The organism is Cohnella laeviribosi DSM 21336 (assembly GCF_000378425.1).
GTDB classification, from domain to species: Bacteria; Bacillota; Bacilli; order Paenibacillales; family Paenibacillaceae; genus Cohnella; species Cohnella laeviribosi.
In genome coordinates, this window is record NZ_KB899820.1 from 1 (window position 1) to 112789 (window position 112789).

Annotated in this window: 119 protein-coding genes; 30 read left to right on the forward strand and 89 right to left on the reverse strand. The window is 59.9% G+C overall.

Translation table 11 applies throughout. From position 1 onward, the window contains the following. The coding region (locus tag F560_RS0110185) for an integrase core domain-containing protein (protein WP_019005629.1) at window positions 1–277 on the forward strand (277 nt) is incomplete at its 5' end. A gap of 798 nt (window positions 278–1075) precedes the next feature. Here the strand turns inward: F560_RS0110185 and F560_RS0110190 are convergent. The 6 genes from F560_RS0110190 to mobA form a co-directional block, all read right to left on the reverse strand. Beyond that, window positions 1076–2152, reverse strand: a complete 1077-nt coding sequence (locus F560_RS0110190; protein ID WP_019005630.1) for a Gfo/Idh/MocA family protein — start codon at window positions 2150–2152, stop codon at window positions 1076–1078. Between the two features lie 140 nt (window positions 2153–2292). Continuing rightward, window positions 2293–3030, reverse strand: coding sequence for a pyruvate formate-lyase-activating protein (gene pflA / locus F560_RS0110195; protein WP_019005631.1), 738 nt, complete (start codon window positions 3028–3030; stop codon window positions 2293–2295). 24 nt (window positions 3031–3054) lie between these two features. Further along, window positions 3055–3183: a hypothetical protein gene (locus tag F560_RS26430; protein WP_019005632.1), complete on the reverse strand. Its 129-nt coding sequence runs from the start codon at window positions 3181–3183 to the stop codon at window positions 3055–3057. A 57-nt stretch (window positions 3184–3240) separates the two neighbouring features. Continuing rightward, on the reverse strand, window positions 3241–5514 hold the full coding sequence (gene pflB, locus F560_RS0110205; RefSeq protein WP_019005633.1) for a formate C-acetyltransferase: 2274 nt from the start codon (window positions 5512–5514) through the stop codon (window positions 3241–3243). 33 nt (window positions 5515–5547) lie between these two features. Continuing rightward, window positions 5548–8160 carry a bifunctional acetaldehyde-CoA/alcohol dehydrogenase gene (adhE, locus tag F560_RS0110210; RefSeq protein WP_019005634.1) on the reverse strand — a complete coding sequence of 871 codons (2613 nt, stop codon included), beginning with the start codon at window positions 8158–8160 and terminating at the stop codon, window positions 5548–5550. Window positions 8161–8198: 38 nt separating this feature from the next. Continuing rightward, entirely contained in the window at window positions 8199–8861 is a 663-nt protein-coding gene (gene mobA / locus F560_RS24585) for a molybdenum cofactor guanylyltransferase (RefSeq protein ID WP_019005635.1), read from the reverse strand. Between the two features lie 206 nt (window positions 8862–9067). On the opposite strand from mobA, the gene F560_RS0110220 reads away from it, so the two are divergent. Both F560_RS0110220 and F560_RS0110225 read left to right on the forward strand, forming a co-directional pair. Next, window positions 9068–9796: a Crp/Fnr family transcriptional regulator gene (locus tag F560_RS0110220; RefSeq protein ID WP_019005636.1), complete on the forward strand. Its 729-nt coding sequence runs from the start codon at window positions 9068–9070 to the stop codon at window positions 9794–9796. A 79-nt stretch (window positions 9797–9875) separates the two neighbouring features. Continuing rightward, window positions 9876–10718 carry a GNAT family N-acetyltransferase gene (locus F560_RS0110225; RefSeq protein WP_019005637.1) on the forward strand — a complete coding sequence of 281 codons (843 nt, stop codon included), beginning with the start codon at window positions 9876–9878 and terminating at the stop codon, window positions 10716–10718. A 99-nt stretch (window positions 10719–10817) separates the two neighbouring features. Here F560_RS0110225 and folE read toward each other — a convergent pair whose 3' ends face one another. From folE to F560_RS0110270, 8 genes are all read right to left on the reverse strand, one after another. Then, complete coding sequence (folE, locus tag F560_RS0110235) at window positions 10818–11411, reverse strand: GTP cyclohydrolase I FolE (protein WP_019005639.1); 594 nt, start codon at window positions 11409–11411, stop codon at window positions 10818–10820. 70 nt (window positions 11412–11481) lie between these two features. After that, window positions 11482–11709: a YneF family protein gene (locus tag F560_RS0110240; RefSeq protein WP_019005640.1), complete on the reverse strand. Its 228-nt coding sequence runs from the start codon at window positions 11707–11709 to the stop codon at window positions 11482–11484. 172 nt (window positions 11710–11881) lie between these two features. Next, window positions 11882–12910, reverse strand: a complete 1029-nt coding sequence (locus F560_RS0110245) for an HD-GYP domain-containing protein (RefSeq protein ID WP_019005641.1) — start codon at window positions 12908–12910, stop codon at window positions 11882–11884. A 126-nt stretch (window positions 12911–13036) separates the two neighbouring features. Then, window positions 13037–13603, reverse strand: a complete 567-nt coding sequence (locus tag F560_RS26435) for a methylated-DNA--[protein]-cysteine S-methyltransferase (RefSeq protein ID WP_019005642.1) — start codon at window positions 13601–13603, stop codon at window positions 13037–13039. After that, window positions 13585–14874 (reverse strand): tRNA epoxyqueuosine(34) reductase QueG, encoded by a 1290-nt coding sequence (queG, locus tag F560_RS22975; protein ID WP_156828952.1) that lies wholly within the window; start codon window positions 14872–14874, stop codon window positions 13585–13587. The genes F560_RS26435 and queG overlap by 19 nt, the downstream gene beginning before the upstream one ends. A 299-nt stretch (window positions 14875–15173) precedes the next feature. After that, window positions 15174–15770 (reverse strand): signal peptidase I, encoded by a 597-nt coding sequence (lepB, locus tag F560_RS0110260; protein WP_019005644.1) that lies wholly within the window; start codon window positions 15768–15770, stop codon window positions 15174–15176. After that, window positions 15767–16357, reverse strand: coding sequence for a DUF402 domain-containing protein (locus tag F560_RS0110265; RefSeq protein WP_019005645.1), 591 nt, complete (start codon window positions 16355–16357; stop codon window positions 15767–15769). The genes lepB and F560_RS0110265 overlap by 4 nt, the downstream gene beginning before the upstream one ends. 161 nt (window positions 16358–16518) lie before the next feature. Further along, complete coding sequence (locus F560_RS0110270) at window positions 16519–16938, reverse strand: GNAT family N-acetyltransferase (protein ID WP_019005646.1); 420 nt, start codon at window positions 16936–16938, stop codon at window positions 16519–16521. A gap of 508 nt (window positions 16939–17446) precedes the next feature. Here F560_RS0110270 and F560_RS0110275 point away from each other — a divergent pair. Further along, a complete protein-coding gene (locus tag F560_RS0110275; protein WP_019005647.1) occupies window positions 17447–18061 on the forward strand; it encodes a superoxide dismutase in 615 nt (204 codons plus the stop codon). A gap of 647 nt (window positions 18062–18708) precedes the next feature. Here F560_RS0110275 and mutY read toward each other — a convergent pair. Then, window positions 18709–19890 (reverse strand): A/G-specific adenine glycosylase, encoded by a 1182-nt coding sequence (gene mutY, locus F560_RS0110280; RefSeq protein ID WP_019005648.1) that lies wholly within the window; start codon window positions 19888–19890, stop codon window positions 18709–18711. 29 nt (window positions 19891–19919) lie between these two features. Beyond that, window positions 19920–20780, reverse strand: coding sequence for an AraC family transcriptional regulator (locus F560_RS22980; protein ID WP_019005649.1), 861 nt, complete (start codon window positions 20778–20780; stop codon window positions 19920–19922). A gap of 82 nt (window positions 20781–20862) precedes the next feature. On the opposite strand from F560_RS22980, the gene F560_RS0110290 reads away from it, so the two are divergent. Then, window positions 20863–21240 carry a c-type cytochrome gene (locus F560_RS0110290; RefSeq protein ID WP_019005650.1) on the forward strand — a complete coding sequence of 126 codons (378 nt, stop codon included), beginning with the start codon at window positions 20863–20865 and terminating at the stop codon, window positions 21238–21240. A 66-nt stretch (window positions 21241–21306) separates the two neighbouring features. Here F560_RS0110290 and acpS read toward each other — a convergent pair whose 3' ends face one another. The 5 genes from acpS to F560_RS26440 form a co-directional block, all read right to left on the reverse strand. Further along, a complete protein-coding gene (gene acpS / locus F560_RS0110295; protein WP_019005651.1) occupies window positions 21307–21702 on the reverse strand; it encodes a holo-ACP synthase in 396 nt (131 codons plus the stop codon). Window positions 21703–21712: 10 nt separating this feature from the next. Beyond that, the gene (nadE, locus tag F560_RS0110300; RefSeq protein ID WP_019005652.1) at window positions 21713–22522 is read right to left on the reverse strand and encodes an ammonia-dependent NAD(+) synthetase; all 810 of its coding nucleotides are present in this window, start codon (window positions 22520–22522) and stop codon (window positions 21713–21715) included. A gap of 127 nt (window positions 22523–22649) precedes the next feature. Next, window positions 22650–23084, reverse strand: a complete 435-nt coding sequence (locus F560_RS0110305) for a BrxA/BrxB family bacilliredoxin (RefSeq protein ID WP_026298208.1) — start codon at window positions 23082–23084, stop codon at window positions 22650–22652. Between the two features lie 215 nt (window positions 23085–23299). Continuing rightward, window positions 23300–23491 carry a hypothetical protein gene (locus F560_RS0110310; RefSeq protein WP_019005654.1) on the reverse strand — a complete coding sequence of 64 codons (192 nt, stop codon included), beginning with the start codon at window positions 23489–23491 and terminating at the stop codon, window positions 23300–23302. 24 nt (window positions 23492–23515) lie between these two features. Beyond that, a complete protein-coding gene (locus tag F560_RS26440) occupies window positions 23516–23641 on the reverse strand; it encodes a hypothetical protein (RefSeq protein ID WP_019005655.1) in 126 nt (41 codons plus the stop codon). A gap of 218 nt (window positions 23642–23859) precedes the next feature. Here F560_RS26440 and F560_RS0110320 point away from each other — a divergent pair, with 218 nt between their 5' ends. Next, on the forward strand, window positions 23860–25131 hold the full coding sequence (locus F560_RS0110320) for a BaiN/RdsA family NAD(P)/FAD-dependent oxidoreductase (protein ID WP_033395999.1): 1272 nt from the start codon (window positions 23860–23862) through the stop codon (window positions 25129–25131). A gap of 4 nt (window positions 25132–25135) precedes the next feature. Here the strand turns inward: F560_RS0110320 and F560_RS0110325 are convergent, their stop codons facing one another. From F560_RS0110325 to xylA, 10 genes are all read right to left on the reverse strand, one after another. Then, window positions 25136–25963 (reverse strand): carbohydrate ABC transporter permease, encoded by an 828-nt coding sequence (locus F560_RS0110325; protein ID WP_019005657.1) that lies wholly within the window; start codon window positions 25961–25963, stop codon window positions 25136–25138. Window positions 25964–25976: 13 nt separating this feature from the next. Further along, window positions 25977–26885, reverse strand: a complete 909-nt coding sequence (locus tag F560_RS0110330) for a carbohydrate ABC transporter permease (protein WP_019005658.1) — start codon at window positions 26883–26885, stop codon at window positions 25977–25979. 309 nt (window positions 26886–27194) lie between these two features. Beyond that, the gene (locus F560_RS0110340; protein ID WP_019005660.1) at window positions 27195–28493 is read right to left on the reverse strand and encodes an ABC transporter substrate-binding protein; all 1299 of its coding nucleotides are present in this window, start codon (window positions 28491–28493) and stop codon (window positions 27195–27197) included. 128 nt (window positions 28494–28621) lie between these two features. Further along, window positions 28622–30745, reverse strand: coding sequence for an amylo-alpha-1,6-glucosidase (locus F560_RS0110345; protein ID WP_019005661.1), 2124 nt, complete (start codon window positions 30743–30745; stop codon window positions 28622–28624). Between the two features lie 144 nt (window positions 30746–30889). Continuing rightward, a complete protein-coding gene (locus F560_RS0110350) occupies window positions 30890–31912 on the reverse strand; it encodes a LacI family DNA-binding transcriptional regulator (RefSeq protein ID WP_019005662.1) in 1023 nt (340 codons plus the stop codon). Window positions 31913–32110: 198 nt separating this feature from the next. Further along, a complete protein-coding gene (locus F560_RS0110355; RefSeq protein ID WP_019005663.1) occupies window positions 32111–32491 on the reverse strand; it encodes a hypothetical protein in 381 nt (126 codons plus the stop codon). A gap of 210 nt (window positions 32492–32701) precedes the next feature. Further along, a complete protein-coding gene (locus tag F560_RS0110360) occupies window positions 32702–34033 on the reverse strand; it encodes an ABC transporter permease (protein WP_019005664.1) in 1332 nt (443 codons plus the stop codon). Next, window positions 34030–34803: an ABC transporter ATP-binding protein gene (locus tag F560_RS0110365; protein WP_019005665.1), complete on the reverse strand. Its 774-nt coding sequence runs from the start codon at window positions 34801–34803 to the stop codon at window positions 34030–34032. Before F560_RS0110365 ends, F560_RS0110360 begins: the two co-directional genes overlap by 4 nt. Window positions 34804–34997: 194 nt before the next feature. After that, window positions 34998–36494, reverse strand: a complete 1497-nt coding sequence (xylB, locus tag F560_RS0110370; protein ID WP_019005666.1) for a xylulokinase — start codon at window positions 36492–36494, stop codon at window positions 34998–35000. 86 nt (window positions 36495–36580) lie between these two features. After that, on the reverse strand, window positions 36581–37897 hold the full coding sequence (xylA, locus tag F560_RS0110375; protein WP_019005667.1) for a xylose isomerase: 1317 nt from the start codon (window positions 37895–37897) through the stop codon (window positions 36581–36583). Window positions 37898–38056: 159 nt separating this feature from the next. Between xylA and F560_RS0110380 the strand changes: the two genes are divergently transcribed. After that, window positions 38057–39223 carry an ROK family transcriptional regulator gene (locus tag F560_RS0110380; RefSeq protein ID WP_019005668.1) on the forward strand — a complete coding sequence of 389 codons (1167 nt, stop codon included), beginning with the start codon at window positions 38057–38059 and terminating at the stop codon, window positions 39221–39223. A gap of 87 nt (window positions 39224–39310) precedes the next feature. On the opposite strand, the gene fucU is transcribed toward F560_RS0110380, so the two are convergent. From fucU to F560_RS0110405, 5 genes are all read right to left on the reverse strand, one after another. After that, window positions 39311–39742, reverse strand: a complete 432-nt coding sequence (gene fucU, locus F560_RS0110385; protein ID WP_019005669.1) for an L-fucose mutarotase — start codon at window positions 39740–39742, stop codon at window positions 39311–39313. 164 nt (window positions 39743–39906) lie between these two features. Beyond that, window positions 39907–40362, reverse strand: a complete 456-nt coding sequence (locus tag F560_RS0110390) for an RrF2 family transcriptional regulator (RefSeq protein WP_019005670.1) — start codon at window positions 40360–40362, stop codon at window positions 39907–39909. 92 nt (window positions 40363–40454) lie between these two features. Continuing rightward, entirely contained in the window at window positions 40455–41684 is a 1230-nt protein-coding gene (locus F560_RS0110395; protein WP_019005671.1) for an MFS transporter, read from the reverse strand. Between the two features lie 205 nt (window positions 41685–41889). Further along, window positions 41890–42573: a queuosine precursor transporter gene (locus F560_RS0110400; RefSeq protein WP_019005672.1), complete on the reverse strand. Its 684-nt coding sequence runs from the start codon at window positions 42571–42573 to the stop codon at window positions 41890–41892. Between the two features lie 27 nt (window positions 42574–42600). Continuing rightward, window positions 42601–43503: an ArsR/SmtB family transcription factor gene (locus F560_RS0110405; RefSeq protein WP_019005673.1), complete on the reverse strand. Its 903-nt coding sequence runs from the start codon at window positions 43501–43503 to the stop codon at window positions 42601–42603. 199 nt (window positions 43504–43702) lie between these two features. On the opposite strand from F560_RS0110405, the gene arfA reads away from it, so the two are divergent. Then, entirely contained in the window at window positions 43703–45211 is a 1509-nt protein-coding gene (arfA, locus tag F560_RS0110410) for an arabinosylfuranosidase ArfA (RefSeq protein ID WP_019005674.1), read from the forward strand. 86 nt (window positions 45212–45297) lie between these two features. Here the strand turns inward: arfA and lspA are convergent, their stop codons facing one another. Then, window positions 45298–45750, reverse strand: a complete 453-nt coding sequence (gene lspA / locus F560_RS0110415) for a signal peptidase II (protein WP_019005675.1) — start codon at window positions 45748–45750, stop codon at window positions 45298–45300. Window positions 45751–46012: 262 nt separating this feature from the next. Here lspA and F560_RS0110420 point away from each other — a divergent pair, with 262 nt between their 5' ends. Beyond that, window positions 46013–46792, forward strand: coding sequence for an SDR family NAD(P)-dependent oxidoreductase (locus F560_RS0110420; protein WP_019005676.1), 780 nt, complete (start codon window positions 46013–46015; stop codon window positions 46790–46792). Window positions 46793–46867: 75 nt separating this feature from the next. Here F560_RS0110420 and F560_RS0110425 read toward each other — a convergent pair whose 3' ends face one another. Continuing rightward, window positions 46868–47731, reverse strand: coding sequence for an AraC family transcriptional regulator (locus tag F560_RS0110425; RefSeq protein ID WP_019005677.1), 864 nt, complete (start codon window positions 47729–47731; stop codon window positions 46868–46870). Window positions 47732–47859: 128 nt separating this feature from the next. On the opposite strand from F560_RS0110425, the gene F560_RS0110430 reads away from it, so the two are divergent. Next, window positions 47860–49812, forward strand: a complete 1953-nt coding sequence (locus F560_RS0110430; RefSeq protein ID WP_019005678.1) for a glycoside hydrolase family 127 protein — start codon at window positions 47860–47862, stop codon at window positions 49810–49812. A gap of 36 nt (window positions 49813–49848) precedes the next feature. On the opposite strand, the gene ssuD is transcribed toward F560_RS0110430, so the two are convergent. The 5 genes from ssuD to F560_RS0110455 form a co-directional block, all read right to left on the reverse strand. Continuing rightward, on the reverse strand, window positions 49849–50976 hold the full coding sequence (gene ssuD, locus F560_RS0110435) for an FMNH2-dependent alkanesulfonate monooxygenase (protein ID WP_019005679.1): 1128 nt from the start codon (window positions 50974–50976) through the stop codon (window positions 49849–49851). A 16-nt stretch (window positions 50977–50992) separates the two neighbouring features. Continuing rightward, on the reverse strand, window positions 50993–51862 hold the full coding sequence (locus F560_RS0110440; RefSeq protein ID WP_019005680.1) for an ABC transporter ATP-binding protein: 870 nt from the start codon (window positions 51860–51862) through the stop codon (window positions 50993–50995). 34 nt (window positions 51863–51896) lie between these two features. Next, on the reverse strand, window positions 51897–52991 hold the full coding sequence (locus F560_RS0110445; RefSeq protein WP_019005681.1) for a taurine ABC transporter substrate-binding protein: 1095 nt from the start codon (window positions 52989–52991) through the stop codon (window positions 51897–51899). Window positions 52992–53015: 24 nt separating this feature from the next. Next, the gene (locus tag F560_RS0110450; protein WP_019005682.1) at window positions 53016–53828 is read right to left on the reverse strand and encodes an ABC transporter permease subunit; all 813 of its coding nucleotides are present in this window, start codon (window positions 53826–53828) and stop codon (window positions 53016–53018) included. Between the two features lie 165 nt (window positions 53829–53993). After that, on the reverse strand, window positions 53994–54545 hold the full coding sequence (locus F560_RS0110455; protein ID WP_019005683.1) for a TetR/AcrR family transcriptional regulator: 552 nt from the start codon (window positions 54543–54545) through the stop codon (window positions 53994–53996). A 343-nt stretch (window positions 54546–54888) separates the two neighbouring features. Between F560_RS0110455 and F560_RS0110460 the strand changes: the two genes are divergently transcribed. Beyond that, a complete protein-coding gene (locus tag F560_RS0110460) occupies window positions 54889–56211 on the forward strand; it encodes an O-acetylhomoserine aminocarboxypropyltransferase/cysteine synthase family protein (RefSeq protein ID WP_019005684.1) in 1323 nt (440 codons plus the stop codon). A 51-nt stretch (window positions 56212–56262) separates the two neighbouring features. Here F560_RS0110460 and F560_RS0110465 read toward each other — a convergent pair whose 3' ends face one another. Then, window positions 56263–57603, reverse strand: a complete 1341-nt coding sequence (locus F560_RS0110465; RefSeq protein ID WP_026298212.1) for an LLM class flavin-dependent oxidoreductase — start codon at window positions 57601–57603, stop codon at window positions 56263–56265. Between the two features lie 371 nt (window positions 57604–57974). On the opposite strand from F560_RS0110465, the gene F560_RS22985 reads away from it, so the two are divergent. The 6 genes from F560_RS22985 to F560_RS0110495 are packed head-to-tail and all read left to right on the forward strand — an operon-like array spanning window position 57975 to window position 62926. Then, window positions 57975–58937: a CocE/NonD family hydrolase gene (locus tag F560_RS22985; RefSeq protein WP_245554835.1), complete on the forward strand. Its 963-nt coding sequence runs from the start codon at window positions 57975–57977 to the stop codon at window positions 58935–58937. Next, window positions 58922–59158, forward strand: coding sequence for a hypothetical protein (locus F560_RS0110475; RefSeq protein ID WP_019005687.1), 237 nt, complete (start codon window positions 58922–58924; stop codon window positions 59156–59158). The genes F560_RS22985 and F560_RS0110475 overlap by 16 nt, the downstream gene beginning before the upstream one ends. A 10-nt stretch (window positions 59159–59168) precedes the next feature. Beyond that, the gene (locus F560_RS0110480) at window positions 59169–60110 is read left to right on the forward strand and encodes an ABC transporter permease (protein ID WP_019005688.1); all 942 of its coding nucleotides are present in this window, start codon (window positions 59169–59171) and stop codon (window positions 60108–60110) included. Between the two features lie 9 nt (window positions 60111–60119). Next, window positions 60120–60929 (forward strand): ABC transporter permease, encoded by an 810-nt coding sequence (locus F560_RS0110485; RefSeq protein WP_019005689.1) that lies wholly within the window; start codon window positions 60120–60122, stop codon window positions 60927–60929. Window positions 60930–60942: 13 nt separating this feature from the next. Next, complete coding sequence (locus tag F560_RS0110490; protein ID WP_019005690.1) at window positions 60943–61968, forward strand: ABC transporter ATP-binding protein; 1026 nt, start codon at window positions 60943–60945, stop codon at window positions 61966–61968. Beyond that, window positions 61955–62926: an ABC transporter ATP-binding protein gene (locus tag F560_RS0110495; RefSeq protein ID WP_019005691.1), complete on the forward strand. Its 972-nt coding sequence runs from the start codon at window positions 61955–61957 to the stop codon at window positions 62924–62926. Before F560_RS0110490 ends, F560_RS0110495 begins: the two co-directional genes overlap by 14 nt. Window positions 62927–63008: 82 nt before the next feature. Here F560_RS0110495 and F560_RS0110500 read toward each other — a convergent pair whose 3' ends face one another. From F560_RS0110500 to F560_RS0110545, 10 genes are all read right to left on the reverse strand, one after another. Next, window positions 63009–64373, reverse strand: a complete 1365-nt coding sequence (locus tag F560_RS0110500; RefSeq protein ID WP_019005692.1) for a sodium-dependent transporter — start codon at window positions 64371–64373, stop codon at window positions 63009–63011. A 111-nt stretch (window positions 64374–64484) separates the two neighbouring features. Continuing rightward, window positions 64485–65558 carry an ABC transporter substrate-binding protein gene (locus F560_RS0110505; protein ID WP_019005693.1) on the reverse strand — a complete coding sequence of 358 codons (1074 nt, stop codon included), beginning with the start codon at window positions 65556–65558 and terminating at the stop codon, window positions 64485–64487. Next, entirely contained in the window at window positions 65555–66364 is an 810-nt protein-coding gene (locus tag F560_RS0110510) for an ABC transporter permease (RefSeq protein WP_019005694.1), read from the reverse strand. Before F560_RS0110510 ends, F560_RS0110505 begins: the two co-directional genes overlap by 4 nt. Further along, complete coding sequence (locus F560_RS0110515) at window positions 66361–67164, reverse strand: ABC transporter permease (protein WP_019005695.1); 804 nt, start codon at window positions 67162–67164, stop codon at window positions 66361–66363. The genes F560_RS0110510 and F560_RS0110515 overlap by 4 nt, the downstream gene beginning before the upstream one ends. Next, on the reverse strand, window positions 67154–68260 hold the full coding sequence (locus tag F560_RS0110520) for an ABC transporter ATP-binding protein (protein ID WP_019005696.1): 1107 nt from the start codon (window positions 68258–68260) through the stop codon (window positions 67154–67156). Before F560_RS0110520 ends, F560_RS0110515 begins: the two co-directional genes overlap by 11 nt. A 645-nt stretch (window positions 68261–68905) precedes the next feature. Then, the gene (locus F560_RS0110525; protein WP_019005697.1) at window positions 68906–70195 is read right to left on the reverse strand and encodes an ABC transporter permease; all 1290 of its coding nucleotides are present in this window, start codon (window positions 70193–70195) and stop codon (window positions 68906–68908) included. Continuing rightward, window positions 70188–71093, reverse strand: coding sequence for an ABC transporter ATP-binding protein (locus F560_RS0110530; RefSeq protein ID WP_019005698.1), 906 nt, complete (start codon window positions 71091–71093; stop codon window positions 70188–70190). The genes F560_RS0110525 and F560_RS0110530 overlap by 8 nt, the downstream gene beginning before the upstream one ends. Next, window positions 71090–72010, reverse strand: a complete 921-nt coding sequence (locus F560_RS0110535) for an ABC transporter ATP-binding protein (protein ID WP_019005699.1) — start codon at window positions 72008–72010, stop codon at window positions 71090–71092. The genes F560_RS0110530 and F560_RS0110535 overlap by 4 nt, the downstream gene beginning before the upstream one ends. Next, window positions 72007–72414, reverse strand: coding sequence for a GntR family transcriptional regulator (locus F560_RS0110540; protein ID WP_019005700.1), 408 nt, complete (start codon window positions 72412–72414; stop codon window positions 72007–72009). Before F560_RS0110540 ends, F560_RS0110535 begins: the two co-directional genes overlap by 4 nt. A gap of 52 nt (window positions 72415–72466) precedes the next feature. Further along, window positions 72467–73189: an ABC-2 transporter permease gene (locus F560_RS0110545; RefSeq protein ID WP_019005701.1), complete on the reverse strand. Its 723-nt coding sequence runs from the start codon at window positions 73187–73189 to the stop codon at window positions 72467–72469. A 119-nt stretch (window positions 73190–73308) separates the two neighbouring features. Here F560_RS0110545 and F560_RS0110550 point away from each other — a divergent pair, with 119 nt between their 5' ends. Next, on the forward strand, window positions 73309–74250 hold the full coding sequence (locus tag F560_RS0110550; protein ID WP_083932059.1) for an RluA family pseudouridine synthase: 942 nt from the start codon (window positions 73309–73311) through the stop codon (window positions 74248–74250). 86 nt (window positions 74251–74336) lie between these two features. Beyond that, complete coding sequence (locus tag F560_RS22990) at window positions 74337–74540, forward strand: hypothetical protein (RefSeq protein WP_019005703.1); 204 nt, start codon at window positions 74337–74339, stop codon at window positions 74538–74540. Window positions 74541–74623: 83 nt separating this feature from the next. Here F560_RS22990 and F560_RS0110560 read toward each other — a convergent pair whose 3' ends face one another. The 6 genes from F560_RS0110560 to coxB all read right to left on the reverse strand — a co-directional run bounded on the left by F560_RS0110560 (window position 74624) and on the right by coxB (window position 80011). Continuing rightward, window positions 74624–75085: a DUF420 domain-containing protein gene (locus tag F560_RS0110560; protein ID WP_019005704.1), complete on the reverse strand. Its 462-nt coding sequence runs from the start codon at window positions 75083–75085 to the stop codon at window positions 74624–74626. 86 nt (window positions 75086–75171) lie between these two features. Continuing rightward, window positions 75172–76080, reverse strand: a complete 909-nt coding sequence (gene ctaG, locus F560_RS0110565; RefSeq protein ID WP_019005705.1) for a cytochrome c oxidase assembly factor CtaG — start codon at window positions 76078–76080, stop codon at window positions 75172–75174. 86 nt (window positions 76081–76166) lie between these two features. Next, window positions 76167–76484 carry a cytochrome C oxidase subunit IV family protein gene (locus F560_RS0110570; RefSeq protein ID WP_019005706.1) on the reverse strand — a complete coding sequence of 106 codons (318 nt, stop codon included), beginning with the start codon at window positions 76482–76484 and terminating at the stop codon, window positions 76167–76169. 4 nt (window positions 76485–76488) lie between these two features. Continuing rightward, window positions 76489–77106 (reverse strand): cytochrome (ubi)quinol oxidase subunit III, encoded by a 618-nt coding sequence (locus F560_RS0110575; RefSeq protein ID WP_019005707.1) that lies wholly within the window; start codon window positions 77104–77106, stop codon window positions 76489–76491. Beyond that, window positions 77103–78968, reverse strand: coding sequence for a cytochrome c oxidase subunit I (ctaD, locus tag F560_RS0110580; RefSeq protein WP_033395993.1), 1866 nt, complete (start codon window positions 78966–78968; stop codon window positions 77103–77105). The genes F560_RS0110575 and ctaD overlap by 4 nt, the downstream gene beginning before the upstream one ends. 11 nt (window positions 78969–78979) lie before the next feature. After that, window positions 78980–80011 (reverse strand): cytochrome c oxidase subunit II, encoded by a 1032-nt coding sequence (coxB, locus tag F560_RS0110585; protein ID WP_026298214.1) that lies wholly within the window; start codon window positions 80009–80011, stop codon window positions 78980–78982. A gap of 401 nt (window positions 80012–80412) precedes the next feature. Between coxB and F560_RS0110590 the strand changes: the two genes are divergently transcribed. Beyond that, on the forward strand, window positions 80413–81126 hold the full coding sequence (locus tag F560_RS0110590) for a hypothetical protein (RefSeq protein ID WP_019005710.1): 714 nt from the start codon (window positions 80413–80415) through the stop codon (window positions 81124–81126). 312 nt (window positions 81127–81438) lie between these two features. On the opposite strand, the gene F560_RS0110595 is transcribed toward F560_RS0110590, so the two are convergent. From F560_RS0110595 to F560_RS0110605, 3 genes are all read right to left on the reverse strand, one after another. Next, complete coding sequence (locus tag F560_RS0110595) at window positions 81439–81627, reverse strand: hypothetical protein (RefSeq protein WP_019005711.1); 189 nt, start codon at window positions 81625–81627, stop codon at window positions 81439–81441. Between the two features lie 193 nt (window positions 81628–81820). Beyond that, window positions 81821–82642, reverse strand: coding sequence for an FHA domain-containing protein (locus F560_RS0110600; RefSeq protein ID WP_019005712.1), 822 nt, complete (start codon window positions 82640–82642; stop codon window positions 81821–81823). Window positions 82643–82842: 200 nt separating this feature from the next. Beyond that, the gene (locus F560_RS0110605; protein WP_019005713.1) at window positions 82843–83424 is read right to left on the reverse strand and encodes a hypothetical protein; all 582 of its coding nucleotides are present in this window, start codon (window positions 83422–83424) and stop codon (window positions 82843–82845) included. 233 nt (window positions 83425–83657) lie between these two features. Between F560_RS0110605 and ilvA the strand changes: the two genes are divergently transcribed. The 7 genes from ilvA (at window position 83658) to F560_RS0110640 (ending at window position 89836) form a co-directional block, all read left to right on the forward strand. Continuing rightward, the gene (gene ilvA, locus F560_RS0110610; RefSeq protein ID WP_026298215.1) at window positions 83658–84929 is read left to right on the forward strand and encodes a threonine ammonia-lyase IlvA; all 1272 of its coding nucleotides are present in this window, start codon (window positions 83658–83660) and stop codon (window positions 84927–84929) included. A gap of 163 nt (window positions 84930–85092) precedes the next feature. Continuing rightward, complete coding sequence (locus tag F560_RS22995) at window positions 85093–86385, forward strand: MGDG synthase family glycosyltransferase (protein WP_019005715.1); 1293 nt, start codon at window positions 85093–85095, stop codon at window positions 86383–86385. Between the two features lie 16 nt (window positions 86386–86401). Next, a complete protein-coding gene (locus F560_RS0110620; protein ID WP_019005716.1) occupies window positions 86402–87580 on the forward strand; it encodes an MFS transporter in 1179 nt (392 codons plus the stop codon). 29 nt (window positions 87581–87609) lie between these two features. Continuing rightward, entirely contained in the window at window positions 87610–88242 is a 633-nt protein-coding gene (locus F560_RS0110625; protein WP_019005717.1) for a TVP38/TMEM64 family protein, read from the forward strand. A 138-nt stretch (window positions 88243–88380) separates the two neighbouring features. Beyond that, entirely contained in the window at window positions 88381–89169 is a 789-nt protein-coding gene (murI, locus tag F560_RS0110630; RefSeq protein WP_019005718.1) for a glutamate racemase, read from the forward strand. 183 nt (window positions 89170–89352) lie between these two features. Beyond that, window positions 89353–89496 (forward strand): hypothetical protein, encoded by a 144-nt coding sequence (locus F560_RS25930; RefSeq protein ID WP_019005719.1) that lies wholly within the window; start codon window positions 89353–89355, stop codon window positions 89494–89496. Between the two features lie 64 nt (window positions 89497–89560). Further along, a complete protein-coding gene (locus F560_RS0110640; protein ID WP_019005720.1) occupies window positions 89561–89836 on the forward strand; it encodes a hypothetical protein in 276 nt (91 codons plus the stop codon). Between the two features lie 89 nt (window positions 89837–89925). Here F560_RS0110640 and F560_RS23000 read toward each other — a convergent pair whose 3' ends face one another. From F560_RS23000 to F560_RS24590, 3 genes are all read right to left on the reverse strand, one after another. After that, window positions 89926–91005 carry an FUSC family protein gene (locus tag F560_RS23000; RefSeq protein ID WP_019005721.1) on the reverse strand — a complete coding sequence of 360 codons (1080 nt, stop codon included), beginning with the start codon at window positions 91003–91005 and terminating at the stop codon, window positions 89926–89928. After that, window positions 91002–92111, reverse strand: coding sequence for a DNA alkylation repair protein (locus F560_RS0110650; RefSeq protein WP_019005722.1), 1110 nt, complete (start codon window positions 92109–92111; stop codon window positions 91002–91004). The genes F560_RS23000 and F560_RS0110650 overlap by 4 nt, the downstream gene beginning before the upstream one ends. A gap of 230 nt (window positions 92112–92341) precedes the next feature. After that, on the reverse strand, window positions 92342–94099 hold the full coding sequence (locus F560_RS24590; RefSeq protein ID WP_051088319.1) for an ATP-binding protein: 1758 nt from the start codon (window positions 94097–94099) through the stop codon (window positions 92342–92344). 95 nt (window positions 94100–94194) lie between these two features. Here F560_RS24590 and mscL point away from each other — a divergent pair, with 95 nt between their 5' ends. Then, window positions 94195–94695 (forward strand): large conductance mechanosensitive channel protein MscL, encoded by a 501-nt coding sequence (mscL, locus tag F560_RS0110665; RefSeq protein ID WP_019005724.1) that lies wholly within the window; start codon window positions 94195–94197, stop codon window positions 94693–94695. 21 nt (window positions 94696–94716) lie between these two features. Beyond that, window positions 94717–95385: an NUDIX hydrolase gene (locus tag F560_RS23010; RefSeq protein ID WP_019005725.1), complete on the forward strand. Its 669-nt coding sequence runs from the start codon at window positions 94717–94719 to the stop codon at window positions 95383–95385. Here the strand turns inward: F560_RS23010 and F560_RS26060 are convergent. Then, window positions 95313–96344: a tyrosinase family protein gene (locus tag F560_RS26060; RefSeq protein ID WP_020621278.1), complete on the reverse strand. Its 1032-nt coding sequence runs from the start codon at window positions 96342–96344 to the stop codon at window positions 95313–95315. The two genes, F560_RS23010 and F560_RS26060, sit on opposite strands and share 73 nt — an antisense overlap. 76 nt (window positions 96345–96420) lie before the next feature. Here F560_RS26060 and F560_RS0110680 point away from each other — a divergent pair, with 76 nt between their 5' ends. Continuing rightward, window positions 96421–96660: a hypothetical protein gene (locus F560_RS0110680; RefSeq protein ID WP_019005727.1), complete on the forward strand. Its 240-nt coding sequence runs from the start codon at window positions 96421–96423 to the stop codon at window positions 96658–96660. Between the two features lie 197 nt (window positions 96661–96857). On the opposite strand, the gene F560_RS0110685 is transcribed toward F560_RS0110680, so the two are convergent. The 22 genes from F560_RS0110685 to F560_RS0110790 all read right to left on the reverse strand — a co-directional run bounded on the left by F560_RS0110685 (window position 96858) and on the right by F560_RS0110790 (window position 112776). Then, a complete protein-coding gene (locus tag F560_RS0110685; protein ID WP_019005728.1) occupies window positions 96858–97616 on the reverse strand; it encodes a glycoside hydrolase domain-containing protein in 759 nt (252 codons plus the stop codon). Next, the gene (locus F560_RS26445; protein WP_019005729.1) at window positions 97583–97717 is read right to left on the reverse strand and encodes a hypothetical protein; all 135 of its coding nucleotides are present in this window, start codon (window positions 97715–97717) and stop codon (window positions 97583–97585) included. The genes F560_RS0110685 and F560_RS26445 overlap by 34 nt, the downstream gene beginning before the upstream one ends. A 396-nt stretch (window positions 97718–98113) precedes the next feature. Continuing rightward, window positions 98114–98470 (reverse strand): hypothetical protein, encoded by a 357-nt coding sequence (locus F560_RS0110695; protein WP_019005730.1) that lies wholly within the window; start codon window positions 98468–98470, stop codon window positions 98114–98116. Window positions 98471–98473: 3 nt separating this feature from the next. Continuing rightward, entirely contained in the window at window positions 98474–98770 is a 297-nt protein-coding gene (locus tag F560_RS0110700; protein WP_019005731.1) for a hypothetical protein, read from the reverse strand. Between the two features lie 52 nt (window positions 98771–98822). Continuing rightward, window positions 98823–98972, reverse strand: a complete 150-nt coding sequence (locus tag F560_RS25935) for a CD1375 family protein (RefSeq protein WP_019005732.1) — start codon at window positions 98970–98972, stop codon at window positions 98823–98825. A gap of 66 nt (window positions 98973–99038) precedes the next feature. Next, window positions 99039–99464: a hypothetical protein gene (locus tag F560_RS0110710; protein WP_019005733.1), complete on the reverse strand. Its 426-nt coding sequence runs from the start codon at window positions 99462–99464 to the stop codon at window positions 99039–99041. Between the two features lie 12 nt (window positions 99465–99476). After that, window positions 99477–100049, reverse strand: a complete 573-nt coding sequence (locus tag F560_RS24600; RefSeq protein ID WP_211214116.1) for a hypothetical protein — start codon at window positions 100047–100049, stop codon at window positions 99477–99479. Window positions 100050–100221: 172 nt separating this feature from the next. Next, window positions 100222–102021, reverse strand: a complete 1800-nt coding sequence (locus tag F560_RS26065; protein WP_019005735.1) for a pyocin knob domain-containing protein — start codon at window positions 102019–102021, stop codon at window positions 100222–100224. A 12-nt stretch (window positions 102022–102033) separates the two neighbouring features. Continuing rightward, window positions 102034–102600 carry a YmfQ family protein gene (locus tag F560_RS0110725; protein WP_425393280.1) on the reverse strand — a complete coding sequence of 189 codons (567 nt, stop codon included), beginning with the start codon at window positions 102598–102600 and terminating at the stop codon, window positions 102034–102036. Then, window positions 102593–103705, reverse strand: coding sequence for a baseplate J/gp47 family protein (locus tag F560_RS0110730; protein ID WP_019005737.1), 1113 nt, complete (start codon window positions 103703–103705; stop codon window positions 102593–102595). Before F560_RS0110730 ends, F560_RS0110725 begins: the two co-directional genes overlap by 8 nt. Before the next feature lie 183 nt (window positions 103706–103888). After that, window positions 103889–104341 (reverse strand): DUF2634 domain-containing protein, encoded by a 453-nt coding sequence (locus F560_RS0110735; protein ID WP_019005738.1) that lies wholly within the window; start codon window positions 104339–104341, stop codon window positions 103889–103891. After that, window positions 104334–104753 carry a hypothetical protein gene (locus F560_RS0110740; RefSeq protein WP_019005739.1) on the reverse strand — a complete coding sequence of 140 codons (420 nt, stop codon included), beginning with the start codon at window positions 104751–104753 and terminating at the stop codon, window positions 104334–104336. The genes F560_RS0110735 and F560_RS0110740 overlap by 8 nt, the downstream gene beginning before the upstream one ends. After that, window positions 104746–105711 (reverse strand): XkdQ/YqbQ family protein, encoded by a 966-nt coding sequence (locus tag F560_RS0110745; protein WP_019005740.1) that lies wholly within the window; start codon window positions 105709–105711, stop codon window positions 104746–104748. The genes F560_RS0110740 and F560_RS0110745 overlap by 8 nt, the downstream gene beginning before the upstream one ends. Next, on the reverse strand, window positions 105708–106349 hold the full coding sequence (locus F560_RS0110750; protein WP_019005741.1) for a LysM peptidoglycan-binding domain-containing protein: 642 nt from the start codon (window positions 106347–106349) through the stop codon (window positions 105708–105710). The genes F560_RS0110745 and F560_RS0110750 overlap by 4 nt, the downstream gene beginning before the upstream one ends. A 35-nt stretch (window positions 106350–106384) precedes the next feature. Next, complete coding sequence (locus tag F560_RS0110755) at window positions 106385–108544, reverse strand: hypothetical protein (RefSeq protein WP_026298217.1); 2160 nt, start codon at window positions 108542–108544, stop codon at window positions 106385–106387. Further along, the gene (locus F560_RS25940) at window positions 108537–108686 is read right to left on the reverse strand and encodes a hypothetical protein (RefSeq protein ID WP_019005742.1); all 150 of its coding nucleotides are present in this window, start codon (window positions 108684–108686) and stop codon (window positions 108537–108539) included. Before F560_RS25940 ends, F560_RS0110755 begins: the two co-directional genes overlap by 8 nt. Window positions 108687–108709: 23 nt before the next feature. After that, entirely contained in the window at window positions 108710–109120 is a 411-nt protein-coding gene (locus F560_RS0110765) for a phage tail assembly chaperone (protein ID WP_019005743.1), read from the reverse strand. A gap of 33 nt (window positions 109121–109153) precedes the next feature. Next, window positions 109154–109561 (reverse strand): phage tail tube protein, encoded by a 408-nt coding sequence (locus F560_RS0110770; RefSeq protein WP_019005744.1) that lies wholly within the window; start codon window positions 109559–109561, stop codon window positions 109154–109156. 15 nt (window positions 109562–109576) lie between these two features. Next, window positions 109577–111025, reverse strand: coding sequence for a phage tail sheath subtilisin-like domain-containing protein (locus tag F560_RS0110775; RefSeq protein ID WP_019005745.1), 1449 nt, complete (start codon window positions 111023–111025; stop codon window positions 109577–109579). 1 nt (window position 111026) lies between these two features. Further along, window positions 111027–111218, reverse strand: coding sequence for a YqzN/YkzM domain-containing protein (locus F560_RS0110780; protein WP_019005746.1), 192 nt, complete (start codon window positions 111216–111218; stop codon window positions 111027–111029). A gap of 11 nt (window positions 111219–111229) precedes the next feature. Continuing rightward, the gene (locus tag F560_RS0110785) at window positions 111230–112081 is read right to left on the reverse strand and encodes a hypothetical protein (RefSeq protein ID WP_026298218.1); all 852 of its coding nucleotides are present in this window, start codon (window positions 112079–112081) and stop codon (window positions 111230–111232) included. Between the two features lie 110 nt (window positions 112082–112191). Continuing rightward, entirely contained in the window at window positions 112192–112776 is a 585-nt protein-coding gene (locus F560_RS0110790) for a sigma-70 family RNA polymerase sigma factor (protein ID WP_019005748.1), read from the reverse strand. Window positions 112777–112789: the final 13 nt, after the last annotated feature.

Sequence of the window (112789 nt, forward strand, 5' to 3'; positions counted from 1 at the left end):
AGGTTCCCAGTACACGTCCCATGCTTACCACGACATGCTGCCTAAGGTTGGCGCCAGAATCAGCATGTCACGCCGAGGCAATTGTTACGACAATGCCTCTATGGAGAGCTTCTTTTCCCATCTCAAGGCTGAAGCACTCTATCCTTATGATATACGAAGCTTGGAAGAGGCGCAAAGGCGTATTGAGGAATTTATCCGCTTTTATAATGAGGAACGAGCACAACGGAAGCTAAACAAGCTGACGCCGGTTGAATACCGACGCCAGCTTGCAGCTTAGGGTGTTTTTACAATGTCCACTAAATGGGGGCTTGACCAAACGGTTCTCCGCTTGCCGTCGGGGGCTTTTGTTGTCATGGCCGGAGACTAACGACCCGCTGCTCATTCGCCATGTAGTCCGTCTAGTACCCTTCTTGGCTGCCAACCCCGACGCTTACCCGCCATGTAGTCCGCCCAGTACCCTTCTTTGCCGCAAACCCCGCTGTTCACCCGCCATGTAGTCCGCCCAGTACCCTTCTTTGACGCAAACCCCGCTGTTCACCCGCCATGTAGTCCGCCCAGTACCCTTCTTTGACGCCAACCCCGCTGCTCATTCGCCATGTAGTCCGTCCAGTACCCTTCTTTGACGCCAACCCCGCTGTTCACCCGCCATGTAGTCCGCTCAGTACTCTTCTTTGCCGCCTAGCCCGACGCTCACCCGTCATGTAGTCCGCTCAGTACTCTTCTTTGCCGCAAACCCCGCTGCTCACCCGCCATGTAGTCCGCTCAGTACTCTTCTTTGCCGCCTAGCCCGACGCTCACCCGTCATGTAGTCCGCTCAGTACTCTTCTTTGCCGCAAACCCCGCTGCTCACCCGCCATGTAGTCCGCTCAGTACTCTTCTTTGCCGCCTAGCCCGACGCTCACCCGTCATGTAGTCCGCCCAGTACCCTTCTTTGCCGCTTAGCGGATGTTCCCGAACGAACGTGCGAGCGGATCGAGCGCTCCATGACCGCGGATGCGTAATGCAAAGCCCCCTCTGGCTTAAGCCAGAGGGGGCCATGGTGAGCAGGCTTACTTTTGGGACAGCCTCAGCGGGATTACAGGCTCCAGTCGAGCTTGACTTCCCTGCCGGTACGGGAAGATTCGTAAATCGCGTCGATGATCAGGTTGGAGCGCAGGCCCGTTTCGGCCGATGTCCACGGCGTTTTGCCTTCCCGGATGCATTCGAGGAAATGGCGGCTGAGCCGAATGCGCCCGCCCTCGTCGTCTTCCGGCGCTTTGAGCGGCACGTCGACCGTGCGGTCGAATTTTTCCGTCAGGAACATGCCTTCATTGCCCCGCAGGTATGCGCCGCCCTCCGAGCCCATAATATGCACGAACGGGCTGCTGTCGGTGTTCATGTGCACGGCCCAGCTGACTTCCAGCGTCAGCGTGGCCCCGTTTTCCATTTTGATCATGGCCGTCGCCAAATCTTCCACGTCGTAGACGCCGTTCCAATCCGGTTTCCCCCAAGTGCCGATCCCTTTTTTCCGCGGACCGAACTCGGCGTACGTGGCACCGTAAACGGATATCGGCTTCGGCTCGCCCATCAGGAAAAAGGCCAGATCCAGCATGTGCACGCCGATATCGATCAAAGGGCCGCCTCCGGACAGTTCCTTGCGCGTAAACCAGGTGCCCCAGCCGGGAATGCCTTTGCGCCGGTACCAACCCGTTTTGGCGGTATAGATGTTGCCGAGCTCGCCTTGTTCGATTTGCGACTTGACTTGCAGCGGCAGCCACTCCCAGCGCATTTGGTGCGCGACCATGACGGTCTTGCCGTATTTCTTTTGCGCGCGGACAATATCCTTGGCCGCCTCCGAATTCAGGCCCATCGGCTTTTCGACCAGGACGTGCTTGCCGCTTTGCAGCGCCTGAATCGTCAGCGGAGCGTGGCTTTGATTCGGCACGGCCACAATGACCGCGTCCACGTCGCTCCGTTCGATGAGCGCTTCCGGAGACGGCGCTACCGTCCGGATCCCGTATTGCTGCGCTCTTTGCTCCGCCAGCGGCAGATAAGCGTCGGTGATCGCGACGATTTCGCATTCTTCGCCGAGCTTGCCGAATTCCTGCAAATGCACGTTGCCGATATTTCCCGCTCCGATCAGTCCGATGCGGATTTTATCCGAAGAACCCATGTGCCAGACGACCTCCATCGAAAAAAGTGAATGTTCTGCATTACCGTCATCATACGCCAGAAACAGCTATGAAAACGATGTCCAATTTGGCCGTTTTTTTATTCGCGATGGTCATCCGGGGAGGCGGCGTACCGGCAACGTCAACATCTGCGGGAATTCATCCCCTCTTCCACCAGGGTCCAGGCGCGCCGCATATCCTTCTCCTCCGGCGTCGGCACGCCCGCAAGCGGGTACGGTTTGCCGAGCCGTTCCCATTTGTATACGCCCATCCGGTGATACGGCAACAGTTCGAATTTGGCGACGTTGTCCAGCGATCCGACGAACGCGCCGAAGGCCGTCAAATCGGCCGCGCCGTCCGTAACGCCGGGGATAAGCACATGGCGGATCCAAACGGGCTTGCCGCGCTCCGACAGCCACCTGGCGAAGGCCAGCGTACGGTCGTTCGGCTGGCCGGTCAGCGCGATATGGCGCCGGCGGTCAAGCAGCTTCAGGTCGAGCAGCACGAGATCGGTCGCTTCCATCAGCTCTTCGACATGAACCGGGTCGCAAAAGCCCGAGGAATCGACCGCCGTATGCAGCCCCCAGCGCCGCTTGCACGCGGCGAGCAGCCGGGCGACGAAGGGAGCCTGCAGCGTCGGTTCCCCTCCCGTTACCGTAATGCCGCCGCCCGAACGGCGGTAATACGGGACGTAAGGCTCGATCTCGGCCAAGATGTCGTCGACCGTGGCCTCTCTGCCCTTGTCGGTGCGCCACGTGTCGGGATTGTGGCAGTAGGCGCATTGCAGCGCGCACCCCTGCATAAAAAGCACGAAGCGAATGCCCGGTCCGTCTACCGTGCCGAACGTTTCAACGGAATGAATCCGGCCTATCGTATGCAAGACATTCGCCTCCTTGTGGTCGCCTCACATCTGCTTCGCGGCATCGCCGGCGCGCGCTCCTCCCCGATCCGCTCTCCGCGGCCGAGGCCGGAACGCGCCCGGACTTCCGCTCAGATGCGTACCGCCCTCATACTGCTCGCATGCCGCACGCATGCTGATCCTCCCATATGCTTGCGTGCCACTCGCATGGCTCGCACTCCGCCCGCACGCTCACATGCTGCCGTGGAACGTCCGGTTCACCACATCCAACTGCTGCTCCCTCGTCAGCTTGATGAAGTTCACCGCATAGCCCGACACGCGGATCGTCAGCTGCGGGTATTTCTCCGGATGCTCCATGGCGTCGAGCAGCTGCTCGCGGTTGAACACGTTGACGTTCAGATGGTGCCCGCCGCTTGCCGTATAGCCGTCCAGCAGCGAGACGAGATTGGCGCGCCGCGTTTCCTCCTCCCGGCCAAGCGCCTTCGGCACGATCGAGAACGTGTTCGAGATGCCGTCCTGGCAGCTCGCGTACGGGATTTTGGCGACGGAGCCGAGAGAAGCGAGCGCGCCCTTGCGGTCGCGGCCGTGCATCGGGTTGGCCCCGGGCGCGAACGGCTCGCCGGCTTTGCGGCCGTCCGGCGTGCTGCCCGTCTTTTTGCCGTATACGACATTCGACGTGATCGTCAGCACCGACAGCGTCGGAATCGCGTTGCGGTACGCATGGTGCTTGCGCAGCTTGTTCATGAACGATTCGACCAGTTCCACCGCGATTCTGTCGACCCGCTCGTCGTTGTTGCCATACTGCGGATAGTCCCCTTCGATGACGAAATCAACCGCGATTCCCCGTTCGTCGCGCACCGGCCGCACCTTGGCGTACTTGATCGCGCTTAAGGAGTCGGCTGCGACCGACAGGCCGGCGATGCCGCATGCCATCGTGCGGACGATCTCCCGGTCGTGCAGCGCCATTTCCAGCCGCTCGTAGCAGTATTTGTCGTGCATGTAATGGATGACGTTGAGCGTGTTCATGTAAAGCCCGGCCAGCCATTCCAGCACCTCGTTGTAATTGGCGGCCACTTCCTCGTAGTCGAGCGTCTCGCCCGTAAGCGGCGCCAGCTTCGGCCCGACCTGGATGCCGAGCTTTTCGTCGACGCCGCCGTTGATCGCGTACAGCAGCGCCTTCGCGAGGTTCGCCCGCGCCCCGAAAAACTGCATCTGCTTGCCGATCCGCATCGCCGAGACGCAGCAGGCGATGCCGTAATCGTCGCCGAACAGCGGCCGCATCAGCTCGTCGTTCTCGTACTGGATCGAGCTGGTGTCGATCGACACCTTGGCGCAGTAATTTTTGAACGCCGCAGGAAGCCGCTCGGACCAGAGCACGGTCAGGTTCGGCTCGGGGGCCGGTCCCAGATTGTACAGGGTGTGCAAAAACCGGAACGAGTTGCGGGTGACGAGCGGCCTCCCGTCCAGCGCCATGCCGCCGATCGATTCCGTCACCCAGGTCGGATCGCCGCTGAACAGCTCGTTGTACTCGGGCGTGCGAAGGAATTTGACCAGCCGCAGCTTCATGACGAAATGGTCGACCAGCTCCTGCGCCTCCGCTTCCGTCAACGTGCCTTCGGCCAAATCCCGCTCGATGTAAATATCGAGGAAGGTCGAGACGCGGCCGAGGCTCATCGCCGCCCCGTTCTGCTCCTTGATGGCGGCCAGGTAGGCAAAGTACAGCCACTGGAACGCTTCGCGGGCGTCGGCCGCCGGAGCCGAGATGTCGAAGCCGTACGACGCCGCCATCGCCTTCAGCTCCTGCAGGCTGCGAATCTGCTCGGACAGCTCCTCGCGCTGCCGGATGACGTCCTCCGACATCGCGCAGACCTCCAGCTCGCGCAAATCGTTCCGCTTGGCTGCAATCAGCCGGTCGACGCCGTAAAGCGCCACCCGCCGGTAGTCGCCGATGATTCGCCCGCGCCCGTAGGCGTCCGGCAGGCCGGTGATGATGCCGGCTTTGCGGGCCGTCCGCATTTCCGTCGTGTAGGCGTCGAACACGCCCTGATTGTGCGTTTTGCGGATGTCGGTAAACAGCCGGATCATCTCGTCCGGCAGCTTGTAGCCGTAGGCTTTGCAGGCGTCGACCACCATCCGGATCCCGCCGAACGGCTGGACCGCCCGCCGCAGCGGCGCATCGGTTTGCAGGCCGACGATCTTCTCCTTGTCCTTGTCGATGTAGCCCGGCGCATGGGACGTGATCGTGGACACGGTGTTCACGTCGACATCCAGAACCCCGCCGTTTTCCCGTTCCTGCCGCATCAGTTCGAGCACCTGCGCCCAAAGCGACAGCGTCGCCTCCGTCGGCGGAGCGAGAAACCGCTCGTCGCCCGTGTACGGAGTGACGTTCAAGGTGATGAACCCGGCCGTATCGATTTTCTCCTGCCATTCGCCCGCCTTGAATCCTCTCCAGGGATCGCGGCCGGACCGCGCCGCGCCCCGCACTTCTTCCTCAAGCATCGCCATAAGAAAGCACCTCCTGAAAAAAGTAGATTCGGGTCAAAACCTGCCGTAATACGCGTTCCGGTAAAGCTCGGCGAGCTCCGCCACGAGCGGCATCCGCGGATTGGCGGTCGTGCACTGGTCCTCGAACGCCCGTTCCGCCAGTTCGTCCACCTTCGCTTCGAAGTCTTCCGGCGAAATGCCGAGATCGGCGAACTTCTCCGGAATGCCGAGCGACCGGTTCAGCCTCCTGACCGCCGCGACGAGGCTGTTCACGCCCTCTTCCGTCGTCTTGGCCGGAAGCCCGAGCATCCTGGCGATATCCGCATAGCGCTCGTCGGCGACAAATCGGCCGTATTTCGGAAACGAAGCGAACTTGGTCGGCTTTTGGGCGTTGTACTTGATCACGTGCGGCAGCAGGATCGCGTTCGTTCGTCCGTGGGCCGTATGGTACTCGCCTCCCCACTTGTGAGCCAAGCTGTGGTTGATGCCGAGAAAAGCGTTGGCGAACGCCATTCCGGCGATCGTCGAGGCATTGCGAATTTTTTCACGAGCAATTGCATCCGAAGTGTGGAACGACTTTTCGAGATTGCCGAACACGAGCCGGATCGCCTGCAGCGCCAGACCGTCCGTAAAGTCGTTCGCCATAACCGATACGTACGCTTCGATCGCATGCGTCAGCACGTCCATTCCCGTGTCCGCGACCGCGGTTTTCGGCAGGGTGTATACGAATTCCGGGTCGACAATCGCGACGTCCGGCGTCAGCTCGTAATCGGCCAGCGGGTATTTCGTATGGCCCTTCGCCCTGTCGGTAATGACGGCGAACGACGTCACTTCCGAGCCGGTGCCCGACGTCGTCGGGATCGCGACGAACTTCGCTTTGCGGCCGAGCCGGGGATACTTGTAGACGCGCTTGCGGATGTCGAGGAATTTCTGCTTGAGCGCGTCGAATTCGGTATCGGGGTATTCGTAAAAAAGCCACATCGCCTTCGCGGCATCCATCGGCGAGCCCCCGCCGAGCGCGATGATGCAGTCCGGCTGAAACGCGCGCATCAGCGCCGTTCCCTTTTCTACCGTGCCGGTGGACGGATCGGGCTCGACGTCGGCAAACACTTCGATGTTGACGGGCGTTTTGCGTTTCCGCAAATAATACTCGACCCTTTCCGCGTATCCCAGCTTCAGCATCGTCGCATCGGTGACAATGAGCACGCGGGAGATGTCCGGCATTTTCTCCAAGTACCGCGTCGCGCCCCGCTCGAAATAAATTTTCGGAGGCACTTTGAACCACTGCATGTTCACCGTCCGCCTCGCCACCCTCTTTACGTTGATCAGGTTGACCGCCGACACGTTGGCCGTCGTCGAATTGCGCCCGTACGAACCGCAGCCGAGCGTAAGGGACGGCAGGTTCGTATTGTAAATGTCGCCGATGGCTCCGTGCGTGGCCGGCGCGTTGACGAGGACGCGTCCGGTCTGCAGCCGCCGCGCGAACGCCTCGACCGCTTCTTCGTTCCGCGAATGGATGACCGAGGTATGCCCCATCCCGCCGTAAGCGACGATTTCGGCCGCGCGCTCGATGCCTTGACGGACGTCCGGCACGGTGTAAAAGGCCAGGATCGGGCTCAGCTTTTCGGCCGAGAGCGGCCACGCGTCCCCGACTCCGTCGAGCTCGGCCACCAGAATTTTGGTTCCGGCAGGCACGTCGATCCCCGCCATCTCCGCGATTTTCTCCGCGGGCTGGCCGACGATCGCCGGGTTGACGGCGCATGTTTCCGGGCGGATCGCGAGCCGCGACAGCGCCTCCGTCTCTTCCTTGTTCAGAAAGCGGCAGCCGTATTCCTTCATCAGCCGGCGAACCGGATCGCATACGGCCTCCTCCACGATGACCGCCTGCTCGGACGCGCAGATCATGCCGTTGTCGAACGTCTTGGACAAAATGAGGTCGGTCACCGCCTGCTTCAAATCGGCCGACTTCTCGATCAGGCAGGGCACGTTGCCGGGACCGACGCCGAGCGCGGGTTTGCCGGTGCTGTAGGCGGCCCTGACCATCGAGGCGCCTCCGGTCGCCAGCACGAGCGCAACGCCCGGGTGGTTCATGAGCGCCTGCGTCGCCTCGACCGACGGGGATTCGATCCATTGGATGCAGTGCTCCGGAGCCCCCGCCTTCACGGCCGCGTCGCGCATCGTCCGCGCCGCCTCCGCGCTCGAGCGCTGGGCGGAGGGATGAAAGGCGAAGATAATCGGGTTGCGCGTCTTGGCGGCGATCAGCGATTTGAATATCGTCGTCGAGGTCGGATTCGTCACCGGCGTCACGCCGGCGATCACCCCGACCGGTTCCGCGACTTTCTGATAGCTTTCGTACGGGTTGTCTTCGATGACGCCGACCGTTTTGACGTGCTTGATGCTGTGATAAACGTATTCCGAGGCAAACAGGTTTTTGATGATTTTGTCCTCGTATACGCCGCGCCCCGTCTCTTCCGCCGCCAGCTTCGCCAGCGGCATGTGCCGGTCCAGCCCCGCAAGCGCCATCGCCTGCACGACGGAATCGACCTGCTCCTGATCCAGCCGCATATAGGCCTCCAGCGCCTGCAGGGCTCTGGCGACAAGCGCGTTCACCTCGTCGGCGGGCGGTGCGGCCGGCGCCTCGCGTTTCGTGCTCTCTCTGGCTGCCATCGATCCACTCCCTCCTCGGCGCGAATAATCGTTCGCCCTTAGATTAGCTCTCCGGCCGCATGGCCGCTATGAAGCAGATCACAGGGCGATCGCGCCGATCTTGTAAACCGGAAGCCGATCCCCATCTGCGCGAATTCGGTTTCCGTCACTTCGGCCCAGGCCAGGCGATTCGGCAAATCGGACAAACCGGCCGTCCCCTGTTCCGCCATCCGGACGATTTTGCCGGCGCAGGCGCAGTCGTACACGCCGTGCAACGGATACGGACCGCCCGCGTCCGAGGGCCAGGCGGCGTCCCAGCCGCCCGCCGCGCAACGGGCGAGCAGCACGCGGGCCGCGGCGGCGGACGGGTCCGGCATGCCGCTGTCCACGATCCAGGCGTACCGGGACTGCGCCAGCGACAGGCCGGCCGCCATGCCGCCGATCGGTCCTCTGCCCGGCGCATAGTCGGTGACGATGCGCACGTCCCGAGGAACGATCGGCAAAAAGAGGCGCGGCGTATCGGTCGCCACCACGATTTCGCGGCACCACGGCCGCATCAGGCGGATTTGCCGCTCGAGCATCGTTTCTCCGCCGATCGGCCACAGCGCCTTGACTTCGCCGAACATAAAGCGGCCTTTGCCGCCGGCGAGGATGATTCCGCTTACGGAAGGAAAGACGGAGCCCGCCGGACAGACGTCCGGTTCGAATCCCCATGACGCCATCGTTCTGCGCTCCTCTCTGCTGGGCTGTGCACCGCTTTTGTTCCCACCTTCATTACACCCCGAAGCGGAGCGGGCAGGCAGTGACGGAAATCATTTTTCGCAAAAATCAGGGAATTCCCCGGCAAGATTCAGTCAATCCCCTCATAACGGCGTCGGATGCGTTCCACTACAATGAAAGTATCCGAACCGGAAGGAGCGTGCCTCACATGACCGCGACAGCCCGAATCCCGATCGGCAACGAAGGCTTGAAAGGAACGGCCCATTGTTTTTCGCCCGTCAGCTTTGCCAGGCTGCAAAGCATCATGTACCGCAAACCGGCCGAAAAAGGCGCAATCCTGTTCTGGGAAGGCGATCCGGCCGACAATCTCATCTTCGTCCGCAGCGGTCGGGTACGCATTACGAAAACGGCGGAAAACGGCCGCCATATCACCCTTTACCTGCTTCAAAGCGGGGATTTGTACGGTCAGCCCGATCCGTCGGGCCGCCCGGTTCACGCGTTTAACGCGGAGGTGCTCGAACCGGGGGAAATCGGCGTCATCCGCTGGTCCGATCTGGAAGTGCTGCTGTGGCAACACGGCGATTTTGCGATCGAGTTCGTGAAATGGATGGGGCTGATGCACCGTTTGACGCAGACGAAGTTCCGCGACCTGATGATGTACGGCAAAGCCGGAGCGCTCTGCTCGCTTTTGATTCGCCTGTGCAATTCCAACGGAGTGCCGGATGCCGACGGAACGCTGATTTCCTTGAAAATCAGCCATGCCGAGCTGGCGGACATGATCGGAGCGACGCGGGAATGCGTCAACCGCATGCTGTCCAAGTTTCGCAAGGAGCATGTCGTTCTCGTCAAGGACGGACACCTGGTCGTCCGAAATCTCGATTACTTGCGCGACGTTTGCCAATGCGAAAATTGCCCGAAAGAAATTTGCCGAATGTAGCTATGGGGTTGAAAATCGCTTCCGTATATTTATAATTGTAATTGTATATTTATACTGAAGCGACAGGAAGTGAACGCCCGTGATCGAGCACGGCAGCCGTCTTGCAGAACGGCAGAACGGATGTACGCCTTTGGCTCCGGAGGCTTTGAACGACGCCTGCGGGCGGACGGCGGCGGGCGAACGCATCGAACAGCTCACGGTGAACGCCTGGCCGGGACTGCGCGAATTTGTCCATGACGGCTGGCTGATCCGTTTGTCCGACGGCTTTACGAAACGCGCCAACTCCGTTCAGCCGCTATGGTCCGGAGCAGGCGCGGATGGGGATATACGGGAGAAAATCGGGTACTGCGAGGAGATCTACCGGAACGCGGGGCTGACGGCTCTGTTCAAAATTACGCCCTTTGCCGCACCGGCCAATCTGGATCGGCTCCTGCATGCGTACGGCTACGACCGGATCGAACCTTCCAGCGTAAGGACCGTTCCGCTCAGCGGTCTGGCGCGGCCGGCATCGGACGGCATCGAGATCGAACGCCGCTTGTCGGGCCGCTGGCTGTCGCTTGTCGCCGATTGGCTGCGCTATTCGGACGAACAGGCGTCCGCCGCGGAACGAATTATGAATGCGGGGCCCGACGCCAAAGCATTCTTTACGCTGTTGCACAAGTCGGAGCCGGTAGCCTGCGGCATGGGCGTGATCGAGGACGGCTATGTGGGGCTTTATGAAATCGTCACCCGGCCGGACTGCCGGAACCGGGGATTCGGGAAGCAGTTGCTGCTTCATATCCTGCATTGGGGAGCGGGCAACGGCGCGCACACCGGCTACCTTCAAGTCGCCGATTCGAACGCGTCCGCCATCCGGCTGTACGACAAGCTGGGCTTCAAGAAGGTATACGCGTATTGGTACCGCCGAAGAGGGTGCGGCTGACGGTGACGGCAAGGCAGAAAAAAACGGCCGAAGCGGCCGACAAGGCCGCAACGACCGTTTTTTCCCCTAAAATCGCCTTCTGAATCAGGCCGATCCGCCTCATTCCTTGATCAGCGACAAAAATTCCGACCGCAGCGTCGAGCTGTTGCGGAACTGGCCGCGCACGGCCGAGGTCACCGTTTTGCTGCCCGGCTTCTTGACGCCGCGCGAGCACATGCACAAGTGCTCCCCCTCGACGACGACCATGACGCCGTGAGGCTCAAGCTTCTCCTCGAGAATGTCCGCGATTTGCGACGTGATCCGCTCCTGCACCTGCAGCCTCCGCGTCACCGCCTCGACGAGCCGGGCGAGCTTGCTCAGGCCCGCGATTTTTCCGCTCGGAATATAGCCGATATGCGCCTTGCCGAAAAACGGCGCCATATGATGCTCGCATTGGCTGTAATAAACGATGTCCTTGACAATGACCAGCTCTTCGTGCTGCTCGTCAAACGTCACCCCGAGCACATCGCGAGGGTCCACTTCGTAACCCGCAAATATTTCCTCATACATCCGCGTTACGCGCGCAGGGGTTTCAAGCAGTCCCTCCCGCTTGACATCCTCGCCGATCAGCTTCAGAATTTCCCGCACATGATACTCGATCTGTTCGCGGTTGCGCGCCACGCTGGAATTCGAATAATCCTTCACACCGGCCAACGGATTCTCCTCCTTATGCCGCAAGTTCCGGCCAAGCGGCGCCCGATCCCGCGGCGAACGGATACCCGCCTTATTTGCGGCGGGGTCCGGATTTTTGTTTTTGAAGCATTTGCTGCGCTCGCTGCAGCTGCTGTTTGTTCATATTGTAACCCATCTGCTTGGCCATCTTTTGGAGCATTTCCGGGTCGTTCTGAATGCGGGTCATTTGATTTCTCAAATAAAAAACCCCGAAAACAAATCCGAGCACAACGCCGACAAGCAGCGTGAGAATCGGGATAATGATGTTCCAGACGTTCAAACTCGTTCCCTCCGACATTTAGGATCAACATGAAGCCGGTCCATTGCGGCGCAGACAAAAATCAAGTTTAGCCGTTCTTTATCCTATGCGGATCGCGACACCACGCCCTCGGGACCATTTTCCTATGATAGCACGACCCCGGGCGGCAGGGCAAATCCGACCCGTCCCGCCGTCAGAGCAGTACAGCTTCGATAAAAATCGTCGGGTGCTGCGACAAGTCGATCTCCGTCGCCCCGATCGCCTCGTCCCCGGATTTGTCGATGACGCGCACGATCGGCCTGCCCGGCAGCCCCCGGTGCTGGCCTACGACGACGCCCGTCTGCCGGTTGGACAGCCGTACCGAAATGCCGTTGGGGTAAACCGAGACGATCCGCAAAAACTCGATCAGCACCGACCGGTCGAGCTGCGTTTCGGAAAGCGCGTTTAACCGTTCGATCGCTTCATGCGGAAGAATCCGTTTGCCTTCGGACAGATCGTACAGCAGATTGTCGTATGTATTGGCGACAGCCACGATTTTGGAGTAGAGATGGATTTCGTCGCCGGTCAGTCCGCGCGGCTGGCCCGTGCCGTTCACCCATTCGTGATGCTGGAACGCGACGTGGGCCGAGAGCAGGCTGTACTCCCGCTTCATTTTCAGCATTTCGAACCCGCGCCACGCGTGATGGAAACGGCCCTCCTCTTTCTCCCTTTCCGGAGCGTCCAGCTTGCCGATGTCGTGCAGCAGCGCCCCGATGGCCAGTTCCTTGAGCTGAATCATGTTCAGTCCCATATTCAGGCCGACAAGCGTGGACATCATGCAGACGTTCATGGCGTGAATATACATCGCATTGTCGGCGGTGCGAATGTCCGACAGCTGCACCAGCACGTTTTGATTCCGCATCACGTCCTCCAGCAGCTGATTGACCGACATGCTGATCGCCTTGGCGTTAAACGGTTTTCCCGAGCGCAGCGCATCGAACGCCTCCGACATCTGCTTGATGACGGCATGCTTGGTCGTTTCGGACAGCACTTCCTCGATCGTCACGTCCTGAAACATCGGATCGCTTATGTATACCATGGTGACGCCCAAGCGTTTAAGCGTGCTAATCATAAATACCGTTAACTGCACCCCTGCCGAGAGGAGCACCGTCCCGTTCGCCGAAAAAATCGTCCTGCCGAGCGTCTGTCCCGGCTCAACCGCTTCGATATCGACCAGTTTCATTCGTTTTCTCTCCCTGTCTGAGCATGCTGAACAGCGGGTAAACGCCTCAAAACCCTTAGCCTTAATAATGTCGGCAAATGAGCCCGAAATTTGAAGCTCGCCGCGCTCCCGCAGACGGAAAATCCATTATCGGCCGGGGGCGGCCGCAGCGCCCTCCAGCCGAAGCAGCTGCTCTTTGACCGGAAGCCCTCCCCCGTAGCCCACCAGAGCTCCGTTGGAACCGATGATCCGATGACACGGCACGATGATCGGCACCGGATTCCGGTTATTGGCCCCGCCAACCGCCCTTACCGCCTTTGGCTGCCCGATGGAAGCGGCGATGTCGCGGTAGGAAGCGGTGCTGCCGTAAGGCACGTCGAGAAGGGCCTTCCATACGTTCCGCTGAAAGACGGTGCCGCGCAAATCGAGCGGCAGCTTGAATGCCGTCGCATTTCCCCGGAAATAATCGGACAGCTGGCGAACGGCTTCCGCGAGAACCGGGTCGCCGTCGGCGCGAACTAAGGCGAAATCCCGCCACCATTGCCGCGCCCATGCCGCTACCGCGGTTTCGCGTTCGTCCAGGCCGCCGAATTCCAGCCGGCAGATGCCGTCCTCCGTCCGGCATAACAGCAGCGTTCCAACCGGCGTGTCAAGCTCCGTCCACTTTAATTCGGCCTTGGCTTCCCGAAGACTGTTCAGCGCTCTCGTTCGCATCCGATCGCCTCCTTTTGATCTGCCGCCGTCTTTTCGGCTTCCGGCGCCTCCGGCGTCTTGCGCTTTCCGGGCCGCCCCCGGATTGCGCGGCCGGCGCCGGACGCCTGCTCCAGCGCCCGGCGGGCCGCCTCTTTCACCCGCTCGTCGGCATCCGTCTCAATCGCCTCGCGCAGCGCGGCTTCCGCCTCGCTTCCGCCGATCCGGCCCAGCGCCCACGCCGCCGTCGCGCGCAGTTCGTAGCGCGGGTCCTCGCGCAGAACGGCCGCGATGTCCGGTACGGACTCCCGGTCGCGGAAGTTGCCCAGTCCGATCAGCGCGTTGCGCTGGATCGGCTTGCGGCCGCGCCAGGAGGCGGCGCTCGATCCGAATTTTTCCTTGAATTCGCGGTTTCCCATCTTCAGCAGCGGCCGAAGCAGCGGCTTCGCCACTTCCGCGTCGGGAATGAGCTCCGCGTGCTGGCGGGCATCTTTTCCCCGGTTGACGGGACAAACGATCTGGCACGTATCGCAGCCGTACAACCGGTTGCCGATCTTGAGCATGACCTCCTCGGAGAGGGTTCCTTTCGTCTGGGTCAGAAACGATATGCACTTTTGAGCGTCCAGCTCGCCCGGCCCGACCAACGCGCCGGTCGGACAGGCATCGATGCAGCGGGTGCATTCTCCGCAACTGTCCTCGACCGGCTTGTCCGGCGGCAGCGGCAGGTTGGTGATCATCTCGCCGAGATAAACCCACGAACCCCATTCGCGGGTCAGGATCATCGTGTTTTTGCCGCTCCAGCCGATGCCGGCCCGCTCCGCCACCGCGCGGTCCGACAGCGCGCCCGTATCCACCATCGACAGGGTGCGCGCTTCGGGAACCCGTTCCGCCAGCCAATCGGCCAGCCGTTCCAGCCTGCGGTTCAGCACGCGGTGATAGTCCTCTCCCCAGGCCGACCGCGACAGAATGCCGCGCCGCAGCCCCGGTTCGGACGCCGGCGGAGCATGCAGCTTGGACGGATACGCGACGGCAATCGCGATGATGGAACGGGGGTTGTCGAACAGCAAAGCGGGATTCGTCCGCTTGTCCAGATCCGGCTCCTCGAATCCCGATTCCCTCCCCAGCTCCCGGTGGCGGATGAGCCGTTCCTTCAGCTCCGTGAACGGATCGGCCGACGCGACCCCGATTTTGTCGATGCCAAGCCCCGGAGCCGCCTCGATCATCTCCTGCTTCAAGCGCTGCCAGAACCCCGCGCCGCGCGGCGGAGAAGACTCCACGCCGTTCAGGTTGTCCATGCTGTTCGTGTTGTTCATGTTCGTGTTGTTCATGTTCGTGTTGTTCATGTTCGTGTTGTTCATGTTCGTGTTGTTCATGCTGCTCATACTGTTCATGCCGTTCCACCTCCCATCGTCTTCGTATCCGTTTTTTGCAAACCCGCTGTTATTCTGCCAGGCGATTCGCTCATGCGCGTATGCGCGAAACCGTTGGTCGCATGCCGAAGAATTCGGTTGAAGATCGGCGCTTATGCGGCAGACCTTCAACAAATGTAGAAATTTGTGCGATTTCCCGCCCGCCGGGGCTGTCGGCTTGCGTCTTAAAGCCTAGCCCAGCGCGTAATCGGCCACAGAATCGCTTCCGCCTTCCCGATGATCAGGCTTTCCGGCACTTCTTTAAACGTCCGGCTGTCCTTGCTCGCGCCGAAGCGGCGATTGTCTCCCATGACGAAATAATGGCCTTCGCTCACCGTCACCGGTCCGAAATCGCCGTCTTCGATGGCCGAATCGGTATAAGGTTCCACCTTCAGTTCGCCGTTAATGTACAGCTGGCCGCCGCGAATTTCCAGCGTATCGCCGGGCATGCCGATAATGCGCTTAACGAGCAGCGGCTTGCGGTCGGGACCTTCGCTCGGATCCCGCAGGATCACCACGTCCCCCCGCTCCGGGTGCCCGAATTCATAGGAAATCTTGTTGATGAACAGCCATTCCTTTTCGTAGAGCGTCGGCTGCATCGAGATGCTCTTGACGGTCGACAATTGAAACACGAATGCCCGCAGCAAGAACACGATGATCAGCGCGATGGCCAGCGCCTTTGCCCAATCCAGCGCCTCCTTGACCCAAGCCGGTCTGGCGGGTCGGGATGCGCGGGCCTTGCCCGGCGGGACGGAATCGAGAGCGGAACGGTGCTCGTTCATGGGAGGCGATCTCCTTTATCGGAATTTTGGCTTTTCCATTCGGCGTAATACCGGAGGACTTCCGCGTCTTCGAACGGCGCCGCCTGCTCGGAGATGCGCTTCTGAAGCTGCTTAAGCCCTTCCTCCGCCCGCATGCGTACGATCGGGCTGTAGCGGTATTCCTTTTTGTGGCGGTCGTATTCGTCCCGATCGAGTTCTTCCCAGCCGCCGTCCGGAAACAGCACCACGTCCAGATCGTAATCGATGTACGTCAGCACGTCGTCGTACCGGCACGGCGGGGAAGAGACGTTGCAGTAATAACGAATGCCTTTATCCTCCAGCAGAGCCACGACGTTAAACCATTGATCGGGTATAAAAAAAGAAACCGCAGGAACGCGGCTTACCCACTCCTTGCCGTCCGCTTCCCGTATCGTCGTCCGGTCGTTGACGAAAACCCACATCGATTGTTCCGCATGGCCGGGGTGAAGCAAACGGTCCGGCACCTGCCAGTTTTCCAGCCAGATCCGGTGCAGCGAGCCGTTGTTTTTAAAGCTTTTGATGATGCACCTTTCGTAAAATAAAGAGGACCTCTCCCCGCTGCGCTCCATGTCGCGCCACCTGCCCGGAAACCGATTCAATTTACTATAAGAAAAGCATATCTTATGGCCAAAAGCAACCGCCTTTCAGCGGCGCCTCTACGGCACGTAAGATATGCTTTCCTTATTGAGAACCCGGCGCGTCCGTGCGCCCGTTTGGCCATTGTCCGGTTTTATCCCGCCACGATCGACAGCGGCTTGCTCAGCTTCACCCTGTCCGGAGCATCGACGAGCCGCTCGTAAAAGGGCAGCAGATGCTCGTTATGCTTGTCCAACGCGACCAGAACTTTCAGCACGTTGCGCTGGCGGAATCTCTGGTTCATCGCCGTCATCAGCGACCGCCCGACCCCGCGGCGGCGATGGTCCGGATGGACCGCAATCCGGTACACGTAACCGTTCTGCCTGTCAATCGTTCCGATCATTACGCCCACAAGAGAACCTTCATCTTCCGCAACAAGAATCAACTCGCTGTCCCAGGACAATTGGCGGGCGAACGCCTTTAACGTTTCCTGGCAACACTCTTCCGACAAGGAAACTTCCAGAAGCTCGGAAACAGACCGGTAATCCGACAGTTGGAAAGCACGAATTCTCATGTTAAAACTCCCCGGCTTGAGATAGGATGGTGATTCATTAGCGGCGTATTAACGTAAGCTTAATTTTACGACAAATTTCCGAAAATTTCTCCCCCCTTTGTAAAGAAAACATAAATTTTTTTTTGATTTTCGTCAAATTTCCCTTGAAAACGCTTAAATTAAAACGCTTTTTGTAACTGTTTCTCTAAAATCTGCCTTTAACGCGCGTTTTGAGAGATTTTCAACCCATTAGGCCGTCGCCGCCGGGCACCCCCCTGTGATCCGGATCATTGTTCGCACATAAATCTCGTATCAAGGATTCATCGGCTCTGACGGCAGAAAAAGGAATGAAAAAAGGGAAAACGGGGCATGTTAAGCCGGGGACGGACGATGGGAAACGGACGGAAACCAGGAAACCCGGAAGGAAGCCCGTGAATCCGACTTTCTAAACATACTTGTTGATTTAATTACGTAAATCAGGGATAATAAGAGGCAGGTTACATATTCCGAATTCAAGGAGGTTTTCATCATGGCACATGTACTTCCCCCGCTTCCGTATGCGAAGGACGCTCTGGAACCGTACATCGACGCGACGACGATGGAGATCCACCACGATCGCCACCACAACACCTACGTAACGAACCTGAACAAGGCGCTCGAATCCGCGCCCGAACTTGCAAACAAAAGCGTTGAAGAGCTGATCTCCGACCTGAACGCCGTTCCGGAAAGCATCCGCACCGCCGTTCGCAACAACGGCGGCGGCCATGCGAACCACTCCCTGTTCTGGGAAACGATCGGCCCCAACGGCGGCGGCGCTCCGACCGGCGCGCTGGCTGCAGCCATCGACAGCGAACTGGGCGGCTTCGAAAAGTTCAAAGAAACGTTCTCCAACGCCGCTGCGACCCGCTTCGGTTCCGGCTGGGCTTGGCTTGCGCTGGGCAAAGACGGCAAGCTGAAAGTATACAGCCTGCCGAACCAAGACAGCCCGCTCATGGAAGGCGACACGCCGCTGCTCGGCCTGGACGTTTGGGAGCACGCTTACTACCTGAAATACCAAAACAAACGCCCGGACTACATCGCCGCTTTCTGGAACGTAGTCAACTGGGAAAAAGTCGGCGCTCTGTACGACGCCGCGAAAAAATAAGTTTCCGCTTAGCAAAAACGCCAGCATTCGCTGGCGTTTTTGCTGCGACGCATAGCCGCCATGTAGTCCGTCCAGTACCCTACATTGCACCCGCCCGCGATGCTCAATCGCCATGTAGTCCGTCCAGCACCCTACATCGCACCCGCCCGCGATGCTCAATCGCCATGTAGTCCGTCCAGTACCTCACTTGGCTCCGAGCCGGCTATATTGGATTTTCTGCAGGATACGGGCTCCTTTCGCCTTTTTCCGGAACGTATGTTGTATTTTTTCCAATGAAAAAGCCCGAAAGCCGTGCGGATTCGGCTTCTTCGGGCCAAATAACTGGATATTTCCAACATAGACCGGCTTTCGTCGCCTGAACGGCGCATTCGATTGGAGTTTTTCCAATATAGACGCGTAGCCGAGTCGCAATGGACGCGTAACCCATAGACGTGTAACCCATAGACACGTAGCCTATAGACGCGTAACCGAGTTGCTCTATAGCCACGCCGGGGATATAGACGCATAGGCTGCGGCTGCTCAGACCGCGGTGGTGTACGGCGAATAACCGGTTCGGCAACCGGCAGAGCGCTTGGAAACCGTTCATCGGCCGGTCGCGTTTTCGGGAACGGACTTGAAGCCGGCGCAGGTTTAAGCCTGCCCGTCCGCTAGCGTGCCTGCCGGGCAAAATAATCGCCCAGAATTTTGCGGAACACGTTGGGCCACGCCAGCGCTTCGAACTCCTCCCGGTTCACCCAGCGGTATCGGTCCGGCGTCGGCGGAACCGGTCCGTCGCTCGTTCCCGCTCCGTACAAAGCCGAATGCTCGCGAACCGCCGCCTGCCCGCGGCCTTGGCCCGCCGGGAGCGCAAACTCGGCGCCGTCCGCCTCCCACACGCGCAGAAACCAGTGCAGGTGCGAGAATACGTGCTCCGCCTCGCCGACATAGCGGCGCGGCAGCACGCGCAGCCCCTCGGCGGCCAGAGCGCCGGCGAGCCAGTCGGGGCCGGCCTCGTCCGACTGCCACGATTCGGCGTCGGCCGCCTCCACATGCGGCAGCTCCCACATCCGCGCGAGCAGCCCCCGCTCCGGCCGCTGCCGCACCAGCACCCGGCCGTCCGGCCTCGCCGCAAGCACCGCGAGCCTGTGCTGCGGCTTCGGCGGTTTCGCCCGGCTCTTGACGGGTAGCTCCGTCTCCCGGCCCGCCAGCCTGCCCGCGCAGTGCTCCATCACCGGGCAGGTCAGGCAGTGCGGGGAACGCGGCGTGCAGACGAGCGCGCCCAGCTCCATCAGCGCCTGGTTGAAATCGCCGGCCGCTCCTTCGGGGATGAGTTCCTCCGCCAGAACCTCCATTTTGGCGCGCGTCGAAGGGCGGGCGATATCGTCGTCGATGCAGAAATAACGGGACAGCACGCGCATCACATTGCCGTCCACCGCCGGAACCGGCCGGTTAAACGCGATGCTCATGATCGCCCCCGCCGTATACGGCCCGACGCCTTTGAGCCCGGACACCGCATCCTTATCGTCCGGCACGCGGCCCCCGTACCGCTCGGTCACCTGCTTGGCGGCCGCCTGCAGGTTGCGCGCGCGCGAGTAGTAGCCGAGCCCTTCCCACAGCTTGAGCACTTCCTCCTCCGGCGCTTCCGCCAAGTCGCGAACGGTCGGAAACCGCTCCACGAACCGGTTGAAGTACGGGATCACCGTGTCCACCCTCGTCTGCTGAAGCATGATTTCCGATACCCAGATGTGGTACGGGTCCCGGCTTCGGCGCCAGGGCAAATCCCGTTTCGACGCCCGGTACCATTCCAGCAGCCCGCGGGAAAAATACCTTTTCAGCTCGATCTCGTTCATCCGCTTCCCCAGCGGCCCCCTTTCGCTTCTTATTCGCCGTCTCCCGAGCCCGGCCAGCCTCCCGCCAGCTTGCGGTAGCGGCTCGGCGTCAGCCCCGTGTGCGCCTTGAACATCCGGGAGAAATAATAAATTTTCATGCCGATCCGGTTCGCCACGTCCGAGACGTTGCATTCCGGGTCAAGCAGCAGGGTCCGGGCCAGTTCCATCCGCCGCTGGTTGACGTACTGGATCGGGGAACACCCCATCATGCTTTTGAAAAAGACGATAAAATAGTTCGGGTGCAAAAAGACTTGGCGCGCCAGTTCCTCCACGGTCAGATTCTCGCCGAGATGATCGTCTATGTACTGCAGCACCGTTCCGATTTTCTCCATCTCCTGGCTCGGCGCCTTGTCGGCCTTGGTGGCATCCTCCGGCAAATGCTCCAGAAAGACGCTGATCAGCTCAAGCATCGCCGCTTTCATCCGGAGCTTGGAGGTCAGGCCCGATTGGGCCGACAGCGCCGTGATCGTGTCCAGCAGCCGCTGCGCATCCGCCGTCTCCGCATGCACCGTATAAGGCAGCCTGAGCATCCGGTACAGATTCCAATCGCCGTAGCCGTCGCGAAAGTGGCACCATTTGTATACCAGCTCCGAGCCCGCTTCCGCCGCAATTTCGTGTTTCGTTCCCGCAAAAATCAGGCTGCAGTCGCCGGGCTTGAGCGCGGTTTCGCCGTTTTCGAGCAGCAGCTTGCCTTCGCCTTTGACGACAAGGATAAACCGGTTGCAATCGTATGCGTCCAAACCGCCGGCGCGGTTGTCTTTCGCGACCGCCGTAGTCTCCGACGCGGCCGTCACCTCCACCTGCATATGTTCGAGATGATGCATCAATATGGTAAAATAAGAACGGGCCATTTGTACTCCTCATGCTGTCTGAAATGATCTGCTCATACAAAGCTCCATTTTATAATAAGAAATCCCGAAGGAGAAGAGCGAATTGTCGACGACTCCCGCAACCGCACGATTTTCAATGTTCAAAAAGACCGTCCCGCTCATTGCGGCCGCGGGCTTGTTCGCCCTTCTCGCCGCCTGCGGAAAGAGTGGCTCCGATACGGCAACGAGCCCGAGCCCGAAGCTCGAAGGGCCGAAGGAGACGGTCGCCCTGTACCGGAGCAACTGCATCTCCTGCCACGGGGCGGAACTGGAAGGCAAAATGGGCGACTCCACCAACCTTCAGCATGTCGGCGGCAAGCTGACCCTAGAGCAGATCCGCCGGCAAATCGCCGAAGGACGCGATCTCATGCCGGCGTTCAAGGATCGGCTGACCGCCGAACAGATCGACGCTCTCGCCTCCTGGCTGGCGGAGCGCCGCTAAAGAAGCCTGCCCGACCGCCCGGAAGGCAAAACAAAACCCGGCCGTCCCGCAAGGCGTCCGGGCCTTTCATGACTTTTGCTCCACAATCGCCGTTGCGGCGGCGGCGTTCCGTTCGTGCGTAATCGCCACATGGATGGCGTACCGTTCCGCGGCCAGACCCAGCCGCAACCACGCTTCGGCGGACAAGCGGCACACCGGCCGGCCGGCCGGATCGGGCAGCACCTCGATGTCGCGAAAGCCGACGGCCGCGCCGATGCCGCAGCCCAGCGCCTTCGCCACCGCTTCCTTGGCGGCGAAGCGCCCGGCGGCAAACTCGGCGGCCCTTCGCTTGGGCAAAGCGCTGCAGCGTTCCCGCTCGGCGTCGGTCAGCACGCGGGCAGCGAACCGTTCGCCGGTCCTCCCGTCCAGCACCGCTTCCATCCGCCGGAGATCGACGATGTCCAATCCGATTCCGATAATCATAGGACGGCGGTCAAATGCCCGGAATCGGCTGGCGCTTGTGCTCGGTGCGGCGGTAGTGCCGCTCCAGAATTTCCCTTGCGGCCGGGTCGATGTCCTTGCCTTCGAGATAGTCGCTGTTCGCCTCGTACGAAACGCCAAGCTCGCCTTCGTCCGTCTGTCCTTCCCATAATCCGGCCGTCGGCGCCTTTTCCACCACTTCCGCCGGCACGCCCAGCCGCCGCGCAATCTGGCGGATCTGGCGCTTGTTCAGCGAGCTTAGCGGCGTAATGTCCACCGCTCCGTCGCCCCACTTCGTAAAGAACCCGGTCAGCGCCTCGGAAGCGTGGTCGGTCCCGACCACCAGCAAATTCAGATCGAAAGCGAGCGCATACTGGATGACCATTCTCGTGCGCGCCTTGATGTTGCCTTTGCCCCCGCGGCTGATATGCCGGTGGATGCCGAGCGATTTGAACGCGTATTCCGTCTCCAGCGCGATTTCGTCCACCGCTTCGGCGATGTTCGTCTCGACTTTATGCGTCAGCTTGAACGCCTCCGCGACGGCGTAGCTGTGGTGGATGTCCTCCTGCTTGCCGTACGGCTGGAACACGCCGAGCGTGATGTACTCCTTGCCGGTTTCGGCGGACAGCTCATCCGTCGCCATCTTGCACAGGCCGGTCGCCACCGCGCTGTCCACGCCGCCGCTGATGGCGATCAAAAGCCCCGACGCCCCCGCCTTTTTGACGTAGTCCTTCAGAAAATCCACCCGGCGCCGAATCTCCTCGTCGACGTCGATGACCGGCTTCACACCGAGCTTCGCGATAATTTCCTGCTGCAGGCTCATCGGATCACTCTCCGTTTGTTCCATAATTATGTAAACCGGGCGCCGTCCGCTTTCGGAGGCGCCAAAACTGCCGAAACGTTCAAAAAAAACCGCAAGTCCGTGGGACGAACCTGCGGGCTGTGCCGGCTTAGCGGCAGAAACGGTCGAACGCGGCCGTCAAATCGCCGGCAATCTCGCTTGCGCTGCGGTTCTCGATTTGGTGGCGCTCGATGAAATGCACGAGCTCGCCGTCCTTCAGCAGCGCGATCGACGGAGACGAGGGCGGATACGGCGCGAAATATTCGCGCGCCTTGGCGGTCGCTTCCTTGTCCTGGCCGGCAAATACCGTGTACAGATTGTCCGGCAGCACGTCGTGCTTCAGCGCCTCGGCGACCCCCGGCCGGGCTTGGCCTGCCGCGCAGCCGCAGACGGAGTTGACGACGACAAGCGTCGTTCCCTTGGCGTTCGACAGCGCCTCTTCCACCTCTTCCGGCGTTCTCAGCTCCTTAATTCCGAGCCTGGTCAGCTCGTCGCGCATCGGTTGGACCATGTCCAGCATATATCTTTCAAACGACATCGACATGATATCAGCCTCGCTTCCCGTGTCCGTAATTGCGGTTTGATCCGCTTGATTCATTATACCGCGATGCCGCAAGCACCGTCAAAACGCAAAACCCTGACTGCGCCGCCAGGGTCCGTCCGTTCTCGTTATGGTTCGGGTCTATTGCGCGGGTTCGCTCCGCCTTGCGTCTCCTCGTTTTGCCGGCCCTTTGCGGCAGGCGGATACCGTGCGCTGCCTCAAGGCTCGTCCAGCACTTCGGGCACGGGAAAACGGGGATCGGGATACGGAAGCCCTCCGGCGGCGAAATCGCCGTCTCTCTCGACCCGGTCCCGCTCCTTGCGGGCGCGAAAGCCGTTGCCATTGCTTGCGGCCGAGCCGGACTCCCGTCCCGCCCCCCGTCTCTCGTATCGTTTGCGATTTTCGGTCATGGCTTAAGCCTCCGCGTCCGGAGCTCAGGTCGAAGGACGATCCGGCCCGTCCAGTTTTTTGTCGTACCCGCGGTCAAGCGGGGAACGGTCGCGCTGCCGTTTTTTCTCGGGAACACGTTCTTCCTGGGAAGGGGATTTCGGATTGGACATGGGCGCATCCTCCTTAGTTGGATCATTCGCCCTTATTGTTGGCCAAGCGCGAGGCCATTATGCGTTTGTTGCGGCTTGCCGGAACGGATGCCGATGCGCCGGGGAAACGAACGGGCCTTTGGCCTGGACGCCGCTTTTCTTTGCGCTTCCTTAACGCTACAATATGAAAAATAAACCTCGAATTCAGGATTCGGAAAGCGAGAGCGAACGTGAGCAAAATGTGGGACGTTATCGTCATCGGCGGAGGGCCGGCGGGCCTGATGGCCGCGATCGCGGCGGCGGAGGGGGGCGCCCGGACGCTGTTGCTCGACAAGGGAGACAAGCTCGGGCGCAAGCTTGGCATATCCGGCGGCGGACGCTGCAATGTCACGAACAATAAGGATGCACAGGAGCTGATCCGCTATTTGCCGGGCAACGGGCGGTTTCTGCACAGCGCGCTGTCCCGCTTCGGAAGCCGGGAGATCGTCGCCTTTTTCGAAGGGCTTGGCATCGCCCTGAAAGAGGAAGATCACGGACGGATGTTTCCGGTTTCGGACCGGGCCAAAACGGTGGTCGACGCATTGGTCGGACAAGTCCGGCGCGCCGGCGTCGAAATCCGCGTTCATCAAAAGGTGGCAAAGGTGCTGTACGACGGCGGCCGGACGGCCGGCGTGCTGCTGGCGTCCGGAGAGAAAATCGCGTCTTCGTGCGTCATCGTGGCGACCGGCGGCAAGTCGGTGCCGCATACCGGCTCCACCGGCGACGGCTACGCGTGGGCGGAAGAAGCCGGACATACGATTACCGAGCTTTACCCGACGGAAGTGCCGATCACGTCCGGCGAGCCATGGATCAAGGAGCGGGAGCTGCAGGGGTTGTCGCTGCGGGACGTAAAGCTTACCGTTCTGGACGGAAGCGGCAAAAGCGTCGTCTCGCACGAAGGCGACATGATTTTCACGCATTTCGGCCTGTCCGGACCGGCGGCGCTCCGCTGCAGCCAGTTCGTCGTCAAGACGCTGCGGGCCGGCAAAGGCCCGGTAACGGTCGCGATCGATCTTTTTCCCGGGAAGCAGGCGGAAGAGCTCGCTTCCGGCTTGGGGACGGCGGCCCGCGCCGAACCGCGCAAGGCGGCCAAAACGCTGGTCAAGGGCCTGTTGCCGGAACGGATGGTTCCGCTGCTGATGCGAAAGGCCGAGCTGGACCCGGAGATGGCCGCCGCGAACGTGTCCAAAGCCGCCTGGCTGAAGCTGGCGCAGCTATGCAAGAGCTTTCCGGTGCAGGCGACGGGGACGCTTTCCCTCGAGGAAGCGTTCATCACCGGAGGAGGCGTTAACGTCAAAGAGGTCCATCCCGCAACGATGGAGTCCAAGCGGATGCCGGGGCTGTACTTCTGCGGCGAAGTGCTGGACGTGCACGGCTATACCGGCGGCTACAACATTACCGCCGCCTTCGCGTCGGGACGGGCCGCGGGGACGGCGGCGGCGCAAGCATGCCGGGAAGCCAGCCGGCCGTAGCCGCTTATTTGCCGCCCGTAAACGTAATGCCCTGAACGAAAAACCGGTTGAAGAACACGTAGATCAACAGCGCCGGCAACGTCATGATGATCGAGGCGGCCATAATATAGTTCCAGAAGCTGATGTACTGGCCCTTGAACGTGTTCAGCCCGACCGAGAGCGTAAACATCGCTTTGTCGGACATCAGCATGAGCGGCTTGAGGAACTCGTTCCACGCCCCCATGAAGATGAAGATCGTCTGCGCGGCAAGCGCGGGCTTGGCCAGCGGCAGCACGACGCGGAAAAACGTTCCGAACCGCCCAAGGCCGTCCAGTTCGGCCGCCTCCTCCAATTCCTTCGGGAAATTGATGAAAAACTGCCGCATCATAAAGATGTACGTCGCCTGCGCAGCCATCGGCACGATGATCGCCTGATAGCTGTTCAGCCAGCCGAGCTCTTTGATGATGAGATAACTCGGAATGATCGTCAGCTGTCCCGGAATCATGATCATCCCGAGAATGCTGTAGAACATCAGCGTGCTGCCCGGAAACTTGATGCGCGCAAGGGCGTAGCCCGCCAGGGAGTTGAACAGCAGATTGAACACGGTGACGGACACGGCGATGAAGGCGCTGTTCAGGAACCATCTGCCGAACATCGGCTCCTGCTGCAATATCGTTTTATAATTGTCGAGCGTAAAATGCCTCGGAATCAGGTGCATGCCGCCGGAGACGATCTCGTGAAGCGGCTTGAACGAAGCCGACAAAGCCCACAGAAACGGCACGAACGTGACGATCGCGTATATCCCCAGAATGACGTAGACCAGCGGCCTGAGACGCGAAACCTTCGGACTCATTTTTCCCGCCTCCTTAATTCAGTTTCTCTTCCTTGAAAATCAGCCGCTGCACAACCGTAATCAGCATGATGACGACCGCCAGCACGAAGGCGAGCGCCGATGCGTAGCCCATGTCGAGGTTTTTGAAGGCATACTGGTAAATGAGCAGCACCATCGTCAGCGTCGCGTTGTTGGGTCCGCCGGAGCCTGCGGAGAAAATATAGGATTGGTCGAACAACTGGAACGTGCCGATGATCCCCATCACCACGACGTAAAACGTCACGGGCTTCAGCTGCGGAACCGTGATGCGCCAGAACTTGGTCCAGGCGTTCGCCCCGTCGATTGCCGCCGCTTCGTACTGGGACTCGGGAATGTCCTGCATCGCGGCCAGATAGATCACCATGTACAGCGGAGCCGTCGACCAAATGTTCATCAGCATGATGCCCGTCAGCGCCACGGCCGGATCGCCCAGCCAGTTGTAGGTCGGCAGTCCGGCAAGCTCAAGGAGGTGGTTGAGCAGTCCGTTGCTGTTGTAAATCCACATGAAAATCAGCACGAGCACGGCCGACGAGGTCACGGTCGGCAGGTAGTAGGCGACGCGGAAAAAGTTCCGGAATTTGATCTTCATATTCAGAATCGCCGCAAGCACCAGGGCGAGCAGCGTTTGGCACGGCACGACGATCAGCGCGTATTTGGCGGTGTTGCGCAGCGCGATCCACAGCCTGGCGTCGTCCAGCATCCGTTCGAAGTTGGCCGTTCCGGCGAATTTGTAGCTGACGCTTCCGAGCAGATTCACCTTGTGAAAAGACAAAAAGATCGCATAAAGGATCGGCAGCAGCATAAACAGTCCCAGAATGAGAACGACCGGCGTCATAAAGGTGTAGCCCGCCAGCGCTTCGCGGAGCCGAAGCCGGCTTTGGCGCCCGTTTGGCGATTTGGCCATCCCGAACCCTCTCCCTTCCTGATTTGAATCATTCCCCGTCCCTCGGCGGAGACGATTCGGAAACGTGCCCGACACTCGGGCGCTCTCCGAATCGTCAAGCCAAACGGCACGCCGCCCCTGCGGAAGCGAGAACGTTTTGCGGCGGGAACGCAAATTCCCGGTCGCGTCCTCGCATGAAACGACTGAAGCCGGCCTTTCCGGCTTCAGTCGTTTCACGACGACGCAGCCGCGGATGCGCCGGAGAGCGGCCCGCTCTCCGGCGAAAGGCGTTCCCGGCCTGCGGCGCGCGTTCTTGCGCGCGCGTTCGCGTTATTGGGCCGCCTTAATTTCCTGATTGGCCGTATCCTGCGCTTTTTTCATCGCTTCTTCCAGGCTCGATTGGCCGGTGTAGGCCGCAATGAACTGGTTGTTGAAGTTGTTCATGATCGTCGGCAGCGTCGTACCCGCCTGCCACGGGATCGAGTACGGGCCGCCCGCCACCAGTGCCGCGCGCAGCGGATCGGTGTCGTAGCCGAGCTCGGCGGCGACGGATTTGCGGGTCGGAAGCGCGAAGCCTTTGCTCGTCCATGTCTTCATGCCTTCCTTGCCGGTCAGGTAGGACAGCAGCTTCCAGGCCGCTTCTTTATGCTTCGACTGCTTGTTCATGACATAAGCGACCGTGTAGGACATCGTTCCCTTCTTGCCGTTGACGGTCGGAACCTCCGCGGTGCCGAAATCGAGGTCCGGGAAGTTCGACTGCAGATACGGAATCGCCCAGTTGCCCTCGATCACCATCGCGGCCTTTTGCTGGCCGAACATTTCGCCGCCCCAGCCTGCGCCCACATCGGACGGCTGTCCTGCTGTTTGCGCTTTCAAATGCTGGTCGACAACCAATTGCAGCCCTTTAAGCGCTTCCGGAGTCGCAAACGTCGCCATTCCCTGGTCGTCCGTCAGCTTGCCGCCGAACGCGTGGATCATGAACAGCTGGCGAGCCAGCTCGGGCGCTTGGCCCAAACCGTAAACCTCGACCTTGCCGCCGTTTTTCTTCGTCAGCTTTTCGGAGACGGCCATAAGTTCGTCCCAGGTGGCGGGAGGCGTGGCGATGCCGGCATCGGCGAACATCTTTTTGTTATAGAATAAAGCCAGCGTAGACGTGTCTTTCGGGAAGCCGTAGATTTTGCCGTCCTTCGACTTGAAGGCGTCGAGCATCGGAGCCTCGAAGTCCGCCAGGTCGAAATCGTCGGTCACGTAGCCGTCAAGCGGCTCGAGCACATCCTTCTCGATGAGCCCGGGAGCTTCGAAGGCGTCCAGGTAAAAGACGTCCGGCGCCTCGTTGCCGATCAGGCGCGTCTTGATGACGTCCATGTACTGGTCGGCGATCACTTCGTATTTGACTTTGATGTCCGGATTTTTCGTCTCGAACTCTTGCAGAACCTGATTGAGCAGCGACTGTTCCTCCGGCGACGTCGTCCAGCCGGCAAGCGTTACCTCGACCTGCCCGCCGGACGGCGAGGACGGGGATGAGGAAGACGACGGGGCCGCCTGTTCGTTCGAACCGCCTCCGCAGCCGGCCGCGGCCAGAGACACCGCGAGCAGCAGCGACGCCCCTCCAAACCATTTTCGTTTCATACGGAATCCTCCCTTTTTTAATGTGATTTATAATTAAACGGATGAAAACCGCGGGCGGGGCGGGAACGGGGCCGTCCGAACAAGCGGCGTCCCCGCGGCTTGCTCCGCCGCAAGCGGTCCCGGTCCGTTCAATCCTCCTTGGCGCGGGCAGGTTCTGCGGTTTCGATCCGGCAACCGCTCGTATTGGCCAGAATCCGGACTTCCACCTGCGAATCCTCCCGGGTTCGGGTCAGCTCCACCGACAGATGTCCCCGTCCGACGGGAATGTCCGCCGCCGTCAGGCGGTTTACGCCTTCCGGCAGCCACGGTCTGAGCGTCAGCCGGCCGGCCGGCGCATCGGCCTCGAGTCCGAGCATCGCCTGAATCAGCACGACGGACGTCCCGGCCGCCCACGCCTGCGGAGAGCAGGCAACCGGATAGCTTACCGGATAGCCCAGGCTATCGTCATAGCCGCAGAACAGCTCGGGCAGGCGATGATACTCGAACTTCTCCGCCGCCCGGATCAGAGCGCCGGCCAGCGCCGCTGCCGCCGATACGAACCCCAGGCGGCTCAAGCCGAGCAGGATCAGCGAATTGTCGTGCGGCCAGACGCTGCCGTCGTGATAGCTCATCGGGTTGTAGCCGGTCGACAGCCGCGACATCGTGCGGATGCCGTAGCCGCTGAACATATCCGGCGCGATCAGCCTGTCGGCCACGGCCTTCGCCCGCTCTTCCGACAAGATGCCGCTCATGAGCAGATGCCCCGGGTTCGACGTCACCGACCGGACCTGCCGTTTGTCCGCGTCCAGCGCGATGGCGTAAAACCGCTCATCCTCCATCCAGAACGCCCGGTCGAAGGATTGCTTCAGACGTTCCGCTTCCTCCGCAAGCCGCCGCGCCAACTCCGGAAGCCCCAGCCGCTCCGCGATCGGGGCGAGCCGGCTTTTCGCCTGGTACACATAGCCTTGAACCTCCACAAGCGCGATCGGCGCCGCCGCGAAGCTTCCGTCCTCGTGCACGACCGAATCGGCCGAATCTTTCCAGCCCTGATTGGCGATGCCTTTGGACGACTCCTGATAGTACTCGACGAAGCCGTCTCCGTCCCGGTCGCCGTACGAATCGATCCACTCTAGCGCCCGCTCGATGTTCGGCATAAGCTCTTTCACCGTCTCCAGGTCTCCGGTCCAGTGCGCGTATTCGGCCGCCAGCAGCACAAACAGCGGGGTCGAATCGATGCTTCCGTAATAAGGCGCGAACGGAACCTGGCCGGACTTCGACAGCTCGCCGCTGCGGAGCTCGTGCAGAATTTTGCCCGGCTGCTCGTCTTTCCACGGATTCGTTTCCTCGCCCTGCCAGGCGGCCATCATGCGCAGCGTCCCCTTGGCCGTGGCCGGGTCCAGCGGCAGCATCTGCAAAGCGGCGATCAGGCTGTCGCGGCCGAAAGGCACCGCGTACCACGGCAAGCCGGCCACCGGGAACGGGCCGTAGCCGAAGTCGGACAGCAGCGCCTGCAGGTCTCTGACCCCCCGCTCGAACAGCGAATCCAGCACCGGATTGTCGCTTGCGACTTTCGTTTTTCCGTTCCGCCACTGTTCGTAGCTTTTCCGCAGCTCGGCAAGCGCCTTATCCGGCTCTGCAACCGCGGGCTTCGCGCCGTCTATCGAGGGCGCTACCGTGAAGCGGATGCGCTTGGCCTCCGCCGGAGCCAGCGTCACGGCAAACCGCACCTCGCCGTTTTCGTTGGCCTCGTCGGCCTCCGCGTCCCAGGCGACGACCGTTTCCTTGCGGATGCCGTCGCAGCCTACATATTCGGCGCGCCAATGCCGGCGGTCCGTCTCCCTTGCGGTGATCCGGCCGAGCCGCTCCGAAGGCTGGAAGCCGCGCACGAGGAACATGTCGGCGAAGTCGGCGTCCAGCCTCACCTCGAGCTCGAACGCAACGGTCCGGGTCGAAAAGTTGGTCATGGATACGTTTTCGTAAAGAACATCGTTGTAAATGAACCGTTCGCGAACGATCTCGACCGATTCCCGCCACAGCCGGAGCTCGCCGTTTTCCTCCATGTGCTCGTTCGTCAGCCTGAACGCGGCGACGTAATTGTCGTCCGCGGCGGAGGACAGCAGCACCGGCCGCTTGCCGTTCAGCTTCAGCTCCAGCCTGCTCAAAAATCTCGTGTCTCGCATATACAAGCCGTTCGGCGAATCGCCCCCGACGGCGTCGCCGTGCCGGTCCGTCATCAAGAAGACGTCGTTGTTTTTAATGACTCTGTATTCCATCGCGTTTCTCTCCTGCAACTATTCTTTTGGTGATCTGTCTCTGAATCTTTTCGATATCGTTCTCTTTTTTCCGAAACGTTTCGGATTTTACGCGAAAAAGAGACCCGAAACGTTTCGGATACGGATTCAAAAGAAACGCGGTGATCACGTGGATGCGATTTGCCGCGTACTTTCGCGTACGATCAATTGATTGCCGAGCAAAATTTTCCGGTTGTCCGTCCGTTTGTCCAGGATGTCGATCAGCAGTTGGGCGCCCTGATACCCAAGCTGGTATTTGTCCTGCCGGATCGTCGTCAGTTTCGGAGAGCAATAAGCGGCGATGCTGATGTCGTCAAAGCCGATGATGGAGATTTCGTCCGGAACCTTGCGCTCCATCCGCTCCAGCGTCCGCATCGCCCCGAGCGCCATCAGGTCGCTGGCGCAAAATACGGCGGTCACCTCGGGATGGCGGAGCAGAATCCGGTACATCGCCTCCGCGCCCCCGTCCTCGGTGAACGAGCCGTCGTACACCAGCTCCGGGCGGTATTCGACGCCGGCCTGCTCCAGCGCGTCGCGATAGCCGGCCAGCCGCTCCTGGCTGACATGCGCCCGGTCGTGGCCGTTGATCATCGCAATGTGACGGTGCCCCAGCTGCAGCAGATGATTGGTGGCCATCGCCGCGCCGGACCGGCTGTCCGAAGCGATGTACCCGACGTTTTCGCCCGTTTTCGGAATGTCGATCAGGACGCAGGGGAACGCATTTTGTTCGATGACCTCCTGCAAATAGGGATCGTCCAGCCGCAAGCCGGACAGGATCGCGCCTTCGACGTTGCGCTCCTTGCAGAGCGCCGAATACGATTTCTCCATTTGCTTGGACGGGTTGGTGCTGAACAGCAGCAAATCGTAGTTCAGCTCGCCCGCCCGGTCGTTAATGCCGCATAAAATTTCGTATGCAAACGCGTCCTTGGCCCCCGCGCGGTTGATGTCCGAGATGATCAGGCCGATCGTGCGCGTTTTTTTGGAGACGAGGCTTCTCGCCACCGCATTGGGACTGTAAGACAGCTCCTCGGCTACGCGCTTGATCTTCCGGCGCGTCTCCTCGTTGACGTCGTCGTGGCCGTTTAGCGCTCTGGAAACGGTTGTAACGGATACGCCCGCTTTTTTGGCTATGTCCTTTATCGTTACCATGGTGCAAACACCTTTCCGAAACGTTTCGGATTCATTATAAAGGATAACCTCCCGGCCTGCAAGCGATTTATTTGCCGCAGTTTCCGGCCGAGAGGTTCAAAGAGGAGCGATGCCGCGCCGGGCCGCTTGCGAGCCGTCCGAATGCCGGACCGCGCCGGGCCCGTCTGGCCGGCAGGAAAGGAACCCGCAAAAAGAGCGCTATCGGGCTTCGAAATGATCGTAGGTTTCGGAATCGGGATCGAATCGCTCTTTGACTTCCACATCTTCCAAGCCGCCCGACGAATACGCCTCCGACGAGACCCAATCTTCGTTGACGGTATGCGCGGGAATCGGAATGGCGTCAAGCCCGTAGGCCGCATCCGCATGCATCGAGGCGTCCGCCGGCGCCTGTTCCACGAGCTCCCCTCCATGGCTCTGGGCGATCTCCAAAGCCGAGATCAGGTCCTCCCGGATCACATGGATGTGAATGCGGTTGCCTTCGTGCATTTGCGGATCGTAACCAAGTTCGCCGAACGTCTCGTAAGCGAGCTGGGCCGCCGAAGCGTTGGGAAACCTGAACATGAGCGCGTTGGACTGCATGATCGCATCTTCTCCCGTATCTGGAATCGGTCATCCTCTTCAGGTTGCCCCGCGACGCCGTCCGGCATGTATGCCCGGACCGCTGCTCCATGCGTCGGCCCGTACGCTTCATGCGTCGGTCCCTGCGCTCCATGCGCCCCCTCGCACGCTCCCGCACTTTCCCGCCGCGCCCATGCGGACAAGGCGGCAGCCCGCGCCCGGTTCGCGCGCTCACGCGTTCTCCCGCGCCTCCTCCTCTTCCGTGCCGCTTGGACGTTCCCCGGTTTGGGCCTTGCGCTTGCTTTCCCGGAATTGCAAATAAACCGACACCACGCTGTCGAGATACCTGCCCGCCGCCCAGCCGACCGCAGGCGCTAGCGGAACGGCCAGCCACCCCGCTCCTCCGTAAAGAAGCCCGATCTTGCACCCAAGCGCAAGGCCCCAAAGCCCAAACAGCGGCAAAACCAGGGCCCGCCTGCCGATCCCTTCCGCTTCCCGCAGCGCAAGCGGGGGCCACGGCAGCATGGCGACATAGCGCTCCCCTTCCCACTGCTTCCACTGTCCGTGCAGCCAGAACAGCGCAAATAGCCCCGACACGGGCCACATGGCGAGCCCGAGTCCGAGCGGCGGAAGCGCGACCGCCGCCGAACCGATGGCCGCAAACGTCAGCAAAGCCTGCACGTTCTCCGGATCCCGCAGCTTCGCTTTGACCCACAGTTCGGCAATCCGCTCGCGGGTACCCCTGCGCCGGAACAAATTCCTGCGCAGCGATAGCAGCGGCTTCCGTCCCCGCGGAACGGAACGCGCGCCTCCGGCTTCCATGAGCAGAAATCGGACGCAAGCCGAATACGCTTCCCGTTCCGCCGCCACCTCATGCAGAAAGGTTCCCTTTGCTCTTAAACGCAGCCATGTCAGCAGGCAGGACGCCGCAATCAGCGCGGCAAGCGCCAGCCCGAACGAGGCTCCGCTCCGGATCGCGGTCATCCCCGAGACCCAGGCTGCCATCAGAATCAGTCTCGCGACCCAGACGGCCGCAACCCGCCGCCACCCCGACCGCCGGCGCTCAAGCCCGTCGCGGACCAGCGTCCATGCGTAGCCAAGCAGAGCGGCCGCTCCGGCCATGGCCGCGCCGGTTGCCGCGTCCCAGCCAAAGCGCAGGTCGAGCAGCGGAGCGAGCAGAGCGACGACCGCCGCCGCCGTCAGCAGCCGCACCAGCAGCGTGTACGCCAGCCCCGTCGCGATCATTGGCCGCGTCCACCTGGCGCTGCGCCGCAAAAACAAGCCGTCGCCGTAATCGGCGAACGTGCGCGCGCGGGCTCTCAGCATGGCGGCCGCCAGCAGGACGAACACCGTCTGCTGCGGAACCGCGGCGAACCACGAAGGCGGATGGAGCCAGGCGTCCCGGTACATATTGGCGCCGATAAACAGAGCGGGAATCGCGATGTAAACCTGCACCGTCCAGTCGAGCGTCAGACGCCAGCATTTCCAGACTTCGCCCCAGAAAAAGACGATCCGGGACAGAACGAGAGGGACGGGCCGAAAGTGTCTTCGTCCGCCGTTCACGAACGCTCCGCCCCCTCTTGCGTCAATACGCGGAAGCATTCGAACAGCGGGGTGCCGTCCGGGCAGCCGGCGGCCCGGCGGATGTCGGCGAGCGTGCCCGAAGCGGCGATGCCTCCTTCGTGAATGAGAACGAAGCGGTCGCAAAGCCGCTCGGCCGAATCCAGCACGTGCGTCGTCAGCACGACGGACGCTCCGCGGGTCCGCTCCTCGTCCAGCGCCGCAAGCAGTTCCATGACCGCGCCCGGGTCCAGGCCGATAAACGGCTCGTCCACCAGGAACAGATCCGGCTCCAGCAGAAAAGCCGCGATCAGCATCACCTTTTGCTGCATGCCCTTGGAGAAGCGGACCGGGTATTCGTGCTTGGCTTTCCGCAGGCGGAAACGGTCGAGCAGCCGATCCGCCCGCTCCCCGAATCGGTCCTCGGGCATCCCCGCGGCCGCCGCCGCCAACTGCAGATGCTCCCACAGCGTAAACCGCTCGTACAAAATCGGCAATTCGGGGATGTACGCCATGCGCCGGATGCCGTCTTCGGAACGATCCGAAGGCTCGCGCTCCGTTAGGCCGTTCCAGTCGATTTGTCCTTTCCAATGCCCGAGCTGGCCGAGCAGCCCCTTCATGACGGTGCTTTTGCCCGCGCCGTTCGGACCGAGCAACCCGAGCCGCTCCCCGGGACGCACTTCGAAGAACAGATCGCGGAGAATCGGCTTGCCCGGTTCGTACCCCGCCTCATCGATCCGCACCCGAAGCCGGAAATCCGCACCTTCCTGCATATCCGCACCCTCAATCCTGAGCTTTTTCTTTGTTTACGAAAAAAAACGCATGCCCGTTCCAAGGAGACACGTCCTCGGTTCTTCCGGGCGACGAAAAAGAGCCCCCGCCGGTTTCCGGCCGGCGAACGGGGCTCTGTCAATAGGGAGGCAACCGTCGCGTGACAAGTTACCAATCTTCATTTTAGCGAATTTTGTCATTTTCGAAAAGCGGCTAACGCCTGGTTCAGCCCTTTGGTCTGACGGTAAACGTCCTGATAAATGCGGAACAGCTCGGCATACCGGCGGGAGCGCTCCGGATCCGGACGGTACGCTTTCTGCCGCTTGACGAAAACGTCCGCGCAAGCGTCCAGCGACGGGAACCAACCGCAGCCTACGGCCGCCAGCATCGCCGCGCCCAGTCCGGGGCCCTGCTCGTTCTCCAGCGCCACGACGTCGGCCTGGAATATATCCGCCTGCATTTGCAGCCAGACCGGGTTTTTGGCCCCGCCGCCGATGGACACGATTGTATCCACCGTCTTGCCGGCTTTGCGGAAAATATCGACCGTCTCATGCAGCGAGAACGTGATGCCTTCCATGACCGCCCGGGCGAAATGCGCGCGCGTGTGCGAGCCGTCCATGCCGATGAAGCTGCCGCGGATGACGGAATCGGCATGCGGGGTGCGCTCGCCGACAAGATAAGGCGTAAACAGCAGTCCGCCCGATCCCGGCGGGAGGTCGCCGACGCCGGCAAGCAGCGAATCGTACGATTCGCCCTTGGCGAACGTGTTGCGGAACCAGGACAAGCTGTATCCGGCGCCGAGGGTGACGCCCATCGCGTAAAAGGCGTTCTCCTTGCCGTGATTGAAGAAGTGGACCTTGCCCTGGTAGTCCGCCGAAGCATCCGGCTCGTACGTCAGAATAACGCCGGACGTGCCGATGCTGCACAGCGTGACTCCCGGCTGCAGGATGCCCGCGCCGATCGCGCCGCAGGCGTTGTCCGCCCCGCCGGCAAACACTTTCGTATCGGCCGCAAGGCCCGTCTTCTCCGCCGATTCTTTCGTCAGCGTCCCGACGCATGCGCCCGCTTCGACAAGCGGCGGGCAGAAGTCCGCCGGAATCCCGAACGTCTCCAGCACATCGGCGCTCCACCGCTTGTTGGCGACGTCAAGCATCAGCGTCCCGGCCGCATCGGACAGATCCATGTGCACCGCTCCGGTCAGCCGGTAGCGCACGTAATCCTTGGGCAGCAAAAAGCCGCGGGCCCGCTCGAACGCTTCGGGTTCGTGCTGGCGCACCCATTCGATTTTCGGCAGCGTGAAGCCTTCCAGCGCCGGGTTGCGCATGACGGACAGCAGCTTGTCCCCGAGCTTCGCTTCGATCTGCCGGCATTGCTCGGTCGTGCGGGTGTCGTTCCACAATATCGCTCTCCGCACGGGCCGGCGCTCGGCATCCAGCAGCACGAGGCCGTGCATTTGTCCCGAAAAGCTGATCCCTTCGATGTCTTCCGGGGCGACGCCGGAGTTCGAGACGATTTCCTTGATCGATTCGATCGTGCCGGCTACCCAATCCTCAGGCTCTTGTTCGCTCCATCCCGATTTTTCGTGGTACAGGGGATACTCGCGTGTCGCTTCCGCCCTAACCGCCCCGTCCTGCGAAACGAGCAGCGTCTTGACCGCGCTCGTGCCCAAGTCGACGCCGATGACGTATTTCATCCGATTGTCCTCCTTCGCGCGAACCGCCCCTCGCGAGCCGCTGCGCGGGGGGCGGTATTTCCGTTCAAGATGCGAATTGGCGCGTATTAAACGCTGAAAATGACTTCGTTAAGCGTCGCCCGGATTTGTTCCAGACGGCCGGATTTGTTGACGATCGGTTTTTGCTGGTTCAGCACGTAGGCTTCAAGCGACTTCAGCGTAGCTTTGCCGGATACGATCTCGGCTCCGATGCCTTCCTTGTAGCTGCTGTAGCGCTCTTCGACGATATCGTCGAGAATGCGCTCCTCGATCAGCTTCGCCGCCGCTTTGAGGCCGCGCGCGTAAGCGTCGATGCCCGCGATGTGCGCGAAGAACAAATCCTCGTCCTCGAAGGACGTGCGGCGGACTTTGGCGTCGAAGTTGACGCCGCCCCGGCCGAGGCCGTTGTTTTTCAGAATTTCATACATGGCGAGCGTCGTGCTGTACAGATCGAACGGGAATTCGTCCGTATCCCAGCCGAGCAGGTAGTCGCCCTGGTTGGCGTCGATCGAGCCGAGAACGCCGTTGATGCGGGCAACGCGCAGCTCGTGCTCGAACGTATGACCGGCCAGCGTCGCGTGGTTGGCTTCCAGGTTCAGCTTGAAGTGGTCCTTCAGGCCGTATTTTTGCAGGAACGACAGCGCCGTCGCCGCATCGAAGTCGTATTGGTGCTTCGTCGGCTCCTTCGGCTTCGGCTCGATGAGGAACTGGGCGTCAAAGCCGATTTCCTTGGCGTAGTCGACGGCCATGTGCAGCAGGCGGGCCAGGTTGTCCAGCTCAAGCTCCATATTGGTGTTGAGCAGCGATTCGTAGCCTTCGCGGCCGCCCCAGAACACGTAGTTCTCCGCGCCGAGCTCCTTGCCCACTTCGAGCATCTTCTTGACCGTCGCGGCGGCGTAAGCGAACACTTCCGCATTGTTGGACGTGGCGGCGCCATGGACGTAGCGCGGGTTGGTGAACAGGTTCGCCGTATTCCACAGCAGCTTTTTGCCGGTCGCTTGCTGGAACTCTTTCAGCTTGGCGACGATGATGTCGATGTTCTTGTTCGTTTCCGCCAGCGTCGCGCCTTCCGGAGCGATGTCCGCGTCATGGAACGCGTAGAAAGGAACGCCCAGCTTTTGCAGCAGTTCGAAGTTCGCTTCTACGCGCGCTTTCGACCGGTCGAGCGGGGACAGGGAGTCCCATTTGCGGACGGCCGTGCCGGCGCCGAACGGGTCCGTGCCGTTCGCATTGAACGTATGCCAGTAGGCGACGGAAACGCGCAGATGCTCTTCCATCGTCTTGCCGAGGACGACTTCCTTCGGATTGTAGTGCTTGTACGCAAACGGATTTTTGGAGTCGCGTCCTTCATATTTGATCTCGGGGACGTTGGGGAAATAACTCATGAACAGGACCTCCTAAAAGAGTTGAAATCGCTTCACTGGTTCTAGCATATCACGCTCTAGTTAGTTTGTCTATTGAATAAACAAAGTTGTCATCTTTCGTTATTGTGGTATGATGAAGGCATTCCCATTTATTCGGCACTAAGGAGCAATCGGACGGCCATGAGCATGACTACCGGCGATCAGGCAATGATCAAACGCATAAACACGGCGATCGTACTGGAAGCGATTTTGCGCCACGCCCCGCTATCGAGAGCGAAAATCTCCGAGACGACCGGCCTGAACAAAGCGACCGTATCCAGCCTCGTGCAGGACTTGATCGACAACAAGCTCGTTGCGGAAACGGGAACGGGCGCTTCCAGCGGAGGCAGAAAGCCGGTGATGCTCGAATTCGTGGCCGACGCCGGCTACGCGGTCGGCATCGATCTCGGCGTCAACTATATGCGCGGGGTGCTGACCGATTTGCGCGGCAACGTGGTGAGCGAGCGGATGACGGCGCTGACGACGGTCGACCCGGACCGGGTGTTCGGAACGCTTCGCCCGTTCATCCAGCAATTGATGGACGAAGCGCCGGACAGCCCGTTCGGCATCGTCGGCATCGGCGTCGGCGTCCCCGGGCTTGTGGACCGGAACGGCTCCGTGCTGTTCGCTCCGAACATGGACTGGAGAGACGTGCCGCTTCGCGAGGCGCTGTCGCGCACCTTCAACCTCCCCGTAATGATCGACAACGAGGCCAACGCCGGAGCGCTCGGCGAGCAGCGGTTCGGCATCGGCCGCGGCATTTCCAACATCGTGTACGTCAGCGTCGGAATCGGCATCGGCACCGGGTTGATATTGCAAAGCCGCCTGTACAAAGGCTCGTCCGGGTTTTCCGGCGAGATCGGCCATATGACGATCGAAGCCGGCGGCAAGCCGTGCCGCTGCGGCAACCTCGGCTGCTGGGAGCTGTACGCCTCGGAGCAGGCGCTGCTTGAGCAGGCGGCGGAGCTGGGTTACAAGGACAAGGATCTCGACGGGCTGCTCGCGGCCGCCGAGGCCGGAGACGAGAGCGTGGCGTCGCTGCTGAAGCGCATCGGGGAATATCTCGGAATCGGCATTGCCAATATCGTCAACGTGTTCAACCCCAACGCGGTCATTATCGCGGGCCGGCTGAGCCGGGCGCGGCCGTGGCTGGAGGAAGCCGTTAAGGACACGTTGGAGCGGCGCGCGCTCGGCTTTCATTTGCGCAACGTGAATGTGCTGTATGCCGAGCTGGGCGACCGGTCCGCCGTCATGGGCGCGGTGGAAATGGCGATCTCGTCGTTTTTCGAGCGGCTGAAAACATCGTGACGGGACGCGGAACACCCGGAAACGCGCAAACCAAAAAGCCTGCCGCTCTCCGCAAAGGGAGAGGCGGCAGGCTTTTTCCCGTTTCGCTCAGGCTTTGATGACGTCCTTCTTCAGAATCAGATTGGCATACAGCGCGCTTTCGCCCGTGGCGACGATGGCGTACGCCTTTTTCGCCCGCTCGTAAAACGCGAACCGCTCCACTTCCTCGAACGGCTCCGCGATTCCGGTCCGCTGTTGAATGATGGCCCGGTATTCCTCCCAGATCGGCGTTTGCGCCGTATCGCCGGGAACCACCTGCATCACGGCCGCCGGGCGCTCGACGTACGTGTCCAGAGGGAACAGCTTCAGGATGGCGTCGAGCAGCTCCGGGATCTTATGCCCGTCGCAGCGAACCAGACGCGCGGCATGGCTAGCTGCGGGAAAATTGCCGTCGGCCAGCACGATTTCGTCGCCGTGCCCCATTTCCATCAGCACTTTCAACAACTCGGGTGAAATCAAGGGAGAAATCCCGTAGAGCATGGTTGCATCCTCCAATCGCAAGAAAGGTCATCGACGAAAACCATTGTACCACGCGCGGCTTCCATCCGAGCGTTTCCAAAGCTCATTCGTACCGGCGATAAGAACAAGCATGGCGGACTTTTCCTTTTTTGTAAACGGATACAAATCGCGACAAGTCCGCCCGCTTACGATTTCACTCCGTATACCTGCCGCACCAGATCGGCGATCGTCCGCTTCTCGAGCATGGTCATCACAAGCTGCTCCGTCTCCTTCGTGATGTCTGCGAACGCGTCCTTAATCTCAAGCCCGATCCACCCGTCGCTGGTCGTATCCATCAATCCGGTGCAAAACGTCTCCGTCAGCTCCAATGCGCGGTATACCTCCGCCAGCGTAATCGTTTCCGGCGATTTGCTTAAATAATAGCCTCCATCGCGGCCTTCCCTGGCTTCCACGATGTTCGCCCGGGCGAGGCGCGACAGAATGCGCCGCATCAGCGTCGCTTCCGTACAGATGGTGAGCGCGATCTCGCCGCTCGGGCAGCGCGATTCGTTCTCCGCCCGCTTGGCAAGATAAACAAGCGATTGCAGCGCGTAGCCGAACCATCGCGGCGTCGCCTGGCCGCCGCATCTTTCGTTTTTCATCGGAATGGCCCCCGTTCCTCCTATCCTTCGTACTTTAAGTATAGCTTATCGTTTCGCTGCAGGATATTCTGCGGGCGCTTTTTTTCCAAGCTTCACCCCGCCTTTGGGCGGTCCGTCGGCAGAATCAATGCCAGCAACCCGGCAAACGGCAAAAATGCGATCGCCTGCATGACGGAAGTTAGGCCGAAGAGGTCGGCGGCCTTGCCCAGCACAACCGCTCCGATCGCGCCCATGCCGAACGCAAGTCCGGTCGTCAGCCCTGAAGCCATTCCCACTTTGGCCGGCATCAGATGTTGAGCGTACACGACCGCGACCGAGAAGCCCGACAGCAGAATGAATCCGAGCGCCGTAATGAACGGGTACACCATGTACAGCGGCAAATACGGCAGCAGCAACGAGAACGGGATGGCTCCGGCAATGGAAAGGACGATCATCTTTTTCATCCCGATCCGGTCGGCCATCACGCCGCCCATAAAGGTTCCGGCCACGCCGGCCGCAAGAAACAGAAACAGCGGAATCTGCGCCTGTTTGGCTGTCAAACCGTAATGCTCGATCAGGAAAAATTGATAATAACTGCTGATGCCGGAATGATACCACGACCGCGCGAAAACGATGAAGACGAGCAGACAGACGGCGAAAACGACCCTTGGATGGCTCGCCGCCGCGGAAGCCGCAGATCGGGTCTTGGCCGAGCCTCCGGCCGATTTGCCGGCGTTGAAGTCGTGAAGGCGGCTGCGGTACCAGGGCGTAATGGCAAGCAGCGCCGCAATGGCGACGACCGCAAACAGGGAGCCCCAGACCGCGCCGACCTGGCCGAGCGGGACAAAGACGAACAAGGTCATCAACGGAGCGAGCGAGCTGCCCGCATTGCCGCCGACCTGGTAGACGGATTGGGCGAAGCCGCGGCGGCCGCCCGCAGCCAGATACACGACGCGCGAGCCTTCCGGATGAAAGATGGCGGAGCCGAGACCAATGAAGAGAACGGCCAGCAAGACGGCCCAGAACGAAGGGGCGAAGGCGATGCCGATCATGCCGATGAGGCTGAGGACCATGCCTCCTGCCAGCATGTAGGGAGAAGAGCGGCGGTCGGTATAGGAGCCTACGACCGGCTGCATAACGGACGAGGTCATATTCAGAGCGAAGGTAATCCAACCTACCTGGACATAGGACAGGTTGAGCGATTTTTCCAAAACGGTATACAGCGCCGGAACGACCGCTTGCATGGAATCGTTCATCATATGAACGAGGCTGATGGCCAGCAAAACGGGCAATGCGGTGTCGGCCGAAATGGAAACCGGACGGGTGACGGACGGCGAAGCCACAATCATTCCTCCTCTTTGCCCGCTTTTAACCGCACTTCACTGAGCGTTAACCGGTCGGTGCGGACAGGCGAAAGATGCCTCGTTCGATCGGATTCGTATCCGGGGAGGCGCAAATCCGGCGTCTTTCGGCCAACCGCGCGGGGCTGCATATACGACAATAAAGTTTAGAAGTAAGGTTATCGGAAGTCAATCAAAAAAATAAAACTCAGCCTTCCTCTTTAAATTTGAAATTCCTCGCCGCATAAATAACCGGCGTTGAAGCCGCGGAGACGATAAACTTCAGCAGGTACGTGCTCAACACGATCTGCCACCACACGGACCAGGAATATACTCCGGCAAAGGCGATCGAGGCAAATACGAGCGTATCGACCAGCTGGCTGAGCAGCGAGCTGCCGTTGTTCCGAATCCACAGCTGATTGCGGCCCGGATACGCTTTTTTCAGCTTGCTGAACAGCCGGACGTCGAGAAACTGGCTGACAAAGTAGGCCGTCAGGCTAGCCAAAGCGAGACGGGGCATCAGCCCGAAGATCGTCTCCAGCGCCTCCTGCGAGATGTCCGACTCCTGCGGCACAAACTTGAGCGCCATTTGCATCAAAATCATGGACATGACGAGCGTAAAAAAGCCGAACCAGACGGCTTTGCGCGCTTCCTTTTCCCCGTACTTCTCGTTCAGCAGGTCGGTCGTCAAATAGATCGTCGCGTAAATGGTGTTCCCCAGCGTCGCCACGATGCCGAAAATCTCAATCGTTTTGACCACCTGAATGTTCGCAAGCACCGTCGCCGCGCCGATCCAGGCGTACAGGCCGTTTTTGCCGAACAGGCGGTAGCAGGCCAGAAACAACGCGAAATTGACGACGACGAACAGCGCGCCCCACAGAACGTTAAACATCCGAATCCCTCCTGGTGTCGCATCGGATCACGTATAGACCCGGAACAAAATATCCTGCGCGTAGTTTCCGAACGATTCCCCGTAGATCGTCAGCCCCCCGACATGTTCGGCGTCTTCCGGCACGGCAAGCCGGAGCGTCCAGTGGTTGCGGGCCGCGGGAATATCCGCAATCGTCACGTCCGACACCCGCTGCCCGTCCACATACGTGCCGTCTCTCCGCACCCGGATCATTTTCAGCCAGCCGTATTGGTTGATGTGGTCCGGCCACCAGTCCGGAGTCAGCTTCCCCCTGCCTTCCCCGCTGTCCCCCGGGCTGGTCCATACGCCAAGCAGCACGCCGTTCAGGTAAAAATGGATGTCCGAAGGCCAGTGCTCGTTGACGCCGGGAGCCTCCGACCCGATTTCCAGCGAAATTTCGATTTCTTCGGCCTTCTGACCCGTCAGCAAATAATTCGGGATCTGATATTCCACAAACCCTTTGCCGAACCACAGAATTTGCGCGTTCATCCGCTCCGGCTCGAGAAAATAGCGCGCGTCGTCGTACTGTCCGATCACCCGGTCCTTCGTCGCCAGGCCGCATGTCGGGTACACCTCGTACCGGGTATAATGGCCGATCGGCACCGAAACCTCCTGCACGGGGCGGGCTTCTTTTTCCCTGCTCGGGAACGCGATCTCGACGCCGTCTTCGGCGAGCGAGCACATTTTGTGCGTTCCGCCGTCCTTGCGGATCATCCGCGTGCGGATCAGGCCGGCCTGCTCCAGCTTGCGGATATGCATCGTCATCATCGGCCCGCTCAGGTCAAGCGCCTGCGCCAAATCCTTGAGGTTCATCGGCCGTTCCGCCAGCAGCTCCAAAATCCGGAGCCGCGCGCCGTTGGCCAACGCCTCGTAAACGGGCAGCCATTTTCGGTCGGTATTCGCTCGAATCATCGCCTTTTTCCCCTTTTGATTGGCATCGTAGTTGGAATCGCGGTTGGAATCGTAACGCTTGCCGCCGCTGAATCGCTTTAAACCGTTTGCTGCGGGCGCGTGAAAAAACCGTTGCTTTTCTGCCGCGGGTAAGGTTTAATGTAATTGTTAATACAAATGTTTTGAATTAATGTTTTTATTATTCCATCGAGGTGATCGAATGTCAAGCGCGGCGAAAATCAAAATCGAAAAAGACTTCCAGGTCGGAAAAGTCGATCCCCGTTTGTTCGGTTCGTTTATCGAACATTTGGGGCGTGCGGTATACGGAGGCCTGTACGAGCCCGGCCATCCTTCCGCCGACGAGCAGGGTTTTCGCACCGATGTTTTGGAACTCGTGAAAGCGCTTCAGGTTCCGATTGTCCGCTATCCCGGCGGCAACTTCGTTTCGGGCTACAACTGGGAGGACGGCGTCGGCCCCATCGGGCAGCGGAAAAGAAGACTGGAACTGGCTTGGCGCACGATCGAGCCGAACACGTTCGGCCTGAACGAATTTGTGGACTGGTGCCGCAAGGCAGGAAGCGAACCGATGATGGCCGTCAATCTCGGCACGCGCGGTCCGAACGAAGCGCGGGAGCTGGTCGAATACGCGAACCATCCTTCCGGAACGTACCTGAGCGACCTGCGCATTCGGCACGGCTACCGCGAGCCGCATCGCATTCGGACATGGTGCCTGGGCAACGAAATGGACGGACCGTGGCAAATCGGCGGCAAGACCGCGTCTGAATACGGGAGAATCGCGCTGGAAAGCGCCAAAGTGATGAAATGGGTCGATCCGAGCATCGAGCTGGTCGTCTGCGGAAGCTCCAGCACGGAAATGCCGACTTATCCCGAATGGGAAGCGACGGTTCTCGAGCATACGTACGACCACGTGGACTACATCTCCCTGCACCGCTACTACGGCAACCGCGACGGCGACACGGCTTCCTTCCTGGCCAGTTCGCTCGACATGGACGATTTTATCCACACGGTTATCGCGACCGCCGATTACGTGAAAGCCAAAAAACGCAGCAAGAAGAAGATGTACCTGTCGTTCGACGAATGGAACGTCTGGTTCCACTCGAACGATGCGGACAAAAAAATCGAGCCGTGGCAAATCGCCCCGCCCCAATTGGAAGACGTCTATACCTTCGAAGACGCGCTTGTCGTCGGCTGCATGCTGATCAGCCTGCTGAAGCGCGCCGACCGGGTGAAAATGGCGTGCCTCGCGCAGCTGGTCAACGTCATCGCGCCGATCATGACGGAAAACGGCGGCCGCGCCTGGAGGCAGACGATTTACTATCCGTACATGCACGCCAGCGTGTACGGGCGCGGCACCGTGCTTGTGCCGCTCGTGCAGTCGTCGAAATACGACTGCCGCAAATATACCGATGTGCCGCACGTGGAGGCGGTCGCGGTCCATAACGGGGAAGCCGGGGAATTGACGGTATTCGCCGTCAACCGGCATCTGTCCGACGCGCTCGGGCTCGACATCGATCTGCGCAGCTTCGAAAACGCCAGCCTGATCGAGCATATCGAGCTGACGAGCGACGATCTGAAGGCGGTCAACACCGCCGACAACCCGGACCGGGTGAAGCCGGTCAGCGGAACCGCCCGCGTCGCCAAGGAAGACGCGGTGTTCACCGCGCAATTGCCGAAGGCGTCCTGGAACGTGCTTCGGTTTAAGGTTTAAGGCAAGCGTTCCGCTTGCCCGGGACTCCAGTTGCCTTTTGCGCAACTGCAGTCCCAATCCGGCCGGCCTGCCGGGCCGATTGCCGTTTACGCGACGGCCCGGCGTTTCCGCCCCAGGAGCATGCAGACCAGGATCACGACCATGCCGATGTTCAGCAGCAGATCCGCCACGTTCATAATGCTGCGGCCCGTCCCCCATTGGATAAAATCGGTCACCTTGTTCATGAAGGCGCGATCGATGGCATTGCCTATCGCCCCTCCGGCGAAAAGCCCGGTTCCAAGCTCCATCCACGCCCCTCTCAAACGCCCTTGGCGCCGATAATACAGCACCAGGACGACAATCGCGACCGCAAGCGGCACAAACAGCCGCCCATAGCCTTGAAACGTGCTTCCCATCGCGCCGGTGTTCTCGAAATGGCTGAAACGCAGAACGCCCGGCCAGACGTCCAGCGTTTCGCCTACCTGCATGTTGCGGCGAACCCACAGCTTGGACAATTGATCGATAAGAACGGTTAGGACAAAGGTCAGATAAAACCGCACGGGCACACCTCCCTGATCTGTTGCCTGCCTGCCTCTATTGTATAGGGGATTCGCCAAAATTTCCAAAATTTCGGACTTCGGGCGGAAACGCCGCTCAAGCGCAAACAAGCTGGCCGCTTCCCCCTCCGACTTTCTTGCCGCTCACCGTTTTCTTGCCGCCTATGGATTTGTAGTATACTGTTCTCGAGACAGACCGGAGAATATGGGAAGCGGAATGCCGGCATGGTCGATAAAACAATGAACGGAACAGGAGGAGCCGAACATGGATTTGGGCTTGCGGGGAAAAACCGCCTTGATTACGGGAGGCAGCAAAGGAATCGGTTTGCATACGGCTATCGTGCTGGCCCAGGAAGGCGCCAACGTGGCCATTGTAGCCCGCGGAGAAGAAGCGCTGCGGGCAGCCGCGGAGACGATCCGAAAGGAAACGGGCGCCGACGCCCTGACCGTCGCCGCCGACGTCACGGTTACGGAAGACGCCGAACGGGCGGTGTCGGAGACGGTCAAGCGTTTCGGACGCCTGGACATTCTCGTCAACAACGCCGGGACGTCGGCGGCCGCGCCGTTTGAGAGCGTTGACCTGAACGCGTGGGAACGGGATTTGGACTTAAAGCTGTTCGGAGCGATCCGCTTCAGCCGCGCCGCCCTCCCCTATCTGAAGGAAAACGGCGGAGCCATCGTCAACGTTACCGCCTCCGCGGCCAAGACGCCGGGAGAATCGTCGCTGCCGACCAGCGTCAGCCGGGCGGCCGGAATGGCGCTGACCAAAGCGATGAGCCGGGACCTGGCCCCTTACGGCATTCGCGTCAATACCGTAGGGATCGGCCTGATCCGGAGCGACCAGATCGAGAAGATGTGGAAACGAACGGCTCCGGAACAAAGCTGGGAGCAGTTCTCGCGCGATCGCAGGCACGCCATACCGCTCGGGCGCATCGGCGAAACGAGCGAGGCCGCGCGCGTCATCGCGTTTCTCGCCTCCGATGCCGCCTCTTATGTGACGGGAACCTCCGTGAACATTGACGGAGGCAAGGCAGCGGCGCTGTAAGAAGGCAGCGAAAGGGAACCCTTCGTTTGGCGGCTGAAGAAGCGCCGAGCGAAGGTTTTTTTTGCGCAGCCGCGATCAGGAACGAAATTGCCTGCGGTAGCGCAGCGGCGGCATGCCCACCTGCCGTTTGAAACAGCTTGAAAAATAAGGCGTGTGCCGGAAGCCGACCCGCTCGGCGATTTGAGCGACGGACCACTCGGTCGTTACGAGCAGCAGTTTGGCCTGCTCCAGCCGGTACTCGTGCAGGTATTCCATCGGCGTGCGGCCAAAGCGCTCCTTCATGCAGCGGACGATGTAATTGGGGTGAAAATGGAGCGCCTCCGCCAGCTTCCCGTTCGTCAGCTCCGACGGGTAATTTTGCTTCAGATAGGCTTCCGTTTCGTCAGCCAGCCTTACGGCCGGCGTGATCCGGCTGTTGTGAACGCTCTCCTCAAGCAGGCGAAGCAGCTCGAACAGCAGCTTTTGCTCCTTCCAAAACGCGACCGAACGATTCGCTTCCCGAAGCCGCACCAGCTCCTTAAGCCGTTCCATCGCTCCTTCCGCATGACCCGGTTCGGCGCGATGCGGAAGCCGGATCTCATAAGGATTGCTGAACGGCTGCTCGAACGGCTGCCGCGGATTGCCTGCCGGCGCCTGCTGCATCTCCCATTTGCCGGAAGTTTCAAAATGAACCCAATAAAACACCGTATCCCGCTCGCACGGCTTGACCGCATAATGTTCCCCGTCCGGCAAAAGCAGCAGCGTCTGGCCTTCGGCAAGCGTCCACTCTTTGCCGTTTTCCCCGATATAAAGCTCCCCTTCGACCACCCACAGCAAATCGAAAAGCCCCAGGTTTTTGCGGTTGGGATGCTGCTCTCCCGCGCGGTAATGCGAGATTCCGGCTCCCAAATAATACGGCAGCGGCGGCGCCTGAAGCGCGACAAACGGTTCGGAGACCACGGCAACGCCCCCATCGTGTTAAATCGTATAAAAACTGGTTTATTCCGTTCGTATTTGTTAATTATTTTGAAGAATATAATCACGTCTGTACAGAGTTCATTTCTGATATTTTTCTCGGGAGGATGCGCATGAGCGGACAAATCCGGATTCAGGATCGGTTCTGGAACGACTACACGGAGCTTGTGAGGCAGACGGTGATTCCTTATCAATGGGAAGCGTTGAACGACCGAATCGAAGGGGCCGAGCCCAGCTGTGCGATTCGGAATCTCCGGATTGCCGCGGGACTCGAAAAGGGAGAGTTCGGAGGCTTGATCTTTCAGGACAGCGACCTCGCCAAATGGCTGGAGGCCGTCGGTCATTCCCTGGCCGGCCATCCCGATCCGAAGCTCGAACAAATCGCGGACGAAGTGATCGACTGGCTCGGCAAAGCTCAACATGAAAACGGTTACCTGAATACGTACTTCACGATCAAGGAGCCGGGCAAGCAGTGGACCAACCTTCACGAAGCGCACGAATTGTACTGCGCCGGGCATTTGATCGAAGCGGCCGTCGCCTATTACCGGGGAACGGGCAAGCGCAAGCTGCTCGATATCGCGTGCCGGCTGGCCGACCATATCGGGGACGTCTTCGGCAACGAGCCCGGCAAGCTCCCGGGCTATTGCGGCCACCAGGAGATCGAGCTGGCGCTGGTCAAGCTTTACGAAACGACCGGGGAAGAACGCTATTTGCGTTTGAGCCGATACTTTATCGATCAGCGCGGCAAGAAGCCGCACTACTTTATCGAAGAATGGGAACGGCGGGGACGCACGAGCCATTGGACGCCGGGGATTGCGCCCCCGCCGAACCTGGAATACAGCCAAAGCCATCTGCCCGTCCGCGAGCAGACGGCCGCGGTCGGCCATGCGGTGCGGGCCGTCTACATGTACACGGCGATGGCCGACCTGGCGCGGCTGACCGGGGACGAGGGCTTGCGCTCGGCCTGCGAGCGGCTGTGGAACAACATGACCGAAAAGCGGATGTACATTACGGGAGGGATCGGTTCGACGCATCACGGCGAGGCGTTCACGTTCGACTACGATCTCCCGAACGATACGGCGTACGCGGAAACGTGCGCGTCCATCGGGCTCATCTTCTTCGCGCGCAGAATGCTGCAGCTCGAAGCCCGAAGCGAGTACGCCGACACGATGGAACGGGCGCTGTACAACAACGTGCTTGGCAGCATGTCCAAGGACGGCAAGCATTTCTTCTATGTAAATCCCCTGGAGGTCTGGCCGGAGGCGAGCGCCCGCAATCCGGACAAACGCCACATCAAGCCGGTGCGGCAGCGTTGGTTCGGCTGCGCCTGCTGCCCGCCGAACGTGGCGCGGCTGCTCAGCTCGCTGAACGAGTACGTTTATACGGCGGATCGCGAGCGCAATACGGTGTACGCGCACCTGTTCATCGGCAGCGAAGCCCGGTTCGAGCTGGCCGCGGGAAACGTGACGCTCAGGCAGCGGTCGGAGCTGCCTTGGGCGGGCAAGGTCAGCTTCGCGGTGGCGCCGGAGGCGGAAGGGCCCGCGAAGTTCGCCCTCGCGCTGCGCGTGCCGGGATGGTGCGACGGGGGGCAGCCGAAGCTGGCGGTGAACGGCGAGCCGGCAGCCTATCGCGTGGAGCGCGGCTACGCCTTCGTGGAACGGGAATGGACGGAAGGCGATACCGTAAGCTGGGAGCTGCCGCTGCAGCCGCAGGTGATCGCCGCTCACCCGTCGATCCGGGCGAACGCGGGCAAAGCCGCGCTGCAGCGCGGACCGCTGGTATACTGCCTGGAGGAGGCCGACAACGGCGCGCCGCTCGCTTCGCTGTCGCTCGCCGCGGAGCCGCGCCTGTCGGAGCGGTACGAAGCCGGACTGCCGGGCGGAGCCGTCGTCATCGAAGCCGACGGCACGGCGGTCGACGGGGCGGCGTGGCCCGACGACCGCGCGCCGTACCTTCCGTACAGGCATCGCGCGAAGCCGGTGCGGCTCAAGGCGATTCCCTACTATCTGTGGGGCAACCGCTCGCCGGGCGAGATGTCCGTCTGGATCCGGACGGCGCAAGCTTAAAGGCGCAAGCTTAGTGGAAGACGCGGCGGGCGGATCTTACGGTTTGGGCTTGATGTTTTCCGCCAGCAGTTCGCCCATCGGCGTCCATTCCGCGGCCTCCGGGCGTTTGGGATAAGTGACGGGAAGCCTGGGAAACAGCAGCTCCGAAATTCGGTACGCTTCTTCGAGATGCGGATAACCGGAGAGGATAAACGTATCGATTCCAAGCGCCGCATATTCCTTCAGCCGTTCCGCCACTTCGTCCGCGCTGCCCACCAGCGCCGTTCCGACGCCGCCTCTGACCTGACCGATTCCGGCCCACAGATTGGGGCTGACTTCCAGCCGGTCCCGATTTTCGCGGACCAGTTGGGTCATGCGGCGCTGGCCGACGGAATCGAACCGGTCAAGCAGCCGCTGCGCCTGGCGGACGTCCTCCTCGGACACATACTGGACCAGCCGCCGGGCTTCTTCCCATGCTTCGTCCGCCGTTTCGCGGACGATAATCTGAACGCGAAGGCCGATTTTGATCTTGCGGCCAAGCGCATGCGCCCGCGCCCTGACGTCGGCGATTTTCTCCGCTACCATTGCCGGCGTCTCGGCCCATGTCAGGTACGTATCGATATGCTTGGCGGCCACGTTATGGCCCGCTTCTGAAGAAGTGCCGATAAAGAGCGGCGGAGACTGCCGGTTGAAGGGAACATATTGCAGCTTCGCCCCCTCCACCCGGACATGCTTGCCATGGAACGTAACGGTTTCGCCCGTCATCAGCCGTTTCCATACCGTCAGAAACTCGTCGGTCGCTTCATAGCGTTCCTCGTGCGAGAGGAAGATGCCGTCGCCCTTCATTTCGACGGGATCGCCGCCGGTCACCACATTGATGAGCAGACGTCCGGACGACAGCCGGTCGAACGAAGCGGCCATCCGGGCGGCAATGCTGACGGAAAGGCCGCCCGGACGTACCGCCACTAGAAACTTGAGCCTCTCCGTCGCCTGGATCAATGCCGAAGCCACGACCCAGCCGTCTTCGCAAGCGTGGCCCGTCGGAACGAGCATCCCGGTATATCCGAGCCGGTCCACCGCTTGCGCGATCTGGCGGAAGTAATGCAGATCCGTGATTTTGGCGCCTTTTGCGGTACCCAGATATCTCCCGTCCCCCATCGTGGGCAAATACCAAAACATTTCCATGTTGGGTTCCCTCCTGTTACTTGGCCGTGTTGTCGCCTGCAATCAAAGCTATCAATTGCCGCCGCAAAGCGGCGAATTCCTTGCCGGCACGCAGCTCGTCGAACGACGCGCCGCTTTGCTCGCGGAACAGCGGATTGGCAAAGTTCTGCACGATCCGCCCGGGCCCCGGCTGCATGACCAAAATCCGGCGGCCAAGCAGAAGCGCTTCGTCCACGTCGTGCGTGATAAAGAAAATGCATTTGCGCGTCCGCTGCCAGATGCTGCGCAAATGAAGCTGCATCGACTCCCGGGTAAGCGCGTCGAGCGCGCTGAACGGTTCGTCCATCAGGACGATGCTCGGCTCCGCGGCCAGCGTCCTCGCCAAAGCGGCGCGCTGCTTCATGCCGCCGGAAAGCTGATGCGGCAGCAGTTCGGCCGCGTGTTCCAGACCGACCAAGGCCAAATATTCGGCCGCTCTGCGCTTTCGCTCTTTCCGCGGGACGCCCGCCATCCGCAGGCCGAACGCGACGTTGCCGGCGATGGACAGCCACGGGAACAGGTTGGCGTGCTGGAAGACGACGCCGACCTGCGGATTCGGCTTCGTATGAAGCGAACCGTTGATGCGGACCGAGCCGCCGGTCGGTTTCAGATACCCCGCCATAATGTTCATCAGAGAGGACTTGCCGCAGCCCGACGGTCCCAGCACGCAGGCAAATTCATCGGGCTCCAGGGCGAGATTGATCCCTTGAAGCACTTGCACGGGCGAAGAGCCTTGCCGGTACGTCAACGAAATATCCGTCAGGCGGATCCCCGCCGTATCCGCCGCCCGAGAAGGCGGAGCGGACAACGCCGGGCGGACGGGCTCCGCCAAACCGGCGGCGGAAGCCGCTTCAATAGGTGCGCACATCGTCATGCCCCCTTTCCGAATCGGGTCGCCTGTGTCACTTGGTATACAGATCGCTGCGGATGGCTTTCTGGAAGACATCGACATCCGGCGCGCTCTTAATCGATTTCTGTTCGACCAGAAAATCTGCCGTTGCTTTCAGCAGCGAGCCGAAGGCGCCAGGCTGTTCCGGCGTTCCCATATATTTGGCGTCCGTCTGCTGGGAAGCGTCGAGCACCGTAATCTCGTTCATCGCTTTGAGCGTTTCCTCCGGCGTCAGGCCAAGCTCTTTGGACAGCGCTTCGGACGCTTCTTTCGGATGGTCGCGATAATACTTGGTGCCTTCGTCCAGCACCTCGATATACTGCTTGACGACGTCCGGGTAATCGGCGATAAAGTCGCTGCGGACGACGCCGAATTCGCCGGTCAGCGCGCCTTTTTCGGCCACTTCCTTCGAGGTGACGATCACCTTGCCGCCTGCGGCCAGCAGCTTCGATTGCACGGGCTGCCAGGTATATGCGCCGTCGATGTCCCCCCGCTGCCAGGCGGCGGGAAGATCCGGGGCTTGCATATCGATGATCTTGATCGTCGAAGGATCGATATTTTCCTGTTTCAGCGCCGACAGAAGACTGAAATGGGAAGTGGAGCCGAAGGTCGTGGCGATCGTTTTGCCTTTCAAATCCTGCAGCGATTGAATACCGGATTTTTGCTGCACGACAAGCGCTTCGCTTTCGCCGATAACGTCATGAATGTAGTAGATTTGGTAGGGCAGCCCCTGCGCGATGCCCGAAGCGCCCGGCGGCGTGCCGACCAGGCCGAAATCGATGCTCCCGCTGGCGATGGCGGTATTGACGTCGCGTCCGGAATCGAACTTCAGCCAGGAAATCTTGACGCCGGGGAACTTCTTCTCCGCGAGTCCAAGCGCTTTTGCCATCAGTTCGCCGTTCGGGGACACCTGGTAACCGATTCGAATTTCCTTGGGAAGCTTCCCCTCGGACACGTCCTCGGCGCTCCCCGCCGGCGATGCCGCGCTGCCCGCCGTTTCGTCCGATTTTTGGCCGCAAGCGGCCGCAAGCAGCAAGAGCAGAACGGCGACGAGGGAAAAGGCGTACAAACGGGAATGCTTCCGGATCCATCGGTTCAATCGGTTCATGGTCAATCGCTCCTATTCAATCGATTATGATTCAATCCACGGGGAAACCTTGCGAATCAGCAGCCGAATCGCCGAATCGATGAGAATCGCAATAATGCCCATGATGATAATGGCGGCGTAAATGATATCGCTTCGCAGATATTTGCTGGCGTCCAGCACCATCCAGCCGATGCCGGATACGGCCGCGACCATTTCCGCCGCCACGAGGGTGGCATAGGTGACGCCGACCGCTGTCCGCAGGCCGGTCAACAGATCGGGCAGACAGGAAGGGAAAATCACAAAGGCGTACAGGCGGAATCCGTTGGCCCCCAGCGAGCGGGCCCCGTTGATCCGATCGGCGGGAATGCGGCGTGCGCTGTAAACGGCGGCGATGAACATGGGGGCGAAGCCGCTGAGGAACAGCAGAATAACCTTCGACGTGTCCTGTATGCCGAACCAGAGGACCAGCAGCGAATAGTAAGCAAGCGGAGGAAGCGGCCGGTAAAACTCGATAAACGGATCGAAGACCGCCCGGATCAGCCGGTTTCGCCCGCAAAGGATTCCAAGCGGCACCGCGGTGACGAACACCAGGAGCAGCGCGGTGAAAATTCGCCTGAGGCTGGCGCCGATATGGGCAAGCATGGTCGATCCTTTGTAGCCTTCCCGAGCAATATCCGCAAATGCCGACCACACATCCGCGGGCGAAGGCAGAAAGAGCGGGTTCACCCATGGGTTGCGGCTGGCCGTCCACCAAAGCAGCAGGACGGCGATGACCGAGCAGGCGGAAACGGCGAAATACACCCCGCTCTCTTTGGCCGGCCGGCGGGCGGCCGATCGGATATCGTCCTTGACCGCCAAACGATCACATCCTTTCTTTGTAAACACATTAACCATATTTGTATAGTTGGTTTTAAGGTTGGAAAAACAGCGGAATTCGGCGCCCTGGCCCTCACGCGGCGGCAACCGGCTCAAGCGGATGCCGCTTGTCATAGGCCGCGTCGAGGCCAGCATCCGGACAGGCTTTTATGGATGCTGCTCGCGCCTTTCCACCATTTTGAGCAAGTAAGCCAGCACTTTGGAACGCAGCTCGCCGTCCAGCGGCGCGAACCCGAACAGCTCGCAGAAGAACAATCCGTCCGCGGCCAATCGGGCCACCGTCGCTTCAACGGGGTCTTTGCACTCCGACGCCATCCGGCTTTGCCATAGCAGGTATCGCTCCCGCATGGGCTCCAGCAGGTCCGGATGGTTCGCAGCGGCCGCCAAAATGCCGAAGCTCATCTCCAAATCGTCCTTGCTGATCTCGAACGTTTTGATCAAATACGCCTGCGCCCACCGGTTATTCAGCGAAGTGTTGCGGGTCGCTTCCGCATCGGTGTCCGAATCGAAGCGGTCCAGAAAGTCGGCCAGGGCTGCCTGTATCAGCGCTTCTTTGGTCGGAAAATGATAGAGCAGACCGCCCTTGCTCACGCCCGCCTCTTTGGCAACGGCATCGAGCGTCAGATTGGAAGCTCCCAATTCCCTGACCAACCGGCAGGCCACCTTCAAAATTGCGGTGCGTTTCGAATTTCGGTTCATGCCGGCACCTCCGAAATTTAATATACTGTCCGGACGGTAAAGTTGTCAACGCGAATTTTATATAATTCCTATAAATTAAATCAGCATTATGCCGGCGTAAACTTCCCGTTCCCCCACCCATCTTCCTCCTGCGTCAGACCGTCGATCATCCGGCAGCACACCGGGAAACACACCGTAGGAAATAGCAAATTGACAGCTCGGAGGCAAATGTGTAACATCAGGATAGATTATTCCAACCGGAATAGTACATTTTCGGCTGACCAGACCGCTGGAGACTGAAAGGACCTGTCAAGGGAACCTTGCAGTCTCCTTTTTGCGTTGGCGGCCAAGAAGGAGAAGCCCTATGACCGAGCAGAGGGAGAAAGAGAAGCGCTGGAGATTCGATACGAAGCAAGTGCATGCCGGGCAGCAGCCCGACCCGGCGACAGGCGCGCGTGCGGTCCCCATCTACCAGAGCACGTCGTTTGCGTTCAAAGATACGGAGCATGCGCGCGCGGTCATCAATTTCGAAGAGTTGGGAAACACGTACACGAGGATAAGCAACCCGACCAACGAGGTATTGGAGCAGCGCATCGCGGCATTGGAAGGCGGCGTAGGGGCGCTTGCCGTCGCGTCCGGCTCCGCCGCCGTTACGTATTCGATCTTCAACATCGCCGGCGCCGGCGACGAAATCGTATCCGCGAGCACGCTGTACGGGGGAACCTTCAACCTGTTCGATGTGACCCTGCCCAAGCTCGGCATCCGTACGCGATTCGTCAATCCCGACGACCCGGAAAATTTCCGCCGCGCGATTACGGACAAGACGAAGGCGCTGTTCATCGAATCGATCGGAAATCCGGGCCTCAACATCCCCGATATCCGCAAAATCGCCGACATCGCGCATGAGCACGGCATCCCGCTGATCGTCGACAATACGTTCGGCACGCCGTACCTGCTCCGTCCGCTCGAGCATGGCGCCGATATCGTCGTGCATTCCGCAACCAAATTTATCGGCGGGCACGGAACGTCCATTGGCGGTCTGATTGTGGACGGCGGAACGTTCGACTGGACAAACGGCAAGTTTCCGGGCTTTACGGAGCCCGACAAGAGCTATAACGGCATCCGGTATGTGGAGAAATTCGGCGAGCTGGCCTACATTACCAAGGCAAGAATCCAGTTTCTGCGCGATATCGGCGCGTCGCTCAGCCCGTTCAACGCGTTTCTGCTGCTGCAGGGGCTGGAGACGCTGTCGCTGCGGGTGGAGAAGCATCTGGCCAATACGAAGCGCATCGTCGCCTACCTGAACGAGCATCCGGACGTAGCCTGGGTCAATTATCCGGCTCTGCCTTCAAGCCCTTATTACGAATTGGCGCAAACGTATTTCCCGAAAGGGCCGGGGTCCGTCTTTACATTCGGGTTAAAAGGCGGCTTCGAGGCGGCGAACCGCTTTATCGACAGCCTGGAACTGTTCTCGCATCTTGCCAATGTCGCCGACGCCAAGTCGCTGGTCATTCATCCGGGAAGCACAACCCATGCGCAGCTTTCTCCCGAGGAGCAGGCCGCCGCGGGCATTTCCCCGGATTTGATCCGGCTGTCCGTCGGCATCGAGGACCCCGACGATCTGATCGACGATTTGGAGCAAGCGATTCGCAAAGCCGTGGCATCCGTTGAAACGGCGGGCGCCTGAACATAACGAAGACGCCTCCCGGAAACGATTCGCGGGAGGCGCCTTCGTTCGTTAAACGGGGCTGCCTGCGGCATGCCGATTGACCGGGATCGGAAGTCCGAGATGCTCCCGCAGCGTGCGGCCCTCGTATTCGCTCCGGAACAGCCCCCGCTCCTGCAGCAGCGGAACGACCCGATCGACAAATACCTCCAATCCTTCCGGCAAAGCGGGCGCCATCAGCATAAAGCCATCCGCCGCCCCTTCCAGGAACCATTTTTCAAGCGAAGAGGCAATTTTCTCCGGCGTCCCGACGAACGAATCTCCGCTGAAGGAACCGATGATCAGCGAATAGATTTCGCGGAGCGTCGGGTTTTCCCTGGCGATGACCGGCTGGTGCTTCCTGTAATCGGGGTTGGCCGCCTGGATCGTATCCAGTCCGGCTTCCCTTGCCGTCGTGTCGGCGGTGAAGCGGCTGAAGTCCACCTCCTTGAAATAATCCGCCAGAAAGCCGATAATCGTCTCTTCCGGAAGCAGCGCTTCGAGTTCCTTCCGTTTGGCGCGAGCCTCCTCTTCCGTAGCGCCGATGACCGGCGAAATGCCCTGCAGGATGTACACGTCGTCGGGGTTGCGTCCGGCAGCGGCGACCTTCTGCTTGAATTCCCGGTAAAAGGCGCGCGCGTCCTCGAAATTGTACTTGATCGCAAAAATCACTTCCCCGACCTTCGCCGCAAACGCCTGGCCGGGCCCGGAATTGCCCGCCTGAACGAGCACGGGATGGCCCTGGGGCGAACGGGCGATATTGAGCGGTCCTTCCACCGCGAAAAACTCGCCTTTATGGCGAATGCGATGCATTTTGTTCGGATCGAAAAACCGTCCCTCCGCTTTGTCGAAAAGAAAAGCGTCGTCTTCCCAGGAATCCCACAAGCCGCGCACGACGTCGACAAACTCGCCGGCCCTGCGGTAGCGATGCTCCAGCTCCAAATGGGCTTCCTTGCCGAAATTGCGCGCCGTGTTGCCGGACAAGTCGCGCGTGGTCACGATGTTCCACCCGGCCCTTCCTTTGCTGATGTGGTCGACGGACATGAAGAGCCGCGCGAGGTTAAACGGTTCGATATACGAGGTCGAAGCGGTGGCGACAAGGCCGATGCGCGAGGTCGCGCCGGCCAGCGCGGCGATCAGCGTGATCGGCTCGAACCGGTTGAGGATATTGGGGTGGGACTGCTCGTTGATCGCCAGGCTGTCGGCCAGAAAAGCGATATCGAATTTGCCGCACTCTGCGGTCTGGGCCAAGCGGCGGTAGTAGTCGATATCGATACTTGCGCCGGGATTGGCCCCTTCCAACCGCCAGGACGCGGCGTGCATGCCTGTGCCGACCAAATAAGCGGATAATTTCATCTGTCTCTTACGGGGCATGTCGAACCCTCCTATTCGGCAGTATAAAAAGAAAAAGAGACACTCTCCGAACGGAAAGCGTCTCCAGTTTCTCTGGTCGAACCTAATGACACTGTAAGAGGTAAACCCGTTCTTGTCAACCGGACCCGCCAAAAAGTTGCTGCGCCTTACGGAACATGCGTAAACGAAATCGAAGGCCGTGAAATCAAGGGTTGACGAATATCAAAACGATATGCTAGTATAGCCACAATATAACCTATTATTTATATCGGGATTATGCAATTTGCATTGACCAGTCATCTGGAGATGTCGGATGCTAATGAACGCTCATTAGTCCGACATCTTTTTTTTGCGATGGCGTCGATGTCGTACCCGCGCAAAAAAGATTGGGGGTGTTGAAATCGAGTACGTTCGATCCTTCCGTGCAGATCGAAAGAAACGTGTCCGTTCCGATGCGGGACGGCGTCAAGCTGGCCGCGGATATATACCGGCCCGCGGCGGACGGGGCTTACACGGTTCTGCTGCTGCGGACGCCTTATAACAAAGAAGACGCGCAAACGATGAATTACGCGCACCCGGCCTGGTACGCCAGGCACGGCTACGTCGTGGTCGTTCAGGATGTAAGGGGACGGTGGGCGTCCGAAGGCGATTTTCATCCGTATGCCTTCGAAGCGGAGGACGGATACGACACCATCGAGTGGGCCGCCTCGCTTCCCGGCGTCGTGCCGAAGGTCGGCATGTACGGCTTCTCCTATGCCGCAGCCGTCCAGTGGCTCGCGGCGATGACAAGGCCGCCGCATCTGAGCGCCATCGCGCCCGCGATGATCGGTTCGGATTCGTACCAGGGCAAAACGTACCGAAACGGCACGTTTTCGCTCGCGTTGCTGCAGTCCTGGGTGCTGTTCGTCGCCCAGGACACGGCCCTCAGACAGAAGAGGCCGGATTGGGCGTCCGAACTGACGGATCTTTACGCCGGCATTCACGCCTACTACAAGCGGCTTCCGCTCAACGATCCGCCGGCAGCGGTCAAATCTCTCGCGCCCTATTATCTGGAATGGCTTGCGCATCCGACGCGCGACGATTATTGGAAAGCGACCTCGTTAAGGGATCATTACGGCTCGATTGACGTTCCGGCTCTGCATATCGGCGGCTGGTACGATATTTTCATCGACGGAACGATCGAGAACTTTACGGGCATTCGCAGAAGCGGAACCGCTGCGGCAAGGGACGCTCAATATTTGCACATCGAGCCCTGGTTCCACATGCCGTGGTCCCGTTATGTCGGGGAACTGGACTTCGGTCCGGAAGCCGCCAACCGGATCGACGAACTGCAGTTTCGGTGGTTCAACCGCTGAGCGAAGCGTTCGACGAGACGCTGAAAGCGGCGGTCAAAGAGATCGACGACGCCAAGCAGGTGGAACTCTACAAAAAAGCGCAAACGATTCTGGCGCAGGACGCGGCGGCCGTCTACATTATGGACCCGAATTTGAACGTGGCGCTCAGCAACAAGCTGGCGGGCTACAAGCAATATCCGCTCTACGTTCAGGATCTGTCGACCGTATATTTCACGGAGTAACGAATCCCGCATGAACTACTATGCACGCCGCCTGCTTACGTTGCTGCTGACCGTCCTGTTCGTGCTGCTGCTGACGTTCGCCGCGTTCCGGATCATTCCCGGCAATCCCGCGCTTGTCATTCTGGGCACGGAAGCGACCGACGCGCAGATTGCCCTGCTCGAAGAAAAGCTGGGAACGGACCGGCCGCTGGCCGAGCAGTTCGCAGACTGGCTGGTCGCCGCTTTCCGGCTCGATTTCGGCGAGTCGCTCCGGTTTTCGGAGCCGGTGACGCATCTGATCGCGGGCCGCCTTCCCGTGACCGTTTCCCTCGCCGTCATGTCGCTTGTCTTGACGATCGCCGTCGGAATTCCGCTCGGCATCATCGCCTCGCGCGCGCGGGGCAAAGCGGCGGATATGCTGGTAACGATCGGCACGCAGCTCGGCCTTGCCGTCCCGTCGTTCTGGATGGGCATCATGCTGATCCTCGCATTCGGTCTTACGCTTAAGTGGTTCGCCGTCAGCACCTTTACGCCGTGGTCGGAGAATCCTTGGCTGGCGGTCAAATCGCTTGTGCTTCCCTCCGCGGCGCTCGCCGTCCCGCAAATCGCCATCGTGGTCCGCTACCTGCGCACCTCCATGCTGGAGCAGCTCGGCCTCGATTATGTGCGGACGGCGAGAAGCAAAGGGCTGCGGGAGTCGACTGTTTTGTATAAGCATGTGCTCAAAAACGCCCTTCTGCCCGTCATCACGATTATCGGAATCAACTTCGGCGAGCTGCTGGCGGGCAGCCTTGTCATCGAGCAGGTCTTCACGCTGCCGGGCATCGGCAGCCTGCTGATTACGGCGATCGGCAACCGCGATTATCCGCTCGTTCAGGGACTTGTCGTCCTCATTGCCTTCACCGTCATTGCGATCAACTTTGTCGTCGATCTGTCCTATCGCTGGCTTGACCCGAAAATCCGCTTACAGTAGAGGCGCGTCATGAAAAGAATGAAAAGCTACAGTCTTGTGCTCGGAGCGTCCTTCGTTTCGGTTTTGTTCGTCGTGATGCTGATCAGCCTGGTCTACACGCCCCATCCGCCGAATGAGATGAATATCCGCGAGCGGCTGCAGGCGCCAAGCGTTCGCCATTGGCTCGGAACGGACAATTTCGGCCGGGATATCCTCAGCCGCGTAATGGTCGGCTCGCAGACCGCTTTCGAAGTCGGGGCCGTATCGGTCGCCATCGGACTGCTGGGCGGGTTTCTCGTCGGGACGCTGGCCGGCTACATGGGCAGATGGGTGGACGAGTTGCTGATGCGCGCAACGGATGCGCTGCTCGCCTTTCCCGGCATTCTCCTCGCGCTGCTGCTGGTGTCCATATCGAAGCCGAGCCTGTTTCAGACGATGCTGGCGATCGGCATTCTGTCGATTCCGTCGTTTGCGCGCGTCATCCGAAGCGGCGTGCTGCAGCATAAGGAAGCGGACTACGTGAAAGCGGCCCGCGGCCTGGGCGCGGGACACGCTAACCTGATTTTCGTCCAGATCGCGCCCAATATCGCCTCTTCCGTCGTGACGACCGCGGCGCTCAGCTTCTCGACGGCCATCCTGATCGAAGCGGCGCTCAGCTATTTGGGGCTCGGCGTGCAGCCGCCCGATCCAAGCTGGGGCCGGATGCTGAACGAAGCGCAGAGCTACCTGGCCAAAGCGCCGTGGTTTACGCTGGCGCCGGGGCTTCTGATTACCTTGACGGTGCTCGGCTTCAACCTCCTCGGCGACGGGATCCGGGACCTGCGCGACAAAAAAAGCTAGAAAGGTGATGCAGATGAGAGAGGCGGCGGCAATCGCAACGGAAGCATCGCTGCTGGATATCCGGAATTTGCAGATTCGATTGAGGCGGACCCGCGGCGCGGGTCTGTCCGTATTGGACGGGGTATCGCTGACAGTGGAACGCGGGGAAACGATCGGCATTGTCGGCGAATCGGGCTGCGGCAAAAGCGTGCTATCGCTGTCGATTCTCGGTTTGCTGCCGAGCGCCATGCGCATTGGCGGCGGGGAAATCTGGTATGAAGGACGGCATCCGCTGCACACGATGACCGACCGGGACATCCGGGCCTTTCGGGGCAAAGAAATCGCGATGATCTTCCAGGACCCGATGAGTTCGCTCAATCACGGTCTTACGATCGGCTATCAGATAACGGAGACGCTTCGGCTCCATCTCGGATATTCGCGCAAGGAAGCCAGGGAACGCGCCGTCTGGCTGCTCCGCAAAGTCGGGCTGCCGCGCCCGGAATCGCTGCTTCGGGAATATCCTCACCAGCTTTCCGGCGGCATGCGCCAGCGGGTCATGATCGCGATCGCCGTCTCCTGCAATCCCGGCCTGCTCATTGCGGACGAGCCGACGACGGCGCTCGACGTGACGATCCAGGCGCAAATCCTCGATCTGATGCGGCAAATCCGGGAGGAGGACGGAACGTCGATCCTGCTGATCTCCCACGATTTCGGCGTCATCGCCGACATGTGCGACCGGGTTCTGGTCATGTATGCGGGGCAAATCGTCGAATCGGGAACGGTCGACGACCTTTTTGAGCGGCCGCTTCATCCTTATACGGCCGGGCTGCTCCGGTCGATTCCGACGCCCGCGAAGAAGAACAGCCCGCTCTATTCCATCGAGGGCCACGTGCCGGCGCTGCACGAGCGGGGCGCAGGCTGCCGCTTCGCCTCCAGATGCGCGCATGCGACCGAGCGCTGCCGGACGGAGCAGCCCGAGCTGGTGGCCTACCGGGGCGGGCATGCCGCGCGTTGTTTCCTCGCGGAAGCGGAAGGAGGAAATCGCCATGCCGCCGTCTGAGCCGCTCGTGGAATTAAACGGCATTACCAAGTCGTACGCCAAGCCGGTTTCGCTGTTCAAGCGGCAAACGCTGCGGGCGGTGGACGGCGTGTCGCTATCCGTTCGCCAAGGGGAAACGTTGGGACTGGTCGGAGAGAGCGGCTGCGGCAAATCGACCACCGGCCAGATCGCCGCCCGGTTGCTCGCCCCCAGCGGCGGCAAGCTGCTCTACCGCGGCGAAGACGTCACCGGCGCGGGAGCGGGTGCGCTGCGGCGGGCGCTTCGCCGGCGGATTCAATACGTGTTCCAGGACCCTTTCACCTCGCTCAATCCGCGGTTTCCGATCGGCCGGCTGCTGGGAGAGCCGCTTAAGATCAACCGGCTGTGCGGCCGGAAAGAACGGCAACTGCGCGTAGGGGAGATGCTGGAGACGATCGGGCTGGACGCCTCCTATGCGAAGCGTTATCCCCACGAGCTGAGCGGCGGCCAGCGGCAGCGGATAGGCATCGCCCGCGCCCTGATCCTGAATCCCGAGTTCGTGGTACTGGACGAACCGGTTTCGGCGCTGGACGTCTCCGTCCAAGCGCAAATTCTGAACCTGCTGAAGAAGCTGCAGCGGGAATTCTCGCTCACGTACCTGTTCATCTCGCACGATCTGAACGTGATTCACTATATGAGTGACAAAGTCGCCGTCATGTACCTGGGGAAAATCGTCGAGACGGCCGACGTCGACTCCCTCTACAGCCGTCCGTTGCACCCGTATACGCAGGCGCTCATGTCCTTCGTGCCGGCGGACGATCTGCGCGCGAAACGGGAGAAAATCATTTTGAAAGGCGACCTGCCCAATCCTCTCGCCATTCCGGCGGGCTGCCCGTTTCAGACCCGGTGCGCGCACGTTCACGAACGCTGTTTGTCTGCGGCTCCGTCGCTGAAGGAAGCGTCGCCCGGCCATTCGGTGAGCTGCCATCTTTATGCCTGATCCTCCGCTTTTTTGCCGCTTCATCAAAAACGAGAGACGGTTCCTTCGGGAACCGTCTCCGCCATGACCGCGCCTAACGCGCTTATACCGAAATGATCCCGACCGAATACAGAAATACCAGAAGGATCAAAATCGGGGCTACGATTTTAATCAGGAACATCCAGATCTTGTACCAGAAGCCCGAAAGGCCCGCTTCCTCGCCGGCCCGCTTCCATGCGTATCCGGTGAACAGCGTCACGGCCAGGCCGCCGATCGGCATCAGGACGTAAGAGGTGACGAAATCGAACCAGTCGAACACCGTTTTCCCTCCGGGTTGGAAGGCGCCGAGCACGCCGCCGACGGACAGCGCCGACGGAACGCCCACCAGAAAGCAGACAGAAGAAATGACGGCGGCCGCCTTCTTCCGGCTCCACTTCCAATTGTGCATGGCATAAGCGACGGGAACCTCGAGAATCGACACGGCCGACGTCAGCGCCGCGATGGCCAGCAGCACGAAAAACAAGCCCCCGAACAGAAAGCCGAATGGCATTTGCGAGAAAGCGGCAGGCAGCGCCATGAACGCCAATCCCACGCCCTCTCCCGGCTCCAAGCCGAAAGAAAAGACCGTCGGGAAAATCACAAGCCCCGCGATGAACGCATAGAGCAGATCCCCCAGCCCGATAGCCAGCGTCGCCGATCCCAGCGACTGTTTTTGCTCGACGTACGATCCATAGGTCAGCATGCAGCCCATGCCGAGCGACAGCGAGAAGAAGGCATGTCCCAGCGCGATCAGCGCGGATTCCGCATCCAGCTTGCCGAAGTCGGGCTTCAGGAAAAATTCCACCCCTTGGCCGGCTCCGGGCAGCGTCAAGGAACGAACCATGAGCACCAACAAAATCGCCAAAAAACCGGGAATCAAGATTTTGTTGAATTTTTCAATGCCGCCGGATACGCCTTTGGCGATTACCCATCCGCAAAGCAGCATGACAACGGCCTGCCAGAAAACGGGCCAATAACCCGACGCGAACGATTCGAACTTGCCCCGGTAGTCGTCCCCGCCGCGAAACAGCGCGCCCGTAATCGACTCGACCGTATAATGGAGCGTCCATCCCGCCACGACGGCATAATAGGACATGATCAAGAACGCGCATAGAACGGACAGCAAGCCGATCAACCGCCAATGCTTTTTGCCGGTAAGATTGTACAAGGAAGTCGCGGCGTCGCCTCTTCCTCCCCGCCCGATCGTCATTTCGGCCAGCAGAATGGGCAACCCTACCAAAATCAAACAGATCATGAATAACAGAAAAAATGCGGCGCCCCCGTGTTTGCCCGTAATATAAGGGAATTTCCACATGTTGCCCAACCCGACCGAGCTTCCGATCGCTGCCAGAATAAAGCCGGCCGAAGTAAAGCGTTCCGGATTCGAGCGGCTTAGATCCGGGTTTTTCTTCGATGTCCTATTGCTCATGACGCTCCCCCAGTTATTCAGTTTCAGTCCAGTATAGGGTATAAGAAAAAAACAGGCCTTGTCTACGGAAATATTTGGGGGCGCGAAACGTTATCACGCGAGCCCTTTGATTTATTTGCTGTGCATCTTGAACTCCAGAAACAGCTCGTTATAATGGGCGAGCATCCGCTTGCCGAGGTTGTCGTACACCTCCAGCTTGGAGAGCAGCTCCTCGTCCGGATAAAAGCGCTTGTCCCCCGATATTTCCTCGGGCAGCAGCGCGAGCGCGTCCTTGTTCGGCGTCGAGTAGCCGACATACTCCGCGTTGCGGGCCGCATGTTCCGGATCGAGCATGAAGTTGATAAACGCGTGAGCGGCCGGGAGGTTGCGCGCCGTCTTCGGAATGACCATGTTGTCGAACCAGACGTTCGACCCCTCCTCCGGCACGACGTAGTCGAGCTTTTCGTTTTCGCTGATGATTTCGGAAGCGTCGCCCGACCAGACAAGGCCCACGGCCGCTTCTTCGCCCGCAAGCAGCATCTTGATCTCGTCCCCGACCAGCGCCTTGACGTTGGGCGTAAGCCGCTCCAGCTTCCGCTTCGCCTCCTGCAGATGCTCTTCGTTCGTGTCGTTCAGCGAGTAGCCGAGGCTGTTCAGCCCCATGCCGATCACTTCCCGCGCGCCGTCCACGAGCAAAATCTGATTGCGCAGATCCGGATCCCACAGCTCGTTCCAGCTGCGGAACGTCTTGCCGCCGACAAGCTCCGGGTTGTACACGATGCCGACGGTTCCCCAGAAATACGGCACCGAGTACACATTGCCCGGATCGAACGACAAATCCATAAACCGCGGATCGATATGCGACAGATTCGGAATTTGCGCGTGATCGATCGGCAGCAGCAGCCCCTCTTCCCTCATCTTGCTGATGGCGTAGTCGGAAGGAACCGCAATGTCGAACGTCGTCCCGCCCTGCGCGATCTTGGTCAGCATCGCTTCGTTGGAGTCGAACGTCTGGTAGATCACTTTGACGCCGGTCTCCTGCTCGAATTCGGCGATCAGCTCCGGATCGATGTAGTCTCCCCAGTTATAAACCGTAAGCGTATTGCCGCCCGAGTAGCCCTGCTCCGAATTAAGCACCGAGGTGACGTACATGAGCGCCAATGCGATGGCGATGACGGCGATAAACGCGCGCACAAGCTGCTTCATCGGTTTTGCCCCCCTTCCGCCGGCCGGCTGTTGCGCAGGCTGATCAGATAGTAGCCGATGACAAGCGCGATCGTAACCAGGAACAGCAGCGTCGACAAGGCGTTGATGGACAGCGACACGCCCTGCCGCGCCCGCGAGTAAATCTCGACGGACAAGGTCGAGAACCCGTTGCCGGTCACGAAGAACGTGACGGCGAAATCATCCAGCGAATACGTCAGCGCCATGAAAAAGCCGGCAAAAATCCCCGGCCGGATGACCGGCAGCACCACCTTGGTCAGCACGCCCCATCCGCTTGCGCCCAAATCCCGGGCCGCATCGAGCAGCGACGGGTTCATCTCCTGCAGCTTCGGGAGCACCATCAGCACGACGATCGGCACGCTGAAGGCGATGTGGGCCACCAGCACCGAGATGAATCCGAGCTGAAGACCGATCATCGTGAACAAAATCAGAAACGACGCGCCGATGACGACGTCCGGGCTGACGATCAGCACGTTGTTGAGCGACAGCAGCGCGTTGCGGGACTGCTGCCTGCGCACCCGGTAAATCGCCAAAGCGCCGATGACGCCCAGCACGGTCGAAATGGCGGAGGAAAACAGCGCGATCACCAGCGTGTTGAGCACGATGATCAAAAGCCGCACGTCCGAAAACACTTCCCCGTACCATTCCAGCGTAAACCCTTCATAGCCGTGCATCGTGCCGCCGCTGTTGAAGGAGTAGACGACCAGATAAAGAATCGGAGCATACAAAATCGCAAACACGACAAACAGATATAAACCGCTCCAAGAACGTTTGCCGGCCGGGTTCATCGGATGCTCCCCCTTCCCTGTCCGGTAACGACCATAATCAGCGCCATGATGATGACGAGAAACACCGCGATCGTCGCGCCCATGCCCCAGTCCATCGTCACGAGAAAATGCTGCTCGATCGCCGTGCCGAGCGTAATGACGCGGTTGCCGGCGATCAGCCGGGTAAGCATAAAGAGCGACAGGGCCGGGATAAAGACCGCCTGGCAGCCGGCCTTCACGCCGCCGAGGGTGAGCGGGAAGATGACGCGGCGGAACGTCGTCCAGGCCGACGCCCCCAAATCCCGGGCCGCATGGATCAACGACTTGTTCATTTCCTCAAGCGAGTTGAAGATCGGCAAAATCATGAACGGGATGAAAATGTAAACCGCCACGAACACGAAGCTGAAATCGGTAAACAAAATTTGCTTGCGGCCGATCCCGATGGTCTCCAGCAGGGCGTTCGCAAGCCCGTAGGTGCCGAACAGGCCGATGAAGGCGTACGCTTTGAGCAGCAGATTCACCCAACTGGGCAAAATGATCAGCAGAAGCCAAAGCTGCTTGTGCTTCGTGCGCGTAAGAATGAGCGCCGTCGGATAAGCGACCAGCAGCGAAAACAGCGTAATCAGCAGCGCATACCAGAACGAGCTGAGCGCCATCTTCAAATAAACCGGCGTAAAAAACTTGGCGTAGTTGTCGAGCGTAAAGCCTCCTTCAATGTCATGAAAGGAGTAGTACACGATCAGGGCGATGGGCGCGACGACAAACAGCGCGATCCAAGCCAGATACGGAATCAGATAGTAGTTTCGGGCGTTACTTCGCATGGTTCACCTCGGCGAAGGCTTCGAGCCTTCTGTCGAAATCCTCCTCGGTTTCGCCGAACCGCATGACGTGAATCGCCTCGGGGCCGAAGCGCAGCCCGATTTCGTCGCCGACCTTCACGCTTCGCGTCGAATGGACAAGCCAGCGGTTGCCCGAGCGGTCGCGGCCGACAATTTCGTAATGAACCCCGCGGAACAGCTGGGACTCGACGCGCACCTTCAGCTTGCCCTCTTCGGGAGAGACGACCTCCAGGTCCTCCGGCCGGATGACGATTTCCACCAGCTCGTTCGGCAGAAAGCCGCCGTCTACGCAATCGAATTCGCTTCCGCCGAATTCCACCCGGTAGTCGCGGATCATTTTCCCTTCCAGGATGTTGGATTCGCCGATAAAATCGGCCACGAAGCGGTTGATCGGCTCGTCGTAAATGTCGATCGGCGTGCCGCTTTGCTGAATGCGGCCTTTGTTGAGCACGTAGATTTCATCCGACATGGCCAGCGCTTCTTCCTGGTCGTGCGTGACGAAAACAAACGTGATCCCCAGCCGGCGCTGCAGTTCGCGCAGCTCGACCTGCATCTCCGTGCGCAGCTTCAGGTCGAGCGCCGACAGCGGCTCGTCCAGAAGCAGCACGTCCGGCTCGTTCACGATCGCCCGGGCGATCGCCACCCGCTGCCGCTGGCCGCCCGACATTTCGCTGATTTTCCGGTTTTCGTAGCCGACGAGGTTCACGAACCGCAGCGCCTCGCTTACCTTGGCTTGGATCACGTCCTTTTTCAGCTTTTTGATCCGAAGCCCGAACGCCACGTTTTCGAATACGTTCAGATGCGGAAACAGCGCGTAATCCTGAAAAACCGTATTGACCCGGCGCTTATTGGCCGGGACGCCGTTCATCGGAACGTCGCCGATGTAGACGGTTCCTTCCGTTGGATCGGCGAATCCCGCGATCAGCCGCAGAATCGTCGTTTTGCCGCAGCCGGACGGACCCAGCAGCGTATAAAATTTGCCGGGCTGAAGCTCGAAGCTCACCTTGTCCAGCACGACATCCTCCGGGCCGTAGCGCATCGTCACTTGGTCAAAACGGATAATCGCGTCGTCCTTCATTTTTCAACCTCCGATCCGGGTCCGGCTGTGGCGCAGCCTCCCCTTTTCCGATCTATGCTCATGCCTTTTGTATCCAAATTTAATACAAGACGGTTTAAGTGTACGCACGATTTCAACAAGATTCAACTATTTTTTCGGAGCACCGGCGCCGTCCGGCCGATCATCCGCCACCCTATGGATCGCGCTTCGCATGACCGCCGGCCGATCATCCGTTGCCCCCGCAGATCGCGCCTCGCATGGTCCGTCGGCCGGATTTCCGCCGTATCGCCAACTCCGCCGCCCCGGCAAGTCCAACCGTCCGCAATGGGGAGGGCTGGCGCGGCAAGGTACTCGTGCTGCCATTTGCGACGGACCTTACATCCGCTATTTGGCCTCATTGGCACAAAATCGCGCCCCTTTCGGACACAGGGTTCGTTATTTCGGCTGATGGGTCAAAAATAACGCCTGGCAGGCTGAAATAACGGAACGGGTGTCAGGATTGCCTGGCTTTGGGTTGTTTTCGGGCAAACTAGCGGAACGACGGTCCGCCGGATCCTCGCGCCGGTGTCTGCCGACACGAAAAAAGCCCGCCGAATCCCTCCATGGATCCGACGGACTTTTCATTGCTTTCCCGCGCAGCCCTTGCGCCGGCCGTTCACGCTCTCCTTACACCTTGTACGCCTTCATCGCCTTGAGCAGCTCCTTGATGGTAGGCCGCTTGCCGTACATTAAGATGCCGGTGCGGTAAATTTTGGCCGACAGCCATCCGAGAAGGCCGGTCGTCGCCAGAAGCAGTACGATGGAGAGGGTCGTCTCCCACCAAAGCGGATCGGAAAGACCGATGCGCAGAAACATGAGAAACGGAGCGAAAAACGGAACAAACGAGCAGACGACGACAAGCGGGCTATCCGGATTGCTGAGGCCGTAAATCGCGATGTAGAAGCCGATCAGCATCAGCATCGAGACCGGCATGACGACCTGATTCATGTCCTCCGTCCGGCTGGCCATCGAGCCCAGCGCGGCGAACAAGGTCGCGAACAGGAAATAGCCGGCCAGATAGAAGAACACCGCAAAGACGAGCAGCAACGGGTCGATCGAATCCAGCCGGATGCCGAACGAAGCGAAGGCGTCTTTGTTTTGCGGAAGCGACAGGTTCGCCGCCAATACCGCGCCGAGCACGACCAATTGCGTCAGCCCCGCGATGAACGTGCCGATGATTTTGCCGAACATTTGCTTCAGGGGCGCGACGCTGGTGACGAGAATTTCCATGACCCGCGAGCTTTTCTCCGCCGTAATTTCGGTCGCGATCATCGTGCCTGTAATCATAATGGCCATAAAGAGCAGAATGATAATAACGTAAGTCAGGCCGATCGCGGTTGCCTGTTCTTCCACCGATTTGCCCGTTCCCTCGTCTTCGCTCAGCGAAATTTGCACGGATGTCAGGGAAACCGGCGCAAACAGCTTCTTCTGCTGGGACTCCGTCAGCTTGGCGTCGGAGACCGCAATGTTCGTCTTGACCATCTGCAAGGCTCCCTGCAGCGCTTGCGACGTGGAGGACTCCAGCAACTTCTCCGAGCTGTACGTCACGTCGGGAAAGCCGACTTCGGCATTTTCCTTAAAGGTGATGTACCCCTTGATTTTCCCTTCCTTGATCGCCTGCTTCAGCGCTTCGATGTCGGAATCTTCCGAGCCTGTCGGCGGAATCGCGACCAGCGCGACATCGGGCTCTTCCTGCCCGGCGAAGTAGTCGGCCAAGCCCTGCGTAATCTCGCTGTGCTGCCCTTCGATATATCCGACTTTGGTCGGTTCGCTGTTGCCGGTAAGCTTCTGGATCAGGTAAGGCGCGTTCGCTCCGAGCGCCATCAGAAGGGCGATGATCAGCGTCGTAATGATATACGATTTGCTGTAAAGCTTGTTGCGGATCGTAAATTTCATGACGGTCAGCATGCTATTCATGACGATCACCCACCGTTCGGATAAAGATTTCGTTCAGCGTCGGCTCGAGCAGCTCGAACCGGCGAATCGGCCCCTGGGAGAGCGCGTGCTGCAAAATGCGCTGGGCGGTCTCCGGTTCCCGGATGCGCAAGTCGTAGCTGCCGTTTTCCAGCCGGGCGACGGAGACGACGCCGGGGATCCGTTCCAATCCCTCGATCGGGCGGTCGGCCGCAAGCGCCACCCGCTCCTGCGGGAACCGGGACTTGATTTCCTTGATCGAGCCCTGCAGCACCGGGTTCGAGCGATGCAGGATGGTGATGTTGCGGCACAGCTCCTCCACATGCTCCATCCGGTGCGTGGAAAACAGAATGCTTGTGCCCTGGTCGCGCAGCTCCTTGACCGTCGACTTGAGCAGCTCCACGTTGACGGGATCGAGGCCGCTGAACGCCTCGTCCAGAATGACGATGCGCGGGCGGTGAATGACGGCCGCGATAAACTGGATCTTCTGCTGGTTGCCCTTCGACAGCTCCTCGACCTTCTTGTTGTAATACTCGGATATTTCGAACTTTTCGAGCCAGCGCTTCAGGTTCGCGTCCGCATCTTTGCGCGACATGCCGCGAAGCTGCGCAAGATAGATGATTTGGTCGCTCACCTTGATCTTCGGATACATGCCTCTCTCTTCGGGCAAATAGCCGAGCATGCGCAACTGCTCCTGGCTGTAGGGCTTCCCGAAATATCGGATCGAACCCTCATCCGGCAGGATCAGCCCGAGCACCATCCTCATTGTCGTCGTCTTGCCGGCGCCGTTGGCTCCGAGCAAGCCGTAAATTTCCCCTTCCGCCACCTCGAACCCGAGTCCGTTCACGGCCGTTTTGTCTCCGTAATGCTTGACGACGCGTTCCACCACTAGCGGTTTCATCGTGTTCTCTCCTCCCTGCGAATTAAACAGCCAAGAATGTCTTCCAGTTCCATCCGCTGAACGGACAAAATCCGGCAGCCCTGGTCCTGGCAGCATGCCTGCGTCTCGCCGGCCTTGTCGGTCTCCAGCCGGTACAGGCCGGGAGCGGCTTCCGCCCAGCCCTGCAGCCCCGGCAGCTTCCGAAGCCAGTCGGAACCGGCTTCCGCCGCAGGCTGAACGACCAGCGAGCGCCACTCGTCGAACAGCTGATCCTTCTCGTAGCAGCCAAGAACCTTGCCCCTGTGCATAAACAGAATGCAATCGGCCAGCCGCTTCACCTCCTCGGTAATGTGGGAAGCGATGATCAGCGTCCGGTCGCCTTGCTCCATGAACCGATGCAGCTCCTCGAGCATCGTTTTCCAAGCGAAGGGATCGAGTCCGGACGAAGGCTCGTCGAGAATAAGCAGCTCGGGATTATGCGCCATCGCGCAGGCAAGCTCCACCTTGCGCCGCATGCCCTTGGAAAGCTTGCGCAGCTTGCCGCGGGCCTGATCGGCATCGAAGCTGCGCAGCAGCTTCCGGTACCGCTCCCAGTCCCACCCGGGATACCAGTTCGCGGCAAATTTCGCCTTCTCCTCCGGCGTCAACGCATCCTCGTACGCATGCGGCAGCTCCGCCACAAACCCGATGCGCGCCTTCACTTCTTCATCCCTGACGTTGTCCATCGGCTCGCCCAGCAGCTCAACCCGGCCTTCGCAGGGCTCCAGCTTCAGCAGCACGCGAAGCAGCGTGCTCTTGCCCGACCCGTTCGGTCCGACGATCGCCGTCACCAGCCCCCTCGGAATCTCGAGGTCGACCGGACCGAACGCAAAGCCGTCCCGGCGGACCGCAACGCCGCTCAGCGATGCGGCCGCGTCGGTATAGACCATCGCGTTCATTCGGATTCTCCTCCCTCCTGCGGATAATGCTTGCGGACAATATCCCGGAAAATCGCCTCCAGCTCTTCCTGCGAACAGCGATGCTGCAGCCCGGCTTCCACCGCCCGCTCGAACGCTTCGATGACCCGGTCGAGCCGGTGCCCGGCTTTGGCCTGTTCGTCCACTTTGGCGACAAAAGTTCCCGTCCCCTGCCGGGTTCGCAGCAGTCCTTCGCTCTCCAGGTCCTGGTATACCCGGCGCACCGTAATGACGCTGCATTTGAGCGAAGCGGCGAGTTCCCGTATGGAAGGAAGCAGGGCCCCTTCTTCCAGCTGCCCGTTCAAAATGAGTCCCCGCAATTGCGATTCGATCTGATGATAGAGCGGTTCCGGACGGTTCTCGTCAATTTGAATGGGGATCCACACAAAGTCACCTCATTCCCTACGTTGCTGCATACTCTTGGTGCCTTAAGTTTTCCTAAAACGTATATCGTCTACGCCTCATCCGCTCCATCGTCAGCCGGCTGCCGATCCGCGCCGCAAGGGCCGCCGCGACCCAGACGGCTAAGACGCATATAACCGGATGCCGCTGAACGGCCCGCACCACGTCCAGGAAGAGGCTCTCATGCGCGAGGCCGAGCGCAATTCCGGCCGCTCCCATCGCCGCCGTGTAGGCCGCGTAATAGAGCACGAACGTCTTGCCCGAGCATCCAAGCTCCAGATAGATGTAGAACGTTTGCACGAACATCCCGTAACCGATCCAGACCAGTCCCGCCGCGATCCATTGCCCAATTCCGGCCAGCTTCTGAAGGTCGGTTGACACGATAAACTGCCATGCCAGAAACATGCCCCCGGCCAGAAACTGCATCAGCAGGCTCTGCGCATACCGCGCGCCGACGATCGCCGCGACCGGAACGGGCATCGTGCGGAAGTGGGCAATCCGCTTCGTGAACGGATCGTGGCGCCAATAATGAAAAACGGTGCGATGCATCAGACATCCGAACAGCGGAAAAGAAAAGAGGTACACCCAGTCGCGCATCCCGCTCATGAACACGGCCGGTTCGCCATTCGCTCCGGGGTGGACCGTAAAGACGAAGACGATGCCGAAGTATAAAGCGAAAAGGGGCGTGGCAACCACGCCGAACCACTCCCGCTTCATTTCAAACACGAAGACGGTCCGAACCGCTTGTAAGCCTCGCATTCTGCTCTCTCCCGCAATGGTAGTCAGTGTTTATGTGTGTATATCCATATACACAGCATAATCACAGTTCCTTTTCCTGTCAACTTGAAGACCGGGCCGGAATCCGTTATCGTGTAAGCATGCAGCAGCAGAGAGGAAGAATCGCGTTGAACAGAAAAACGAGCAAGCCTGCGGGCCATAACGGCCCTACAAAGGCGTTCACCGTCCGGACCGAAGGCGAACTGCTCCCCTTCTTGCGGGAAATGCTGTCCCATCAGGGCCGCAACGCCGTCAAGTCCATCCTTGCCCGCGGTCAGGTGTCGGTCGACGGCCGCGTGGAAACGGCCTACAACCTGCCGCTTCGGCCGGGCCAGAAGGTAGAAGTGAATCTGAAGAAGACCGCCCCACCGCCCCGCCTGTTCGGGCTGTCCATCGTTTATGAAGACGACGACGTGATCGTCGTTCATAAAGAAGCCGGGCTGCTCTCCATCTCCGCAGGTCAAGACGGCGAACTGACCGCGTACCGGCAGTTAATGGAGCACGTCCGCGCCCAACATCCGAAAAACCGCATATTCATCGTGCACAGGCTCGACCGGGACACTTCCGGTCTCATGCTGTTCGCCAAAAGCGAAAGCGTTCAGCAAACGCTGCAAAACAACTGGCGGGACATGGTCAAGGAACGCGTGTATGTAGCTCTGGTGGAAGGGCAAGTCAAACAGAAGGAAGGCGTCATTGAATCGTGGCTTAAAGAGAACAGGGCGATGAAGATGTACTCGAGCCCGAGGCCGGGAGACGGCCAGCATGCGGTAACCCGCTATAAGGTGCTGCATGCCGACCGAAACTTCAGCTTACTGGAAGTCAGGCTGGAGACGGGGCGCAAAAATCAGATCCGCGTGCACATGCAGGATTTGGGCCATCCGATCGTCGGGGACAAGAAATACGGGGCGAGGTCGAGAGCCATCGGCCGGCTGGGGCTGCACGCCAGAGTGCTTGCGTTTGCGCATCCCGTATCCGGAGAAACGATGCGTTTTCAAACGCCGGTTCCTTCCTTGTTTTACAAGGTGTTCAAATCGGCCGAGTAAGTTTTTTGCTGAAAGGCCGGGCATATAAAAAAGCCGCGTTTGGAATCCTAATCCCTGATTCCAGTCGAAAATGGAGGGAACCGCTCATGGAGAAACGTCAAAACCGCCCGTCCAAGGCCGAAGTTCAGACGACCAAGTTAAACAAGATCCCCGTTCCGGGCGAAGGAACCGACGATACGGAGTTTTCCGCGGAAGAAGCGGCCGAGGCGTTCAAGCAGAACCGTTCCGCCGATCGGAACGCATTCGCCTCCAACCGCCAGGAGAACGCAGAAGGTTCGGAAACGCGCTAAATGGCGATCATGGCAAAAAAGCTGCTCCGCAAGGCGAACCCGCCTTCGGAACAGCCTTTTCCCCTTTCGAACCCTTGATCCGCTCAGCCGAAAATCGCGTCGATGACCGGTTTCGTATGGCCGCCCGGATACATCAGGTAGAGCAGCACGTAAACGGTGATACCGGTGATCGCGGTGATAAACCAAACGACCGAGGTCACGCGTCCCCATTTCCGGTGTTTGCCGAAATTTTGGCGGAACGCCAGCGTCAGCGTCGTGAGGCCGAACACGGCGGCAACCGTTGCCAGCACGATATGAAAGATCAGGAACACCTGATAAACCGTCTTCAGGCTTTCCGGTCCGCCCCAGGTCGTATTGCCGATAAAGATCGTCCGGGACACGTAAATGATAAAGAACAACAGCGCGGCCACCGCGGCCACGAGCATCGTTTTCTCGTGCGCGTTCCGCTTGCCGACGATGATAAGCCGCCAGCCGATCGCAACGAGAATCGCGCTTATCGCAATGAGGCTTGTGCTGATCGTTGGAAAAATTTCGTACCAGGTCATGTCCCGATTCTCCCGCTCAAAATAAGGTAACAACTGACTCCATTTTACCTTCCCGCCGGACGTTCAGCAAATGTTCGAACGTTTCTTCACACATTGTTCAAACGTCCCGAAGCCGAGCGATCGAGCGCCGGGTCTTCCTCCTGCGCCCTTTCCTTGCGGAACCATTGCATGAACACGGCATAAAGCGCCCAAATGTTGATAAACTCCTGAAGCAGCTTCATAATGATGCCGCCAAGCTGTTGGTCCTCCCGGCCCGTCATCAGGTTAAAGAACGCGGGACCCTGGAACTTCTCGAGCAGTCTGCCCGGATCGCCGGAGACGCAATAACCCATGGCCTTCGCCCAGACCTGCGGATCGTTGTATACCGCAAACAAGGGCTCGCCCGCAAAAATGATCAGCACGCAGGCGGGCGTAAGCAGCAAGCCGTTGGCGAAAATATAGCCGAGCTTGCGCAGGGACGTAAGCCTCGACCATTCCGGAACCGGGCACTGGACATGCCACCAGTTCAATAAGGCGGCTGCAAGCAGCAGCACGTAGAAGGAACCGTGGATGAAGTAACGGACCATAATCCAGTCGTGAATATCCGGCATGTGGTAAAACGAAAACAGCAAATTGAAGGCGAACAAGCCGAACAGCGGATTGGCGAGAAAACGCAGCGGCCGCCAGAACTTGCGGTCGAATGCCCATCGCCACAGCCATCCCGGAATCCCGTACAGCAGCATCGGCGGCACGGCAATATAGGAAATCGCCATATCGGACATATGGAACGTGAACATCAGATGTCCCAGCAGACTAAGCGGTCCCCCATGCACAAGGTAAAGCAGCAGGATGGCGAAATAGAAAACGGCCTGCCTGCCGATCGGCACCGCTTCCCCGCCGAACCATCCCCTCCACGGACCGACGACAAAGGCGTACAGCGTTGCGACCAGCAACATGAAGATCATAAAAAAAGGACTCCACAAGTCGCTGAACGAAAAGTATTCCAATCCCTGCATCCCGATCCCTCCTTTCACCGGACGCGCAAAAATGGAAAAAAAGAGGCGGAACGACGGCCGCCTCTTTGCAGTTTAACCTGTTACGATTACCACCATACCCAATATAAGGCCATGATGACCATCAAGAACACCACAAAACATCCGGACACGATCCCGATAATCGGGAACAAATGCCCTTTATCCTTCATGTGCATCCAGAAAGCCAACTGGACAAACACCTGAACGATGGCCATGGCCACAAGGATGATGTAGGTAAAGGTAGTGTTAATTTCGCCGGCGGCGACCGCGGCAAACGCGATAACCGTCAGCGCCAGAGACAGGATAAACGCAACGATATGCTTTTGCGGGCCTTCCGTTCTATGACGCTTCGCGCCGCCTTCGGAAGTCGAATGATGGCTCGACATGGGCTTAACCTACCTTTCCCATCAAATATACAACGGTGAAGATGAACACCCATACGACGTCGATGAAGTGCCAGTAAATCGCCGATACGTAAATTTTCGGAGCGGTGACGACGGTCAGGCCTTTCTTGAAGATTTGCAGAATGAGCAAACCGATCCACAAAACCCCGAACGCCACGTGCGCGCCGTGAAAACCGACCAGCGTATAGAACGAGGAGCTGAACGCGCTCGTCGTCATCTTGTGGCCTTCGCTGACGTAGGTGTTGAATTCGTAAATTTCGAGGCCGAGAAACGCCAGGCCGAGCACGATCGTGGCGATCAGCCAGCCGACCATTTCCTTGACCTTGTGGCGGTGCATCGCCTGAACGGCGAACACGCTCATGAGACTGGAAGTCAACAGGATCATCGTCGCGGCGAAGACCATCGGCAGTTCGAACAGATGCTGCGGGCTCGGCCCGTCTCCGATATTGTGACGAAGCGCAAGGAACGCCGAGAACAGGGTGCCGAACAGCGCGGTTTCCGCGCCGAGGAACAGCCAGAAGCCGAGGATTTTGTTGCGGCCTTCCAGCGTCGCCTTCTCCGGCTCGTGAGGCAGTTGGCCTTCTGCGTGTTGATGCGTGCTCATGCGGTCACCCCTTTCTCCTGTTCATGCTCTTCGATATGGAAACCATGGTCGTCAAATACCGAACGCAGCAGCATGCAAATCAGCGTAACGGCAAGGCCGCCGATGGCGAGGAACAGCTTGTCGTAAATGAACCCGAAGCCCGAGATGAACAGGCCGACGCTCATGAAGAACGGAAGGATCGAAGGAGACGGCATGTGAATCGGTCCCGGCGGCTCTGCCGGCGTCATCGCCTTTTTGCCTTCCATCTTCTCTTTCCACCAAGCGTCGTAGCCGCGGACAAGCGGAATTTGCTTGAAGTTGTACTCCGGCGGCGGCGAAGGAATCGACCATTCGAGCGTACGGCCGTCTTCCCACGGGTCGTTCGCGGCGTTGGGCCGCTTCAACGACGTTACGGCAATGTTGATCAGCATCACGATCGTGGCAATGCCCATCAGGATCGCGCCGATCGTACTGATCAGGTTCATGCCGTTCAAGCCTTGGCCGTCCAGGTACGTCCATACGCGGCGCGGCATCCCCAGAAGACCGAGGAAGTGCTGCACGAAGAACGTCAGGTGGAACCCGATGAAGAAAGTAAAGAACGTGATTTTGCCCAGCGTCTCGTTAAGCAGCCGTCCGAACATCTTCGGCCACCAGTAGAACATGCCGGCGAAAATGCCGAACATCAGACCGCCAACGATAACGTAGTGGAAGTGCGCTACGACGAAGTACGTGTCGTGATACTGGTAGTCGGCCGGCGCGGAAGCCAGCATAACGCCGGTGACGCCGCCCATGACGAACGTCGGAATGAACCCGATGCCGAACAGGGAGGCGGCGGTGAAGCGGATCGAGCCGCCCCACAGCGTAAACAGCCAGTTGAAAATCTTGATGCCGGTCGGCACCGCGATCAGCATCGTCGCGATGGAGAACAGAGCGTTCGCCACCGGGCCGAGACCGGTCGTGAACATGTGGTGCGCCCAGACCATGAAGCCGAGGAAGGCGATCAGGACGGTAGCGAACACCATCGAGCTGTAACCGAACAAGCGCTTGCGCGAAAAGGTGCTGACGACTTCGGAGATGATGCCGAAAGCCGGCAGGATCAGAATGTAAACCTCAGGGTGACCGAACACCCAGAAGATGTGTTCCCACAACACGCCGCTGCCGCCAGCGGCCGTCTCGAAGAAGTTCGCAAAGAACAAACGGTCGAACATCAGCGCAACAAGACCGACGGTAAGTACCGGAAACGCGAAAACGATCAAAGCGGACGTGATGAAAATCGTCCAGGTGAACATCGGCATCCGCATGAAGGACATGCCCGGCGCCCGCATGTTGATGATGGTGGCCATGAAGTTGATGCCGCCGAGCAACGTCCCGATCCCGGCAATCTGCAGACCGAGAACGTAGTAATCGACGCCCGCTCCTTCGCTGTAGGTCGGGCTGGCAAGCGGCACGTAGGACGTCCATCCGGCGTCCGGCACGTGGCCCGTAAACCAGCTGATATTCAGCAGCAGGCCGCCGAAGAAGAAGGTCCAGAAGCCAAGTGCGTTCAGAAACGGAAACGCGACGTCGCGCGCCCCGATTTGCAGCGGGATGACCGCGTTCATCAAGGCGAACAGCAGCGGCATCGCCGCAAGGAAAATCATCGTCGTACCGTGCATCGTGATCAGTTCGTTAAACGTATCGGCGGAAACAAAATTGTTCATCGGCTTGATCAGCTGAATCCGGATCAGAATCGCTTCCAGTCCTCCGATAAGGAAGAACAGCCCACCCGCGATTAAGTACAGGATGCCGATCTTTTTATGGTCGACGGTCGTCAGCCAATCCATTAAGCCCCGATAACGCTTGACTGTGTGCGCATGAGCAGCCAAAGCCGCGTCCCCCTTCATTCACCCGTCATTTAATATTCAAGCTTGTTGTTTGCCAGGTATTCCGCAATTCCTTTAAGCTCGGCATCCGTCAACTCCAGATCCTGAGCTTTGGGCATCATGTTGCCCGGCTTAACCTTCTGAGGATCGGTGATCCATTTGATCAGGTTGTCGACCACAGGCGCTTCGTCGTTGTACAGAATGCCGCCGACCGTCAGCCTGCTTCCGATGCCTGTCAGGTTCGGCGCGCTGGACCCGGTGCTTGTTTCGCCGATTGCGTGGCAGGTCAAGCACTTGTTTTGGAAAGCCGCCTTGACGGCTTCGTCTTTCGGCATTTCAACCGGAGCCTTGATCGCCGCCACCCAGCGGTCGAACGAAGCCTGATCGACCGCTTTGGCCTTGAAGTCCATCAAGCTGTGCGAAGGGCCGCAAAGCTCGGCGCACTTGCCGCGGTAGACGCCCTCTTTGTCGAACTCCAGGTACATCTTGTTCGTCAGGCCGTCGTTGTTGTCCATCTTGCCGCCGATCGACGGAATCCAGAAGGAGTGCTTGACGTCGGCGGTAGTGAGTTCGAACTGGATTTTCTTGCCGGTCGGAACGACAAGCTCCTGAGCGGTGGTTATGCCCAGATCCGGATATTCGAATTCCCACCAATATTGATGGGCCGTTACTTTAACCTTAAGGGCATTCGGATCGTTGGAATAATCCTTGGACAAGCCGAAAACGGTCGAAATCGTCGGCACGCCCAGAATGATCAGCAGGATGATCGGAATAACCGTCCAAATAATTTCAAGCTTATGGTTACCTTCCACCTGCTTCGGAATGCTGTTGTCGCCTTTGCGCCGCCGGTAACGGATCAGCACATAAATACAGATGGTGAAAACCACGAGGACAACCAGCGACATGATGCCGATCGAAATCTTCATCAATTCCAGCTGCTGCCGTGCGACAGGACCTTGCGGGTTCAACGCGGACAGGTCTTCCCGCCCGCAAGCCGAAAGAACCAGCGCCATCCCTGCCATCAGCGGAAGTAACCGCTTCATTACACGCCACCGATTCATCATTTTCAACCCCACTTTGACGTTTTCATAGGCTGCCAATAATAGGAAATCTGGCGGCAGACTACGTGTTGCGCAAGATGTGTGACCAAATTTTGACGTTCGCAATCACTTTAATAACTATAAGGATTCGTGTATCATTTTGTCAACGTTCACAGAACAGTTCACAAATTGTTCTCAAAACTGTCAAAAACGTTGCGGATCAAGGGATTTCAACCGCGCCGCCTCTTTACTCTCCCGTGATTCTTCGGGTGCCCCCGCCCGGGGCCGAACTCCCGATCAAGCCGTTTTTTCTTCCCTCAAAGATTTGCCAACCGCTCCTTGTTTTATGTATCGGGCATGTACATACTTTGAACCTGCGGCGCGAACAATATGCGCAATCGCTCCATCTAAGGGGAGGAACAACGATGATACGCCGATGGCTAGTTTGCGGCGTCGCTCTCGCGATCGCCTGCGCCGCGTCCGGCTGCAACTACAAGGCTCATTTTCAACGCAGCGCCTACGATTATTCCAGCCGCGCGCATCACGATCCGAAAATGCAGACGGCCCGTTCTTACGGATCGACGACCCGAGATCCCAAGCAGCATGAAAACCGTTATTTCAAGTACGATTCCAAGCTTTCCTATAAAGTGCGCGCGCTTCCCGGGGTTAGCTCCGCCATCGTCATGGTGACGGACAAGAACGCCTATGTCGCCATCTTGACCGATTGGTCGGCTACGGGCACCAAATCGCACGGCGGACCGATGACCAAGGAACAGGACAACTCGGGAACGACGGACGGCGTATACAACAACGATACCGGAAGCTCCAAGTGGAGCTATCGGCAAATGGTCTCGCCCTATAACTCCTACTTTTCCCACAAGGACCCGTCCGACTTGTCCACGGAGCTGAGGCAAGTGATCGGCGACACCGTCCGGAGAGCCAGCGGGCAAAAATATTCGGAAGTGCATATTTCCGCCAACCAGGAGTTCGTCAACCAGCTGCTCGAGTTTGCCAAAGCCGACTGGGCGCAACGCCCGCTGAAGCCCCTTCTTCCGGACTTCAACAGACTGGTCCAGTACACGTTCGGCGGAGGCAACGAAGTGCCGGTTCCGCTTTACGAAAAAGTTCCGCAGAAATAAACGGTTGTCCGGCGACGTACGCGCCATTGAACCGAGCGAACGGACGGAGGCAGCTCATAAGTCAAATGACGGAGGAGCTATAAAGAAAGAATTCGCTTCTTATCAAAGAAGGAGATGGTAAATCCGGAAATGACACGTATTCCAAAAACAAATCCATTTTTGTCACAAAAAGAGCCGGCCCTCAAGTAGATTGGCTACTTACGGGCCGGCTCCTTTGATTGTTCAATCCGGATTTCAACCTTTATAAAAATACCGGACGGGACCATCCCTGCTGCGGCGAAGCCCCCATTCCGGATCGGTCTTGTCGTTGTCTTAAGAAACCGTGGAATTCAATTTGTCCATCTCGCGTTCGACAAGCAAGGTCAATTCGTCCTCATATCCGCCCGTAACCCGGTATTTGCGGATATAGTCCTTGACAAACTTGCGTGGATCCTTGGGTCGGAAAATTCTAGTCAGCTCCACCAAACTTTCCTGAACTTCGTTGTGGCTTCGTTTCGCCATGACAATCCCTCCCAGCGGAACAAGTCCCGCAAGTTTTGCTTCTTACCTGCTGTCCACCCCGACTGCAACGAATTTTCAAAATTCTCGTTATTTTTATTATAACAGCTTTGCGGCCGGGTTGAAAGCAAAACCGTCAATATTGGGACATCTGGCGCATTTTCTCCGGGGAGAGAGGCAGCCTGCCTTAGGCCGCTCAATCCCGGACCTCAAACCGGTGTTTGGAACCCGAAAGGGTAAATTCGTCGCCCGGAAGCAGCTCGTAGATCCGGCCCGGAACGAGCCTTCTTCCGTCGGACAGAAACGTTCCGTTGGACGATCCATGGTCTTCCAGCAAAAAGGTCCTTCTGTCGGCCACATAACGGAGCGAGCAATGCTTGCGGCTGACGTCCCCGGCGTCGCTCGGGAACACGAGACCGCATTGCAACGCGTCCCGTCCGATATACAAAGCGCGTTCGGTCACCCGAAAGGAACTGCCGGCAAACTCGCCGTCCAGTCCGCAAAGCCTCGGCTCCCCTTCTGCGGCCTTCTGCGCGGGCTCCGGCCGCGCAGCGGGCGACGACCATTGCCGCGCATCTCCGGGAAGCGCCACGTCCATCGTTTGAAACAGACTATCACGCCGGTTGCCGTCCGTCTTGCCGAACGATTCAGCGCCGGCCGTCTCCGCTTCGGCCGGCTCCGCGCTGAACGACTCTCCGCCGTACGAATTTGCGCCGGCGGATGCTTCGAACCGCTCCTCCGCCGTTTCTTCGCCGGCAGCCGTCTGCTCGTCGCTGATTCCGCGGGATTGGTTCGTCATTTGCAGAAAGGCGATCACCGCGACAACCGCCACCACAATGCCGAACGCCATTGCCGCCAGAAGCGGCAGCGTCGCCATACCGGATTGAGCGCGAAATCCTTCGTACGAATCGGCTGCAAATGCGGGCGTAGTTCCCAGGCACAAGGCCCAAACGGCACCGGCAGTCGCAGCCCACGCCCGTCGGCCGAACCGCCTGCGTCGGTCCACGACCGCTTTCATCACTTTCGTCCTCCTTTCCCTATATATACCGGATCGTCGGCGCAAAGGTTTCACCCCCTTACGAGATGCGAATAACGCAGATTTTTGTAAACGCTTACGTTTGTTTGGATAAGAATTCGCTTTCGGCGAGCGGGCTCGATTATAGTATACCCGAAACGGGAACTTCCGCACAACGAAAGCCGCTTTTTTTAAACCAACCTTTAAATTCCCGCCCAATCCCGCAAACCTCGCAAATCCGGCAAGCTCGGCTTACGGAACGACACCGTCAGCTTTCCCTCGCCCGCATGAACCTTTTCGATCTGAAGCCCCTTGGGCAAATGCTCGCCAAGCGGAACGGCAATGTCCCCAAGCCCAAGCCGCTCCCGGGGAAGCGAAACATCCTTGATTCTCGCTTTAACGGGCGTAGCGACAAGATAGGGAGGCTGCCAAGACAGACGGTATTCAACGACGGCGCCGGCCGGGATACGCGCTTTCCACCGGACATTGACGTGCGCGACGACCCGGTCCTCCTTCAGTTCGAACCTCGCGCCCGTGATCTCCAGATCGTCCGCCACTTCAGGATTGCGCGCCAGCGACGCTTTTGCCAGATTGTTGACGTCCGATTCGGTGAGCGTAAGTTCCGTCGACAACCGTCCGGCCATCTCCAACAAACGATCGCGCAGCGGCACTTCGGCGTAGATTAGGTCGAGTTCCTCGTCCGGAGCGATGTACAGATACGCCGCGCCCCCCGCTCCGGCCATGAGCAAAACGAGCGCAACGCATGTTATCAGCAGCTTTTTCACCGTCGGTCCTCCTTCCCGCATACGCTTGCGCGAATTTGCAACAATACGGATTGACTTCCGCTCTATGTAAGAGTATAACATTAAATAAATTGTACGTCGGAACCCGATTCGACCGTCCCATCGATCTAGGAAGTTCCATGCGCCGTTACGGATCGAAGTCCGTCCCTTCGGGGGCGGCTTTTTGTTTTCCGAAGCCGGTCGAATCGCACAGAACCCGAAAGGAAGGATTGCCGATGACCCATCCGCGCATTTGGACCGATACGCCAGTTCGTCTGGAAGACATCCTTCACGCCCACCGCGTGCTTCAAGGCATCGTCGTGCCGACCCCGCTGCAGCACAACCGCGGGCTGTCGGCCAAGTACGGCGGCAACGTGTTTCTCAAACGCGAGGACCAGCAGGTCGTGCGCTCGTTCAAAATCCGCGGAGCCTACCACCTGATCTCCTCCCTGTCCGAAGAAGAGCGCCGCAAGGGCGTAATATGCGCCAGCGCCGGCAACCATGCGCAAGGCGTCGCCTACTCCTGCCATTCGCTTGGCATCCGCGGCATCATTTACATGCCGACGACGACGCCCCGGCAAAAAATCAACCAGGTCAAAATGTTCGGCGGCGACAACGTGGAGGTGCGGCTCGTCGGCGATACATTCGACGACGCTTACGCCGAAGCGGTCAGGCACAGCTCCGAGGAAGGGCTGCCCTTCGTTCACCCGTTCGACGATCCTCGCATTATCGCCGGAAACGCAACCGTCGGAAAAGAAATCATTGAAGCCAGCACCGAGCCGATCGACGTGCTGCTCGTTACCGTGGGCGGCGGCGGACTGGCCGCAGGGGTTGCCGCCTACGTCAAAACCGTCAGCCCGGCGACGAAAATCATCGGCGTGGAACCCGAAGGCGCCGCTTCCATGCTGCGCTCCCGGGAAAATCGGGAAGTCGTCACGCTCGAAGAGATCGACAAATTCGTCGACGGCGCGGCGGTCAAGCGGGTCGGCGACCTGACGTTCGCCATGTGCGACGAACTGCTGGACGACATCGTGGTCGTGAACGAAGGCCGCGTCTGCACGACCATTCTGGAGCTTTACAACGAGCATGCGATCGTGGCCGAGCCTGCAGGCGCGCTCCCGGTGGCGGCGCTCGCTTCGCTGGGCGACCAAATCGCAGGCAAAAACGTCGTCTGCATCGTCAGCGGCGGCAACAACGATGTCGACCGGATGCAGGAAATCAAGGAACGTTCGCTTATTTTCGAAGGATTAAAGCATTATTTCATGGTGAATTTCCCGCAGCGGGCCGGAGCGCTCCGCGAATTTCTCGACGACGTGCTCGGGCCGGACGACGATATCGTCCAATTCGAATATACCAAAAAGCACAACAAGGAAAACGGACCCGCCCTAGTCGGCATCGAGCTCAAAAACAAAGCCGATTACGAGCCGCTGATCGAACGGATGAAGCGCAAAGGGTACCGGTTCATGGAACTGAACAAGGATCCGCTGCTGTTTAATCTGCTTATTTGACGCTCAGTTGACAATGACTTAATAGTTGCCCGCTATGCTGATCTTGATTCCATTCGCTTGACGAACTCCGCCGGAGGAAGAAAGCTCACGGCGGAATTCCGTCCGGCGGGTTGGGGCACCATTCTGCTATGAAGACATTCGCCGCAGAAAGGACGGGCTTAACATGGCGGGAACAACGACAACGGAGGCGAGAGCCGCGCAGCTCAAATTGTGGGTGCTCTATGCCAGCTTCGGAGAAGGGCACTATCAGGCGGCCAGCGCTTTGAAAACGGGCTTCGAGCGGTTGGGCGTTCAAGACGTCCGGCTGATCGACCTGCTTGCAAAAGCCCATCCGAAGCTGAACGAACTCAGCCGGTTCATTTACCAGAAAAGCTACACGCTGTGTCCCAACGTTTACGGCTTCGTATACAACTTCACCAAAGACATGAGGCCGCAATCCGCATTGGCCCATTGGCTTCATTCGATCGGAGCGCAGACGCTGCGAAAAATGATCGAAGCCGAACGCCCCGATGCCATTATTCATACGTTCCCCATGCTTGCGCTCCCCCTTATCGACAGACGCAATCGCCTGAACATTCCCATGTACAACGTTATCACCGATTTCGACCTGCATATGCGGTGGGTTCATCCGCGGGTGCGGAAATATTTTGTCGCGACCGACGATCTGGCCCGCCAGCTCGCCGCAATCGGCATCCCGCGCTCCCGGATCGCCGTCACCGGCATCCCGCTCCGCCCGGTTTTCTCCCAGCCGAAGCGTCCCGAAGGCGGCGCGTTCCGCTACGGCCTCGATCCGGCGCGCCGCGTCGTGCTCGTTATGGCCAGGGCAATCGGCGCTCCGAACGTCATCGCCAAGTGGTGCCGCCAACTGATAGCCATGCACGACGTGCAGATCGCAATCGTTTGCGGACGCGACCGGAACCTGGAAAACGCCATGCGCCACGCGTTCGAAGCGGAAAGCCGAAACGTCTCCGTATTCGGATACGTAGAACGAATTGACGAGTTGATGGCGCTGTCCGATTGCATTATTACGAAACCCGGAGGACTGACGCTTTCCGAGGCCATCGCGACCGGCCTGCCGATTTTCCTGTACCGACCGATACCGGGACAGGAGCTCGGCAACGCGCGTTATCTCGCTTCCAAAGGGGCCGCCGTCATCTGCAACACGCCGGACGGGCTGGCGCGCTCGGTTTCCGCGCTGCTTGCAAGCCGCGAACGGATGCGGGAGATGAAATCGTCTCTCGCCTCGCTGCGGAAGGAAACGGCCGCGGATCGGATCGCCTTGGATATTCTGCTAAATTTACCTATAATCAAGGTTAACGGGAACCGAGCCTCGGCGGGCGATGCCGTTGTCCCGCGGAGAAGAGCGCAGACCGAACCGCAACGGGCCGACGTCCCGCCCGCGCTTCGGTACGGGTTGCCCGTCCGCCCGGCCGATTCGGCCGAACGCGGCGAGTGACGGGAGGGAGGAAAACATGCCTGCGAACATCTCGGCGGCCAAGCCGCTGTTCCGTCCCGAAATGCCGCTTTACGGCGCCATTCTTTTTTTGACCGAGTTCATTCGCGGAGCGGTGCTCATCAGCTTTCTTCCGATCTACGGAAACAAAGCGCTCGGCCTGAACCTCGACGTCATCGGCATCGCCGTATCGGCGCATTATGTGTCCGATACGATGGTCAAGCTGAGCATCGGCTATTTTCTCCATCGCGCGGGCGTCAAGCTTGTCGTCGGCTTCGGGCTGCTGGCCACGCTCGCCGGCATGCTGCTGGCGGGGTACGCCGAATGGCCCTGGCTGTTCATTGCCGCTTCCGCCCTGCTCGGCATCGGCATCTCGCCGATTTGGATCGTCTGCCTGTCGCAGGTGAAGGAGGAACGGCGGGCTACGCAGATGGGCATTTTGTATACGGTTTGGCTCGTCGGCCTCGGAACCGGGCCCGTCGCGTCGAACCTGCTGCTCGAGCGCGGCCTTGGGCTCGCTTATTGGGCGATGGTCGGGGTGTCCGTCGCGTCCTGCCTACTGTCGCTCCTCATTCCCGCCGCATCGCAGGCGGAGGTGAGCGTTCTTCCGTTCGCCAAGCAGCTTGCGCAGCTTACGTCGCGGCTCCGGGAGATGAAGCCACTGCTGCCCGGCATGGTCCTGCAAACCCTTGCCGCCGGGATGCTTCTCCCGATTCTGCCCAGCTTTGCCGGGAACCACTTGGGCATGAGCCCGTCGCAATACTCGATCCTGCTGTTTACCGGCGGCGCCTTTACGGCGATCGGGCTCATTCCGATGGGGCGGCTGTCGGACCGCTACGGCAAGCAATGGTTCCTTGCCGCCGGTTTTTGCGTATTCGGGCTGACCCTGTTCGCCCTGACGCTCAAGCCGCCCGTCGCGCTTTCATTTGTGATGGCCGGCGTTCTGGGCGTCGCCTACGCGGCCGTGCTGCCCGCCTGGAACGCCCTGCTCGCCGCTTACGTTCCGCCGAATCAGCGGAGCCTTGGCTGGGGCGTGTTTTCCACCGTGGAAGGCCTGGGCGGCATGATCGGCCCCAGTATGGGGGGCCTTGCGGCGGCTTCGCTGGGCGAGCCGTTTGTCGTCGGCTTCGCCGGCGCGGTCTTTGTCGCCATTTGCATCGTCTATTTGCTTTTTCCATTTCGTCTGTTTCGCGGCTAGAAGCCGAAGCGGACTGCGTGAGGTATGATATGTTTCATATTGCGGAAGCGCCGCTGCTCCATCAGCAGTGGCAGGAATGGATTGCTTACGTGAAGAACATCCGCCTCGAGGACATCGGGGCGCTGCTGGACCGTTACTCGGCCCTCGGGCCGCTGCCCGGCATTTTATTGCCGCTGCTGGAAGCTTTTTTGCCCTTTTTGCCGCTTGTCGTCATCGTCGTGGCCAATGCGACGGCTTACGGATTGTGGTGGGGATTTTTCCTTTCCTGGATTGGCGTCAGTCTGGGGTCGTTTATCGTATTTATGCTTGCCCGCCGCTTCGCAGGCCGTTTCGGCGACCGGATCCGGCAGCGCATGCCGAGGATGGAGCGTTTTTTTTCCTGGATCGAGCATAAAGGTTTTACGCCGATTTTTGTGCTTTGCTGTTTCCCGTTCTCTCCTTCGGCGCTGATCAATATCGCATCGGGCATGTCCAAAATCAAAATGCATACGTTTCTGACTGCGATTTTGCTGGGCAAGGCGGTTATGATTTTTACGTTGTCGTTTCTCGGACACGATTTGCGGGCGCTTGTCGACCACCCCTGGCGGCTCGCCGTCGGAGCAACGTTGCTGTTTCTTCTTTGGCTGGTCGGCAAAAAGCTGGAGTCGCGCTATACGGGATAAGCCCGCCGGCGTCAAAACAAACCGGGGAATCCGCCGCCGCGGAGATATGGAAGATAATGCTCTTGCCCTGAAGGCTTGTGCCGCGATATGCTAGAGTTATCTTCTAACTACATAAATAAAACTAGGAAACGATAACCTATGACGATTGGTTTTTTTGACTCCGGAATCGGGGGCCTGACGGTGCTGGCCGAGGCGCTGAGACGGCTTCCCGATCGGGATTACCTTTATATGGCCGACACGCTGCACGTTCCGTACGGGACGAAGTCCAAGGACGAAGTCAGGACCTATGTTCTGCAAATGGTCGAAACGATGATACAAGAAGGCATCGACGCGCTGGTGGTCGCATGCAACACGGCGACCAGCATCGCCATCGCGGAGCTGAGGGAAAAGTACTCGTTTCCGATCGTCGGCATGGAGCCGGCCGTCAAGCCGGCGGTGGAAATGAACCGCGCAACCGGGAAAAGGGTGCTCGTCTTCGCCACGCCGCTGACGCTGCAGATGCCCAAATATTATGCGCTCGTCTCGCGCGTGGACGGCGACGGAATCGTGGATTCCCTGCCGCTGCCGGAGCTTGTGCGCCACTGCGAGGCGCTGCAGTTCGACAAACGCGTCATGACCGAATACTTCCGCGAAAAGCTGGCTCCCTTCGATCTCGACCGTTACGGCATCGTGGTGCTGGGATGTACGCATTATCCTTACTACAAAGGGATTCTCCGCGAAATTTTGCCGCCGCACATCGGTATCGTCGACGGCAACGTCGGCACGGTGAAGCGGCTGGCGGCGCTGCTGAACCGGTATGGCATCCCAAGCGGCGGCGGAAGCGGAAAGGTCCGGTTCATGTGTTCAAGCGGCGATCCCGCTTATTTGGACAAAATGCAGACAGCGCTGGCGATCTATCGGCAAAATATCCTCGAATCGGACGATTGAGGAAGCCATTGCCCCGATCTTGGCACGGGCCGAGGCCGGAATTCCCGATTATGGGAATCCGGCCTTTTGCCGTTTGAATTCCGTCCGCGCCTGCCTGTCCCGGCCGTTCAGGCATAACCTCGACGGCGCGGAGGCAACCTAGACGTTGACGTACAAAATTCACAGCCCGAGGGGGAACCGCCAATGTCCGGCGAACAGCCGTCCGCAGCCCAAAAGGAAGCGAGCCGCGCCCAATCCGAAGCCGACCAAGGCAAAGGCGGCAAGGCCCGCGCCAGCCGCCTTCAATCGCAGGCCGACCGCGCGGCGGTGCCTAAGCACGGCCAGTAAAAAACGAATCGCCGCCTGCCTTGTAACGAAAGACCAAGATCGTGTTAACGAGGTGCATAAACCGATGAGCGACGACAGCATGCCGCCGATGTCCGGCGAGCCGGTGGAAACCGACGGCGTCTACCGCAACGAGTGGGGACGCGAAGTGGAGCTGGACCGCGGCGATTTGTTTCCCGCGGATTCGCAGCTCGGAACGACCGAGTGGGAGCTTACCGAATTCCGCTTCGACAACCATCACGAAGGGCGGACGGACCCCCGGCTCGTTCCGAAGAAAAACGATATCAACAAAATGGGCAAAATCGAAAATCCCCGCCGCCAAATCGACCGCGGCAAAAAATGATCCAAAAAAACGGGTGCTTCGTCCTTGTCCGGGGAATGCACCCGTTTTTTCATCCGGCGATCGTACGCGCAGCCGCGTTGCCGTCCGGCTTAACTGTCCTTGCCGTCCGCCTCGCGCTGGAACCAGTGGTCCATCAGCTTGTCCAGCCGCCGCAGACGGTCTTCGTACGCGAACAGCGCCGACGTCACGACCAGCAGCCGGGCCCGCACCGTCACCTCGGTCTCGCCCTGCGCGGCGATGCGGGCGCGAAGCTTCTCGTCGAACTCTCCCTCCGCCGCAATCATCTCGGTCAGCCGAACGCCCGACTCCTCGGGCGGCGCCGCGAGAGCCGCACCGGGCTTCAGCTTTCCGTCCCATTTCCAAAGCAGCTGCTCGTGATACCCGCACAGCATTTCGATATGATCGTCCACCATCCGGTTCCATGCGGGATCGCTCGGGACGGCGAAGTATTGCTCCTCTACCGCTTCGATCAGCTCGTACCCTTTTTCCAGCGTCGTCAGCATTTCCTTGTACATTACCAGCAGCCGGGCTTTGCGGGCGCGGGAACGTTTCTTCCACACCCGCTCCTCCGCGAACATGCGGTAGTAGTCGTCCAGCTTGTGCAGCAGCTTGCGCAGCTGGTCCTGCTCCTGGCGGAAGACGTTCTCCTTCATCTCATTGGACACCGACGTGCGCAGCAACCGGGAGAGCATAGCCTGCGCCTCCTGCACCTGGCGTACGAACCGGCTGCGATGCCGCGGCGGCGCGACGGCGACATTGACCGCAAACGCGCAGGCGATCCCGATCAGCAGCGAGATCACCCGGTCCAGCGCCGTCGGCCAGCCCTGGTTCTGGGCTTCCATAATAATCACGACGGTCACCAGAGTCAGACCGATCGTGTCTTCGATTTTCAGGCGAATGCACAGCAAAATGACCAGGATGCAGACAAGCCCGACCGAGATCGGCGTACTGCCGACCAGCCAGTAGGCCGCAATGGCGATCGCGGCTCCAAGCACGTTGCTCTGCAGCTGATCGAGCACCTGCATCCAGCTTCGGTAAATCGAGGGCTGCACCGTAAAGATGGCCGCCACCGCCGCCAGCACCGGAGAATCCAGCCCGACCAGTTCTCCGAACCACAGTGCGACCGCGACGGCGAGCCCGGTTTTAAAGACGCGAGCTCCGATTGTCATGCTTCCGTTCCTTCCCTGCTCAAAATCACGTCAACGGCAGCCGCCTCCCGGCCGTTCACGAGCAGCGCAAGCTTGTGAACGCCGGGCAAGTGGCGCCGGGTTGAAAGATCGGCGAACGCATGCCGCCTCTCTCCCGCAAGCCTGCCTCCGCCTTCCACCGTCCGTTCGGCCAGCTTGAACAGCTTGCGGAACGAGCGTCCGCCGGCTCTCGGGTAATCGACGGCCAGCTCCAACCGAAGCTTCGCCGCCGCTTCCCCGCGATGCCGCACCGCGTAGCGCACGGCGACCGATCCCCCGATCGCGAGCTCCCGCGGCCGGGCGTCCCACGTTTCGACTTCGACCGACAGCCCCGCGTCGGGACTTAACCCGAACAGCGCGAGCGCTTCGGGGTGCGCCGCTCTGCGGATCAGGCTCCGCAAGCCGTGGCGGAGCACGCTGTCGGTCCGCTCGTTGCGGCCGTACCACATCTTGGCGAGCTCCAGCACCCGCTGCGGGTGATCTTTGGAAATGTCGTTCAGGTTATTGGCGACGCTCTTGCGAACATACGCCGACGGGTCGGCCTTAAGCCGGTCCAGAATCGGGATGATCGGCTCCGGATCACGCCTGAATTCCGGCAGCGCTTCGGCCCAGGGCAGCCTCGGGCGGCAGCCCTCGCTCGCCAGCCTGCGCACGTGCTCGTTCGGATGGCCGGCCCACTTCCGCATCTGCGCCATCATCCGCTCCGGATCGCGCCTGATGAACGGCCGAACGGCAAACTCGGCGCTGGACAGCGCCGTAAAGCGCTCAAGCGCCCGAATCGACCGGTCCCAATCCTCCAGGCCGTAACAGGACACAAACTCGGGAAAAAACAAATACGGGAACCCGCGGCATTCGTCCGCAATTCCCTCCAATATCGCCAAAGCGGCGGGATATTCGGCCGGGAGAGCCGCCCCGAGGCTGAGCGCGATGCGCCGGATGCGCCCCTTCAGCTCCAGGCTTTCCCAACCGTCCCCCAGCACCGATTCGCAGAACCGGTCCGCATCGAAAGCGGCCCATTGCCGCCGCACCCGTTCCGCGAACGCCGTCAGAAATGCCTCGTTATATATCGCTTTTAACGGCTCTGCCACAGCGGTTCCTCCTACGGTGTTGCCACGCCATTCGCTTCGCAAGCAATCCCCATTATAGCATGTCCGCCGGCCAATTTCCCGGCATCGGCACGGACTGCGCGGGGCGCAGGAGGAGAAAGCGGATACGGGCGGCCGGCTTGCCGGCGTCCGTCCTGCCCGAGCCCGGCGCAATCGCGGTCAAGCGCTGCCGGTTCGCCGGGCACTGTGGAACGCCGGGCCGCGCCGCCCGGTCAGCCGCTTCTGGCGGCCACGGGGACTTCGGGATAACGGAACGGCAGCCGGATCTCGAAGGTCGTGCCCTGTCCGACCTTGCTGTTGACGAAGATCTGGCCCTCGTGGTTGTCGACGATTTTGTAGCTGACCATAAGCCCGAGTCCGGTTCCTTTCTCCTTGGTCGTATAGAAAGGCTGCCCCATTTTGGCCAGCTGGTCTTCCCCGATTCCCGGCCCTTCGTCGGAAATCCGGACCACCACCAAATCCTCTTCGCGGAACATCGCCACGCGGATCGTTCCTCCGTCCACCATCGCCTCGATCGCGTTTTTGATAACGTTGATGAACACCTGCTTGATTTGATTTTCCACGCCGTATACCCACAGCACGTCGCGGCTGAAGTCCGATTCGATGACGATATTGTGCAAAATCGCCTGCGCCTCAAGCAGCGTGATCGTATCCCTCATCATGTTGCGCGCGTCGTAGTACGAAAAATCATGCACCTGCGGCTTGGCCAGCATGAGCAGTTCGCTGACGATTCCCTCGATCCGGTCCAGCTCCGAATTCATGATCTCGTAATAGATGCTATCCCGCCTGCCCGTGGCGATCAGCTGCAAAAAGCCTTTCAGGGAGGTGAGCGGGTTGCGGATCTCGTGCGCGATGCCCGCGGCCAGCTGTCCGGCCACATACAGCTTCTCGGAATTGATCAGCAGCTCCTCGTTCTTCTTGCGCTCCGAAATATCCCGGATGATGACCTGCACGGCCGGTTCGTTGTCCAGCGTCGTCATTGTCTCCACGATTTCCGTATGCAGCACGTTACCCTTCAGCGTATACCACTGCTGTTCCAGCGGGCCGTTGCTGCCCGTAATAATCAAATTGTGCAGCCTCTCCCGCACCGCATCGTGATCGCTCGGACGGAGAAAGGCGTAAATCGGCCTGTTCAGCAGTTCCTCCGGTTGATTGGCTTCGAACATGCGCAGTCCGACCGCGTTGACAAACGCCCATTTGTCCTGCTTGAAAATCGCGATCGTGTCGATCGAATTCTCGACCAGCAGGCGGTAGCGCTCGTCCATCTGGTTCATGCGCTTGTCGATGTACCAGGTTACCCAGGTGGAGGTGAGGATCAAAAGGGCTCCGATGCCCAGAATAAGCACCAAATAGCGGACGTCCTGGATGAGCTTGTCCAGGTTGTAGTAGACGGAGTATTCGACGGACAGCGCCTGCATGCCGATCCACTGCACCAGCAAGACCGACGAACCCAGCGTAAGGCTGGCCAGCCACTTGTACCGTTCCCCGTCCAGCTCGGCCATTTTGATCGCGGCGTACGTCCCCGTAAAAAGCAGCAGCAACGAAAGCGCGACTTTTCCTTTATCGACGGCAATTTGTTCGATGGGCTGTCCCAGCAGGGAGAAGTAATTCATGAAGCCGACGCCGAAGGCAAGAATCAGGCTGCCGATGAATTGCCGGAACCGGAAGGCTTCCTGAAGCGTCAGCATGACGAAGGCCATCAAGGCAAAAAAAATGTTGAACAACAGCGATATGGGCAAACTCCACGTAAAAAACAACGGGTCGCCGCTGGCGAGAATCGCTACGAAATGCTTCGTCCACATGCCTACGCCGAATACGAACGCCCCGCCCGTAAGCCAAAACAGCCGGAACGTATTGTTCGTCCTTTTCAAATTGCCCAGGAAGATAAACATCGTGTAAGATACGAGTATGCTGATGGCCAGAGCCAACAGCGGAAAAAGGACGAGCCAATAGGCTCCGTATTTATGCATGTGCGTTCCCTCGCGTCTCCGTGTTTGTTTTTAACAATTCGACGATTTTTTGCAAATTCCTTTCAAACTACTTCCAATATTGGAGGGGATTCGAGATGTTTCGCGACATGCTGAAGGAATTTAAAGCCTTTGCCGTCCGCAGAAATGTCATGGATTTGGCTGTTGGCGTCATCATCGGAGGAGCGTTTGGCCAGATCGTCAACTCGCTCGTCAACGACATCGTCATGCCGCCGATCGGTCGGCTGCTGGGCGGGGTCGATTTCAAGGATTTGTTCTGGCGGATCGGGGAACTGCCGGATGGGTTCAAGGGCAACCCCCAGACGCTAGCCGACGTGCAAGCCGCCGGAGTGCCCGTTATCGCGTACGGCCAGTTCGCCAATGTGGTGATCAACTTCCTGATGATCGCGTTTTCGGTGTTTTTGATGGTTAAGGCCATGAATACTTTATCCCGTAAAAAAGAAGCCGAGCAAGCCCAAGCCGAACCTGCCGCGAAAGAATGCCCGTACTGCCTGTCCGTCATCCCGCTCGCCGCGACGCGCTGCGGACATTGCACCTCGGAGCTGCCGGAAGGCCGCTCCGTTGCGGGACATAGCTGACCCGGCCCGGTGGTGACGCGTATGACCGAGTATTTGGACGTATACGACGAACGCGGCAACCGCACGGGCACGGCGCTCCGCAGCGAAGCGCATGCGCTCGGCTTGTGGCATCAGACGTTTCACTGCTGGCTTGTCCGTCGCGGCGAGGACGGCAAAGCCTATGTATTGTTCCAGCGGCGCAGCGAGCGCAAGGACACGAATCCGGGACGCTGCGACATCACCGTCGCGGGTCACCTGGCGGCAGGGGAAACGGTCCGGGACGCCGTGCGGGAGATGGAGGAGGAAATCGGCTGGTCCGTGCCGTTCGAAGCGCTCGTGCCGTTCGGCACCGTTAAGGAAGAGAACGCAGGGATGGCGGGCGGCGTCCGGTTCATCGACCGGGAGATCAGCCATGTGTTCGGCTGCCTCGTTTCGCGGCCGCTAGAAGAGTTCCGCCTTCAGCGGGAAGAAGTCGCCGGCTTGTACGAGGCGGAAGCGGAACGGCTGATCGCCTTGATGGAAGGCAAGCGCGCCAGCATGGAAGTACGCGGCGCAGAAACCGCGGAGGGCGAAGAAGGGCTGCGTCCCGCAACGCTGACGCTGACGGCGGACCGCTTCGTCCCCCGCGACCGCGGTTATTACATTCGCGTATTCCGGTTTCTCCGCGAGCTGGCGTTGTCGGACAGCGGCGGATTCGGCAGCGGGGGCTGACCCGTCCGCGCCAGGCGGACCGGCGTCCATTCGAGCTTGCCGTCCCGCAGCTTGCCTTCCCGCCAAATCCGCTCCGCCGGATGATAAAACAGCACTTCCAGACGGCCGTCTCCGTCCGTATCCCAGATGCGGAAGGGGCGGCCGTCGTCCATCGGGCCGTAGCGGCGGCTGTCGCCGACGACGCTCCATTCGAGCGACACGCCCCCGGCGTTTCCCCATTCAGGCGGGGTGCCCCCGTTTTGGGCCGTTTCGGGCGAGACGATCTCGGTAGGTGGGCGTTCAGGCGTTGGGGAGTGCTCGTCAGGTGACCGTTCTGGCGGGACGCTCCCGGTATGTGCCCGTTTAGGCGAAACGGCCTCGGCGTCGCGCAGTCCGGTTTTCGATTCCGGCCGTCCCAGCCACCAGCTCCCGTCCCAAACATGGTACCGGAGCACTTCCCGGTCGTCCTCCCAGAACTTCCCGCACCAGTGCCCCGTCCCCTGCCGGAACTGCCCCAGGCCTTCCCAATTTTGCCACCAGCGGTCGATCATGCCGTGAATGTTGTAGAACACGGTGGAGCGCGGCGCAATGTCGAGATCGTTCAAATCCGGCTCGCCGTAAAGCAGCGCCGCTTCCTGATGGATGCAGCCGTGCAGGCTGGACGATTCGATAAAACGCCCGAGTTCGTCCGCCGAGCGAAACGTATCGGGACGCAGCAAGATTCGCGCCTCGGCCTCGCGATTGTAGCAGGGCGCCTGCCGGATCGGCTCCGGCACGCTCACCCACGGCTCGACGAGCCTGGGGTCGTAGCCTCTGCTGCGGTACCAGGCAAGCGCTCGCGCAATGAAGCTGCGGTGAAACCGAAGAAACTCCAGGCCGTAGCCTAGCGGAACCAACTGCGGGTCCGCCACGTGATGCTGATGGTGCCAATGCATGTGCTCCTGCAACAGGTCTGCGGGGAAATCCGGTATTGTCGGCATCTTCTGCAGGCACTCCCCTTTCCGACCGGCGTACGTTCTTGCCATCAATATATGCCCGGATTGGGCGGGAGGGTGCATGCCTATTCTCGTTCCCCGCGGCAACAGGCGGGTCGGTTCTGCCGCTTTAAACGCTCAATCCAGAATAAACCGCATCATTCGAATCATGGGCATCATTCGCTTCATTCGCTCGGTCCCGCTTCAAGCGGACCGTTTTTTAATGCTTAAGCAGCAACTATTTTTCCCTGTCGCCGCTTTTTCGCAAACGCAGTTGCTCTTATGGCAATTCAAAGCCCGGCCGCACCCATTTTCGGCGTAAAACCGGGCTCCAGTTGCTAGAATCGCACTTCCATCGCCGACTCCCGCAGAAGATGCTGACGCAGTTGCTAGAAAGACACTTACGACCGCTTACAGCGGCCTGTCATGATTCGGGATCCTTTTTCGCCAAAAATAAAAACGGCGGGGCTTGCAGCCGCCGGTCCGTTATGTTCGCCAATGGGGCGATCGATCATCTGCTTAGGGTTCAAGCGGAAGGCCGGCCGCTTTGCGCACTTCGTTGGCCAGCCGGTGGAACTCGGCCTTCGATTCCTTGGAGGGCGCCGCAAACCAGGCTGCCGACAGGAAACGGATGATTTTTTCCGCGTCTTCTTTGCTCATCGAAACCTCCTCCTTTCCGCCGCCGGTCTTTCCTTCGGTATTCCACCAGCCTTCGCCGCCGTACGATTCGTTTAAATCAACGGTCGCTCCGGCCAACCTGACGTTGTTGGAATATTGGTAGATGTTCGCGTTTGCGCTTTTCTTGCCCCGGCTCCAAGCGTAAGTCTGCCAGAAGTGCCGGCAAGCGCCGCGACGAGCCATCTCCTCAATGACGGCATACGAGCCGTAAACGCCAATCTGGTAATCCGGAATCTGCGAAGCCGCAGCCTTCAAATAAGCTTCGATCGCGTTGTAGTCCCGCGGCTGCGCGTCGTAATCGACCGCGAAATAGATGGCGCTGCCCGCGGGCTGGCCGATGAGCTTCGCCTCCGCATTGGCGGCCGCGCCGTCGGCTCTGCCGTTCGCCGCTCCTCCCGCCGGGCGATTGGCGGTCGTCTCGAAAACGGACACCACCATCATGCCGGCGTTCGTGATCGCTTCCGCCTCGCTCCTTGTCAGCCGCTTCCAGGCGTAACCTGGCGGCACCAGATACCGCGCCGCGAAGGCGTAGCCGGCTGCGGCAATCGCTTTGGCCGTACCGGCGGTCAGCGGGATCGCGCAATCGATTCCTTTAGCCATCGGCTGTTGCCTCCCTTCGGGTTGCCGGTCTGAGCGATCCCGGCCGCCGACCGCATCTCGTTTGCCATAAACGCCCATTGCGCGCTGGGATTGTCGGCCACCGGTTGCCGCCCTCCTTTCGTTTACGTTTGTCCGCTTTTTTCGTCGCCCGATTCCTTGTTTGTTGTACCGTCCCGGTTTGCTCGTCCCTTTGGCGCTCGGATTTTCGGTAATCACCGGGTTTTCCGTCAGCTTCCCATTCTTCGTCTTTATCGTATCGGTGCTAACGAAAAAATCGCGGCATCGTCTTATGGTTGTCCTTATTTTATGCGGCTGATGCCTGAACGGAAACGGCGTTCGTCTGCGCAAGGAATCTGGGCGTGGCGTGTGAGCATAAGAGGTAAGCGGCGGCAAGGGCAGGCGGGCGAAAAGCGGAGCGAGCGGTTTTGTTGGCTAAAATCCAATTTGTCCATACGAAAACAACCCGCTTTCACCACTCTTCGCCAAGGCCGGTCAAGTCACGCTTGGTTCGTGTCCTCAGCGGATTTTTCGGCCCCGACCGTCCCATTCTTCCTGCCGCTTGCTCCCGGCGGATGGAGCGCCTTGTTCTGCATCTGTCCGGCCGCCGCCGCGACCAGAAAACCGTTCGCCAGCGCGAGCGCGTACACCCGCCAATCCGTGTAGTGGTTATCGACCGCAAGCTGCGCCAGCAACAGCACCAGAAACGCGATCGCGACCGCATACAGGTCCGTCGGCAGCCATTTCAGGCAGCGGCTCACCGGCTCTTTCGTATACTGAACGATAAGAAACGTCAGCAAAGAAGCTCCCCCCATCGCGGAGAGAGCTTGCCACGTGAACAATTCACCCGAGTCCATTTTTTAACCTCCCTGTCCGTCCAATCGGTCGAGCCGCTGAAGCGCCTGCTTCGCCGACTCTTCCACCCGCGTCACCCGCTCGGCCAAGGCGTCAAAGCGCTGCCCCTGCGCCCGCTGCTCGAGCCGAACATCGTCGACGCCCCGCTTGATGTACTCCATGTCCGCCCGAAGCACCGCGTCCTTGCTGGCCTCGGCCGCCGTGTCCTCCCGCAGCATCCGGGATCTTCCCGACCACCCTAATACAATTCCGCTGATGGCTGCCGCGACGGAGATGACCGCCGCAATTCCCGTTACTTCCATCCCTCCCCCTCCTTCCAATCAAAAAAGCCCCGCTGAGCGGACTCCCGTTGTGTCATTCTGCCTGTTCGAGCGGCTGTCCGTCCGTGCCGAGACCGAGCGTTTCCAGCGCGTCTTTCACCGCCGGCCGAATCACTTCGGGAACTTGGTCGAATGTACGGCGTCCGGCTACGATCAATTTTGCGTAGACGACTGCAATGGCCACAGGATCATCTCCTCTCTATGAAATTAAAAAGAGCCGAAGCAGCGGCGGACTAAAGTCATGCCAAGTTCACGCTTGCTCGGCTCCCGTATTTTGTAGCGCCAAAACCATTTCGTACAATTCGGCCATGGATTCCATAAGGGTGAGCTTATCGGCTTCGAGCTGGGCTATTTGCTCCGACAGGGGTTTCTGGAAAACCGGCTCGGCCCCCGGATCGGTTTCCGGATCGTCGGGGTCCGGGTAGGAGAATACCAACTTCGGCTCATCTCCGCTGACATCCACCCGGTAACCGGAGCAGGTGGCGAAATCTTGCGCGTACTGGCCGTATTCCAGTTGCAGCATGCCGACGGTTTCAGGGACTCGTTCCGCGAGCGACTTGTAAGCGGCGAAATCCTGTTCGACCGTCGTTTCGACTACGTCGCCGGAACGCTCGCCGGTGTCCAGGATGATGTTTCCGGTGGTGCGATCATAATAGATTCTGCGTCCGATTTGCATATTAATCCTCCTTTATTCAATTGCTACCCAACCAACCGTCAAGCCTGCGAAGCGATCATATGCAAAGTAAAAACTTCCTCCTGATATAGTAACGGAATATGTCGGCCTTTCCATCCCGATTGTACCCGAAGGAATGTACATGACAATCACCGAGTGATTTAAGTTAGGGAATATTGAATCCCTCCTATAAATATTTCGATAAGCATAAATAGAGTCAGCGGCTTCAAGAATTACATAGGTCGGAGTAAAAGCTAACCCAGCTACATCGATTCTCCCCGCCGCATTACCTATAGCTATCCCACTGGCAAACCGTCTGCCCACGATGGCCGTTCCTGTGACGCCGAAGATGCTTGCCCCCGAGACGATGTTTTGAGGCGCTAGGTCGCCACATGCCGCTTGTAACTGAGCCGTTGTAACCCGGATTTCCCCGTCACCGGCCCCGCCTTTTTGATAGCCCCTTTCGGGGTATACTGCAAGGTCCCCGTTAGGCCATCTAGCCGTGCCGGTTGCGTTACGGATGCCGGTCAGATTAGGCATGTTCCCTGTGATCTTCTGCCCGTTTACGTATGCCGTCTTTCCGGACAATATGTCCCCTGCGGCGGCGTTGGCGTCGCTGGTAAACGATCCCGTTACGTTAAAAATCTTGGTTCCAGACTTGATATTAGCCGGACTCAGGTTACCTTCTGGCACGTCGAATTTTACTGTCCCGTCGGAATAACCTCTCGGAATCGTAACTGCTACTCGTTGATCTTCATTGTCATTTTCCCAGTCCAAAAGCTGCGAATATGACGAGTATCGGCATCGTCCCATTCACAAGCCCGTTTTCCGTTCCGATGGTCTTCCCGGCCAATACATCCGCCGCCGTCGCTGTGCCGTACTCCCCCCCTTCACCCTGTAAAATAAAATTTGTGCCGTCGTAAACGAGCGTATAGACACCACTGGCCTTAAGGTTTCCAGCCGCTACATCGTTTCCATTTGCCTTCTTGATCGACTTGGCCCCGAGTCCGTTTACGTTGAGCGTCGCCGCTCCCGTGTTGGCCGTATGCACTTTAATTGTCACCCGCATACCCGATACAAGTGCGGTCGGCGCCGGGTTAAGCGTCAGCGTGTAGGCCGTGCCGGTTCCCGCCGTCGTGCCGTAGCCGAGAGATGTGGATTTGACATCGTTTATAGCGTTTTGTACAAACGCCGTCGTCGCGATCTGGGTGTTGTTGGTCCCTGCTGCCGCAGTCGGTGCGGTTGGCGTGCCGGTAAAGGCAGGAGATGCCAGCGGCGCTCTTGTCGTATCCGTCGGGTGCCGGTGATCCTCTCGAGCATATGCCGTACTGGTGCCGACCGCGGCTGTACCGTCCATGAGCGGCGTTGCCGTACCGGCGGTTGCTCCGTCTGTGATTCCATCAAGTTTTACCTTGTCCGCCGCACTCATAAACCCCGCCGCCGACGTCGTCGCCACCGCATGCGCCGTACCGCCCGACCCAATATGCGCCGCTAAGTTCGATTGAACGGCGCTTACTTTTGCATCAGAACCTGCAGTTGTCTCAATTTCTGTCCACTGCTGCCATCCGCTAGTTGTATACCCGCGCATGAACGCTCTGTTGCTATTGTAGTGGAAGAAAATCTGCGATGGTCTACCCTCGCGAGCAATATGGAGGAGGGAACCGTCAGCGCTCACGTCCGCCGGAGTATTCAAAGTGGTTCCTACCTTGCAAGTATAAAAACTTGTAGGAGAGGTAGGAGAAAGATTAGCGTCAGCCAAAATAGGACACGATGTAGCACCGAGCCCAAATTGTGTAATGGTGTCTAAACGAGCGACATGCGATCCCAAAGTAGGGACACCTACGCTAAATGTTCCGTCAGCATTCCGGATCGGTATACGATCTGCTACCGCTGAAGACGTTGCTCCGTGTACGGCTGTCGCATCCATATGCGCTTTGGCCGCTTCAAGCGTCGTCGCAGGGGCCGTGCGCCAACTGCTTTTGCCCGTGATCGCCTTGATCATGTAGCCAAGCCAGCCGAACAGGCTGGTCAGCGTGCCGCTGTCGCCGGCCGGCGCCGTCGTGTCCGTAATCGTCCGGTTTCCGATGACGGCATCCGTAGCCGAGCCCGCTCCGGCGACAAGCTCGAAGGTCAAAGCCGTCGTCCCGAGCGTGATGGGGCCGGTGTTGGACAAGCGCCATTGCTTTTTCCCGTTGGACGAGCCTTCCTTGACATATACCAAAAGGCCGCTGGCCAATTTGCCGGATACATCGGCATCGGTTGCCCGGGTCCAGGGACCTTCCGCTGCCGTATAAATGCCGTTCTGACTGCCTGTCGTCTGGTTTTTGACCAGCACCCGGTCGCCCGCGGCAAGCGCGACGCCGTCAATCGTTTGCAGCCCCGAAAGCGTGATATTCGCGGTCGTGGCCGCCCGAACGTCGGCATTGACCGCCTTTAACCCGAGCGCGGCGTCGATTTTGTCCCAGTTGTCGTTCAGCATCGTCTGGATATTAAACGTGTCGGCGCCGTCGGTCGCGGGGTTTTTCTTCAACAGATTCCATAACGATGTAAAGACCGGCATGATATCCCCCTCCTACCCATCCAAAAACGGCGCGAAGTCCGTTAGCGGATGGCTTTGAAGTTGATTGATCGTCATTTGATTCACTTCCGAGACGGTCAGATAACGATAGGCGTATTGAACCTCGAGATGAGCGGGCTTCACCTCTTCGATCGCCGCTTTCAAATCGTCGAGGTTGGGCGGCAAACCGACGCTGTCGACGAACTTGACCGTAAAACGGTACAAAGCGGGCTGCTGCGTCACTTCGATTTTGCCGTTGGCGTAGGATTCCCCGATGCTTTTCAGCAGCTCGACCGTCACCGTTCCGGTTCCCCGTATTTTGGAAATCAGGTAGCTTCTGCGCTGATCCAAGGGTTTGGACGCATCCGTTTCGATGCCGAACTCTTTTTCCCACACATCCAATCCCCAAGTCGCCGTCCCCACAAAAAACTGGTCCAAAATCTCGTCCAGCGCCCGCTGCAGCCGATCCAGCTCGGTTCCCTGGGCATCCGCAATCGCGCTCATGATCCGGGACGTGGCGTAATACCCCGGCAAATAGGTCATGATCCGCCGGCCGCTAGCACTCGTCACCCCATCAGACACGGACATTCACCGTCCCGGCGACGGCCACCTGGCCAAGCCCGATCTCGATGTTGCCCGTCCCCCCGTTCAGGGTGAGTTCGGAAAGATCCACGATCTGCGGAATGTCCAGCAAAAACGCCGAAAGCCGCGAATACCGCACGACCGAATCGGCAAAAGCCAGCTCCCGCAAATAATCCCGCAAAGCCTGGGCAATCGCGCTCTGGGCCTGGCCCAAAGTCGCTCCGGAGACCAGCGTCAGCTTCGCGCTGACGTTAATGGGGATTTCCTCGGCGGAAGCGACGGTGACGCTCGCTCCGATCGGCGCTTTGCCCGATCCGGCCGCGGGGTCGGGCGCGATATAGTTTTGCACCGCTGCCACGAGTTCGCTTGAAGCCGCCCGTTTTTCCTTGTCGATGATAAAAACCTTGACCGTTCCCGGCCCGTTCCACAAAGGCTGCACCTGCACGCCTCCAACCCCGTCCACCTCGAGCCCCCACTGCACGTAGTCCGCCTTGTTGCCGCTGGTTCCCGGACTCCGGACTTTGAGCATCAGCCGCTCGAGCAGCGAAGCGTCGCTTTCGGCCTCCGCTCCGCCGGTCGTGGCAGCCGGATTGGAAATGCCCGTCACGCCGGGAATGGACGAAACGGGAACGTTGATCGCGCCGGCCGCCACATTGCCCAAGCTGCCCGCCTCGACCGCCTTGATGCCGACGAGGGCCGTTCCCTGCGCGTTCAAAACCGCCTCGGCCGTCGTTTCGAATTCAATCGAAGGCGTCCCGCTGACCGGGTCCGCGGAAGTGGCCACACGCGTCCCTGCGAGGACGGTTGTCCCCGGCTCGCCGCTGAATTGAACTTGGCCTTCCGCCGCTTTGGCGGGACGGCGCGTCACCCCGTGCTCCTCGCAGCGCAGATCGAGATAGCCGCCAAACGTCGTCGAGGCAAAGCCCCGCCTCAGCACCTCCTGCGCCCAATTCGCGGACATATATAGTTCATAAGCGGCAGGAGCCAGCGAATCCCAAATAAAAGACCCTTCGGACTTGTCCACATGGTCCGGCACCCGCGCCAGCATCCGCCGGCGAATCGCTTCCTCCGTCTGGTCCTGCAAAAAATCCGGCAAATCCGCCATACCGTCACCACGCTTTCCGTAATCGCGTCCTCGGCGTTCCGGGACGCATGAATGAGATGAATGAACGAAAAACCGCCCGCTCAGACGAACGGACGGTGAAGTTGAAGTAGGGATGCCGTTGCGGTTTCAACCCACGCTCCCGGCAAGGAGCGGCAATACGGCTCCCAAATCCATTAGCTTCAATCACACCGCATTCACCAGACTGCCTTGCAGCACGATCGAGTCGTCCCGCACGCTCCGCGCTTCGCAGGTGAAGAAGCATTGATCCCCCTGCCAGTCGAACGCGAAATTTCCAACCGACTCGGTTCGGGGGTCCGTCATCAGCGTTTCGGTCGTGATGCGCATAATTTCGCTCTCCACGGCGGAGCGCGACAGGCCGAGCCCGATCAGCGTTTCGAACTCCTGGCCGTAATTGCGCGAATAGACAAGGTAGCGGTACCGTTCGGTCTGCAGCGCCTTGCGGCACCACTCCAGCCACGCATCCGCCCCTTCCGCTTCGGCGATCCGGCCGGTAGGCGTCAGCACGAACTCCCCCGCGTCATAATCGAAGCGAACCCCGCTGCCGAACTTGACCTCGTTTTCCTCGGATTCCGCCGCCTCGACAGCCGCCTCTTCTTCCGGAAACAGATTAGCCACCCGCGCCCACCACCTTGCAGACGACGACGGCTTGGCTGCCGTTGTTCACCGGCACCGCCAGCACCCGGTCGCCCGCGCGCAAGCCTTCCTGCCAGTTGAGCCGCACTTCCTCCACTTCCGTCTCGTCAAAGTCAAAGCGGATCGGCTGCGACACACTCGCGCCGGGCAACGGCGTTCCGTCCGCCTGAACCGGCGTCGTCATCGTCCCCGTCAGCGAAAACTTCGGAACGTGCAGCTTCGCCAGCCAATCCGCCACCAGATAGTCCGGGATGGCGTGATTAAACGAATCGAGCTTCAGCCCGCCCCCCGTAATCGTCCCCAGCTCGGCCGGCAAGCCCGACACCGCCTTGGAGGCGAGGCCGGCCATGCGGCTTTCGAGCGTGGACACGAGCTTTTTGAACGGATCAGACACAGAAGTCCCTCCTTACTTTCGGCTCCGTGGACAGCTCCAGCTCCATATGTCCCGGCGTGCCCAGCCGATGCTTGACGTAATGAACGATCAGGTCCATTCCGTTCAGCCGCACCTTGTCGCCCGCGCGGATCGTGTTGATGTCGGGAGCCGTGACCGAGAACGTTTCCTGCATGCCCATCAGCAAATTTTTGGCGGCTTTTTGCGCCTGGGCGACCGTTTCGACCGAAGCGTCCTGGAGCACCTTTTGCAGCGTGCCGTATTTGGCGGTCTCGCCTTTGACCACGGCCAGCACCGGAGACAGCTTGTCGTCCCCGCTTTGACAGCCCAGCACCTTCACCTGCGTGACCGCGCCTTCCAGCGTCCGGGTCTGGGCCACCGACTCGACCTCCGCCAACTCCCAAACTTCCGCATTGCCGCCGATTTTCACCAAAGACAGCCCTTCCGGCGTCATCCGGGCCCTGTACAGGTCCCCGCCTTTTTCCGCCGTCTCCTTCAAATCTCCCTGGATCATGGAAAAAATCGACTGGCTTCGCTTCATGCTCCGCGCAAGCGTAATTCGGGTATCGGGAACGCTGCCGACCGGAATGCCCCATTCTTTGGCGTACAGCTTCAGGCGTTGCGATGCGGTCTGCCCGGCGGGCATAAGCCGCTCGTCCTCGGACTTGGCCAGGTAGATCGTCCGGTCGTAAACGGTGACGGTCATTCGCTTGGTTCCGCTGTTGAAGCTTGTGCATTCCCATACCATGCCGGGGTGGAGCAGGTATTTCATGCCCGTCGAGCCGTACGGGACGCCCGAAATCCGGATGGGTTGCCCGGGCGCGATCCCCGGAAAATCCGGCGTAACCGCCAGCTGAATGCTTGCCCGGTACGCGATCTCCTCCAGCGAATCTTCCAGCGTGATCTCTTCGATCAGGTCGCGAAGATAATATTTGTCGGCCAACACCACCTCGTAGCTCATGGCATCACCAGCTTTTGTCCGGGAAAAATGCGGTTCGGATCGCTGCCGATCAGGGCTTTGTTTTTCTCGTAGATGGCGCTCCATTTGGAGCTGGAGCCCAGCTCCCGCTTCGCGATGCCCGACAGCGTGTCTCCCGCCGCGACCGTAACCACCTTCGGCACCGGCTTCGTGTCCGGGCGGGCGGCTTTGGCTGCCGAACCCGAGGTTCCCGAGGCGGCCGCCGCGGTGCGCACCTTCATCTCCCGCCAGGTCCGGAAGGTGACGTCGAACGAGATGTCGCCCGGCTCGCCCCCTCTGAACACGGACGTGTGAGCGGCGACGAACACCAGGACGTTGACCCCCGTATCCGTAATGAGGAGCCGCACGGGCTGCTTGCTGTTCATCCAGATCGTCAGCCTATTCATGGCGGTCCGGGGATCGGGAATATTCCGGTAACGGCAGTAGGAAGGATCATAGGTTTTGGGAAAAAAAGAAGAGAAGGCGATTTCCTTCACCTTCTCCTGCTGAGCCGCGTCCACTTCGCCGAGCGACAAAAGGTTGAACGTCTCGAATTGCTTGTCGCGCCGGATCGAAATCTCTTCCGGATTCACGGGGAAATGAAATTTCTCTCCGGAAGCGTCAATGAGATAAATGTCCATGTGCGCTCCCCTCTTTCAATGGACCGACCTGTATGTTAAACCCTGTTTTCCAGGGATTGTTGAATGGAAGCGGACAGCTTGGCGGTAATTTGCGCCGCTATGGCGTTGTAGTCCAGCTCTTGTTCCTTCACGGTCAACTGGACCGCGCCGGCCGCCACGCTGATGTTGATCGGGGCAGGCTGTTGAATGACCGGTCTCGCCCCCGCTGCCGCACCAGCCGCCGCAGCCGGTGCCATGCCGACCCCGAAGGCCGGGAAAGGCTGCGGAGCCAGACTCCGGGACCTGGGGGCAGGCAAAGCCGCCGGTTCGTTTTCTTTGCGGAAAAGACTCGCGAGCTTGCCGAACAATCCGGTGATCAAGTCGCCGGAAAGGCCTCCCGCCGCTCCCAACGCCAGCGCTCCGATTCCCGGCAAAGCCGCGCCGCCGGCCGCCCGGCCCGCCAAACTTCGGGCTGCCGTACCGACGGCGGCATTTCTTCCTTTGAACAGCCCGGCCGCCCCTTGGATCAGTCCGCCCACGGTCGCCGCCAAGGGCAATGGCGCCTGCTGGCCGCCTCTGCCAAACAGCCGGGTAAAGAGGTTGCTCCGCCTTGGGCCGGCCCGGTTCCGCACGAAGCCGCCAGGGGATGAGGCTTTTCCGCTTTCGTCAAGCCCGGGGGCCGTGGCCGTTTCCGAACGGCTGGGCAAAGGAATGACTTTGCTTTCGCTTTTTGCCGCCGCTCCCGTCTTTTTCTTCTTTTTGCCAAAGGACATAAATCCTTTGATTTTGTTCACGGCTCCGCCGATTTTTTCGCCGACCCATTCGCCGGCCGCGCTTCCGGCCATGCCCAACGCCGCGGTGCCGATACCGGGCAGCACGAACGATCCGATCGCTGACCCGATCGCCCCGCCGGCTATGCTCCCGACCGTACGGCCGATCGCCTTGTTTCGCTCTTTGCCCGGCCTGGTCGACGCAATGTCGGCCACATCCGCAATGACTCCGAGCGGGCGCGCAATTTTGCCGGCGGCTTTGAAGGCTCGCTTGGCCCATGACCCGACTCCGCCAACCGGCCCCGCCACGATGGCCGCTGAAGGCAGCTCGCGAGCCGGTCTGGCCGTTTCGGAAGCCCGTTTGGCGGCCGCCGTTCCCGGGAAAGCAACGACTTTGCCCGACGATTTGGGAACGTCCGAACCTGGGCCCGCGGCGGGTTTGGATGGCGGCAAACGCTTGATTTCGGCCGGGGTGTCGACCTCAGGGGGCTGCGGCAATCTCGTTTTTCCGGGCAGCCGTTTGATGTCGGGAAGCTCAGGCCCCTCGGGAAGCCGGGGAATTTCCGGCAGCCTCGGCTTTGCTGTCTGCGGCAGCGGAAAGCCGACGACATCCGGAAGCTTTTCCGCTTTGGGCACCGGCATGGCCTGCGCTTGCGCTTTGTTGGGATCGGGGCCCCGGAATTTGTCTTTGCATTTGCACTCGCAAATGCACTTGACGATGACGGAAGGCGGATTGGAAGGCGTATTGGAAGGCATGATGATTTGTTTCAGCAAGTCCTTCGCCGCGTCTTTTAAGGTGTCCTTAAAGAACTCCAACCCTTCTGTGAGGATGTCCTTCTTATCGCCATCCGGGCTGCCCTTACCGTCCGCGCCGCCGCCATCCTGCCTGCCGCCTGCTATCCGAACCGCCGCAACAAGGTCCAGCCTGGCCTTTACGTCCACGGCCACCTTGACCGTCGCTTCGATCACGGACTTTATCCGTTTCAGCACTTTTTCGTCCAATTCGATCTTGGCCTTCACGTCCAGCGCGGCCTTGACGGTCGTTTCGGCCATCGACTTGATGCGCTCAAGCGCTTTTATGTCCGCCTCGAACTTCGCCTTCAGCTTCACTTCCCAGGACGCGCTTGCCAGCATGTCCAGCTTCTTGCGAATGTTGGCGATCGGGACGCACAGGCAGTCGCTCAGCGCAATGCCGATGCGGACCCGCTTGCGGCTGAGCGCGTCGAGGCGCCGAAAGAGGCGCTCCATCTTCGCGTCCACTTTATCGAACGTGGTCAGCGTGAGCTTGCCGAGCAGCTCCGTCCCTTTCCGGAGCTGCTCCGTCCGCTTCCGCAGCCGCTCCAAATACTTGTCCAGCGTGCGGAGCGAGCCCGCCGCCTTGGACATACCGCCGGCATCGATAACCATATCGATTCCGGCCCGTTTCTGTTCAGCGATCTCATCCACCTCCCTTCCGTCCGGAGGACGCCGCCTGCTCCGCTTCCAGTTCGAGCTCCATGCTCGCCATCAGGAACAGCTGCTCGCCGCGCGGCAGCCGCCAGAAGACGCCGGGGCGAAGGTGGTGCCGCACCCAAATCGCATGCAGCATGCCCGCGATCGCCCCGGTGCGGATCAGTTTTTTACGTCTTCCAGCTCGGTGTTGAAGCCGGACAGGTCAAGGACGACATCGCCGAGCGCGGACAGTTCGCCCGCGAGCAGGATGCGCTTGATGACCTCCTCCGCCGTGCTCGCCTGAAACTTCGCGAGCAGCTGCGGGTTGCCCCAGTTCGGGGAAACGGTGCTCGCCGCGATCAGCGAAACGTTGAACAGCTCCTCGTCCAGCCGTTCGATCGTCTGTCCCCGCTTCTCCTTGCGCTCCGTGCAGCGCTCGCGGATGCCGAACACCTGCTTGCCGGTCAGCCCACGCAACTTCACCGGAATGCCGAGCCGCTCCAGCAGCACCGTCCGCTCCGGAAGCGTGTCGGCATCAAGCAGGCGCTGCAGCACCTGCTCTTCCGTCAACAACTCCATTTCCGTCGACATGTCTTCGTCCTCCTCGCGATCGTAACGTTATCGTCAGCTTGCGACAATCGGGTCGAGCAGCTCGTAGCCTTCGAAGGTGAAGGCCGTCTCCTCCGTGACTTCCTCGCCCGCCGTCCAGTTGGCGAGCTGGATTTTGTCGGCCACGCAGCCGATCAGCTTGATCCGCTCGAAGCCGTAGCTTTCCGGATCGGCCAGCTTGTTGATGATTTCGAATTTCGCAAAGCCGCGGCGGATCATATCGCTCGTCACCTTGAAGCCGCTCATCGTGCCGGTGCCTTTTTTGGCGCCGAGCTTGTGGACGGTCCACTCCGCCCCCGACAGCTTCAGCTCGCGCTTCTCGACTTCGACCGAAGCCTCCAGATGGTTGATGTTCGTCTGCCACACCCCGTCGATGAACACTTGCCCGTAAGTGCCGAGAATGGCTCTGGTCGGATCCATCATGTTCCGTTATCCCCCTTATTGCACGACAAACGTGCCGAAAATTTGTTCCACCACGTCGGTGAGTTTCGCTTCCCACTTCAGGAAGACCTGATCGGGTTCCGGCGTAAACGCCGGATCGACGTAAACGTCGTAGCCCTCCGCTTCGATGACGCCGGCCTGGGCGAGCGTCTGCAAATACTGCTTGCACGCGCCGATCAGCGCGAGGCGGCCTTCTTCGGTGTTGTTCACCTTGCCGATGTAATGGTCCTCGGCCGTACGCTGCAGATCCGAATTGATCGTGTCGATGACGCGGATCGTCCGGATTTTTTTCCAGGCGTTGCTTTGATTTTCGCCGGGCGTCACCAGCGTGTTGATGCCGCGAAGCGCCTTGACCTGCCGTCCGTCGTGGATATGCAGGAAAACGCCGCCGCGAACGGCCTGCTCCTGCTCGGAACGGGTCCAGCGCCGGGTCACGTCCTCGAACGGAGCGGACGCATACGTCGTCGACTGGTTCAGGCTCTGGCCCGCGATCAGGCCGGCGACGTAAGCGGCCGTCTGGGCGGAGCTGTACTCCACGCCGGCCAGCTTCACGCCGGTGCCGACGTTGACGACGCCTTCGCTGTTGAAGCCCGCGCTGCGGGCGATGGCCTTGCTCACGGCGTCGGCCGCTTTGTCGTCCGCGGCGGAGCCGCCGACGACCAATACCGCGCCTGCGCCTTCCTCGCGGATGCGGGCAATCCAGGCCGCCGCGCTCGCAAGCAGCGCCGCGTCGGATACGCCGTCCAGCGCCACGGTGTTGAACGATTGCGTCTCGAATTCGGCAAATGCGGAAATATAGTCGCTGTTCGCAGTGCCGGAAATCCCCGATTTGCCTCCAGTCAGAACCGCTCCGGTTACGCTGGCGAGCGTGCCGTTGCCGTCGTCCGTCTTCGTCGCGACGATCCACTTGTTGGCGGCGTCGCCGTTAATCGCCTCGACGGCCGCCTGCACCGAACCGTCCGCGAACGTGAAGGTGCGAAGCAGCTTCGTGCCTTCGTACAGCTTCAGCTCCTTCATCCCGGCATCGGCCGCGCTTGTCTGCACCGTCACCCGGAACTTGTTGCCGCGCTCGCCGCTGTATTTGGCTTCGAGCTTCAGCACTTCCGCCGGCGTCGTCGCGTTGTCCGTAAGCGTGATCGAAGCCTTCGCGTCCGTGCCGTCTGTCAGCCGGTACGCGAGCAGCTTGCTGGCGCCGCCCAGCAGCGCGAACTTCAGCGTCGTATACGCCGTCGCGCCGCCGCTGTCGTCCGCCGAGAACGTCTCGATCGCCTCGTTTTCATTCGCAAGCTCCACGATCTGACGCACCGGACCCCAATGCGCCTTGACCGGGAGGATGACCGTCCCCCTCGCTCCTTGTCCGATCGCGGCCGTCGCCGCCGAACGAAACGCCATATAAAAGCCGGGCAACACCGGCAAATCCGTCGCACTCCAGTTGCCTCCCGCCATCTTACTTCACCTTCCTGTCCAAAAATTGATTGACGAAACGTTTCGCTTCCGCCACCGTCAGCTCTTCCTTGTCCACGCCGTGCAAGGCGCCCGCCAGAACCTCCGGCGGCACGCCGAACAGGACGGCGGAGCTTGCCGCGAGCTCCTCGCGGCCGTATTTGGCGGCCGTAGCCGCCGGTTTCTTCTCTGCCACAGAGCTTCACCTCATGACCTGATTTCGTTGAAAAACACTTCCCGCATCAGCGGAGCGTCGGTTGCGAAATGCTCCCGCTTGACCCGGCGCGACAGGACGACCGTAAGCTGCCCGTCCCTGACGGGATCGGCGCCGAATCTTACCTTGCTCTCCTCCACGGCAAGCCACCGCCGGTCCGCCTCGGCCAGCACGATCTTGCCGTCCAGCTTCAGGCTCGAGGCAAGCCGCGACGCCGCCTCCCGCTCCTCCTGGTCTGATCGGCCCTCCACGTGGCCGATCAGGCGCTTGCGGACGACCAGCGCCGCCGCGTTGCCCGCCCCTGCCTCCCAGCCGTCCAATCTCCACAGGACGGCGGGACGGCCATAGGAGCTTGGCCATTCGTTGAGGCATACCTGCCAGGGCTGCCCGAGCTGAGCCGCCGTCCAGGCGGCGACCGCTTCCAGCCAAGGATCGCTCGGCGCCGTCTCGGCCATGGCGGCCGGTTGAACGGCGTCCACCGCGAACCTCAGAGTCCGCGAAAGCGTCTGCCGCTCCTCGTCCACGCGGTCCCGGCCGAACGAACCGATATACCGGCAGAAGAAGACATCCCCCGTATCCGGGTCCGTCAGCGACCGCTCGTCCAGCGACCGGATGACGGCTGCAGCCAGGCGGTCCACCGCGTCAAAGCCCGCCGTCCCGGCTTCGTGCAGTTCCACTTCGTAGCGCCGCCGAAACCCCGGAAACCCGCCGCTCCCGGTTTCTCTGCCCTGCCGAACGACCAGATAAGGCTTGCTGATCGAGGCGTAGTCCTCATGGGGTTCGAGCACCCGCCCGCCGATGTCGGGAATGTCAGCGGACAAGCGCTGACGGATTGCGTGTCTCATGACGAACTGCCACATCCTTTGCCGCCATCTTCGCTAAGCCTCCTACGCTTCGTTTTTGGGAGGAGAACATTTGTTCGCTCCTCTCGTCTATAGGTGGCAATCGTACGACATCATCCTACGAGAAAAACCGAGCCGCCGACGTTCGCCGCGATTTTCCGCTGCGCTCTGAGCACGTAGGTCGATACGCTGGACTTGCTGATGCCCAGAAGAGCGGCGATTTCCGCGTAGGAATAGCACTGGGCATGGGCCAGCACGTAGCATTCGCGCTCCCGCTCGGTAAGCCCCCGCAGCGCGGCTTCGATCCGGCGCCGGCGTTCCTCCCCGCCTTCATCGGCGACTTCTTCCTGACGGCAAACCGGAGCAACGGCAGGCAAACGGGACGGATCGGTCAAAATCTCCCGCTGCACGCCCGAACGCCGTTCGATTCCCCTCCGGTTGCCCGGACGCCTGCCCGTCTCCAGCCATTCGATGACGTAACTGCAGCTGTCGATCATTTCGAGCACCAGCTTGCGCTGCCGTTCCAATTCGAGCCATCTGTCCATTTGACCGGCCGAACGGATCGGCTCCAGGGCCGCGATTTCCCGCGTCAGCCGGTCGGCCGCAAGCAGCAAGCCTCTTCTCGTTTTCCGGTAATTGTCGGCCGTCGCTTTTCCCAAATCGATCGTTTTGCCGCAGCGTTTCGCTTCCTTCTCCATTTCCTTCGCCTCG

Coding starts and splice junctions, on each gene's coding strand:
- F560_RS0110350 (WP_019005662.1), bottom strand. CDS start 31,912: ATGGTAACGATAAAGGACATAGCCAAAAAAGCGGGCGTATCCGTTACA.
- nadE (WP_019005652.1), bottom strand. CDS start 22,522: ATGAGCCTGCAGCAGGAAATTATCGCGAAGCTCGGTGTGAAGCCGGTC.
- F560_RS0110310 (WP_019005654.1), bottom strand. CDS start 23,491: ATGACCGAAAATCGCAAACGATACGAGAGACGGGGGGCGGGACGGGAG.
- F560_RS26435 (WP_019005642.1), bottom strand. CDS start 13,603: ATGCGAACGAGAGCGCTGAACAGTCTTCGGGAAGCCAAGGCCGAATTA.
- F560_RS0110685 (WP_019005728.1), bottom strand. CDS start 97,616: ATGGCTAAAGGAATCGATTGCGCGATCCCGCTGACCGCCGGTACGGCC.
- F560_RS0110480 (WP_019005688.1), top strand. CDS start 59,169: ATGAACTACTATGCACGCCGCCTGCTTACGTTGCTGCTGACCGTCCTG.
- mobA (WP_019005635.1), bottom strand. CDS start 8,861: ATGGCGTCATGGGGATTCGAACCGGACGTCTGTCCGGCGGGCTCCGTC.
- F560_RS24590 (WP_051088319.1), bottom strand. CDS start 94,099: ATGCATAAATACGGAGCCTATTGGCTCGTCCTTTTTCCGCTGTTGGCT.
- F560_RS0110505 (WP_019005693.1), bottom strand. CDS start 65,558: ATGAAGCAGCTTGTGCGCGCGTTTATCGCCGTCATCGCCATCGCATTG.
- F560_RS0110640 (WP_019005720.1), top strand. CDS start 89,561: ATGAGCGACGACAGCATGCCGCCGATGTCCGGCGAGCCGGTGGAAACC.
- F560_RS0110400 (WP_019005672.1), bottom strand. CDS start 42,573: ATGTTTAACGTTCTGTGGGGCGCGCTGTTCGTCGTCGTCAATTTCGCG.
- ilvA (WP_026298215.1), top strand. CDS start 83,658: ATGACCCATCCGCGCATTTGGACCGATACGCCAGTTCGTCTGGAAGAC.
- queG (WP_156828952.1), bottom strand. CDS start 14,874: ATGGACAACCTGAACGGCGTGGAGTCTTCTCCGCCGCGCGGCGCGGGG.
- mscL (WP_019005724.1), top strand. CDS start 94,195: ATGTTTCGCGACATGCTGAAGGAATTTAAAGCCTTTGCCGTCCGCAGA.
- F560_RS0110545 (WP_019005701.1), bottom strand. CDS start 73,189: ATGCGAGGCTTACAAGCGGTTCGGACCGTCTTCGTGTTTGAAATGAAG.
- F560_RS0110625 (WP_019005717.1), top strand. CDS start 87,610: ATGTTTCATATTGCGGAAGCGCCGCTGCTCCATCAGCAGTGGCAGGAA.
- adhE (WP_019005634.1), bottom strand. CDS start 8,160: ATGGCAGCCAGAGAGAGCACGAAACGCGAGGCGCCGGCCGCACCGCCC.
- F560_RS0110535 (WP_019005699.1), bottom strand. CDS start 72,010: ATGAACGCGATGGTCTATACCGACGCGGCCGCATCGCTGAGCGGCGTT.
- F560_RS0110465 (WP_026298212.1), bottom strand. CDS start 57,603: ATGCCCCGTAAGAGACAGATGAAATTATCCGCTTATTTGGTCGGCACA.
- F560_RS0110485 (WP_019005689.1), top strand. CDS start 60,120: ATGAAAAGAATGAAAAGCTACAGTCTTGTGCTCGGAGCGTCCTTCGTT.
- F560_RS0110305 (WP_026298208.1), bottom strand. CDS start 23,084: ATGTCGATGTCGTTTGAAAGATATATGCTGGACATGGTCCAACCGATG.
- murI (WP_019005718.1), top strand. CDS start 88,381: ATGACGATTGGTTTTTTTGACTCCGGAATCGGGGGCCTGACGGTGCTG.
- F560_RS0110775 (WP_019005745.1), bottom strand. CDS start 111,025: ATGGCGGGAGGCAACTGGAGTGCGACGGATTTGCCGGTGTTGCCCGGC.
- F560_RS0110320 (WP_033395999.1), top strand. CDS start 23,860: ATGTGGGACGTTATCGTCATCGGCGGAGGGCCGGCGGGCCTGATGGCC.
- F560_RS0110495 (WP_019005691.1), top strand. CDS start 61,955: ATGCCGCCGTCTGAGCCGCTCGTGGAATTAAACGGCATTACCAAGTCG.
- F560_RS0110365 (WP_019005665.1), bottom strand. CDS start 34,803: ATGCAGGAAGGTGCGGATTTCCGGCTTCGGGTGCGGATCGATGAGGCG.
- F560_RS0110745 (WP_019005740.1), bottom strand. CDS start 105,711: ATGAGCTACGAGGTGGTGTTGGCCGACAAATATTATCTTCGCGACCTG.
- F560_RS23010 (WP_019005725.1), top strand. CDS start 94,717: ATGACCGAGTATTTGGACGTATACGACGAACGCGGCAACCGCACGGGC.
- F560_RS0110515 (WP_019005695.1), bottom strand. CDS start 67,164: ATGCGAAGTAACGCCCGAAACTACTATCTGATTCCGTATCTGGCTTGG.
- lepB (WP_019005644.1), bottom strand. CDS start 15,770: ATGAACGAGCACCGTTCCGCTCTCGATTCCGTCCCGCCGGGCAAGGCC.
- F560_RS0110525 (WP_019005697.1), bottom strand. CDS start 70,195: ATGAATAGCATGCTGACCGTCATGAAATTTACGATCCGCAACAAGCTT.
- F560_RS22980 (WP_019005649.1), bottom strand. CDS start 20,780: ATGGCCCGTTCTTATTTTACCATATTGATGCATCATCTCGAACATATG.
- F560_RS26065 (WP_019005735.1), bottom strand. CDS start 102,021: ATGCCGGTCTTTACATCGTTATGGAATCTGTTGAAGAAAAACCCCGCG.
- F560_RS0110575 (WP_019005707.1), bottom strand. CDS start 77,106: ATGAGCACGCATCAACACGCAGAAGGCCAACTGCCTCACGAGCCGGAG.
- F560_RS0110440 (WP_019005680.1), bottom strand. CDS start 51,862: ATGTGCGCACCTATTGAAGCGGCTTCCGCCGCCGGTTTGGCGGAGCCC.
- F560_RS0110695 (WP_019005730.1), bottom strand. CDS start 98,470: ATGGACTCGGGTGAATTGTTCACGTGGCAAGCTCTCTCCGCGATGGGG.
- fucU (WP_019005669.1), bottom strand. CDS start 39,742: ATGCTCTACGGGATTTCTCCCTTGATTTCACCCGAGTTGTTGAAAGTG.
- F560_RS23000 (WP_019005721.1), bottom strand. CDS start 91,005: ATGACAATCGGAGCTCGCGTCTTTAAAACCGGGCTCGCCGTCGCGGTC.
- F560_RS0110490 (WP_019005690.1), top strand. CDS start 60,943: ATGAGAGAGGCGGCGGCAATCGCAACGGAAGCATCGCTGCTGGATATC.
- F560_RS0110730 (WP_019005737.1), bottom strand. CDS start 103,705: ATGGCGGATTTGCCGGATTTTTTGCAGGACCAGACGGAGGAAGCGATT.
- F560_RS0110390 (WP_019005670.1), bottom strand. CDS start 40,362: ATGAAAAACGAAAGATGCGGCGGCCAGGCGACGCCGCGATGGTTCGGC.
- F560_RS0110275 (WP_019005647.1), top strand. CDS start 17,447: ATGGCACATGTACTTCCCCCGCTTCCGTATGCGAAGGACGCTCTGGAA.
- F560_RS0110460 (WP_019005684.1), top strand. CDS start 54,889: ATGACCGAGCAGAGGGAGAAAGAGAAGCGCTGGAGATTCGATACGAAG.
- mutY (WP_019005648.1), bottom strand. CDS start 19,890: ATGAACGAGATCGAGCTGAAAAGGTATTTTTCCCGCGGGCTGCTGGAA.
- ssuD (WP_019005679.1), bottom strand. CDS start 50,976: ATGGAAATGTTTTGGTATTTGCCCACGATGGGGGACGGGAGATATCTG.
- F560_RS0110510 (WP_019005694.1), bottom strand. CDS start 66,364: ATGAACCCGGCCGGCAAACGTTCTTGGAGCGGTTTATATCTGTTTGTC.
- F560_RS0110445 (WP_019005681.1), bottom strand. CDS start 52,991: ATGAACCGATTGAACCGATGGATCCGGAAGCATTCCCGTTTGTACGCC.
- F560_RS0110680 (WP_019005727.1), top strand. CDS start 96,421: ATGCCTATTCTCGTTCCCCGCGGCAACAGGCGGGTCGGTTCTGCCGCT.
- F560_RS0110785 (WP_026298218.1), bottom strand. CDS start 112,081: ATGAGACACGCAATCCGTCAGCGCTTGTCCGCTGACATTCCCGACATC.
- F560_RS0110270 (WP_019005646.1), bottom strand. CDS start 16,938: ATGAGAATTCGTGCTTTCCAACTGTCGGATTACCGGTCTGTTTCCGAG.
- xylB (WP_019005666.1), bottom strand. CDS start 36,494: ATGAAATACGTCATCGGCGTCGACTTGGGCACGAGCGCGGTCAAGACG.
- F560_RS0110420 (WP_019005676.1), top strand. CDS start 46,013: ATGGATTTGGGCTTGCGGGGAAAAACCGCCTTGATTACGGGAGGCAGC.
- F560_RS0110405 (WP_019005673.1), bottom strand. CDS start 43,503: ATGATTCGAGCGAATACCGACCGAAAATGGCTGCCCGTTTACGAGGCG.
- F560_RS0110345 (WP_019005661.1), bottom strand. CDS start 30,745: ATGGAATACAGAGTCATTAAAAACAACGACGTCTTCTTGATGACGGAC.
- F560_RS0110790 (WP_019005748.1), bottom strand. CDS start 112,776: ATGGAGAAGGAAGCGAAACGCTGCGGCAAAACGATCGATTTGGGAAAA.
- F560_RS0110340 (WP_019005660.1), bottom strand. CDS start 28,493: ATGAAACGAAAATGGTTTGGAGGGGCGTCGCTGCTGCTCGCGGTGTCT.
- F560_RS0110190 (WP_019005630.1), bottom strand. CDS start 2,152: ATGGGTTCTTCGGATAAAATCCGCATCGGACTGATCGGAGCGGGAAAT.
- F560_RS22990 (WP_019005703.1), top strand. CDS start 74,337: ATGGAGAAACGTCAAAACCGCCCGTCCAAGGCCGAAGTTCAGACGACC.
- pflB (WP_019005633.1), bottom strand. CDS start 5,514: ATGGCGATGCTTGAGGAAGAAGTGCGGGGCGCGGCGCGGTCCGGCCGC.
- ctaD (WP_033395993.1), bottom strand. CDS start 78,968: ATGAAGGGGGACGCGGCTTTGGCTGCTCATGCGCACACAGTCAAGCGT.
- F560_RS0110595 (WP_019005711.1), bottom strand. CDS start 81,627: ATGGCGAAACGAAGCCACAACGAAGTTCAGGAAAGTTTGGTGGAGCTG.
- F560_RS0110765 (WP_019005743.1), bottom strand. CDS start 109,120: ATGTCGACGGAAATGGAGTTGTTGACGGAAGAGCAGGTGCTGCAGCGC.
- F560_RS26430 (WP_019005632.1), bottom strand. CDS start 3,183: ATGCGTGCGGCATGCGAGCAGTATGAGGGCGGTACGCATCTGAGCGGA.
- F560_RS0110330 (WP_019005658.1), bottom strand. CDS start 26,885: ATGGCCAAATCGCCAAACGGGCGCCAAAGCCGGCTTCGGCTCCGCGAA.
- F560_RS0110245 (WP_019005641.1), bottom strand. CDS start 12,910: ATGAAACTGGTCGATATCGAAGCGGTTGAGCCGGGACAGACGCTCGGC.
- F560_RS0110620 (WP_019005716.1), top strand. CDS start 86,402: ATGCCTGCGAACATCTCGGCGGCCAAGCCGCTGTTCCGTCCCGAAATG.
- ctaG (WP_019005705.1), bottom strand. CDS start 76,080: ATGCAGGGATTGGAATACTTTTCGTTCAGCGACTTGTGGAGTCCTTTT.
- F560_RS0110550 (WP_083932059.1), top strand. CDS start 73,309: ATGCAGCAGCAGAGAGGAAGAATCGCGTTGAACAGAAAAACGAGCAAG.
- F560_RS0110455 (WP_019005683.1), bottom strand. CDS start 54,545: ATGAACCGAAATTCGAAACGCACCGCAATTTTGAAGGTGGCCTGCCGG.
- F560_RS0110520 (WP_019005696.1), bottom strand. CDS start 68,260: ATGAAGGACGACGCGATTATCCGTTTTGACCAAGTGACGATGCGCTAC.
- coxB (WP_026298214.1), bottom strand. CDS start 80,011: ATGATGAATCGGTGGCGTGTAATGAAGCGGTTACTTCCGCTGATGGCA.
- F560_RS26440 (WP_019005655.1), bottom strand. CDS start 23,641: ATGTCCAATCCGAAATCCCCTTCCCAGGAAGAACGTGTTCCCGAGAAA.
- F560_RS0110710 (WP_019005733.1), bottom strand. CDS start 99,464: ATGCAAATCGGACGCAGAATCTATTATGATCGCACCACCGGAAACATC.
- F560_RS0110430 (WP_019005678.1), top strand. CDS start 47,860: ATGAGCGGACAAATCCGGATTCAGGATCGGTTCTGGAACGACTACACG.
- F560_RS0110325 (WP_019005657.1), bottom strand. CDS start 25,963: ATGAGTCCGAAGGTTTCGCGTCTCAGGCCGCTGGTCTACGTCATTCTG.
- F560_RS0110265 (WP_019005645.1), bottom strand. CDS start 16,357: ATGGAGCGCAGCGGGGAGAGGTCCTCTTTATTTTACGAAAGGTGCATC.
- F560_RS0110380 (WP_019005668.1), top strand. CDS start 38,057: ATGAGCATGACTACCGGCGATCAGGCAATGATCAAACGCATAAACACG.
- F560_RS0110530 (WP_019005698.1), bottom strand. CDS start 71,093: ATGAAACCGCTAGTGGTGGAACGCGTCGTCAAGCATTACGGAGACAAA.
- F560_RS0110560 (WP_019005704.1), bottom strand. CDS start 75,085: ATGACCTGGTACGAAATTTTTCCAACGATCAGCACAAGCCTCATTGCG.
- F560_RS25930 (WP_019005719.1), top strand. CDS start 89,353: ATGTCCGGCGAACAGCCGTCCGCAGCCCAAAAGGAAGCGAGCCGCGCC.
- F560_RS0110700 (WP_019005731.1), bottom strand. CDS start 98,770: ATGGAAGTAACGGGAATTGCGGCGGTCATCTCCGTCGCGGCAGCCATC.
- F560_RS25940 (WP_019005742.1), bottom strand. CDS start 108,686: ATGCTGCATGCGATTTGGGTGCGGCACCACCTTCGCCCCGGCGTCTTC.
- F560_RS0110570 (WP_019005706.1), bottom strand. CDS start 76,484: ATGTCGAGCCATCATTCGACTTCCGAAGGCGGCGCGAAGCGTCATAGA.
- F560_RS0110750 (WP_019005741.1), bottom strand. CDS start 106,349: ATGGACATTTATCTCATTGACGCTTCCGGAGAGAAATTTCATTTCCCC.
- F560_RS0110500 (WP_019005692.1), bottom strand. CDS start 64,373: ATGAGCAATAGGACATCGAAGAAAAACCCGGATCTAAGCCGCTCGAAT.
- F560_RS0110600 (WP_019005712.1), bottom strand. CDS start 82,642: ATGAAAGCGGTCGTGGACCGACGCAGGCGGTTCGGCCGACGGGCGTGG.
- F560_RS0110220 (WP_019005636.1), top strand. CDS start 9,068: ATGACCGCGACAGCCCGAATCCCGATCGGCAACGAAGGCTTGAAAGGA.
- arfA (WP_019005674.1), top strand. CDS start 43,703: ATGTCAAGCGCGGCGAAAATCAAAATCGAAAAAGACTTCCAGGTCGGA.
- F560_RS0110770 (WP_019005744.1), bottom strand. CDS start 109,561: ATGATGGATCCGACCAGAGCCATTCTCGGCACTTACGGGCAAGTGTTC.
- F560_RS26060 (WP_020621278.1), bottom strand. CDS start 96,344: ATGCCGACAATACCGGATTTCCCCGCAGACCTGTTGCAGGAGCACATG.
- F560_RS0110355 (WP_019005663.1), bottom strand. CDS start 32,491: ATGCAGTCCAACGCGCTCATGTTCAGGTTTCCCAACGCTTCGGCGGCC.
- xylA (WP_019005667.1), bottom strand. CDS start 37,897: ATGAGTTATTTCCCCAACGTCCCCGAGATCAAATATGAAGGACGCGAC.
- acpS (WP_019005651.1), bottom strand. CDS start 21,702: ATGATTATCGGAATCGGATTGGACATCGTCGATCTCCGGCGGATGGAA.
- F560_RS0110590 (WP_019005710.1), top strand. CDS start 80,413: ATGATACGCCGATGGCTAGTTTGCGGCGTCGCTCTCGCGATCGCCTGC.
- F560_RS22995 (WP_019005715.1), top strand. CDS start 85,093: ATGGCGGGAACAACGACAACGGAGGCGAGAGCCGCGCAGCTCAAATTG.